We start from the raw sequence: 115343 nt of genomic DNA, 5'->3' as shown, positions 1-115343 counted from the left end.
CGTGATGCACTTAGATATTGATTATGTTGTGCAAGAAGGCGAAATTGTTATCGTTGACCAATTTACGGGTCGTTTAATGAAAGGCCGTCGTTATAGTGAAGGGCTGCATCAAGCCATTGAGGCGAAGGAAGGCGTCGAAATTCAAAATGAAAGTATGACGCTTGCAACAATTACGTTCCAAAACTACTTCCGTATGTATGAAAAACTATCTGGTATGACAGGTACGGCAAAAACGGAAGAAGAAGAATTCCGTAATATCTACAATATGACGGTCCTTGTTATCCCGACGAACCAAGCGATTGCTCGTGATGATCGCCCTGATTTAATTTTCAAAACGATGGAAGGAAAATTCAATGCTGTGGTGAATGACATTGTAGAACGCCATCAAAATGGGCAACCAGTTCTAGTCGGAACGGTAGCAATTGAAACGTCAGAGCTTATTTCCAGAATGTTAATTCGTAAAGGTGTAAAGCATAATATATTGAATGCCAAGAACCATGCTCGCGAAGCGGAAATTATCGCAGATGCAGGGCAAAAGGGTGCGGTGACCATTGCAACGAACATGGCCGGCCGTGGTACGGATATTAAACTTGGTGAAGGAGTAACCAATGTTGGCGGTCTTGCGGTTATTGGTACGGAACGTCATGAAAGTAGACGGATTGACAATCAGCTTCGCGGACGTTCTGGTCGTCAAGGAGATCCAGGGGTAACGCAATTTTATCTTTCCATGGAAGATGAGTTAATGCGTCGGTTCGGTGCTGATAATATGAAAGCAATGATGGATCGTCTCGGCATGGATGATTCACAGCCAATTGAAAGTAAAATGGTCTCTCGCGCTGTAGAATCTGCTCAAAAACGGGTTGAAGGAAATAACTACGATGCACGTAAGCAATTGCTTCAGTATGATGATGTATTACGTCAACAGCGTGAGGTTATCTATAAACAGCGCCAAGATGTTCTAGAATCCGAAAATCTTCGCGAAATTATTGAAGGTATGATGAAAGGTACCGTGCAACGTGCTGTCTCTGCACATACGAATAATGAATTAGAAGAAGATTGGAATATAAAAGGGTTGATCGATTACTTAGAAGCATCCGTTTTAGAGGAAAAGGATGTAGCGGAGGAAGAGCTTCGTCGCCTTGATCCAGAAGAAATGAACGAGCTTATTCTAGCTAAAGTAACCGAGCATTATAACGAGAAGGAACAACAGCTTCCAGATGAACAAATGCGTGAGTTCGAAAAGGTTGTTGTACTTCGTGTGGTGGATACGAAATGGATGGATCATATCGATGCAATGGAACGCTTGCGTGAAGGAATTCACCTCCGTGCATATGGACAAATCGACCCGCTTCGTGAATACCAAATGGAAGGTTTTGCGATGTTCGAAGCAATGATTACTTCTATTGAAGAAGAAATTTCTCGCTATATTATGAAGGCGCAAATAGAAAGCAATCTACAACGTGAAGAAGTGATTCAAGGAGAAGCGGTTCATCCGGTAGACGACGGCGGAGGCGAAGAAGTAAAGCGCAAACCAGTCGTGAAGGGCGAACAAGTGGGACGTAATGATCCATGTCCTTGTGGTAGCGGTAAAAAATATAAAAACTGTCACGGTGCCATGCAATAACAGTGTACTGTTGAAACAGAACTCTATAAAGTAGAAAAATATGTGACTTTCATGCACTCTCTCTGCTAAAGTGGAGGGAGTTTGCATTGTTTATAACGAAATAGGAGTGACGATAATGGAATTATTTGAAATTAGACAAGAGCTTGAAAAAACGGCTAAGCGTTTAGCTGACTTTAGGGGGTCTCTTTGACCTCGCTCATAAGCAATCTCGCGTAACTGAGCTCGAAGAAACAATGGCAGATCCAACATTTTGGGATGATCAAAACGGCGCACAAACGATTATTAATGAATTAAATGAAATTCGAGATATGGTAAATACGTATACGAAGCTAAGTGACACATATGATAATCTAGAGCTTACGTACGAGCTAGTTAAGGAAGAATACGACGAAGACTTTAAGAATGATCTAGAGACGGAAGTACAGGACCTCGTAGCCGAAATGAATACCTTTGAGCTACAACTACTATTATCAGGTCCATATGATAAGAGTAATGCGATTCTTGAATTGCATCCAGGTGCAGGTGGAACCGAATCACAGGACTGGGGTTCGATGCTACTTCGTATGTATACTCGTTGGGCTGAGAAAAAAGGATTTAAAGTAGAAACGCTTGATTACTTGCCTGGAGACGAAGCGGGTATTAAAAGTGTAACCTTGCTTATTAAGGGTCATAATGCATATGGCTATTTACGTGCAGAAAAGGGAATTCACAGACTCGTACGTATTTCTCCGTTCGATTCTGCAGGACGTCGTCATACTTCCTTCGTATCAATTGAAGTAATGCCTGAAATGGACGACAATCTTGATATTGAAATTCGGAATGAGGATATTAAGATGGATACGTACCGTGCGAGCGGTGCCGGCGGTCAGCATATTAATAAAACTGATTCTGCTGTCAGACTTACACATATACCAACTAATATCATAGTAAACTGCCAAGCGGAGCGTTCTCAACTTAAAAACCGTGAAAAAGCAATGCATATGTTAAAAGCAAAGCTTTACCAAAAACGTGTGGAAGAACAACAGCAGCAATTGGATGAAATTCGCGGCGAACAAAAAGAAATTGGCTGGGGAAGCCAAATTCGTTCGTACGTCTTCCATCCGTATTCTTTAGTGAAAGATCACCGTACGAGTACGGAAACAGGAAATATTCAAGCGGTAATGGATGGCGATCTCGATCCGTTTATTGATTCCTATCTTCGCTCTAGAATCTTATAAAAAAAAAGCCTGATTTCGGCTTTTAAAAAAATGTAGATTCTAGTGAGGTAGTTGTATGACAACTTATCTATATAGAATAAGAGGGAAAGAGAAGTGCTTACGTGCTTCTCTTTTTTATAGGAGATAGTCATATCATACTCAAATACATGCACAATCGTAAAAACTTGAAAATAGCGAAATATCAGCAACAAATTTCGGTAGCTTCTTAAGAAATCATCATTATCATGAAAATTAAAGACAAAATTACTAGTTCATACTTGGAGGAATTATGGAAACAAAACATAAAGCAAGAAAGGCATCAAATCCCCAATTGCAAAAAATAATGGAATATATCTATATCATTGTAGGTTCCACTTTGATTGCCTTGGCATTTAACATCTTTTTAATGCCAAACCGCATTGCATCTGGAGGAGTGAGTGGGATTAGTACCATCTTAAAGGCGACAATCGGATGGGAACCAGCCTACGTACAATGGGCATGTAACATCCCTCTGTTTATAGCAGGTGTTCTTCTTTTAGGAAAACAGTTCGGGGTGAAAACATTAATTGGAACGATTTTTCTTCCACTTGTTGTATTTGCATCGAAGGATATAGAACCTGCTACGCATAATCAGCTTCTTGGCGCACTGTTTGGCGGTATAAGTGTTGGATTAGGGCTTGGTATTGTTTTTCGAGGAAAGGCATCGACAGGAGGGACTGATTTAGCAGCCCAAATTATTCATAAATACACTGGACTTTCGCTTGGCATGTGCGTAGCACTTATTGATGGCACAATCGTCATTACTTCTGCTATTGTATTTAACTTAGAAAGCGGTATGTACGCACTCATTAGCCTATACGTTACAAGCAAGACAATCGATCTTGTACAAGTGGGAATGGGCCGTTCTAAAATGGCCATTATTATTACCAATGAAGAAGACCGCGTTTGCCAGGCGATTTTGCAACAGGTGGACCGCGGAGTTACGAGATTGCCGGGATTTGGTGGATATACAAATGATGAACGTCCCATCCTTATGTGTGTTGTCAATCAAATGGAGTTTACAAAGCTGAAAGAAGTTGTTAAACTGGCCGATCCATTCGCCTTTGTCATAGTAACCGACGCCTCGGAGGTACTAGGAGAAGGATTTCAACCGGCGTAGGAGGAAAAACTATCTATAACGGGTTATAATAAAAGTAAATGTAGGAGGATGTGTATGAAGAGAAAACTTCTTATTGCGGTGTCAGGAATGGCGCTTGCTACTATACTCAGTGCTTGCACGGCGAAGGAAGAAAGTCAGACTGCCAAAGGCCCCACTAGTACTGATAGTGCAGAAACGATTTACCAACAAAGCTGTGCAAGTTGTCATGGAACAAATTTAGAAGGAAAACTAGGACCAGCTCTGCAAAAAGCAGGCGGTGAATTTAGCCAAGCACAAATTGAAAAGATCATAGAAAAAGGACGAGGCTCCATGCCAGCGGGTATCATTCCGAAAGAAGATGCAACAAAAGTGGCAGAGTGGCTTTCGCAGAAAAAATGACTCAAAAGGGCTACCTTTTGAGTCTTCTTCCTCCAGAATATAACAAACCAGCTTTCCTACTATTATTCTCCCTTGTATTCCCATAGAATTCCTATTCCATATATTTTACAATGATAAGGACGTCTCGGTAGGAAGTGTTTACGATTTGCATAGACTTCTGTAACAGAACTGTAATCGAATTGTAGCGTCAAATGAAAAACAATGATGATACAATGTAGAACGAAACGAAACAGTTAGAATTAATGTAGATATTTGTTAGATCCGGTTGTATTTTAAGAAAGAATGTCGAATAAGACAAATTCATTAATTGGGTGATACATGATGATAACAATGAACAATGTGTATAAAACGTATCCAAACGGTGTAGAAGCTGTGAGTGGGATATCCGTTAAAATTAAGCAAGGTGAGTTTGTGTACGTCGTTGGTCCAAGTGGGGCTGGTAAATCGACGTTCACGAAAATGATGTATAGTGAAGTAAAGCCAACGTCAGGTTCGATTAATGTAAACGGCATCGCATTAGAAGGTCTACATAGCAATGATGTGCCGTATTTCCGTCGCCAAATCGGCGTTATCTTTCAAAACTTCCGTCTTTTACCTAAGATGACAGTGAGCGAAAATGTCGCATTTGCCTTAGAGGTAATTGAAGAAGAACGGGAAGTAATTGCAGAGCGCGTAGCAGAAGTATTAAAGCTTGTTGGGCTCGAAGACAAAGCTGATTCCCTTCCAAATCAACTGTCAGGAGGCGAACAACAACGTGTAGCAATTGCACGTGCGATTGTAAATAAGCCAAAGGTTGTCATTGCGGATGAACCGACAGGAAACTTAGATATAGATACAGCTTGGGAAATTATGGATATATTTAAAGAGGTAAATCATCAAGGTACAACAATCATTATGGCAACACATAATTCCGAAATTGTGGATACCATTCGCCACCGCGTTATCGCAATTGACAATGGAAAAATTTTACGAGATGAAATTCAGGGAGGGTACGGTTATGAAAGCTAAAACCTTTGCCCGTCACGTACGAGAAGGCGGAAAGAGTCTAACGCGTAATGGCTGGATGACATTTGCATCAGTCAGTGCAGTTACCATTACATTGCTGCTAGTAGGCGTATTTTTGGCAGTTATTATGAACTTAAATCACTTCGCTTCTAAGGTAGAAAAAGACGTAGAAATTCGTGTTCATATTGATCCGGCTGCTTCAAAAGATAATCAAGCTTCGTTAAAAGCAGACATTCAAAAAATATCACAAATAGATACCCTTACATTCTCTTCTAAAGAAGAAGAACTACAACGTGTCATTAAAAGCTTCGGCGATAGCGGGAAATCATTCCAACTGTTTGAACAAGATAATCCGCTTAAGGACGTTTTTATAATTAAAACGAAAAATCCGACAGATACAGGTCAAGTCGCAGCACAAATCGAAAAAATGCAATATGTTAGCAATGTACAGTACGGAAAAGGCGATGTTGAAAAACTATTTAACACGGTCAAAATTGGTCGTAACATCGGTATTGTGTTAATTGCCGGTTTATTATTTACAGCCATGTTCTTAATCTCAAATACAATTAAAATTACAATCTATGCAAGAAGTACAGAAATCGGAATTATGAAACTAGTAGGTGCAACAGATTGGTTTATCCGTTGGCCATTCCTATTAGAAGGTTTATTCTTAGGTGTGCTAGGTTCCTTGATTCCAATTGTACTTATCGTATCGGCATACGGATCGATTCAATCGATGTTACAGCAAAAATTGGTTGGTACAATTTTTGAATTGCTACCATCAAGCCCGTTTGTATTCCAATTAGCAGGGGTGTTAATCCTAATTGGTTCCCTAATTGGTATGTGGGGAAGTGTCATGTCTATTCGCAAGTTTTTACGCGTATAAGAAGAAATAGTTGCAAACATAATTCGTACAAGCATATCATATAGTAGAAGTAAGTAAGGCATCACACTGGTAGTGTGATGCTTTTTCAGTACATAATTACGATGTGTGAAAGGAGCATTCCGTATTGAAACGTAAAATAGCGATAATTTGGATTGTAGCGTCATTTCTAGTCGGTGCGGGTAGCATGTATGCAGGAATGCAATATACATTTAGTAAAACGTATGGCGGCATACTTGCAAGTAAATCGAATTCCCCAACACGAGAAGGAGATATACAAAAAATTCAGCAAGCTTACGATTTAATCGACTCTCGCTACGTCAGCAATGTTGATAAAACAAAGCTAGTTGAAGGAGCCATTCAAGGAATGATTTCAACGCTGAAGGATCCATATTCCACTTATATGGATAAAAACACAGCCAATCAATTTGTTCAGTCCTTAGATTCATCCCTAGACGGAATTGGGGCTGAGGTGAATAAAGTCGATAATAAGCTAATCATCGTATCACCTATTAAGGATTCACCAGCAGAAAAAGCAGGAATCAAGCCAAATGATGAAATTCTATCAGTAGATGGAGAAAGTGTAAAAGATAAAACACGTGAAGAAGCCGTATTAAAAATTCGCGGCAAAAAAGGCACAATTGTTACATTAGCGATTAAACGTGCGAATGTGGACACACCTATTACATTTAAAATTACGCGAGATACGATTCCACTTTTAACTGTATCAAGCTCGGTCAAAACAGAAAATAGTAAAAATATCGGATACATTCAAATTACATCTTTCTCTGAAAACACAGCGAAGGAATTTAAGGATAATCTAACAGATCTCGAAAAGAAAAACATAAATGGTCTTGTCATTGATGTACGCGGCAATCCAGGTGGATATTTAAATAGTGTAGAGGACATATTGAAGCTATTTGTTACAGATAAAAAGCCAATTGTACAAGTAGAAGATCGTAACGGACAACGTCAAAAAACGTTTTCGCAGCTGAAGGAACGTAAACCGTATCCAATCGCTGTACTCGTTGATAACGGCAGTGCATCGGCCTCTGAAATTTTAGCAGGAGGTTTAAAGGAAGCAGAAGGCTATCCACTTGTTGGGGTAAAAACATTCGGTAAAGGGACTGTGCAGCAAGCCGTTCCGCTTCCAGATGGCAGCAACATAAAGCTTACGATGTTTAAATGGTTAACACCAGACGGAAATTGGATTCATACTAAAGGAATTGATCCAACCGTCGAAATTAAACAGCCAGACTATTATTACGCAACACCTATTCAATTCCAAAATGCATTATCCTATAACATGAACAACGACCAAGTAAAAAGTGCACAAGCTTTACTAAAGGATCTTGGCTTCGAACCAGGCCGCACTGACGGTTATTTCAGCCAAGAAACAGAAACAGCCGTAAAGGCATTCCAACAAAGCAGCAACATGGATCAAACCGGCATCATCGATCAAAAAACAGCCGATGCGCTCCAAAATAAGATTGTAGACAAAATCCGCTCCGGCACAAACGACCTGCAAATGCAAGCAGCACTAAAGCTTGTAGCGAAATAAGGAAGGAAATATATCAATCTTTGACCACTGAAAACGTACCATGTTTCAGTGGTCTTTTTCATGAGTAGAGAGGGGATAGAGTCTGCAGATGTTGGAAATGAGAGAGGGTGGGAATAAAAGAGGGAGGATTGAGCCCATAGATGGTGGAAGCGAGAGATGACGGGAACAAAAGAGAGGGGATAGAACCCGTAGATGGTGGAAAAGAGAGATGGCGGGAACAAAAGAGGAAGGATTGAGCCCATCAGCAGGTGAAAAGCAGAGAGGCGGGAACAAAAAAGAGAGGATTGAGCCCGTAAGCAGGTGAAAAGTGGAGATGGCGGGAATAAAAGAGAGAGGATTGAGCCTGTAAGCAGGTGAAAAGCAGAGAGGCGGGAATAAAAGAGCAAGGATTGTGCTTCCCGCAGTGCGTCGACTATTCTTCACTGCTACGATTACTTTTTTTTTTCATAGAAACCGAAATAGAAAGCTTATATGATAATATTAAGAGGTACATCTTATACAGAAATATAAAGTAAGATTAGGGGGGATATAATGGAACCTTGGCTTTTTGAATTAGTACGAGCAATCGGACGATTTTTTCTACATCCTGTCCTATACATAAGCATAATCAGTATTATTTTTGCCGGATATTGGCGTGTTCGACAAGAACGAAAGGACTTTTCTATTAAAATTTATAACGCTATGTATGAGCTGCCTACCTCCTTATTTGCGGGAATCACAATCGGAATCCTGCTATCAGTAGTACTAACCGGCGTAGGTCTTGTACTACCGAAAATGGGTCTAGCTGCTATTGCATTGTGGACCATTTTATTTGCGATTACCTTTCAGTACCGCTACTTATCAGCTGCTTACAGTGTAGGGATTGCAATGCTACTATTCTTGTTTCCTAATGTTTTAACAAAAGTGGGCGAGGTTGTACCGTTTCTTACAGATGTGAAGGGAAACTATTTACCTAGTCTAGCTATTCTTCTGGCACTTTTACTTTTTACAGAAGGTCATTTCATTATGAAGTATTCTTCGTCCTCAACACCGCGCCTTTTAAAGGCAAAACGAGGTCTATTGATTGGTATGCATCGTAGCAAACGTCTATGGATCGTACCTCTATTCGTTCTCATTCCAGGTGATGGCATTCAATCGTTCCTTTCCTGGTGGCCGGTTATTTCGGTTGATACACACACATTTTCACTCTTTCTTATTCCCTTTACAATCGGATTTTCGATTAAGGTGAAAGGAATGCTGCCTAGCCAATCTATTATGTATACAGGAAGACAAGTCACATTGCTTAGTTTTCTTGTACTCGCACTTGCTATTGCAAGCATCTGGCTTCCTGGCCTCGCAGTAGCAGCAGCAGGAATTGCTATACTCGGCCGCATAAGCATCGCGATTCGTGAGAAAATTGAGGATGAAAAACCAATTCCATATTTTTCTCAGAAAACAAATGGATTGATTATTCTAGATATTTTACCAAACTCAGTAGGAATCGAAATGGGCTTGCGGGTAGGGGAAATCATTACGAAAGTAAACGGCATGAATCCTACCTCTCTCCGAGAATTCTACAGTGCGCTCCAACGTAACACGGCAGGAGCATTTTGTAAAATGGAAGTCATTGATACGAACGGAGAACTACGTCTCGTGCAGCATGCTATATATGCAGGAGATCACCATGAACTCGGTATTGTATTCGTGCAGCGTGAAACCGATTGGGGTATTGAGGTTGGATAGTGTGTATAACTTTGCATGAGAAGTAAAGGTTAAGACAGACTATAGCTTTGATAAAGCTCGGCTTAAACAAGTCGAGCTTGTTTTATTATGCTTAATATAAATATGATATTCATCTTTGGCTCCTTGTATATCGCGGTTTCATAATGCAGATGTACGTAATCTTTTTGATGAAAAATTGTAAAATGATTTTTTTTAAATAAAAACTATTTTTATTTGAACTTTTCTAGATAATATTAAGTCCCTTTATGAAGAAGTAATATGAAAGAAAAGGAAGGAATCATTAATCAAGGAAAGCTTAAATTAAAAATACATAGAGTAGGAGTAAATAAAAATGAATTATCAATTATTTCAAATGATAAACCAGTGGGCAGGGCACTTTAAATGGCTTGATTGGATTATGGTTTTTGTTGCAGATAATGCCCAAATTATTTCTGTAATGATTATCGTACTAATGTGGTTTAGCAGTATGAAAACAGAAATCCGAGAAAAAAATCAGCGTACTGCTATCTATACAGCAATGGCTGCAGCAATTGCTTTGTTCTGTAATCTAATCATTAATCAGGTTTATTGGCATCCACGTCCGTTTGTAGATCATCAGGTACACCAGTTGATTCCTCATTTAGCTACAGAGTCTTCCTTTGCCAGTGATCATACCATTTTAGCGTTTTCGGTTGCCTTCATGATGTTGATGCGCACGACAAGATGGAGAGGTATTGTTCTATTTTTTGCGGTTTTAACTGCAGTATCAAGAGTGTTTGTAGGTGTGCATTATCCTGCTGATGTAATCGGTGGGGCCGTTATAGCTTATATAGCAAGTATGTTGGTAATTCGATTAGCCAAGTTTAAGTGGATGGAGCTACTTGTTCAATTTGTATTTTGGGTTTACGCAAAATTAGCTTCTCGATTACCCTTCTTTTCCAAATACATTCATAAAAGAATATAAGTGTTTTAAGAAAAACACAAAAACAAGTTTGGTTTAATAAATTCCTTCATTACTGCAACGAAGCGATTTATTTTATAATGTAAGAATACAAAAGATCAACCAGAATTCTGGTTGATCTTTTGTTTATCCCGACTTTTTGATACAAATGGAATTCTCATCAAAAATGAAATGGATAGTTATTTTACAGCGGTCTCTTGCTGTACAGCTTGTTTGAGAACAGCCCCTAAGCGTTTCATGCCTTCCACAATTCTATCTTCTGGCATGTTCGAATAGTTCAAGCGGAAGGTGTTTTTCTTAGGATTATTTGGGAAGAATGATCCGCCTGGAACAAAGGCTACGTTATTATTGATGCATTCTACAAAAAGTTCATCTGTGTTAATGTGAGAAGGAAGTTCTACCCATATGAACAAACCACCTTCTGGCGAGCTATGTTTAACTTGGCTAGGGAAGAAATCATTGATACATTGCATCATGATTTCACGGCGAGCACGATATACAGCTTTTATTTTCTGAATATGCGCTTCTAGGTCAAAGAGTTCGATATATTTTGCCGTGATTCGTTGGGCGAAGCTGTCTGTATGCAAATCAGCAGATTGTTTGAATGAAACATATTTCTCAATGAAGGATGGGTTTGCACAAATCCATCCAAGACGAAGCCCAGGGGCAAGAATTTTAGAGAAGGTACTTAAATAAATGACACGACCTTCTGTATCAAACTGTTTAAGCGGCGGTAAGGCTTCTCCTGCAAATCGAACTGCACCATACGGATTGTCCTCGACGATGATAATGTTATACTTGTTTGCAAGTTCAATCATTTTTTTACGACGTTCTAGCTTCATCGTACGGCCTGTTGGATTTTGAAAGTCTGGAATAGTGTAAATGAATTTCGCATTTGGATGTGTTTGAAGCGCTGTTTCTAGTTCTTCCATAATCATACCATCTGCATCCATCGCTACTTCTACAAAGTTTGCATTGTACACTTTAAAGGCATTGATTGCTGCTAAATACGTAGGGCTCTCACAGATAACGGTATCGCCTTCATCTAGAAACAGCTTCCCTGTTAAATCAAGGCCTTGCTGCGAGCCACCTGTAATTATTATGTTATCAATCGTCGAATCGATGCCGATTGCTTCCTGTCTTTCCACAATTGCTTGTCGTAACGGGATATACCCCTCAGTCGTGCTATATTGTAAGGCTTGGGCCCCAGATTCAGTTAACACGGCTTCACAAGCAATCTTAATTTCTTCCACGGGGAAAAGTTCAGGTGCAGGAAGACCACCAGCAAACGAAATTACTTCTGGTTTTTCTGTTACCTTTAAAATTTCACGGATTTCGGAAGCTACCACATGTTTTGTACGTTCTGAAAATTTTTCTTCCATCAACATAATCAACCTTCCTTTATTCTGTAGTTTGTTTAAATAGATAGATAGTAGGATTGATCTGCCCTCTTTTTATATCACCAGGAATGCTTTTTATAAAACAGAAATTTCTGATAATTTTTTTCGCAGAGGTAGTTCCTGCTCTTTGTAAATCTGTCACAGACTCTTTACTGTATGACACTATCATTTTTCATATAATTACGATGAAAATATATATATTATATAATACCTTCGTCCAATAAGGCAATAAAAATTTAATATATTCTGATTATTGGAGAAGTTAACATTTTCTTAATGAATATTCACTTATATCAGATTATCTTAGTGTGATATCGTTTTATTGATATTTGATAAAGGAACGTGATGTTCCATACATAGTAAAAAAGAACGTAGGAGAGAAGATATGGACAAGAACGAAAAGGGGAAACTTTCGTTAATTCTGGAAGTGCTATTGGTTTCTACAAAGCTAGGGCTTACTTCGTTTGGAGGTCCTATTGCCCATCTAGGATATTTCAGAGAGGAATATGTAAAACGCCGCAAGTGGCTAGATGAGAAAACGTATGCAGACTTGGTTGCATTGTGTCAATTCTTACCTGGCCCTGCTAGCAGTCAAGTAGGAATGGGTATTGGATTTATTCGGGCAGGGTTCATAGGTGCTGTTTGTTCTTGGATCGGATTTACCCTTCCATCTGTCATTGCGCTTGTGTTATTTGCCTATTTTCTGAAAGGAACAACGGTTAGCGACGCAGGTTGGCTCCACGGTTTATTGGTTGTGGCAGTGGCGGTAGTAGCGCAAGCAGTATGGGGTATGGCAAAAAAATCAGCATCGGATCGCCCGCGTGCCACGATTGCCATAGTAGCTGCTATGTTAACCTTATTGATTCCAAGCGTGTTCAGTCAAGTTGGTATTATCCTAGTAGCTGGCCTACTCGGATGGTTTTTATTTCAAAGTACTGCGGATGAGAAGCCTGTATTGCTTTCTATATCGTTTAATAAAAAGGTAGCTAGCATTCTTTTAACTTTGTTTTTTGTATTGTTAGGCGTACTTCCTATTGTAAGACAGGTTATCCATTCAGACCTTTTCGCTTTATTTGATAGTTTTTACCGCTCAGGTGCTTTGGTATTCGGTGGAGGACATGTTGTGCTTCCTTTATTACAAGCAGAAGTGGTGCCAGGATGGTTGTCAGCAGATCAATTTCTAGCTGGATACGGAGCAACGCAGGCAGTTCCAGGACCGTTGTTTACATTTGCATCGTATATAGGTATGGCTAGCTTCGGCTGGAAAGGCGCGATTGTAGCAACCATTGCAATTTTTCTTCCGTCCTTTTTATTAGTTATCGGGGCTCTTCCCTTTTGGAATTGGTTACGGCAGCATCCCCGTTTTCAAGCAGCACTGTATGGCGTTAATGCTGCTGTTGTGGGGATTTTACTTGCTGCACTGTACAATCCAATCTGGACGAGTGCAATCAAAACTCCTGTTGATTTTTGCCTAGCATTAGCGGCCTTCGGTTTACTAACAGTCTGGAAGTGTCCGCCATGGATTGTCGTTGTATGTTCTGCAGCAGCATTTGCGCTTCTTTCCTTACTGTAAAAGAGATATGTACTCTTTTTGAACAGATAGAAACTGCACAATTTCTGCATAATGTTGGTATATAATGAAGTTGTAGAAAGGAGATGATTCTACAATGATGGGATATAGAGGATATGGATATAATCCTTGCCTTGAAGGTTTTGGAGGCTATGGAGGGAGTTGGGTCATGATGGGTATCATGTTTCTATTCTTAGTTATTTTGGTTGTCATATTTGTAGTAGGATTCAAGAATATGCAAAAAACGTGGAAACTTCCAAATAACGAAACAAACGCAATTGACATTTTAAAAGAAAGATTAGCAAAAGGTGAAATCACAGAAGAAGAGTATGATCGACTTCAACAAAAATTAAAATAACATTTATATAAACCCCAATATTCATGTGAATATTGGGGTTTTCATAAATTGGAAACGGATTAGCACATCATACCTTTCTCAGTTTCCCTTGCTTCCTCAATAAACATTTTGGTTGCATAGGATCGTTGGTTTGGATGAAATCACCTCAATACTATGAATAAAATTAATTTTACTCATAATATATCATTCGTTTACTATGTAATGTAGAAAGAGAAATTTAAGGATTATACAGTTAGCTGAGAGGATGATAGGTGTGTCTGTTAAATCGCTTAGTGTTTTGTTATTGCTTTCAAGTCTTTGGGGAGCTTCCTTTATATTTATGAGAATAGCTTCACCTGTGTTAGGACCTTTTTTTCTAATAGAATGCCGAGTAGGGATTGCAGCTTTATTTTTACTTCTTTATGCTTTGTTGTTTAAACAACAAATACATATTAAAACAAAATGGAAGCAATATTTAATTTTAGGTGCAATCAATGCGGCTATTCCTTTCGTCCTCATTGCAACAGCTGAATTATATCTTACTTCTTCGCTTGCTGCTATTATCAATGCTACAACTCCTTTGTTTACGGTAATCGTATCTATTTTATGGATGAAGGAGCAAACGAGTATGCGTACCTATTTAAGCATTGGAATGGGATGCTTAGGAGTCATTATTTTAGTAGGGTGGAGTCCACTTTCTTTAAGCGGAGCTATCCTAGGATCAATCATTGCATCGTGTCTGGCAGCCTTCTCTTATGGATTTGGCGGAGTGTACAGTAAGCTTGCCTTCAAGGAAGCAAGTACCTTAGAATTAGCAATTGGACAACAACTTGGAGCAAGTGTTGTATTACTACCCATCTCCTTGTTTTTCCTACCAAACCGCCTCCCAAGCTCTTCGGTTATTTTTTCCGTATTCGCGTTAGCCATTTTTTGTACCGCTATTGGCTATCTTCTTTTCTTTTATCTGATCAAAAACGTAGGTCCAACGAAAACATCGAGTGTTACCTTCTTAGTACCGGTCTTTGGAATCTTATGGGGCGTGACATTCTTACAGGAATCTACGAATATCAGTATGTTTGTCGGCTTGCTTGTCATTTTAGCTAGTATACTTTTAGAATCGAAGAAGAAGGGGAAGGTTGTCGTACGAAAGGCGTTGCAGAAGAATGTATGACATGGATTGCAACCTGCTTGGATAGAGAGTACGGGTATGTGTATTCTTTATGAACATACAGAGCTTGTGTAATATGTGCAATGAATGGGTATATAATAGAAATGTAGGAAGGAGATGATTTTGCTATGATGGGATACGGAGTTCATCCATTCTATGGGAATGGAGGCGGCTTGATGATGCTTGGTATGCTTCTATTCTTGGTTGTCTTACTTATCTTAGTTTTTCTAGGATTCAAAGCTATGCAAAAAACAGTAAACCCTCCTAACAATCAAACAAATGTAGTAGATATTCTAAAAGAAAGATTAGCAAAAGGTGAAATTACAGAAGAAGAGTACGATCGACTTTTTCTGAAATTAAAATAATAGATTATGGAAAACTCACAGGGTGGAGATGACTCTGTGAGTTTTTGTGTTGTAAAGGAGAATAAGGTAGCGGCTGAGCATGAGGGAATAAAGGCGGTCCCCCTCCAGTTAACGGCGGAATAAGAGGAAATAACGGCGACTTTCCTGCGTTTAACGGCGGAACAACGAATTGAGGAGGAAAAAGGGGCAGGACCGAGCAAAATAAAGGCGGCTCTCCTCCAGTTAACGGCGGAACAAGAAGAAATAACGGCGACTTTTCTGCATTTAATGGCGGAACAACGAATTGAGGAGGAAAAAGGGGCAGGACCGAGAAAAATAAAGGCGGTTTCCCTGCGTTTAACGGCGGAACAAGAAGAAGTAACGGCGATTTCCCTGCATTTAACGGCGGAACAACAAATTGAATAGGAAAAAAATAGACCGAATAAGGGAGAGGGTTCCACCTGAAACAAATTACAAATCTTCCTTTTATCTTCAGGTTGAAACCGTATATACTACACTCATACTAATACAAAAATAGAAGTCGTGGTGATTAGATGAATGCATCAATTAAGCCAAAGAAAAAACGCCTTTTTTCCATGAATCCAATCATTCTTGTCCTTGGATTTGTGAGTTTGTTTACGGATCTTTCTAGCAATATGATTGTACCGATTTTACCGTTGTATCTTACGGCTGTGCTGCATGTGAATGTAAGTTCGATTGGGATCATTGAGGGAATTGCCGAAAGTACGGCTAGTATTTTAAAATTATTTTCTGGGTGGTTAACGGATCGTTTAGGGAAACGAAAGCTGCTGTTGTTTCTTGGCTATGGTTTGTCCAATTTGACAAAGCCATTTTTTGCGCTGAGCGGTTCGTGGAGCCAAGTGTTATTCGTTCGTTTTTCCGATCGCTTTGGGAAGGGAATTCGGACGTCTCCGCGGGATGCCCTCCTTGCCGATTCGACTACGAAAGAAGAGCGAGGGAAGGCGTTTGGATTTCGTCGTGCGATGGATGCACTCGGGGCGGCACTTGGACCATTGGTGGCCTTTGCAATCCTTGCCATGTATGCAGGAAACTATCGCCTCGTGTTCTGGTTATCAGCGATTCCGGGTATTCTAGCAGTCGTTCTCATCCTCTTATTTATAAAAGAAAAGCCAATGAGCCGGGAAAAACGAGCAAGCCTTCCGAAATTCGGTTGGAAAAACCTAGATCGCCGCTTTATTTGGTTTACGGTTATCTATACGCTCTTTACGGTTGGAAATTTTTCCGATGCGTTTCTCGCTTTGCGGGCTCAAGATGTCGGGATGCTGCCAGCACTGATTCCACTTGCGTTTTTCGCATTTAACTTAAGCACCAGTATCTTTTCGATGCCAATTGGGATGTTATCAGACCGAATTGGTCGCAGGCCCGTTCTTATTTCTGGGTTCTTTCTATTTGCGATCATTTACTTTGGATTCGGCATAATAAAAAGTATCACGGGAATATGGATTTTGTTTTTACTATACGGTCTATATTACGCCTTTACGGAAGGAATTCAAAAAGCATATATTGCTGATTTAGTTCCTGCGGGCCAAAGAGGCACAGCGATGGGTACGTTCAATGCAATGACAGGACTCGCTGCCTTGCCTGCAAGTATTCTTGCCGGCTTTCTTTGGCAAGCGTTCGGACCAATGGTTGCCTTTAGTACAAGCAGTGTAATTGCAGTAGTAGCGGCACTGCTTATGATTCTGTTACGTATTTGAATTTTCAAGGAGATGTGCTTTGTTCAACGTTATAGTAAAGACGGAACCTTTCCCTACTTGACTGTTCACTGTAACGGTTCCTCCATGAAGTTCAACAATCTCTTTTACAATGGCGAGACCTAATCCATTGCCGCCAGTTGATCTAGTACGCGACTTATCAACTCGATAAAAACGTTCGAAAACATGAGGGAGGTCTTCTACAGGAATTCCTTCTCCCTCGTCTCGAATCTCGATTTGGACATTCGAAGAGTTTTCCACCGCAGTGAGGAAGAGGTTGCTATCTTCCTTTGAATGAGTATAGGCATTGTTTAATAGATTTATGATAACTTGTTCAAATCGTTGTTGATCGATAAGTATCGTTACATCTTTGGGACAAGTGCAAGAAATGTGAATGTGTTTGTCTTTATATACAGGTTGTACTTTTGTTACAATTCGCTCTATGAAATCATGAATGTTCGTTTCACGCTTTTCAATAATAAAATTGTGTTTTTCTAGTTGGGCGAGTTCAAATAAATCTTGTACTAAACTGACTACATGATCTGCTTCGTCTTTTATAATAGCCAGATAGGTTTTCCGTTCTTCCATAGAAAGAGTGTCGCGCATGGCGATATCAGCATATCCTCTTACATATGTTAACGGAGTACGAAGTTCGTGAGCAACGCTTGCTAGAAATTCGTTTCTTTCCTTTTTCATATAATCTAGGTCATTTGCTAACGTTTGAATGGAACGTGCCAGTTCTCCTACTTCATCATTGCTTTTCATAGGTAAGGAAACAGACAAATCCCCTTTGCTCATCCGCTCTGTGGCCATTTTCATCTTAATGAGTGGCTTGGTAAGAATACGTGATAAAAGGAACATGGTGATAACAGTCAACAAAAACGTGATTGCCCCAATTAGTAGAAAGAGGTTGTTCAAGCGAGAAATCATTTCTTTAATGGAATCTGTGCCTAAAAACATGTACACATACCCTTTTATCTCACCTTGAATGAGGATAGGGCTAACGGTACAAATATAATTAGCTGTTTTCCAATGATTTTCTATAACGGTGCCTGTTTGAGGTATTTGCCCCATTCTTTTATACATATGTTCTTGCATGGCAGAGTCTATGTTGTTTGATTTTGCTAATACCTGGCCATCTTTTGAGGCGATGACTACTTTCGTTTCAGCTTCAGACTCCATTAAGGCTACGTGTGCAATGGTTTGGGGATCAAAATATTTCTCTAAAACGTCTCGGTGGCTGTTCCCGCGTGCCAAAAGAGAAGTAACTTCTTCCTCTACTCGTGTATTTACTAGACTCACATACAATAAAATGAACAAGATTAATTCAATGAGAGTAACGCATGCTAAAAAATAAAAGCCTAATTTTATAGATATATGCTTCATAGGTTCACAATCCTTGTGTCTTAAAATTTTCCTTCCTTTGACCAACGATAGCCAACACCATATATTGTTTTCAAATGCTGGTCTACTGAAAATCCTGCTTTTCGTAATTTATCTCTTACATTTCGTATATGAGAATCCACCGTGCGTCCTTCCGTATCTGATTCATTTCCCCAGATTCGTTCTATTAGTTGTTCCCGTGTAAACACATATGCATTGTTATGTAAAAAGAGTCCAAGTAGGGAAAATTCAATCGGAGTTAGCGTTAATTCCTGACCATGAACGGTTGCAAGATGTTTTGATTCATCCCAAATCAAACCGTTACATTCTAGTTTGGGGATCGTATGTACTCTTCGCAGAATTGTTTCCATCCGAGCTAACAATTCATCTTCATGATAGGGCTTTGTCACATAATCATCGGCACCGTGCTTCAGACCTTTAATCACATCCAAGGTTTGACTGCGTGCTGTCACCATAATGATCGGTACGCTGCTATATTCACGAATCCGTCTGCATGTTTCCCAACCGTCCATCTCTGACATCATCACGTCCAACAACACTAATTGAAAAGATCTATTTTCCAGTAAGGAAAGGGCCTGTTGACCGGAAGTTGCTTTTATACAATTGTATCCTCTGGGCGTTAAATATAGCGACAATAAATCTAGCATACGAGGTTCATCGTCTATAAGTAATACATCAATCATATCCTACTCTCCTATTCTCGTTTTATCTTCCTTCTAGTGTACTGTAACATTATGCAGAAAGTTTGCACGTGTTTCCACAGTGTGTATATGGTTTCTCCATAATTTCTCGAAATTGTTTTTATATAATACATATAACATAGTAGAAGGAGTGAATGTTGTGAAAAAGGTATTGTTATCGATCGTTATTCTTGCTGCCATTTCTCTCGCTACGGCATGTTCTGCAGGGAAAGTAAATGATACGACAGCGAAAACAGAAACCACTACCCAGCCTTTGCAAGTAATCAACAGCTCGACCGTTACGCTTGTTGCTAAGGAAGAACAGCAAAAATTAAGCAATGGAGTGGTTGTTCCGGTTTGGACATTTAACGGTTCTGCTCCTGGTCCTGAAATCCGCGTAAAAAAAGGAGAAACGGTCAAAATCACATTAAAAAATGAGTTATCTGCTCCTGTTTCAATCCATTGGCATGGGTATCCTGTTCCAAACAATATGGACGGAATTCCAGGAGTGACACAAGATGCAGTCGCACCAGGAAAAAGCTTTACGTATGAGTTTGTTGCAGACAAGCCAGGGACGTACTGGTACCATTCCCATCAAGACTCTGTAAATCAATTGGACCGTGGGCTATACGGATCATTGATCGTGGAAGATCCTGCTCAAACGTACGATAAAGATTTTACGTTAATGCTAGATGAATGGACAACCAATAAACAAATAATAGATGACCAAATAAAAACGATGACAGGCTCTGCAAAAAATGATACGAACAATTCAGGTAGCATGAATAATAATAATATGGGCGGTATGAATCATAGCGGCATGAACATGGGGACTACTAATTCCAAAAGTTCAGGTGGTATGAACATGATGGGCGATAACATGTTAAGTATGTATGACTTGTTTACCATCAATGGGAAAAGTGGAGATTTAATAAAACCGCTGCAAGTGAAACAAGGAGATAAGGTTCGCGTGCGTTTGATTAATGCAGGTTACTTATCTCATTACATTCATATTCATGGCCATGAAATAAAGGTGATTGCAACGGATGGTCAGCCTGTTAATGATCCGAAAGTATTGAAAGATCAGTTACTTGCTATTGCTCCGGGAGAACGATATGATGTAGAATTTGTCGCGAATAACCCTGGAAAATGGTATATCGAGGATCACAGTGGTAGTAAACAAGCAGAAGGCATGAAGGCTTTGATTGAATATGAAGGCAGTAAGGATAGTACAGATAAAGTGAATACGAATGAGCAGCTTCCGGTACTTAACATTATGAATTACGGAACAAAGAAAGAAGGGAGTTTCACATTAAATCAAAAGTATGATGTTACCTACTCCATGGATTTGAACACAGTGATGAATGGAAACAACATGGCTTATACGATTAACGGCAAGTCTTTTCCAAACACAGATCCGATTCAAGTGAAGAAGGGAGATTTCGTTAAAGTGAAGTTAAAGAATAACTCCATGATGAATGATCATCCTATGCATTTACATGGTCATTACTTCCAACTATTGAGTAAGAATGGGAAACCAATAGAAGGATCACCGATTATGAAAGATACAATTAATTTAAAACCCGGTGAAGAATATGAAGTAGCATTTGTGGCCGATAATCCTGGTGAGTGGATGTTCCACTGTCACGATTTGCATCATGCAGCAGCAGGTATGGTAACTGAATTAAAATATACTGATTTTCAGTCATCGTTTAAACCAGATCCAACCATTGGTAATATGCCAGAGTAAGATAGGATTATAAAGGTATCTAAGTATAATAATAGATAAGTAATATGTACTTTATATAATAAACTTGTGGAAATTATAATCTAAGTTCTCTTTTTTGAGCTTAGATTCTTTTAATTATTAATGATGCATTACTTGGTTATGGTGCAAAGATTCATTTGGATAGAACTGCGGGAAGGTAATAAAAACAGCAAAGATTAAGATAGCACCAACTAAAAGTAAAAGTACGAAGCGTCGATGAATATAGGTTGAAAAGGCCTCAGATAAAAATTGAATCATGCAAGACGTTGTAATGGTAACCGTGAGAAGGATGCCAATCAACTGTAGCGTATGCACTTCTTGCAAATTAAGCATTTCTGCAATCATCGCTCCCATCATACCTGCCATTAATCCAGAAAACATTCCCTCTAAAGCAGAATAAATATGGAATCGTAACCCAATTAGCAGCCCGCCAACGCTGCTAATGAGTATGGAACATAGAGTAGAAGATAATAGATCTCCTTTGAAAAGCATTCCAAAGTAAAATCCGATACTTAATCCAATACTCATGCTAAAGGACATAATAAATACCATATACTCCATTAGGGTACCTTTAGATTTAGAAATATATGTGGTAGCTAAAACACAGATAAAGCAAAGAGCTAAGATTATTGGAATATAGATAGACATTGTAATACCTCCCTGTCCTTTCGTTTGTTTCATCTATATGCGTCAACAAGGACCTCTTATGACTTTATTAGGAAGGGAGTATACAACTACTGACATGAACCTAAAAATGAGTGCCATCATGTAGTAGTTTGGATATATGCTCTATAGTGCCAGTACTTACTAAATAAGTTTCACAAAATAGACAATGATACGTAATGAACATCAATTGCATTGTATACCCATTAGGGGTATAGTGTATACAAAGATATCTTCTGAAAAATGAGGTGACAAAATGAATCATTCTGAAGATAATACTACTAATTCAAAAATGGTTCCAAGAACAGAAGATGAAATCGAAAAGTTGACAAAGCGTCTCAAGCGCATCGAAGGACAGGTTCGCGGCGTACAGAAAATGGTAGAAGATAATCGCTATTGTGTCGATGTGTTAATACAAATTTCAGCCGTTCAAGCTGCGCTCAATCAAGTGGGATTTCAGCTGCTAGAACGACATACGAAACATTGCGTAACGAAGGCGATTCGCGAAGGGAACGGGGAAGAGTCAATTCAAGAACTGATGCAGGTGCTGAAACAGTTTTCAAAATAAAGGAGGGGAGTTTGATGAGTGAACAAAAGCTCGTTACACTTGGCGTTACAGGCATGACGTGTGCGGCCTGCTCCAACCGAATTGAGAAAAGCTTGAATAAGATGGACGGAGTAGAAGCGAACGTTAATTTAGCGATTGAAAAAGCAACAGTTACGTACGATCCTGAAAAACAAAGTATAGATGCGATTCAGAAAAAAATTGAATCACTCGGGTATGGCGTTGTCATCGAAAAAGTGACGATAGATATTGAAGGCATGACGTGTGCTGCCTGTGCGACCCGAATTGAAAAGGACTTGAATCGTTTAGAAGGGGTTACGAATGCTACCGTTAATTTAGCCATCAATCGTGCAGTGGTGGAATACAATACTGGATCTGTTACGACAGAAGATATGTTAGAGAAAATCAAAAAGCTAGGATATAAAGGAATAATTCAAAGTGAGCAAGGTAATCAAGCCGAACGGAGAGAACAATTACTTAAGCAAAAAGAGCGACAATTGACTCTTTCCATTCTTCTATCATTGCCTTTATTGTATACGATGATTATGCATATGCCGTTTGCTACGGGGCTTCCTATGCCGAATATTCTAATGAATCCATGGTTTCAATTACTCTTTGCAACGCCTGTGCAGTTTTACATTGGGTGGCCATTTTTCATAGGTGCGTACCGTGCTTTGCGAAACAAGAGTGCGAATATGGATGTATTGGTAGCACTTGGAACATCAGCGGCTTATTTTTATAGCTTATTTGAAGCAATCAAAACCATTACGAGTCCAGATTATATGCCAAACTTATATTTTGAAACGAGTGCTGTCTTGATTACACTTGTACTCGTTGGCAAATATTTTGAAGCAAGAGCAAAGGGCAGAACGACAGAAGCGATTTCGAAGTTATTGAGTCTGCAAGCGAAAGATGCTCTCGTTATCCGAAACGGCGTAGAAGTTAAGGTCCCACTTGATAAAATTGTCATTGGTGATACGATTCTCGTAAAACCTGGTGAAAAAATACCGGTGGATGGTATCGTTTTGTCTGGAATTTCTTCCGTTGATGAATCTATGATTACGGGCGAATCGATTCCTGTTGATAAAAGTGAGGGAGACGCTGTCATCGGTGCAACCATCAATGCCAACGGGGTACTTACCATCCGTGCTGAAAAGATTGGTAAGGATACAGCACTTGCAGGGATCGTGAAAATTGTGGAAGAAGCCCAAGGGTCAAAAGCGCCTATACAGCGTATGGCCGATGTGATCTCGGGTATATTTGTCCCAATTGTTGTCGGAATTGCAGTTGTTGCATTTCTCGTATGGTATTTCGGTGTGGCACCCGGTGATTTACCAAAAGCACTAGAAGTTAGTATTGCGGTACTTGTTATTGCTTGTCCGTGTGCGCTCGGACTTGCAACGCCAACTTCGATTATGGTAGGAACCGGTAAGGGAGCAGAACAAGGAATCCTCTTTAAAGGAGGTGAGTACTTAGAAGGAACGCATAAGATAAATGCAGTCTTACTTGATAAAACGGGAACGGTAACGAAGGGAAAACCAGAAGTTACCGATGTAACCGAGTTGCAAGAAGGCATGCTCGTCTATGCGATTTCCGCAGAAAGTGTTTCCGAGCACCCACTCGCACATGCGATTGTGGAGTATGGCAAGTCTCAAGGCATTCCGTTAAAGCCAATTGAACAGTTCACAGCTATTACGGGTAAAGGCATTGAGGCGATGATCGATGGCAAGGTGATTTTAGTTGGCACGAGAAAACTAATGCAGGAACGGTCTGTTGTGATGACAGATCATGAAGATAAAATGGCAGGCCTTGAGCAGCAAGGAAAAACGGCGATGCTTGTTGCCGTTGACGGACAGCTTTCCGGCATCCTTGCTGTGGCGGATACAGTAAAAGAAAGCTCGAAAGAAGCTATCAAAAACTTAAAGCAAATGGGCATAGAAGTATATATGGTAACCGGTGATAACAAACGGACAGCCGAAAGCATTGCAGCGCAGATTCATGTGGATCATGTCTATGCTGAAGTACTTCCAGAGGAAAAAGCAAACATTGTGGCAGAATTGCAAAAGCAAGGAAAGAAAGTTGCGATGGTTGGCGATGGTATTAACGATGCACCAGCCCTTGCAAAAGCAGATATTGGGATTGCTATCGGAACTGGTACGGATGTTGCCATCGAGGCAGCTGCAATCACATTAGTTGGCGGAGATTTGACTCATATTCCGAAGGCTATTGATTTAAGTCGTAAAACGATGAAAAATATTCGGCAAAACCTGTTCTGGGCGCTTTTTTACAATGCGATTGGAATTCCAGTTGCAGCAGCAGGACTGTTGGTACCATGGGTTGCAGGTGCTGCCATGGCATTTAGCTCCGTATCCGTTGTTGCCAATGCGCTTCGTTTGAAACGCGTTAAGATATAATGAGGAGGAAGATAAAATGATTACATTACAAGTAGAAGGTATGAGCTGTGGACATTGCAAAATGGCAGTGACAAATGCGTTGAAAGAATTAGACGGCGTGGCAAATGTAGAAGTTCATTTAGAAAAAGGAACCGTTGATGTAGAATACAATGAAGCAAAGGTTAGCCTTGATAAGATGAAGGAAGCAATCGAAGACCAAGGTTATGATGTGAAATAATGAGGGGAGGTCATCTTTCATGGATGACCTCCTTTATTATAGTACATTTCGATTGTTGTTAAGAAAGCGAAAAATTTCGAGTAATATAATATGAAGGCTTAGCCATAAGCCGCCAAATACATAGCCTGCAATGACGTCGCTTGGGTACTGGATACCAAAGTAAATGCGGCTCAGTCCAACGAGCAAAGCGACGATCCCGACTAGCGAAAATGCAGTTGTCTGGATGAGGCCATTTCCTGTATGCCGTACAAATAAATAGGCAACAAAGCCTAAGAAAATGACGGTGATTAACGTTTGCTCACTCGGAAAGGTGTTCATATTTGCTACTGGACCTATGCGGTGGAACAAACGACGTAGTCCTTCTTCCCAAAGCTCGCCCCCAACTATAACTTCTAGCAAAAAGAAAATTTCAAGCCGGCGATTTTCCCCCTTGAATATCACCCAGATAATGGATCCAGCACATAGTGTAAGCAAAATGGGCAAGGAAGCCAAATAGCCAAATTCTCGCATCCACGTTGTCCAGCTTTCATTAAATGATGCTTGTATGATAAAAGTAGTAACGGCATCAAAATCAGAAAACTCATTCGCTAAAAAGTCTTGAATTAATCCAAGTATGAGAACGAAGCATAGAAAAAACGCACCAAGCGAAAGAACGACCAGCGCTTTGACCCGGCCAAGCTTATGAAACATTTCTAGTCCCTTGCGAAGCGAGAAGACGATCATATCCCATATTCGGTCTCTATACTTACGAATGACATAGGCTATGATAAAAATAAGAACAGCTATAATACCGCCAATTAGCATATATTTTGTAATGGTCTTGTGATATAGCTCCCATTTCGGTCCTAACACTTTACCAAGAGAAATAAAGGTGCCCGTCCAAAGGAATGCCCCGGAATAGGCATACCACATAAACGTACGAAAAGACATGCGCGTAATCCCTGAGAAATAACCAGTAAAATGGCGAACTCCCGGAATAAAAAAAGCAATCGTAAGCAGCTTATTGCCGTAATGATCGAACCACTTGGCTGTCTTTTCGAGCCGCTCTGGTCCGAAATGAATTTTGTCCCCGTGTCGTTCAAAAAAGGGAGTCCCAAGCTTATAGCCAATCCAGTAGGATATCGTAATGCCAAGTGAAGACCCCGTACCGGCAATTAAAATACTTAGAAACCAGTTTAAATGTCCTTGGAAAACCAGTAACCCTGTATACGTCATGACAACTTCTCCAGGCAATGGCAAGGCAAGAAGCTCAAGCAAAAGCGCCAATCCTAACACATAATACCCGTAATCTCCCATTAAACTTTGTATATACTGAACCATTGCCGAATCCTCCGCATCTTCATTGCATTTCTATTCTTTATTGTACCTTTTCTACTAAGAAAGGACACGGGATTCAGTCAGAAAGTTCATTCTTTTAGAAAAAGAAAAACGGGAACGGATTTATTATTCTTGCTTAAGCTGGTTCATCAAATATTCAAAATCAATTTCGACTTGGTAGACCCGCTTGTTTAGTACTTCCATTTTAATATCGACATGTCTCATGATGTTATTCGTATATGCCCCCATGCTTGCGACGACTTGTTTTTGCCACTCGGTTTGTCCATTTTTTAGTTGAATGAAGTCATCCTTCAAAATGGCAAGATCATTTTTCACGAGTGCAAGTTCAACTTTAAGGCTGGAAACATCACGTTTCACAAATGTGAGTTCCTCTTTAAGCACGGCAACATCAGTTTTCATATGAGAAAATTCGTCTTTCAGACCAGCAACATCGGTTTTAACAAGGGCAAGCTCATCCTTGATACCAGCAACATCGGCTTTAACAAGAGCAAGCTCATCCTTGATGCCAGCAACATCGGCTTTAACAAGAGCAAGCTCATTTTTGATGCCAGCAACATCAGTTTTAACAAGAGCAAGCTCATCCTTGATACCAGCAATATCGGCTTTCATAAGAACAAACTCGTCTGTTAAAAGAGTAACATCCTTTTGTAACGCTTGCGTGTCTTTACGCGATTCTTTTACTTCCTCCAGTATTTGCATCAGTACTTGTTCCATGTGGTCCCTCCTGTGGTTTTGATCAATCAAAATGACTGTAAAATAGAAGTTTGATAAGATGATTTGAAGTGGGGTATGGTGGTAGATGTAAGCTCATCCTAGCATGTTAGTTTACATCGTGCTACATGATTAAAGTAGGAAATGCCAACAGAAAATATACGTTTTTTATATAGAAAAATTGTAAATGATTTATGAAGAAAGAAAAGTTAAGCGGATGAGCTATTTTTTTCGCTAGATGGCCATAAGCGAAGAAAATCGTCAAAATAGTCGCAAATGTTCGTTTCATCACTGGTAAACTTAGATTATAATGAGTAATAGCAATGATGAAACAACAATGTAGAAAATCTATGTCAGAGGGTGACAAACTATATGAGTAATTATCAAGGATTACGAGAATCAGAATTGAAGGAACTTTTTGCTACCTTACAAGAAAAATATGAAGGATATAAAAGCCAAAAATTAAAGTTAAACATGGCAAGAGGAAAGCCTTCTCCGGAGCAACTTGATCTTTCCTTAGATATGATGTCTGTATTGAAAACGAAAGAGGATTTATTCGCAAATGATGGAACTGATACACGCAATTACGGTGGTCTTGACGGACTTCCTGAAGCAAAGGAATTATTTTCGAAGGTACTTGAAGTTGGCACAAACGAAATTATCATTGGCGGAAATTCCAGTCTTACAATGATGCATGATACAATTGCAAGAGCGATGTTTTTCGGCGTTCTTGGCAGTGAAAAGCCTTGGGGCAAGCTTCCAGCTGTTAAATTCCTATGTCCAAGTCCAGGCTATGATCGTCACTTTGCAATCTGTGAGCTGTTCAACATTGAAATGATTATCGTTGACATGCTGGAAGATGGTCCTAATATGGATGCAGTGGAAAAGCTAGTAGCTGAGGATGATTCTATTAAAGGAATGTGGTGTGTACCAAAATACAGTAATCCAGATGGTATTACGTATTCTGACGAAGTGGTAGATCGTTTAGCTAGCATGAAAACAAAAGCAAACGATTTCCGTATTTTCTGGGACAACGCCTATGCTATCCATCATTTAACGGATGAACCAGATCAACTGAAAAACATTATGACAGCTTGTAAAGAAGCAGGTAATCCAGACCGCGTCTTCCTTTTCGGATCTACTTCTAAAGTTACCTTCCCAGGTGCTGGAGTTGCGATGATGGGGGCTAGTGAAGCTAACTTAACATTTATTAAAAAACAATATGCATTCCAATCTATTGGTCCAGATAAAATTAACCAACTTCGTCATGTCCGCTTCTTTAAGGACTATGAAGGCCTTACCAATCATATGAAGAAGCATGCAGCAATTATCAAACCAAAATTTGATATGGTACTCAACATTTTAGAAAAAGAGCTTGGAGATAAAGGAATTGCTTCTTGGCATAAGCCAAATGGTGGCTATTTCATTAGCTTAAACATAATGAACGGCTGTGCGAAGGAAGTCGTAAGTATGGCAAAAGAAGCTGGCGTAACCTTAACTGGAGCTGGCGCAACGTTCCCATATAGCAACGACCCAAGAGATCGCAACATCCGCATTGCACCAACTTTCCCATCTTTAGTTGAATTGGAAACAGCAATTGAAATTTTGTGCTTGTGCGTAGAAATCGCAAGTGTGAAGAAGATATTGGCTGAGAAATAATACAATCTGACAGAAGCCCTACTCGCTTAAGCGTGTAGGGCTTTTTTTACATATTTGCGCATTGAATTGATCGTGACGTTTATATATCGGCAAATGTTCTTTTTAGGGATTTTTAGAATCACTTTCGCATTCCTCATGTACTACAAACGTCAAATTTTTTAAAATTTACAAACATTTCACCATTTTTTTAATAGATTTATGGTATTTTTAATTAGGAATTAAAAAAATATTTTAACTATTAGGAATGAGTAAGTAACGATTTAGAAATGTACACAAGGGAGGATGCTTACGTATGAAGAAATTAATGGTGATTAGTTCGGCTGTGCTTACATTAGGAGTGTTTGCAAACCCGACAAACTTTGTTTCAGCAGCACCAACAGAAGGTCAAATACAAATCATGGATGAAACTGCATTGATTGGGAATGCGCAAGGTGATGGTGTTTGGTCGCATCCTTATGGGGAACAGGGGGCTAGCTATGAAGGTGATATTTCTCTTCATGCTGGAACTATCGTACATATAACGGCAAGCGTGCAGCATGGATCGGTTATATGGAATGCTATTGAAGTAGATGGAAACTTTATTGGATGGGTGGATAGCCGTGCGTTAGAAAACAACATTCCTACTGTTTCTAATGTAAACACAGATCAAGTGGTCGTAGAAACAGACGGAAATGCCATTTGGTCAAGCCCATATGGACTTCATGGAGCGAAGTATATCGGATCTACCAATGATTATGTTGGGAAAGATGTAAAAATCGTAAAACAAATGACATATCAAAATGTTCTATGGAGTAAGGTTTCTGTAGATGGCAAGGTGATTGGCTGGCTTGATACGCGTTCCTTAAGCTCATTATCAGACATAAGTGATGCGAACGAAAATGCTGTTATGGATGAAACAGAAGGAAATGCAATTTGGACGATGCCGTATGGTCTTCCGGGTGCACAGTACGTGGATGATACAAATAAATATGCGTTTCATGATCTTAAAGTAGTAGCAAAGACAAAAAATGGATCAACCCAGTGGTACAAAGTAATGGCAGATGGTAAGGAAATCGGTTGGATTGATGCGAAGGCTCTTGATACAGCAGGAAAGGCAGTTACACAAACGTTAGATTCTGTATTGGGAAGCCAGCCAAACGGGATTTGGTCCGTTCCTTACGGCATTAACGGAGCAAAATACTTAGGAAGCACACTTGATTATGCTTTGCAGCATGTGCAAGTAAAGAAATCTGTTAAGAAGGGGAACGTTACTTGGTATGAGATACAGCTAAATGGACAAACGCTCGGCTTTGTTGACGCAGCCAACGCCATTTCCAATTTACAAGTGACAGATGAAGATAGTACAGAAACGGTTTCATCTTCCACTACAGGTGATGCGATTTGGAGCCTACCGTATGGAGAAGCTAACGCAAATTATGTTGGACCAGTAGACCAAATAAGCAATCAGCCCGTTCAAGTGGTGCAAAGTGTACAAAAAGGATCTACGACTTGGAAGAAAATTAAAAGCGGAAATCGCATTCTTGGCTGGATTGATGCCCATGTGTTTAAAAAATTAGAAAACCTAAAGAATGAAGACCGTCAAGCTGTCGTTGGCTCTGTAAATGATGGAGATGGTATTTGGAGCCTACCGTATGGAGAAGTTGGCGCTACCTATATCGGTCCAGTGAACAATCACAGCTATGATCAACTCCATATCATTCAAAGCGCAACAAAAAATGGCGTAACATGGAATAAAGTTGAGCTTCCAGATGGAACAACAGGCTGGGTAGATGCACGTGTCTTTGATAGTGAGTACAACAGTTTAGACAATGTACAGGATGAACAAAAGCAAGGAATTGTAGCGCAATCAAACGGAGATGCAATCTGGAGCGCCCCATATGGTGAGCACAATGCGAAATATTTAGGCTCTGTTGATTCATTACGAAATCAAAATGTTAAAATCTTAAAACAAGCCAAGAAGAGCGGAATTACTTGGAATCAAATTAAATTGCCTAACGGTAAAGTCGGCTGGGTAGATGCTCACGTGTTTGGTTCTGTTACTTATACAGCTGACACAGTTAAACAAAAGGCATACGACTTAGGCTTCTTTGATCGCGGTGACGTACTTGTCTATAACAAAAATGGACAAGCTGGAAATGAATCGGATGATTTAGCTTACTTCTATCCAATTGGTAACGGAGAAACAGACATGCGCCTAACGGTTGTAAGTCCAGATCCAACATTCTCCCCAATTTTAAAGCAATTAGGAGCAGCGATCTTACCAACTGGAAGTCAGCAGTTCTATGATACATTGAAAAGTAACCCAACATCTCAAACGGTTCAAATCGATGGACGTACGATTAAAGTAGAAATTTCAGGATTTTCGAAAGTTGATATAAAATTTGGACCGATTGTCAAATAATAAATTCCAAAGTTTGTAAAAATAGGTTGCCTGTTTAACGGGCAACCTATTTTTTTATGGCGAAATAAACGTAAACCAGTATGTAAATAATTCGTCGTGTTTCGCAAAGTTCTTCTTATAGGAAGAACTTTTTTTTTGAAATAAAATGTAAGATTTTATATTTTCAGACTAAATCCGACAAATTTTTTATTTATCCTATGATACTTTTATTTTGTTACATAAAATCCTAAAAAATAACACTTATTTTATTATTTAGGAAACATGACAACTAATTCAAATTTACCAAAGAAAGAAGATGAAATACATATGAAGAAATGGGTAGCTATTATTGCAGCAATAGTAACAATTGGATTGTGTGCAGATCCAGCAGTAAGTATACATGCTGCTAACACACAAGAACAAGCAATCACAATCAGCATCAATGCCTTAATCGGAAACAAAAGTGGGGATGGCATTTGGACGCGCCCATACGGAGAAGCAAATGCAGCCTATAAAGGTGACGTTTCCCTATATGCTGGAACGATTGTTCATGCTACATCATCATTAACCTATGGATCTACGACATGGTATTTCATTCAAATCGATGGCAAAGATATCGGGTGGGTAGACCACCATGTCTTACAAGAAAATATTCCTTCCGTTTCCCAAATATCCGAGAAGCAGATCATGGCTAAAACAAACGGGAATGCCATTTGGTCAGCTCCGTATGGGATGGAGGGAGCAAAATATATTGGCTCTACCAATGAATATACAGGTAAAGACGTTCAACTTACGCAGCAATTAACCTATCACAATGTAGTGTGGGATCAAATTTCTATTAATGGAAAGGTCATTGGCTGGGTGGATCGCCGCGCATTAAGCAATCTATCAGAAATTAAGACTATCGATAACCAATCTGCTGTATTAGGGGAAACACATGGTAACGGGATATGGACCATGCCGTATGGTGTGCCGGGAGCAGAATTTATAGATGTAACGAGTAAATACGCATATAGTGATATTCTATTGCTTGAAAGCGCAAAGATTGGGTCGGTAACTTGGTATAAAGTAGTAGTAGATTGGAAGATTGGTTGGGTTGATGCTAGGGCACTCGATAATACAAACGCGATAACTCCGGCAAATATGGACATTGTGATAGGAGCCAATCCTGATAATGGGATATGGTCAACGCCCTACGGAATTGAAGGAGCGCAATATATAGATAGTACGAAGAAACTTGCACTGCAACAGGTGACTGTTACAAGCATTGTTCAAAGAGGAAATGTTAATTGGTATCAAATTCGAAACAAGGATTCATTAACCTTTATAGGCTGGATTGATGGTGACCATGCTGTGTCATATTTAAACGATTTAAGGGAAGAAAATCGCATAGGAACCGTTACCTATACCTCAAAGGGAGATGGGGTTTGGAGCCTGCCTTACGGGGAATACGGTGCTAGGTACTTAGGACCTACGAACAATTATGCGAATCAAGCTGTACAAATTGTCCAAAGTATAAAAGGTGGAGAAACCGTTTGGTATCATATTAGGAAAGACAATCAAGATATCGGCTGGGTTGATTCTCGTTTATTTTCTACATTAGATAACGTAAAAGATGAGAATCGTCAAGCTGTCTTAGGTTCGGTAGAAAGCTGGGAGGCGATTTACAAAGCTCCAGAAGGGGAACCAGGCGATGATATTTTGGGTTGGGTAAGTGAATATAATTACCAATCTGTTCAGGTTTTAAAAAGCGCTAACAAAGGAGATACAATCTGGAACCAAATCCAGCTTAAGAATGGACTGATTGGCTGGGTAAATTCTCGTGTATTATCGAAAGAATATAACGGTTTGGAAAATATAAAGGATGAAAACTACGATGCAGTTGTTCAATACTCGCCTAATGGAGATGGAATTTGGTCGGCTCCTTACGGGGAGTATGCAGCTGAATACTATGCCCCAACTAATTATTACAGCAATCAAACGGTACATGTCATTCAAAGTGCGAAAAAGGGAGCAACGACTTGGATCAAATTTAAATTTGCAAATGAAGTAATAGGTTGGGTCGATGAGCGAGTGTTACATGCGCAGTCAAGCGGATCGACAAATGGCAGCGTATATACAGCTCCAGAAATTCGGGACAAAGCGCTTAACTTAGGATTCTTTACTTCTCCCATTGGAGCGTTAGTTTATAACAAGTATGGAATACAAGGAAATATCCTATACGAGTATGCTAGTTTATTTCCAACTGGTGGAGGAGATATCGATATCAATTTGATGTTGTATAACACTGATCCGGACTTCGAAGTGAAAGTAAAGGATTTATTATCCGCTATTTTACCAACGCAAGGAGAAAACTTCTTTAACATGGTTGCGCAGGATAATTCATCTCGTACATTTACATTAGATGGACGTACCATCAAATTAACGAAATACCTATGGGGATTAGACATCTCTTTTGGTCCAATCAAAAATTAATGTATTACTGAACGTTGCATGCCTAACTATTCGAAACGAGGGTTCCCCACACCCTCGTTTTTGTAATTTCCCCAAAGACGATATCACCTCAAAAAGCCGTAACAGAAAAATAATACGAATATTTGTTCGTATTATTAGTATTTTTTCCTCTCCCCGTGGTAAAATATAACTACATATTTTGTAGTTTGGGGAGGTTGAACGGTTTGGAGCATGAGTTTGAAGTTGTGTCCCAGTACTCTCCACAAGGGGACCAGCCAAAGGCAATTGAAGCTTTGGTGAAAGGTGTGAAAGAAGGAAAGAGACATCAAGTATTGCTTGGTGCGACAGGAACGGGAAAGACCTTTACAGTTTCGAATGTGATTAAGCAGGTGAATAAGCCGACGCTTGTTATGGCTCATAATAAGACGCTAGCGGGTCAGCTGTATAGTGAGCTAAAGGGCTTTTTTCCGAACAATGCAGTTGAATATTTTGTAAGCTATTATGATTACTATCAACCAGAAGCGTATGTACCGCAGACAGATACATATATTGAAAAAGATTCCAAGGTGAATGATGAAATTGATAAGCTGCGTCACTCCGCTACGTCTGCGCTGTTTGAACGATCTGACGTTATCGTTGTTGCCAGCGTTTCGTGTATTTACGGTCTCGGTTCGCCGGAAGAATATAGCGAACTTGTCGTTTCGCTTCGTGTTGGTATGGAAAAAGGACGAGATCAATTGCTCCGTCAGCTTGTGGATGTGCAGTATGCCCGCAATGATATCGATTTCCAACGCGGGACGTTCCGTGTGCGCGGGGATGTCGTCGAAATTTTTCCAGCGTCCCGTGACGAGCATTGTATTCGAATTGAATTTTTCGGGGATGAAATTGACCGCATTCGTGAAGTGGATGCGTTAACAGGAGAAGTGCTAGCTGAGCGGGAACATGTTGCCATCTTTCCGGCATCTCACTTCGTAACGCGTGAAGATAAAATGCGGATTGCCATTCAAAATATAGAAAAAGAACTAGAAGAACGGTTAAAGGAATTGCGTGAGCAGGACCACCTATTAGAAGCACAGCGGCTCGAACAACGAACTCGCTATGATTTAGAAATGATGGCGGAGATGGGGTTTTGTTCGGGGATTGAAAACTACTCCCGTCATTTAACACTTCGCCCAGCCGGATCGACGCCGTATACGCTTCTTGATTATTTTCCAGACGATTTTTTACTTATTGTCGATGAGTCTCATGTTATGCTTCCGCAAGTACGGGCTATGTATAACGGAGACCAAGCGCGTAAACAAGTGCTAGTGGATCATGGCTTTCGTTTGCCGTCAGCACTTGATAATCGTCCGCTAACATTCGGGGAATTTGAGGATAAAGTGAAGCAAGCCATTTATGTATCAGCAACGCCAGGACCGTATGAGCTCGATCTTGCACCAAAGGTCGTGCAGCAAATTATTCGCCCAACTGGCCTACTTGATCCGACGATTGCTATTCGACCAATTGAGGGGCAAATCGATGATTTACTTGGTGAAATACAAGAACGAATTGCCAAACATGAACGTGTCCTTGTTACTACGCTGACGAAAAAGATGTCGGAGGACTTAACCGATTATTTAAAGGATATCGGCATTAAAGTAAATTATCTTCATTCGGAAGTGAAAACATTAGAGCGGATCGAAATCATTCGTGATCTTCGGTTAGGAAAGTATGATGTCCTAGTTGGCATTAACCTTCTTCGGGAAGGACTCGATATTCCAGAAGTGTCGCTCGTTGCCATTTTAGATGCGGATAAGGAAGGGTTTCTTCGTTCCGAACGTTCCCTTATTCAAACAATGGGGCGCGCAGCGCGTAATGTGAATGGTCATGTCGTCATGTATGCGGACAAAATAACGCATTCGATGGAAGTTGCTATCAGTGAAACGAAGCGACGACGTGAAATCCAAGAAGCATTCAATCAAGAGCACGGCATTACGCCACAAACGATACAGAAAGAAATTCGTGATGTCATCCGTGCAACGTCTGCTGCCGAAGAAGGAGCAGGCTATGATGCGAAGGCACCAAAGAAAAAAATGAACAAAACGGAGCGGGCAAATGTCATTGCTCGTCTGGAAATGGAAATGAAGGAAGCAGCACGGGCACTCGATTTCGAGCGTGCGGCCGAGCTTCGTGATCTCATGCTAGAGCTTAAAGCGGAAGGATAGGATAACGTTGGCTAACAATCAAATTGTGGTGAAGGGTGCAAGAGCACATAACTTAAAAAATATAGATGTTACGATTCCGAGAAATGAGCTTGTAGTCGTAACCGGTCTATCGGGTTCCGGAAAATCCTCTCTGGCATTTGATACGATTTATGCCGAAGGACAGCGTCGGTATGTGGAATCCTTATCGGCATACGCACGCCAATTTCTCGGACAGATGGATAAACCGGATGTGGATGCCATTGAAGGGCTATCACCTGCCATTTCCATTGACCAAAAGACAACGAGCCGGAATCCGCGTTCAACGGTTGGAACGGTTACCGAAATTTCCGATTACTTGCGCCTTTTGTATGCGAGAGTAGGCACACCAATTTGTCCAAACCACGGCATTGAAATTACATCGCAAACAATTGAACAAATGGTAGACCGCATTTTAGAATTTCCAGAGCGAACGAAGCTTCAAGTGCTAGCACCCATTGTTTCTGGTCGTAAAGGAACACAGGTAAAGGTGTTAGAAGACATTAAAAAGCAAGGATATGTTCGTGTTCGGGCGGACGGGGAACTTCGTGACCTGTCAGATGATATTGTACTGGATAAAAACAAAAAGCATACAATAGAAGTAATTATTGACCGCGTTGTTGTGAAAGAAGGCGTTGCTACGCGGCTTGCAGACTCTCTTCAATCTGCTTTGCAGCTAGGCGAAGGCCGTGTGCTCATTGATGTCATCGGCGAAACCGAGCTCTTATTTAGTGAACATCATGCATGTCCACATTGCGGATTTTCCATTGGTGAGCTTGAGCCGCGCATGTTTTCGTTTAATAGTCCATTTGGCGCTTGTCCTGCTTGTGATGGTCTCGGTTCGAAGCTTGAGGTTGATCTCGATTTAGTCATTCCGAACAAGGGCCTAACGCTACGAAACCACGCCATTGCACCATGGGAGCCAACAAGTTCCCAATATTATCCGCAAATGCTCGAAGCAGTGTGCAATCATTATGGTATTAATATGGACATACCCGTTAAAGATATTCCCAAATCACAACTGGATAAAATTTTATACGGAAGTGACGGGGAAAAAATTCACTTCCGGTATGTGAATGACTTCGGACAAATAAAGGAAAGTAATATTTTGTTCGAAGGGGTCGTGATGAATATTGAACGGCGCTTCCGTGAAACAAGTTCCGATTATATTCGGGAGCAAATGGAAAAATATATGGCGCAGCAGCCTTGTCCTACATGTAAAGGGGCAAGATTAAAGCCCGAGTCACTTGCTGTTTATATAGATGGATCCAATATAGCTGATATTTCAAAGCTATCGGTAAAAGAGGCGTATGAATTTTTTAGTACGGTTACCTTAACGGAAAAACAACAGCAAATTGCGCGTCTCATTCTTCGTGAAATCAAAGAACGACTTAGCTTTTTAATTAATGTGGGGCTCGATTATTTAACGCTTAATCGTTCTGCTGGAACCTTATCTGGCGGCGAGGCGCAGCGCATTCGGCTCGCCACACAGATTGGCTCACGCCTTACCGGGGTACTCTATATTTTAGATGAGCCGTCCATTGGTTTGCATCAACGTGACAACGACCGTCTCATTTCTACTTTGCAAAATATGCGTGATTTAGGCAATACGCTTATCGTTGTTGAGCATGATGAGGATACGATGCTAGCAGCCGATTACTTAATTGATATCGGTCCGGGAGCCGGGGTTCACGGCGGTGAAGTAATATCCGCCGGTACACCGGAGGAAGTAAGAAACGATCCGAACTCCTTAACCGGAGATTATTTATCGGGCCGAAAGTTTATTCCTGTTCCGCAGAAACGTCGAAAAGGAGACGGACGTAAAATTGAAATTGTCGGTGCAAAGGAAAATAATCTTCGGAATGTAAAGACTTCTTTTCCGCTTGGTACATTTACAGCTGTTACCGGTGTTTCTGGATCGGGAAAAAGTACACTTATTAATGAAATTTTATATAAAACACTTGCGCAGCAATTATATAATGCCAAAACGAAGCCAGGTGCTTACAAAGAAATAAAGGGGATTGAACTTCTTGATAAAGTGATTGATATTGATCAATCTCCAATCGGTAGAACTCCTCGTAGTAATCCAGCTACCTACACGGGTGTATTCGATGATGTTCGCGATGTGTTTGCCCAAACGAACGAAGCGAAAATGCGTGGTTATCAAAAGGGCCGCTTTAGCTTCAATGTGAAGGGTGGGCGCTGTGAGGCATGCCGAGGCGATGGCATTATTAAAATTGAAATGCATTTCCTTCCTGATGTGTATGTGCCTTGTGAAGTTTGCCATGGCAAACGATATAACCGTGAAACATTGGAAGTAAAATATAAGGATAATAGTATTTCAGACGTTCTTGAAATGACGATTGAGGATGGGCTGCAATTTTTCGAAAACATTCCGAAAATTAAGCGTAAGCTACAAACGCTCGTGGATGTAGGACTCGGTTATATGAAGCTTGGTCAGCCAGCGACAACACTATCTGGCGGTGAAGCACAGCGCGTGAAGCTTGCATCGGAATTACATCGTCGTTCTAACGGACGTACTCTTTACATCCTTGATGAGCCTACCACAGGATTACATGTCGATGATATCGCACGGTTACTCGTAGTGCTGCAACGTCTCGTAGAAAATGGAGATACCGTTTTAGTTATCGAACATAATCTCGATGTTATTAAAACCGCAGACTATATTATCGATCTAGGACCAGAAGGCGGCGACAAAGGTGGTATGATCGTTGCAACCGGAACACCTGAGCAGGTTATGAAGGTAACCAAATCGTACACCGCAAAATATTTAAAAGCGATAATCGAACGAGACACCGCCCGTATGCAGAAAAAGATTGAACAAGTCGAAATGATGTAAAGGAAACCCATGGGTTCTAAGATGACCACTGAAGAATACTATTTTTCAGTGGTCTTATTTTATAAATTAGGAATGGAAAACCAAGCTCGGATTATCATCCAGGCTGGCGTCAAAAGAGCCAGGATTAAGCCCATACAGAGAACAAGGTGGGCTTGGGTATAGCTCAATTAGCCCTTGGCGATTTACCAGTAAATAGCGTATGATGGAATAGGAAGAAATGGGTGAAAAGGATGTGCTGAAATGAAATGGATTTTATCAATTTTAATTAATAGTCTTGTCTTAATTGTGGTTTCTGGGCTGCTGAAAATACTAGCTCCGAACTCGTTTTACATAGAAAATATTTCGACGGCAATTGTAGCAAGCGTTATTTTAGCGATTTTGAATGTGTTTGTTAAGCCATTTTTGGTTTTAATTACATTGCCGATTACCGTGTTTACCTTTGGTTTCTTTTTAATTGTCATTAACGCGTTTACTCTGAAAATTGTGGAGTACCTTCTTGGCAATGCTTTTCATATACAAGGATTTGGTACGGCGATTGTAGCGGCAATTTTCATTGCGTTATTTAATATGCTTATAGATAATACTGTGTTAAATCCACTTTCCAAGCGTAAATGAGACATCTCAACAGTGTGAGATGTTTTTTCATTTGAAAAAATGTTACAATAACGCTACAGTAAAACTAACATATTTATTTTACATGGAGGTTCGGCATGCCAAAGGTTCGTACGAAGGATTTAATAGAGTATTTTCGTCTTGATCTTGTGAGTGGCGAGAAAGGGATTCATCGTTCGATTCAAACGAGTGACTTGTCTCGTCCAGGTATTGAAATGGCAGGTTTTTTTACATATTATCCTTCTGATCGTGTGCAATTATTAGGTAAAACGGAAATTACGTTTTTTAATACATTAACAGCAGAGCAAAAGAAGGAACGAATGGAAGCGTTATGTACCGATGAGACTCCTTGTATTATTGTTACAAGAGGACAAGAAGTTCCGCCTGAGCTACTTCTTGCTTCACAGGAGTCAAATGTTCCTTTGCTTTGTTCAACGCAAAAAACGACGCGCTTAGCTAGTCGATTAACAAATTATTTGGAAAGTAAATTAGCACCTACCACTGCCGTTCACGGGGTACTTGTGGATATATATGGTGTTGGTGTGATGATTATGGGATCAAGCGGTGTAGGGAAAAGCGAAACGGCGCTCGAACTTGTAAAGCGTGGGCATCGTCTTGTAGCAGATGATAGTGTAGAAATTAGACAAGAGGATGAAGATACATTAGTCGGAAGTTCACCGGAATTAATTGAACATCTACTTGAAATTCGTGGCCTTGGTATCATAAATGTTATGACCTTATTTGGTGCTGGTGCGGTTCGAAATCATAAACGTATTTCACTTGCTATTCATCTTGAACTGTGGGATCAAAATAAAAACTATGATCGTTTGGGCCTCGATGAAGAGAAGATGAAAATAATTGACACAGAAATTACAAAAATTACGCTTCCAGTACGCCCTGGTCGTAACTTAGCTGTTATTATTGAAGTGGCAGCCATGAATTTCCGTCTGAAGCGAATGGGAGTAAATGCAGCGCAGCAATTTTCAGAACGATTGATGAATGCCATTGAAACAGGAGATTAATAACAGAAAAGAATAGGAGTGGAGAATGTGCTTCTCGGAAATGTGCCACATTTTGACCGTGTATTTATTCAGTTAGGTCCGTTGCCAATTTATTGGTACGGTGTTATTATCGGGTCAGGTATGTTGCTTGGCTTATGGCTTGCCATTCGGGAGTCACAGCGAAGAGGCCTGCCAAAAGATATTTTTATTGATTTGGTACTTATTGCCATTCCTATTGCGATTATTTGTGCACGCTTGTATTATGTGGCATTTGAATGGGATTACTATGGTAGCAACCCTTCGCAAATTATTAATATTAGACAGGGCGGTCTAGCCATTCATGGGGGATTAATTGGTGGTGTTTTGACGGCTGTAATCTTTGCCCGTCGTCGAGGTGTATCTTTTTGGAAGCTTGCAGATATTGCCGCCCCAAGTATTTTACTAGGACAAGCAATCGGTCGTTGGGGTAACTTTATGAACCAAGAGGCACACGGCGGTCCGGTTACACGTGCCTTTTTAGAAGGCTTACATTTGCCTACCTTTATTATTAATCAAATGTATATTGATGGTGTGTACTATCAGCCTACTTTTTTATATGAATCACTGTGGAACCTCGCAGGCGTTATTATATTACTTCTTCTCAGAAAAGCGAATCTTCGCCGAGGGGAATTGTTCTTCACTTATTTGACTTGGTATTCCATTGGCCGTTTTTTTGTAGAGGGTCTTCGAACAGACAGTTTAATGTTAGGACCTTTACGTATTGCACAGGTAGTATCAATTGTGCTAGTGGTAGCTTCTATTCTTGTCGTATTCCTTCGTCGTAAGATGGGATATGCCGACAAGCGATATATAGAAGAGTAAAGTAAAGCAGCGCCTTCCTTGGGGCGCTGTATGTTTCTATAGTTATACGAAACTCCCTTGCACGGGAGTTTCCGTCTGTATATAGGAGGAGTAAGGAGGGAAGGAATGTGAGACGGACGACACGTTACCCTGTTTCAGGTGCGAATTCACTTTGGCATGTGTATAAAACGGTGCCCTTTTGGAAGGTTATGAGAAACTTTATTATCATTCAGCTTGCGCGTTATACACCGTTTTTAAGTATGAAAAACTGGTTGTATCGAACGTTTTTACATATGAAGATTGGAAAGCAAACATCCTTTGCCCTTATGGTGATGCTAGACATTATGTTTCCAGAAAAAATTAAAGTTGGCCGCAATACGGTGATTGGATACAATACAACTTTGCTTGCCCACGAATATTTAATTACTGAATACCGTCTTGGTGACATTGTCATTGGGGATGAAGTAATGGTCGGTGCCAATTGTACGATTTTGCCCGGTGTAGAAATCGGAAACGGCGCGATTGTTTCAGCAGGCACACTTGTTCATAAAGATGTGCCAGCCGGGGCCTTTGTTGGAGGAAATCCGATGCAACTTATCTATACAAAAGAAGAAATGCAAACACGAAACAATTAAACTCTCCCTTATTCATAACAATGGTTATGAATAAGTATATTGATGCATAAAATATATTGTTTTGTTTTTCTTACAATCGTTTATACTTAAGGTAGAATATGACAGAAATCAGTAGGTGGAGGACTTATGGGGACAAAACAACAGGTGGAAAAAGAGAAAGGACAAGTCATCGCGTTGCAGCAATCTGCCCAATTTTTGTATGAAAAAGGGATGAAGGCTTATCGACGACATAATTTACAAGAGGCAATTAAATATTTAAAACGTGCCGCACACACAGAAAAAAAACCGGTAATCCTTTGTCAGCTTGCATCTGCATTATCAGAAGCTGGACAATATCATGAATCGAATCAGTTTTTAAATAATGTCCTTCGTATGGATTCATCTATGACGGAATGCTACTATTTTTTAGCAAATAACTATGCGTTTCTTGGACTGTTTCAACAGGCGAAAAAATATGCAGAACGATATTTAGATGAGGAAGACGAGGGTGAGTTTTCCGATGAAATTCTCGATTTGCTTGATATTATAGCAGATGAGGAAGACGAGGGTGATGAATTCGAGGATGAAGACGAGCTTATTTTATTACAGGAGCGTGCCAATCGGTTTATTCGTAACGGTCAACTAGAGGAAGCCATTTCTACTCTTGAAACGATGCTAGATGAATATCCGGATTTTTGGTCGGCCTACAACAATTTAGCCATTGCACGTTTTCAGCTTGGAGAAATTGAAAAAGCAATGAAAATAGTGGATACAGTCCTAGAGAAAAATCCAGGAAATATTCACGCACTTTGCAATGCCTTGATCTTTTTATATAGTGTTGGCGAAGAAGAACAGGTACAAAAGCTAGCAGGTCAGCTTGAAAATGTATTTCCAATCTTAATTGAACAACGCTTTAAACTCGGAACTACACTGGCTACTATTGGGAAATTCGAATCTGCTTATAGATGGTTAAATCAATTAAAGAGACAAGGGTATGAAGGCGATTTTAGCTTCTATTATTGGCTTGCTTATTCAGCTTATATGTGTGACGACAAGAATGTCGCTGAAAAAACGTGGCAACGTGTCTTAGAGATATATCCGGACAAGAAAGGGAAGGAACCGTGGAATGCTGTCGATTTAGCAGATGGCAATCAGAGCGTCCTTCTTACGCAGCTAAAGCATTCTTTTTCTAGTGCAAAATGTTTAGAAGAAAAAATGCTTGCTCTCTATTTAATGAATGAATTACAAACGAATGAGAATGAACAAGTATTCTTTGAAACGATGCAATCTAAAGAGAAATCTGTTATTTCAGAATGGGCCCGTTATTTCTTTATTGTAAATAGTGAGAAAAGTGTACCACGTGATTTGCGAGTATTTGCAAAATGTGCACAAATTGCAGATGTCTTGTATGAATATACGAAAAAAGATGACACACTAATTGAAGATTGCCTTCAGTTTTGGTTCCGGACGTTCGCTGCCCTTTACCAAACAAACGTATCATTCTCCAATACGTTTGGATGGTCAGCGGCTATTGAGTACATGATTCGTAAAAATCAACAACAAAAGATGACACAAGCTGAACTGGGGCATATTTATAATGTAAGCATTTCAACGATTCGGAAGTATGTGCAACTTCTAAATCAACAATAGGTTGTTGCCACCCTTTCATTAGGCAAATTAGTAGAAAAAAATAACCCCTATCAGTATAATGAACCTATATTTGAAGAAGAACGCATGGCTAAAAAGGAGTGAAGATTATGTCTGAAGAGAAAATTTATGATGTTGTGATAATTGGAGCTGGACCTGCCGGAATGACAGCAGCGATTTATACATCACGTGCTAATATGAGCACATTAATGCTTGAACGCGGTATTCCAGGTGGTCAAATGGCAAACACAGAAGAAATTGAAAACTACCCTGGTTATGAAAGTATTCTGGGACCAGATTTATCAACAAAAATGTTTGATCATGCTAAGTATTTTGGTGCTGAATACGCGTATGGTGATGTAAAGGAAATCATCGACGGGAAAGAATACAAAACCATTCTTGCAGGTAAAAAAGAATTTAAAGCTCGTTCTATCATCATTGCAAGTGGTGCGGAATATAAAAAAATTGGTGTTCCAGGTGAAAAGGAATTAGGCGGACGAGGAGTTTCGTATTGTGCGGTTTGCGACGGTGCATTCTTTAAAGAAAAGGAACTCGTTGTAATTGGCGGCGGAGACTCTGCAGTAGAAGAAGGTGTGTACTTAACACGTTTTGCGAAGAAGGTTACGATTGTTCATCGTCGTGATAAACTTCGTGCGCAAAAGATCCTACAAGATCGTGCTTTTCAAAATGAAAAGATTTCGTTCGTTTGGAATCACACGGTAAAACAAATCAATGAAACAAACGGAAAAGTAGGTAGCTTAACATTAGTTGATGTCAATACAGGCGCAGAACAAGAATTTAAAGCAGACGGTGCCTTTATTTATGTAGGGATGCTACCACTTTCTAAACCATTTGAAGGGCTACAAATTACGAATGAAACAGGCTATATCGTAACAAACGAACGTATGGAAACGAAGGTTGCTGGTATTTTTGCAGCTGGAGACATTCGTGAAAAAACACTTCGTCAAGTTGTAACAGCTACAGGAGATGGCAGTATTGCCGCTCAAGCTGCGCAGCACTACGTAGAAGAGCTAGTAGAAGAATTAAAAGTCACGAAATAAGCGGTACCTATAACTGGACTATTAAAAAACATAAGTGTACGCACTTATGTTTTTTTTATGTACCAGCCTTGTTTCTTTGCTTATTTTTTACATTGCTGCAATAGTAGGTTCGTTGTGACAATCCACTTTTGATAGTATAATAAGAGGAAGAAAATTACGATATGACTTTTTCGTTGTAGCTGAGGTGAAGGGATTTTGCAAAGAATAACGAACTGTGTTTTAGCAAACGGAGATCAGGTTCTCTTATTACAAAAGCCGCGTCGTAAATGGTGGGTAGCACCAGGCGGAAAGATGGAAAGCGGAGAAAGCATCCGTGAGGCTGTAGTAAGGGAATACCGAGAGGAAACGGGAATCCACTTAGTGAATCCGTCCCTTAAGGGTGTATTTACATTTGTCATTCAGGAGAATAATCAAACGGTATCCGAATGGATGATGTTTTCCTTCCTTGCCACATCGTATACGGGAACAAACAAACATGAATGCGAAGAAGGAATATTAGAGTGGCATAAAGTAGATGAAATTGCCTCGTTGCCAATGGCAGCCGGAGATTATCACATTATTGATTATGCACTACATGGCAGCGAAATTATATATGGAACGTTTGTCTATACACCGGATTTCGAGTTGATTTCATATAGCCTAGATCCGAGCTAAAGGGGAGAAGACTGTGGAAGAGAAAAACAACATCAAAATGGTCATTATCACTGGAATGTCGGGCGCTGGGAAGACGGTGGCACTGCAAAGCTTTGAAGATTTAGGCTATTTTTGTGTAGATAACCTTCCGCCTGCATTATTGCCTAAGTTCGTTGAGCTTATGTCTGAATCAACAAATAAAATGGACAAAGTAGCACTTGGCATTGACTTACGTGGTCGTGAATTTTTTGATCATTTATGGGGAGCTTTAGATGACCTGACAGAGAGAACATGGGTTATTCCGCATATATTATTCTTAGATGCAAAAGATAGCACACTCGTTACGCGTTATAAAGAAACGAGACGTTCACACCCGTTAGCTCCGAATGATTTGCCGTTAAAAGGAATCGAGCTGGAACGGGACTTGTTGCTTGATATGAAGGCACGAGCTAATATCGTACTGGATACGACCAATTTAAAGCCAAAGGAATTACGTGAAAAAATAATTAATTTATTTTCTACCGCTGATCAAACAGGTTTTCGTGTAAATGTAACCTCCTTTGGTTTCAAATATGGTGTACCAATCGATGCAGATTTGGTCTTTGATGTTCGTTTTTTACCAAATCCCTTTTACATTCCACAGATGAAGCCACTTACAGGTTTAGATGAAGAAGTTTCAACGTATGTGATGAAATTTACGGAAACACATAAATTTTTAGAAAAATTAACAGATTTGATTTCATTTATGCTACCCCACTTTAAAAGAGAGGGGAAAAGTCAGCTAGTCATTGCCATTGGTTGTACAGGCGGACAACATAGGTCTGTTACGATAGCTGAGTATTTAGCAAAGTACTTTGAAAAGGATTACCGAACGCATGTGTCTCATCGTGATGTTGAAAAAAGAAAGGGACATTAAAGCATGATAAAAGAGAGAAAACCAAAGATGGTTATTTTTGGAGGGGGAACTGGATTATCCGTCCTTCTGCGTGGGCTGAAGAAATACCCTATCGACATTACAGCGATTGTAACGGTAGCGGATGATGGTGGAAGTTCAGGACGCTTGCGTGACGCATTAGAAATTCCACCTCCTGGTGATGTACGTAATGTACTGGTTGCACTCTCGGATGTTGAACCGCTCGTTGAGGCGTTGTTTCAACACCGTTTTACAACCGGTGAAGGACTTGCGGGACATGCGCTAGGAAATTTACTGCTCGCTGGAATGACATCAATTACAGGTGATTTTTTCCATGCTATTACAGAAATGAGCAAAGTGTTAAATGTAAGAGGTCGAGTCCTTCCGGCAGCAAACCAAAGCGTCGTATTAAATGCAGAATATGCAGATGGCAAGGTAGTTTCAGGGGAGTCGAAAATTCCGTACTCCGGTAAAAAAATTAAACGAGTGTTTTTAACACCTGAAAATGTTGAACCGCTTTCAGAAACATTAAATGAAATTCAGAAAGCTGATCTTCTTGTTTTTGGTCCGGGTAGCTTGTATACGAGCATTCTTCCTAACCTGCTTGTTAAGAAGATTGGAGAGGCTGTGCTTGCTGCAAAGGCCAAAAAAATATATGTATGTAATGTGATGACACAAGCAGGGGAAACGATGGGATATGCTGCCTCTGACCATGTTCAGGCCTTGCATGATCATTTAGGAAAGCCATTTATTAATACGATTATCTTAAACAATGGTGTTATTCCTGAACATTTGCTTCAGCGATACAAAAAGCAAATGTCAGAACCTGTTGAATGCGATGAAGATACATTGCGTAGCCTAGGCATTGAAGTGATTCAAGATAAGCTTGTGAAATACAATGATGATGTGATTCGTCACAATACATCGAAGCTAGCATCTATTTTGTATGCGCTGTTATAATGATTACTGTGTGGGGGTGAGAACATGTCATTTGCATCAGAGACGAAGAAAGAACTGACGAATATAACCATAAAGGACTGCTGCGTCAGAGCAGAACTGTCAGCTCTTATTCGTATGAACGGCTCACTTTCCTTTTCAAATCGACGTCTTATTCTTGATATTCAAACGGAAAACGCTGCAATTGCCAGACGGATTTATGTTCTTCTAAAAAGAAGCTATGAAGTGACAGTAGAATTGCTCGTTCGAAAGAAAATGCAATTGAAGAAAAACAATGTATACATTGTTAGACTTGTGGAAAAAGCCAAAGAAATTTTGGATGATTTGCAGATTATCGAAGGTGATTTTTCACTTGTTCATAATATTTCAAAAAATTTAATTCGTAAGAAGTGTTGCAAGCGCTCTTATCTACGAGGAGCATTTCTAGCAGGCGGATCTGTAAATAATCCAGAAACCTCTTCGTATCATTTAGAAATCTTCTCACTATACGGGGAACATAACGAAAGTATATGTGAACTCATGAACGAATTTGATTTAAATGGGAAAACGTTAGAAAGACGAAAAGGGTATATTACGTATTTAAAGGAAGCTGAAAAAATTACTGAATTTCTGAATATTGTTGGAGCACATCATGCATTGCTTCGATTTGAAGATATTCGTATTCTTCGTGATATGAGAAACTCTGTAAATCGTCTTGTCAATTGTGAAACGGCTAATTTAAACAAAACGATTGGTGCGGCACTCCGGCAAATCGAAAATATAAAATATATTGAACGGGTTGCAGGACTCGATTCTCTTCCTGATAAATTACGCGAAATTGCAGAACTTCGCATTGCTTATCAGGATGTAACGTTAAAGGAATTAGGGGAGATGATGTCTGGCGGTAATATTAGTAAGTCAGGCATTAATCATCGTTTACGAAAAATAGATGAAATAGCGGAGAAACTGCGAGCTGGTGAACCGGTCGCAAGAAAATAAGGGGGAAAATGAAAGTGGTAAACAAACAAGTAACAGTAGCATTAAAGACTGGATTGCAAGCACGTCCAGCAGCGTTGTTTGTTCAAGAAGCAAACCGATTTCATTCAGATGTTTATGTGGAGAAGGGTAGCAAGAAAATTAATGCTAAGAGCATAATGGGTATCATGAGCCTTGCCGTTGGATCGGGTAGCATTATTACAATTAGTGCCGATGGCTCCGACGAAGTTGAAGCGTTAGAAGCATTAGTTAAATTTGTAGAAAAAGAACATTAATCGAAACAAGAGAATATACTTAATTTAGTGGGCCACTGAAAACGCACAATGTTTCAGTGGCCTCATTCATGAATTCGGAAGGGAAGGATTTAGTAGGATTCGTGCTTGGAAGCGGGGGAAAGTAGAGTGGCGCTCTCCATAAACATACAAAAGCCCACACATTGGTGGGCTTTTGTAGTAACTATTTTTCGTACGCTGTACTTATTTTTTAGAAACGATTTTGTCGATCAAACCGTATTCCAATGCACGTTCAGCTGTCATAAAGTTATCACGGTCTGTGTCGCGTGAAATAACTTCTAGCGGTTGACCTGTACGTTCAGCTAAAATGCCATTTAATTTATCACGTAAGAACAAAATACGTTTTGCAGCAATTTCGATTTCAGTTGCTTGCCCTTGTGCACCACCGAGTGGTTGGTGAATCATGACTTCACTGTTAGGAAGAGCAAAGCGTTTGCCTTTTTCTCCTGCAGCAAGTAGGAATGCACCCATTGAAGCTGCCATGCCGATGCAAATTGTTGAAACAGGAGCTTTAATAAATTGCATCGTATCATAAATAGCCATACCAGCTGTGATAGAACCACCAGGGCTGTTGATGTATAAATGGATGTCCTTTTCAGAATCTTGTGCTTCTAAAAACAAAAGCTGCGCCACGATAGAGTTAGAAACGTTATCGTCAATAGCACTACCAAGCATGATAATACGGTCTTTTAAAAGACGAGAGTAGATGTCATACGCGCGTTCTCCGCGGTTTGTTTGTTCAATAACTGTAGGAATTAAGTTCATTGGTATTCCTCCCTTTTTAGAAAAATCTTTCATCCTTATGATACAATTATGGTCAAAAAAGGTCAAACGAAACTACTTAGGAATTTTACTTTATAAATATGTATGTATTCTTTATTCGCTATGTGGGGCGGTATCCCTTCTTTTCATTCCTCTTCATCTTATCCGAATGAACTAATTTTAAACATTGCATTTTTAGTAAATAGTCTATATACTATCTTTATGACCATTTGCGCTCGTAGCTCAGTTGGATAGAGCGGTGGTTTCCGGTACCACGTCTGTCGGGGGTTCGAATCCCTTCGAGCGCGTACGAAAGCTCAGCCTGTTTGTAGGTTGAGCTTTTTTTATATTTGCAAACGTTTAAACATGGAGCAAAGGAATTTTTAACTTATTTTATTCCATTTTTTAGATAATGTATTGTACAATTACATTACAGACATTTTATATTGCTAGCTCGATTTTTTCTTTGGGCATATTTGCCCGCTACTAGGATGGGGTAAGGGGGAGAAGAAATTGAATGTGGGTCTTTCGCTTGAACAATCACTTTCACTTGTGATGACACAGGAATTGCGGCAGTCGATTATGATGCTCCAATATAATGCCCAAGAACTGACTGAATTTTTGCAGGAGCAAATGCTAGAAAATCCGTTGATTGAACTAGGTGGCTTTCATAAAGGAACTGTAGACAATCAAATGGACATATATGGGGAAAAACCCGTTACACTTTGGCAGCATTTGCAAAGTCAGTTGCGTGAAATGGTTCTACCTAAGGATATGCAAAGATTGGTTATGTTGCTTATTGATTGTCTATCTGAAAGTGGTTATATAGAAGATACGGAAGACGAGCTTGCTGAAATATTACAAGCGTCTCTACCGGATGTAAAGCAATCTATAATGATTTTACAAACTATGGATCCGGCAGGAGTGGGAGCGCGTTCTCTCCAGGAATGTCTCAGTTTACAATTAAAGCGTTTACAAAACCGGAATGAGCTAGCGGAACAGCTTGTTTCCTCTCATTTTGAAGACTTGGCAAAAAGGGATTGGAGACGTCTATTACAAGTGTTACATATAAATACGTCCCAACTGCAAATAGCTTTAGACACGATTTTAGCGTTGCAGCCAAAGCCTGGTCTTGCATTTAGTCATGAGATATCCCCGTATATTGTGCCGGATGTAAAAGTTATAAAGCATAAAGATACATATGTAGTAGAATTGCAACGAAAATATATTCCGAAGGTTCGTATTCATCCGGATTATCGTGATCTTCTAGCGAACCATAGCGAACGAGACGTAACTACCTATTTATCTGAAAAACATCAACAGGTAAACTGGATTATGCGTAGTCTTGAGCAGCGAGATCGAACGCTGGTAGAGGTGATGCAAGCAATTATTCGTAGACAGAAGGATTTTTTTCGAAAAGGTCCTATGTATGTGAATCCTCTTTCGTTAAAAGAAATTGCGGATGAACTGAATATTCACGAATCAACGGTAAGTCGTGCAACCCGTCATAAATATGTAGATACATCCTATGGGCTTTATGAAATGAAATTTTTCTTTAGCCATGCTATCCAGTCGTCAGAAAAGGAAGGCGTGTCTGTTAAGCGAGTGAAGGAGCTTTTAAAACGATTAGTGGAAGAGGAGAATAAAAACAAACCATACTCTGATCAAAAGCTTGTCGTACTCCTTGAAGGAACGTACAGAATTTCCATTTCTAGAAGAACCGTGGCGAAATACCGTGAGCAATGCAATATTCCGTGCGCCGCAAAGCGTAAACGAATTGGAACGTGATTCATCGATGAAAGTAGTGCTATATGGAAAGAAGCAATGTGGTTTATGCCAGGATGCAAAATTGGTTTTGGAGCAACTAAGACATGCATACAAATTTGAGCTAGTGGAGATAGATATATATGAGGATGAAACGCTTCTTGAGAACTTTGGATTGATGATTCCAGTTGTCGAAATCGAAGGAGAAATGGTGCAATATGGGAGGATTCACAAAGATGTCATAAGTAAGCGCTTAACAAAATAGTTGCCGCTTGAATAAGAGAAATGCCCCTGTTATAATATTAACCGTAGCAGGGAAAAATTTTTTATAGTAAGTGGGACGTAATAAGTCACTACGGGACTTAAAGCGACCAACAAGTAAGTGGACGATAGATAGTGAGGAGAAAGCATATGCGTTCATGGATTGATTACGCAAAAAAATTATTGCCCGATCTGCTACCTGTTATGCAAACTAGAATGAGGATTTTGCAATACATTCGGCTCTCACAGCCAATTGGTCGCAGAAATTTATCAGCTAGCTTGAACATGACAGAACGAGTTTTACGAAGTGAAGTTCAAGTGTTAAAGACACAAAATTTGATTCATGTCACTCCCTCTGGGATGTCAGTTACAGAGGAAGGGGAATCTCTTGTACTCGCCCTTGATGATTTTATACGCGAAGCATCTGGACTAAATGTGTTAGAAGATAAGTTGAAAGAAGTGCTAGGTCTAGATGATGTGTTTGTAGTTGCTGGTGACAGTGACGAATCAAATTGGGTGAAACAAGAAATGGGTCGTGCAAGCGTTGCTTGTATAAGGAAGCGTCTAGAAGCACACAATATTGTTGCCGTTACAGGTGGAACGACGCTTGCGTCTGTTGCAGAAATGATGGATTTAGACCTCAAGAGTTTGGACACATTGTTTGTACCAGCACGCGGAGGCATAGGCGAAAGCGTGGAAAATGAAGCAAATACGATTTGCGCCAAAATGGCGAAGAACACAAACAGCAAGTATCGACTTTTGTACGTTCCAGACCATGTTGGTAGTGAAGTGTATGCTTCCATTATGACAGAACCATCTGTGAAATCGATTCTAGAACTGATTCATTCTTCAACTATTGTAGTTCATGGCATTGGTGATGCAATTACAATGGCGAAAAGACGTAAAACGCCGGAAGTAGACTGGGACAAAATTGTAGAAGGCAAAGCAGTTGGAGAAGCATTTGGATATTATTTCAATGAACAAGGCGAAGTGATTCACAAAGTGTTAACGGTCGGCATGCAGCTTGAGGATTTAGAAAATATTCCTCACGTCATAGCAGTAGCTGGCGGTTCTTCAAAAGCAAAGGCAATTCAGGCAGTTATTAGACAAGGACACACCTCATTACTTGTAACAGATGAAGGTGCAGCAAAAGAGTTAATAAGGGGAAACCCTTAATATAATAATGATCTTTCAAGGAGGAATATCAAATGGTTAAAGTTGGTATTAATGGATTTGGACGTATCGGTCGTGTTGTTTTTCGTGCGGCTCTAAATAATAAAGATGTAGAAGTGGTAGCAATCAACGACTTAACAAATGCAGCAACACTAGCACACCTTTTAAAACATGACTCTGTACACGGTGCTCTTAATGCAGAAGTATCTGTTAGCGGTGACAGCATTGTTGTTAACGGTAAAGAAATTAAAGTTATTGCTGAACGTGACCCAGCTCAATTACCTTGGAGTGATTACGGTGTAGAAGTAGTAGTAGAATCTACTGGTCGCTTTACGAAAAAAGCTGACGCTGAAAAACACTTAGGCGGTACAGTTAAGAAAGTGGTTATCTCTGCTCCAGCAAGTGACGAAGATATTACAATCGTTATGGGCGTTAACCAAGACAAATATGATGCAGCAGCACACAACGTTATTTCTAACGCTTCTTGTACAACAAACTGCTTAGCACCATTTGCTAAAGTATTAAACGAAAAATATGGTATCAAACGCGGTATGATGACTACAATTCACTCATACACAAATGACCAACAAATTCTTGACTTACCACATAAAGATCTTCGCCGTGCACGCGCAGCTGCAATGAGCATGATCCCTACAACAACTGGTGCTGCTAAAGCGGTAGCTCTTGTATTACCAGAACTTAAAGGTAAATTAAACGGTGGTGCAGTTCGCGTTCCAACTCCTAACGTATCACTTGTTGACTTAGTTGCTGAACTTGACAAATCTGTAACAGTTGAAGAAGTAAACGCAGCATTCAAAGAAGCAGCAGCAGGCGAATTAAAAGGATATCTTGGCTACAGCGAAGAACCACTTGTATCAATTGACTACAACGGTTGCACAAACTCTTCTACAATCGATGCTCTTAGCACAATGGTTATGGAAGGCAACATGGTTAAAGTACTTTCTTGGTACGATAACGAAACAGGTTACTCTAACCGCGTAGTTGACCTAGTAGCATACATCGCTTCTAAAGGTCTTTAATTCATACAAAACTAAATTTGACTTCTTGGGGAAGAGAGGGACTGTTCCCTCTCTTTTCTTACTTTCTCGAATGTTTTAATGATAATCATGCTTTTCTAAGTAAAACACCTTAGACTTATTCAACTTTATAGAAAATTGTGGTAAGCTGATGAATGGGTTTTGTATGTCCTACTAAAGATGGAGGAAATCCAATGAACAAAAAATCAATTCGTGATGTAGATGTTAAAGGAAAGCGTGTTTTTTGTCGTGTTGACTTCAACGTACCAATGAAAGATGGTCAAGTTACAGATGAAACACGTATTCGTGCTGCACTTCCTACGATTCAATTCTTAGTAGAAAAGGGTGCGAAAGTTATTTTAGCAAGCCATCTTGGTCGTCCAAAAGGTCAAGTAGTGGAAGAAATGCGCTTGACTCCAGTTGCAAAGCGTTTAAGTGAGCTTCTTGGAAAAGAAGTTATTAAAACGGATGCAGCATATGGCCCTGAAGTACAAGCTGTTGTAAATGGTTTGGCGGAAGGCGATGTGGTTCTTCTTGAAAACGTACGCTTCTATGCAGGTGAAGAAAAGAATGATCTTACGCTTGCAAAAGAATTTGCTGCGTTAGCTGATTTGTATGTAAATGACGCATTTGGTGCGGCTCACCGTGCACATGCTTCTACAGCTGGTATTGCAGAATTTTTACCAGCCGTATCAGGTCTTTTAATGGAAAAAGAACTAGAAGTATTAGGAAAAGCGTTGTTAAATCCAGAACGTCCTTTCACTGCTATCATTGGCGGAGCAAAAGTAAAAGACAAAATTGGTGTCATTCGCAACTTGCTTGAAAAAGTAGATAATTTAATTATCGGCGGCGGATTGGCTTATACCTTCGTTAAAGCACAAGGATATGAAATCGGAAAGTCTCTTTGTGAAGAAGATAAATTAGATCTTGCAAAAGAATTTATTCAATTGGCAAAAGAAAAAGGTGTTAACTTCTATATGCCGATTGATGCAGTGGTTGCAGATGAATTTGGCGAAAATCCAAATACAGCTGTAGTCGATATCGATGCTATCCCAAGCGATTGGCAAGGACTAGATATCGGACCAAAAACAGAAAAAATTTATGCAGATGTAATCAAGAACAGCAAATTAGTTATCTGGAATGGACCTATGGGTGTATTCGAATTTGATAAATTTGCAAATGGTACAAAAGCAGTCGCAGTAGCATTAGCGGAATCTCCAGATGTATACTCTGTAATCGGCGGTGGCGACTCTGCTGCAGCGGTTGAAAAATTCGGTTTAGCTGACAAAATGAGCCACATCTCTACGGGCGGCGGCGCATCTCTTGAGTTCATGGAAGGAAAAGAACTTCCAGGCGTTGTTTGTCTTAACGATAAGTAATCATAAGGATGGTGCACATCATGCGTAAACCTATAATCGCTGGTAACTGGAAAATGAACAAAACATTAGCAGAAGCAGTAAGCTTCGCTGAAGAAGTAAAAACAAAAATCCCTGCATCTACTTTAGTGGATTCTGTAGTATGCGCTCCGGCTCTTTTCTTAGAACGCCTAGTCGCTACTGCAGCAGGTACAGAATTAAAAATTGGTGCACAAAACATGCACTTTGAAGAAAACGGTGCGTTCACAGGCGAAATTAGCCCGGTTGCATTGCAAGATTTGAACGTAAACTATGTTATTCTTGGTCACTCTGAACGTCGTGAAATGTTTGCAGAAACAGACGAAACAGTAAACAAGAAAACGAAAGCAGCATTCGCACATGGCCTATATCCAATCGTATGCTGTGGTGAAACATTAGAAGAACGCGAAAGCGGCAAAACATTTGATCTTGTAGGAGATCAAATTAAAAAGGCTTTAGCAGGTTTAACGGAAGAACAAGCAAAAGCTACTGTTATTGCCTATGAACCAATCTGGGCAATTGGCACAGGAAAATCTTCATCTAAAGAAGATGCAAACGAAGTATGTGCACATATACGTCGTGTAGTAGCAGACGTATTTTCAACAGACGTTGCAGAAGCAATCCGCATTCAATACGGCGGCAGTGTGAAGCCAGAAAACATCAAAGAATATATGGCACAACAAGATATTGACGGCGCATTGGTTGGCGGTGCGAGCTTAGATCCAGCTTCGTTCTTACAACTATTGGAGGCTGTAAAATAATGACTAGAAAACCAACAGCATTAATTATTCTGGACGGTTTTGGTTTACGTGAAGAAACATATGGTAACGCGGTTGCACAAGCGAAAAAACCGAACTTTGACCGATTATGGGCAAAGTATCCTCATACTACGCTAACCGCTTGCGGAGAAGCAGTAGGTCTTCCAGAAGGACAAATGGGTAATTCGGAAGTGGGACATTTAAACATCGGTGCTGGACGTATTGTATACCAAAGCTTAACTCGTGTGAACGTTGCAATTCGCGAAGGAGAATTCGATAAGAATGAAACCTTCCAAAATGCAATCAAAAATGCGAAAGAAAAGGGTACAAGCCTTCACCTATTTGGACTTCTTTCTGACGGTGGCGTTCACAGTCATATGAACCATATGTTTGCGCTCCTACGTTTGGCAGCAAAAGAAGGTCTAAAGGATGTTTACATTCATGCCTTCTTAGATGGACGCGATGTTGGTCCACAAACAGCGAAGGGTTATATCGATGCAACGTATGAAGTAATCAAAGAAACAGGTGTAGGTCAGTTTGCTACTATTTCTGGACGTTACTACAGCATGGACCGCGATAAGAGATGGGACCGCGTGGAAAAATGCTACCGTGCCATGGTGTACGGAGACGGCCCAACTTACAAGGATCCATACGAATGTATCAATGATTCCTACGAAAACGGCATTTATGACGAATTCGTATTACCTTCTGTTATGACGAAGGAAGACGGATCGCCAGTCGGTACGATTTCAAATGATGATTCCATCATTTTCTACAACTTCCGTCCCGACCGTGCTATTCAAATTTCTCGTGTATTCACGAACGAAGATTTTCGTGAATTCGATCGTGGTGAAAAAGTACCACGCATTCCGGAATTCGTGTGCATGACGAAATTTAGCGAAACAGTTGGTGGGTATGTTGCATTTAAACCAACAAACTTGGATAATACATTAGGGGAAGTTGTTTCTCAAGCTGGCTTAAAACAGCTTCGTATTGCTGAAACAGAAAAGTATCCGCACGTTACCTTCTTCTTTAGCGGTGGACGTGAAGCCGAATTCCCAGGTGAAGATCGTATTCTAATCAATTCTCCGAAAGTCGCAACGTACGACTTAAAACCAGAAATGAGCATTTATGAAGTAACAGATGCATTGGTAAAGGACATTGAAGCAGAGAATCACGATGTTATCATTCTAAACTTCGCAAACTGTGATATGGTCGGTCATTCCGGGATGATGGAACCAACAATCAAAGCAGTTGAAGCAACGGATGAATGCCTAGGAAAAGTGGTCGATGCCATTCTTGCCAAAGGTGGTACAGCTCTTATTACCGCAGATCATGGTAATGCAGATCAAGAGTTAACTACGGAAGGCAAGCCAATGACTGCTCACACGACCAATCCGGTTCCTTTCATCGTAACAGATGAAGCTGTGGCGCTTCGAGAAGGCGGAATTCTAGGTGATATTTCACCAACTATCTTGACTGTATTAGACGTGGAACAACCGAAAGAAATGACAGGAAAAACAATCATCGTAAAATAATTTTGCTACTTAAAAAGGAGAGATTTTTTATGCCAACAATCGTTGATGTTTATGCTCGTGAAGTACTTGATTCTCGCGGAAATCCAACTGTAGAAGTAGAAGTTTATACTGAATCCGGTTCATTTGGCCGCGCATTAGTACCAAGTGGTGCATCTACTGGTGAATACGAAGCAGTAGAACTTCGTGACGGTGACAAAGCTCGCTACGGCGGTAAAGGTGTAATCAAAGCTGTAAATAACGTAAATGAATTAATCGCTCCTGAAATCGTAGGTCTTGACGTTACAGATCAAGCTCTTATCGACCAAGTAATGATCGATCTTGACGGAACTGAAAACAAAGGCAAACTAGGTGCAAATGCAATTCTTGGCGTATCTATGGCAGTAGCAATTGCAGCAGCTGACTATGTAGGTCTTCCATTGTACCGTTACTTTGGCGGATTCAACGCAAAACAACTTCCAACTCCAATGATGAACATCATCAACGGTGGATCTCACGCTGACAACAACGTAGACTTCCAAGAATTCATGATCCTACCAGTTGGAGCTCCATCATTTAAAGAAGCATTACGTATGGGCGCAGAAGTCTTCCATACACTTGCAAAAGTACTTAAAGGCAAAGGCTTAAACACAGCAGTTGGTGACGAAGGTGGTTTCGCTCCAAACCTTGGATCTAACCGCGAAGCACTTGAAGTAATCGTAGAAGCAATCGAAAAAGCTGGCTATGTACCTGGTAAAGACGTATTCCTAGGAATGGACGTAGCATCTTCTGAATTCTACAACAGAGAAACAGGCAAATACGATCTAGCTGGTGAAGGCCGTACAGGCTTAACTTCTGAAGAAATGGTAACATTCTTCGAAGGACTAGTACAAGAATTCCCAATCCTTTCTATCGAAGACGGCTTAGACGAAAACGACTGGGAAGGTCACAAATTACTAACAGAACGCCTAGGCAAAAAAGTACAACTTGTTGGTGACGACCTATTCGTTACAAACACAAAGAAACTTGCACAAGGTATCGAACAAGGCGTTGGTAACTCAATCCTAATCAAAGTAAACCAAATCGGTACACTTACAGAAACATTCGAAGCAATCGAAATGGCAAAACGCGCTGGCTACACAGCAGTAGTCTCTCACCGCTCTGGTGAAACAGAAGACGCAACAATCGCTGACATCGCAGTAGCAACAAACGCTGGCCAAATCAAAACAGGTTCACTTAGCCGTACAGACCGTATCGCTAAATACAACCAATTACTTCGCATCGAAGACGAACTTGGCGACATCGCAGTATACGCTGGTTTGAAATCTTTTTATAACTTGAAGAAATAATTTTATTTCGCTCGAACCCCCTATCTTGTGTGAAATCGGCACAAGATAGGGGTTTTTTGTATTTAATCTCAAAAAAATGGATTTAATCTTAAAAAATGCAAAATAATCCTGAAAAGTGCGAAATAATCCTCAAACGGGTGATTTAATCCCGAAACAAACAAGTTTAATGCCAAATCCTAAAATCTTTGCAAGCCTAGAGCTGATAGATTCGATTCTTCTTCGCACCCGTATAGGGCAGGTTCATGGAAAGGAGTAAACGACTCGCGGCTTTCATAGTAGGTATATGCAAAAACTCTCTCATTTGACCATTTGTGATATTGGGTCCAATAAGGAGTTTAAAATCGTTCAATGCAGCAAAATGCGCATCCTTCGATTTCGTTTGGCACGTCTGACAAAGCCATGCACCATGAATTTTGGTTAAGGGAATCGACTCACATGAGGGACAGAAAACACCGTTAATGAGTTCATCCGAGGAAATTTGGTAGCGTTCTAAAATCGAAACATCTGCTTCGGTATGATGTTTCTGTAAAAGACGAATTCCTTTTTTTAGTTCCTTTTCGGTAAGAATTGGGGCTTTTATTTTGTTTTCAAACTGATTGATTTTTGTTGGAAGTAGATTACGATGAATCACTTTATTAGGAAGATTGGTAGGCGAAGGTGCCGTTTGAATTATGGTTTGGGGATTGCTAATGACAACGAGTGAAAAGATAGGAACTTCTTTCAGCCTTTGCGCAGCAAACCAGTTACGAAGCTGTAATTCCTGGCGTTGCACTTGATGAATAGGATTGGGAAAGGCCGTTTCCTCTCCGTCCTTTGTTCGGATTAGCTGCTCGAATAGCGGATCAAAGTATAACGTCCCAGCGATATTTTTCACCTCGATAATGAGAGCAAATTTAGTGGACATCAATAATGTGTCGATTTGAAAAAAATGCGTTTGATCCTGAAGCCTTATGTCATGAAAAATCGAATACTTTGTTTCATCCAGAAAACTAAGTTGGTAATCAATCGAACATTCGCCGTTATAGCCAGATTGTCGTTTCTTAAAATCTTCAGATATGACTGGAAATTTCGGATGCTGGGGAGGGAGCCTTCGAAGCAAAGCCTTAAGTTTTAGGAGAAAAAGAGGAATTTCCCGCTTTTTGACGATCATTTCATCACTCCATGATTCAGTTTACTTAATTGATTCCCTATTTGGAGGTTATTTCCTGCTTGGGATTGCGTCAATTATCGAAATCCCTCGGTTTATTACCGAAACCTCCCACCTTATTACCAAAATCCCCACTCCACCGCTTTTTCGACAAATCACCAACCCTCCCACCCCTCTTGTGACAACCCCTTCTTTATGGTAAAGTTAAATTAACTAATTGCGTCTATATGGGAGGTTCATCGCGTGCATACGTTTTTATCAATTGTATTGATCATCGTATCCGTTGTGTTAATTGTGCTTGTACTTCTTCAATCGTCAAATAGTTCAGGGCTTTCAGGGGCGATTTCGGGCGGTGCAGAGCAATTATTCGGTAAACAAAAAGCGCGTGGCATGGAAGCTGTGCTGCAACGTATAACGGTTGTATTATCGGTTTTATTCTTTCTTTTAGCAGTAGCAGTTGCGTACTTTAAAATATAATATTGGCTACGTTTAAGAAGACGTTCGTTGAAGAAAGATTCATCTACTAGGTGAGTCTTTTTTTTGTTGGAGAGGGGGGCTTTCCGGGATGTCCTATCGTGTGAAACAGCGCGTACTATGATACACTATATATAGTCAGAATGTGTTATTTTTTGGATAGAGAAAGAGGAGAACGATGATGAAAATGAAGGCGCCAAAGCCGTTTACGTTTGAAGGCGGAGAACGGGCTGTTTTGATGTTGCATGGCTTTACTGGAAACTCTGCCGATGTACGCATGCTCGGACGATATTTAGAACAAAGAGGCTATACATGTCATGCTCCGATTTATAAGGGACACGGTGTACCGCCAGAGCAGCTTGTCTATACAGGACCTGAGGATTGGTGGAAAGATGTTATGCAGGCCTATCAATTCTTAAAGGAAAAGGGTCATGAAAAGATTGCGGTCGTCGGTTTGTCCTTAGGCGGTGTATTTTCTCTGAAGCTTGCTTACTCTGTTCCGGTACTCGGCGTCGTTCCGATGTGCGCACCGATGACAATAAAAAGTGAAGATGTCATGTATAAAGGTGTACTTGCGTATGCCAGAGAATATAAGCGCCATGAAGGAAAAACAGTGGAGCAAATTGAAGCGGAAATGCAGGTATTTGCAAAAACACCGATGAATACGCTACAAGCATTGCAACAGCTTATTCGTGATGTTCGAAATAATGTAGATATGATTTACGCACCTACATTCGTAGTTCAGGCACGTCATGATGAAATGATTAATCCAGAAAGTGCAACCATCATTTATAACGAAGTGGAATCCAATGTAAAACAAATCAAGTGGTATGAAGAATCTTCCCACGTAATTACAATGGACAAGCAGAAGGATGAGCTTCACGAAGACGTGCACCGCTTTTTAGAACAACTTGACTGGTAGTAGGTGCTTATTATACATATGATTCATTTTGGTAAAAATAGATAGTAATAACCTCGAAAGGGAGGAATTTTTTTGGAAGAAACGATTCAGCAGCTACTTGTATTTATGAAGGAAGATGCCTATAAGCCACTTACAGTGCAGGAGCTTGAGCATGCATTTGGGATAGAGAGTGCTGATAAATTTAAAGATTTTATTAAAGCGCTTGTTACGATGGAAGAAAGAGGCCTGGTGGTACGTACGCGTAGTAATCGTTACGGATTACCGGAAAAAATGAATTTGGTGCGCGGCAAGGTAATTGGTCATTCTCGTGGCTTTGCCTTTGTTCAGCAAGAAGAAAAAGGACTAGATGATATCTTTATTCCGCCAAATGAACTAAACGGAGCGATGCACGGTGATATCGTGTTAGTTCGGGTTAGCACAGAACATGGTGGTAGTCGCAAGGAAGGAACGGTTGTCCGTATTATTGAACGGGGAATTACGGAAGCGGTCGGAACGTATACAGAATCGAAGAATTTCGGTTTTGTCATTCCTGATGATAAACGGATTACGAGTGATATTTTTATCCCGAAAGCTGCATCCATGGGAGCGGTGGATGGACATAAAGTTGTTGTCCATATTACGAACTATCCACAAAATAAAAATAGTGCCGAAGGAGAAGTCATTCAAATACTTGGTCATAAAAATGATCCGGGTGTTGATATTTTATCGATTATTCATAAGCATGGTTTGCCACAAGCTTTTCCGGAAGAAGTAATGGAGCATGCGAACAGTGTTCCGGAAACCATTACAGATGAAGATCGGAAAAATCGCCGCGATCTACGCGATGAAATGATCGTTACGATTGACGGAGCAGATGCAAAGGACTTGGATGATGCTGTAACAGTTACAAAACTTGAAAACGGGAACTATAAGCTTGGTGTTCACATTGCGGATGTTAGCTATTATGTAACGGAAGGATCTCCGATTGATAAAGAAGCGGCGGAACGTGCCACGAGCGTGTATTTGGTGGACCGCGTTATTCCAATGATCCCTCATCGCCTATCTAACGGTATTTGCTCACTTAATCCGAAAGTAGACCGTCTCACTCTATCATGTGAAATGGAAATTACAACGAGCGGCGAAGTCGTGAAGCATGAGATTTTCCAAAGTGTGATTAAAACGACAGAACGAATGACTTACTTTGATGTAAATCGTATTTTAGAGGATCAAGATGCAGAGCTTATGGCTCGGTATGAACCGCTTGTACCGATGTTTAACGAAATGGCGCGACTTGCTGAGATTCTTCGTGAAAAACGGATGCGCCGCGGTGCCATTGACTTTGATTTTAAAGAAGCAAAGGTGCTTGTTGACGAAGATGGACATCCAACGGACGTAGTACTTCGCGAACGATCTACCGCCGAAAAGCTAATTGAAGAATTTATGCTTGCGGCGAACGAAACTGTTGCAGAGCATTTTTATTGGCTGAACGTACCGTTTATGTACCGGGTGCATGAAGACCCGAAGGAAGATAAACTTGAACGCTTCTTCCAATTCATCACAAACTTTGGCTATGCGGTAAAAGGAAAAGCGAACGACATTCATCCGCGTGCGCTTCAACAGGTGCTTGATATGGTAAAAGGACAGCCTGAGGAAATGGTTATTTCGACGGTTATGCTCCGTAGCATGAAGCAAGCACGTTATGATGAAAATAGTCTTGGACACTTTGGTTTATCAACTGAGTACTACACGCATTTCACTTCGCCAATTCGGCGTTATCCCGATACAATCGTACATCGTCTCATTCGTACGTATTTAATTAACGGAAAGATAGACAAGGAAACGCAGCAAATTTGGCGAGAAAAACTGCCTGACTTAGCTGAGCACTCTTCGAATATGGAGCGCCGCGCAGTTGAAGCAGAGCGAGAAACCGATGATTTAAAGAAAGCTGAATTTATGCTGGATAAAATCGGGGAAGTATATGACGGAATTATTAATTCGGTTACGAACTTCGGCCTTTTTGTTGAGTTACCAAATACGGTAGAAGGACTTGTTCACGTAAGTTACCTAACTGATGATTACTATCGCTATGATGAACAGCATTTTGCCATGATTGGGGAACGGACAGGTAATATTTTCCGAATCGGCGACGAGATTACGATTCGCGTTGTAAACGTGAATAAAGACGAACGCTCAGTCGATTTTGAAGTGGTTGGAATGAAGGGGAGCCGCAGACGCGATAGCAGACCACGACCTATGGTCATTGAATCCGGAGGCGGCAGACATCGAAAGAAAAGCGAAACCGGATCAAAATCAGGTTCAGGATCAAGTCATAAAGGGGCTAATCATCGTAAAGATGGAAAGAAAAAGAAAGGCTTTTATGAAGGTGTTCCGGGTGTGAAACGAAAAAAGAAGAAAAAATGATAGACATATAACAAGAGGCTAACTCCATATGGGTTAGCCTCTTGTTGTTTTTGGGAGAAGAGGAGGCTCGCCGAAAACGAAACAGATACGATCGGAAAACCATAGAATGCGATTGAAACCGAACTAGATGCGATCGGAACAAGAGGAAATACGATCGAAAGCCCCGCCCGTGAACCGGACGAAGCCGAAAACAAAGCAGATGAATTTTCTTAAGCATGCTGCAATCCGTTTAAATATGTTTTCATCAGTCGCTTTAGGCTCTCATCATGATCCAGCGACATACCAAACCCGCCTACACGTTCAAGTGATGCAAAGCCGTGCAGGAGGCTCCGAATTCCACGAATCATATGGTATGCGTCCTCATCGGTTAGGTTGTATTCCTCAAGGACGCGCAGCAACAACTTAATAATCGTTTCTGCCGCAGACTGCAAGTCAGGATCTACTGATGCAGAAAGGGTTGCTTCATATAAACCCGGATTTGACCTTGCGAACGAAACGTACGCCAAGCCGATGGAAAGGATCGCCTTGTCTCCTGCCTTTCCAACTGAAGCATCAACCATACTGTCGTAGAGCTGTTTCATCCCGTATAAAGCTAATTCCTTTCGTAGGCCGTTCATCCCCTCGATGTGGTTGTATAAGGAAGGGGTTTTAATGCCAAGCTCGTGGGCAAGGGAGGCAAGTGTTACGTTCGCCAGCCCATTTACGTTTGCGAGCTTAACCGCTGTTTGTAATATTGTTTGTAAATTAATTGCCTTTCTTGCCATTCTTACTTGCCTCCAAACTTTTCTCTGCTACCGAAATAGCAGTTTTCATCTGTGCTATAGGATCCACTACCATTTTTCCGTGTCCAACTGTGAGTAGCTTCGGATTCACTTGCACGAGTTTCCGAGCACTTTCAATTGCAACGGCAAAGTTCCACGTTGCAAATGCTGGGAATGGAAAAGAAAGAATCATCTTCCCGGATACCGCAATGCCGCCGCGTGTTTGCATGGCGTCCCCTGCAATTAAAAAGTGATTTCGTTCATCGAGAAATGCCATAAGTCCAGGCGTGTGACCCGGTGCTGCGATTGCGGTTAATGAGCCAATCGTATCTCCATCCTGAAGGAGAATATCTGGGCGGGTTTGTAGTGTTTTCGGTACCCCGCCTTTAATCGGTGTTTGCGGCTCATTTTCATCAAGAGATAAATCATACTCCATTAGTCTCGCATCGCGTTTTGATATATATACCTTAGCTTCAGGAAGTGCTTGTTTTAATACATCAAGTGAGCCGACATGATCGCCGTGCGCATGGGTTAATACAATTCGTGTAATCGGTTTACCAATTGCAGAAGCAGCTTGTAAGATAGCCTTATGGCTATATGGCAGGGCAGCATCAATTAATGTTAATTCATTTTCTTCTTCGACTAAATAACAATTCACAGGAAATGCATTCGGTAAAAAACTAAGTTGGTATAATGGTCCGTTCTGTGTAAGACGCATGTAAAATTCCTCCTTGTTTTTTATCTAATATATTTAGTATTTTAACTAATAATATTAGTTAAGTAAAGTTCTTTTTTATAGAGAGTTGTTACATTGTGAAGAACCGTTGTTTTTGTTACAATAGGGTGAATAAAGGAGGGGTACCCTCATGCCAAAAGGATACGGAAAAACGATCTCACAAAACAAAAAAGCCTTTCATGAATATTTCATTGAAGAGACATATGAAGCCGGACTTGTCCTGCAAGGAACCGAAATTAAATCCATTCGCGCTGGTCGCGTCAATTTAAAAGATTCATACGCTCGTGTACAAGACGGAGAAGTGTGGGTGTATAGTATGCATATTAGCCCGTACGAGCAAGGAAACCGATTTAACCATGATCCACTTCGTCCGCGAAAGTTACTTTTACATAAAAAAGAAATAGCGAAGCTCATCGGCTACACGAAAGAAGTCGGATATACATTAGTACCGCTAAAAATCTTTTTGAAGAATGGGTATGCGAAGGTAAGTCTTGGACTTGGAAAAGGAAAGAAAACATACGATAAGCGTGAAGATTTAAAGAAGAAAGAAGCGAAGCGCGATGTAGAACGAGCATTTCGCGATCGCCAAAAGATGTAATTACAGTATTTTACAATTGCATCTACATCTTTCATCGGCTATAATAAGAAATGTACCAAACAGCTGAACTTTGAAAAATAGCTCTTAATGCTACACTTTCTCGTAAAGCTCCCTTTTATATGGGGACGTTACGGATTCGACAGGGGTAGTTCGAGCTTAGGTTGCGAGTCGAGGGGATCGGCCTCGTTAAAACGTCAACGCCTATAACTGGCAAAAATAATTTAGCTTTAGCTGCCTAATTAGTGCGGCTGCTCCTCCCTCCATTGTCTGTGTGGTAGGGTAAGGGGCTCACTCTTAGCAGACTACGCCGGCGTCCACCGTCTGAGGACAAAGGAAGAGAACAATCAGACTAGCGAGCCCTGCCGCCTGTCGATAGGCAAAAGAGCTCGCGAAGCGCCAATATGTCGACTACACTCGTAGAAGCTTAAGTGACGATATTTCTGGACGTGGGTTCGACTCCCACCGTCTCCACCAATACATACTTTGGTGGTTAAACACGATACTATACGGACTTGCCGCATGCGGTGAGTCCGTTTTTGCCTTGTCCTTCGGGGAACCTTGGAGGGCTCATTAGATGTGTCAAATAATCGAAGTACATCTACTTATTTCATGAAGAAATCATTTCACTTTCTCTATTAAAGCTTCCAGTATTTCTACCCTCATCTAAGCATGCAAGGAAACCCACCCTCATTTTATAAATTCTTTAATTACGGAATCTAAATGATTACACACTATATATCGTAATAAAAAATGTTTTGTTTACTGTATATTGATTATAACTTGTTTGTGTGATAGATTTAGGAGGCTAAAGAAATTATGAACGTGTAGGTTTAGTAAAGAAAAAGTATAGAATTAAGAACCAAAGGAGAGGTAACGATGCCTGTTATGTCCGAAGAAAAAATGACGATTAATATTGATAGTTTAAACAAAGATATTTCTTTATTTCCTCAAGTGTATCCCATCACCCCTGATATGAACATTACCCATAAAGGGGTTTCGAGACTTGTTATGATTGACCGCTATTCATTTAAAGATACTGCAAAAGTAACGCTAACAGTTGGAGACTTTGTCGTGTTAACGATAAAAGAAGATCCAACATTTCCAGCAAGAGGGCTAGGATATATCGTAGCTATTGATTGGGAGAGAAAGAAGGCAAGCGTTCTAATTGAAGAAGAATATCGCGGCGTACTTACGAAGCCAGAAGAAGTGGAAACGGGAATCATTACTCGCTCCATTGATGTAATGGAGAAACCTCTTGAAATTTACTATGAGCAAATTGCCAAACGAAATGCAGCAGGTTTGTCCTCTGTTGAAACGCTCGAAGAAAATCGTGATAAATGGTTTGGTTCTTTTTATGAAGAGTTAGCAGATTTAAATTTTATTCCGGCTGGACGAGTATTATATGGCGCAGGAGCTGATACGGACGTTACTTATTTTAACTGCTATGTGATGCCGTTTGTACAGGATTCAAGAGAAGGAATTTCGGAGCATCGTAAACAGGTAATGGAAATTATGAGCCGCGGCGGCGGGGTTGGTACAAATGGTTCTACGCTTCGTCCGAGAAATACATTAGCAAAGGGTGTAAACGGGAAATCATCGGGCTCAGTTTCTTGGTTAGATGATATTGCAAAACTGACGCATCTTGTTGAACAAGGTGGAAGTAGACGCGGCGCGCAAATGATTATGCTAACAGACTGGCATCCGGATATCATTGAATTTATTATTTCAAAAATGCAAAATCCTCGCATTCTTCGTTATTTAATTGAAAACACAGAAGATGAAACAATCAAAAAATATGCAAGTGAGAAGCTGAAATTTAAGCCTCTTACATCACAAGAAATAGAAATGTATGAAGGAATTTTAGCTCATCGTCACGCATTCAATGAAAATACAATTCGGGAAGCAGAAGAAAAATTGCGTACAGGCGGCAATTATAGCGTTCATCACCCTGAATTTTTAACAGGCGCAAACATTTCTGTATGCCTAACAAAAGAATTTATGAATGCCGTTGAAAACGATGAAACCTATGACCTTCGTTTCCCGGATACTGAAAATTACAGCCCGGAAGAAATGAAAGTTTACAACGAGCAATGGCATGCAATCGGCGATGTCCGCAAATGGGAGAAGCTTGGCCATAGCGTACGTGTCTACCGTCAAATTCGTGCGAAAGAGCTGTGGAATTTAATTAATATTTGTGCGACGTATTCAGCCGAGCCTGGTATTTTCTTTATTGATAATGCCAACGATATGACGAACGCTAAGGCGTACGGTCAGCAGGTTGTTGCAACGAACCCATGCGGAGAACAGCCGCTCGCACCATTTTCTGTATGTAATTTAGCTGCTGTGAATCTAGCATCCATGGCTGATAAAAAGAATAAAACGGTTGATTTTGATAAATTAAAGAAAACGGTGGAAATCGGTGTACGTATGCAGGACAACGTGATTGATGCCACTCCTTATTTCTTAGAAGAAAATAAAAAACAAGCATTAGGCGAACGCCGCGTAGGTCTAGGGGTTATGGGACTTCACGATCTGTTAATCTATTGTGAAACAGAATACGGCTCAGAGGAAGGAAACTTGCTCGTTGATAAAGTGTTTGAAACAATTGCAACAACGGCATACCGCGCCTCTGTTGAATTAGCTAAAGAAAAAGGAAGCTTCCCATTTTTAATTGGTGCTACAGAGGAAGAAACAATGACACTGCGCAAACGATTTGTGAATACGGGATTTATGAAGCATATGCCAGACGATATTCGCGAAAGCATCATCCAATACGGCATTCGCAATTCTCATTTATTAACCGTTGCACCAACAGGTAGCACGGGAACAATGGTTGGCGTTTCCACGGGGCTTGAGCCTTACTTCTCATTCACTTACTTCCGTAGTGGACGCTTAGGTAAATTTATCGAAGTAAAGGCGGATATTGTACAAGAATATTTGGATGAGCATCCAGAAGCAGATCCGAATGAACTTCCAAAATGGTTTGTTTCTGCAATGGAATTAGCACCGGAAGCTCATGCAGATGTACAATGTATTATTCAGCGCTGGGTAGATAGCTCCATCAGTAAAACGGTAAATGCTCCGAAAGGGTACACAGTAAGTCAGGTAGAAAAGGTATATGAGCGTTTGTACAAGGGCGGTGCAAAGGGTGGTACGGTATATGTAGATGGAAGCCGTGACAGCCAAGTGTTGACCTTGAAGGCAGAAGAAAATACGATGGATCATCATCATGAAACAAACACAAGCACCGAAAAGAAAAAGGTAGTGCTTGTGGATACAATCAACGAACTGCGTTCGACTAACGTCACAATCGGTTCAGAAGTAGGAGATACATGTCCAGTGTGTCTCAAAGGGGAAGTTAAAGAAATCGGCGGCTGTAATACATGTAATAACTGCGGCGTACAGCTGAAGTGTGGATTATAAAATATTACAAAAAGGCCACTTTGTTGGTTTACAATAAAGTTTAATAAAAAACAACCTATTTGGTATTTATTACTAAATAGGTTGTTTTTTGTCTTTTCAGAAAAATGGAAAGGTGAGTGAGCCGAAGAATTGGATAGTTGGTTCACTAATAGTTTTATTTAATCAGTGTGTGCGACAGCCGAGACTTCAATCAGTTGCTCTGGGAACGCCAAGTAGGTCACGCCGATGAGGCTGCCCGCAGGCCTGTGTTTTTCTAGGTATTCCTTGAACAGACCGATGACTGACTCGGAGTGCTCTTGCGGATTTGTTAGATAGATTTCCACATAAGCGAGGTTGGACTTCGTGACACCAAATCCTTCTAGTACGCAATCGAGGTTTTCAAGCGTTTGTCGTGTCTGAGATTCGATATCGCCCTCGCCGACGAAAATACCTTCCTTATCGTGGGAAAATTGCCCTGAAATGTAGATAGTACCGTTGACGCTGTAGCCTTGAGTAATACCGTGATCCCAAAGGTCGTGATTATAGGTTTTAACATTAGTCATCTTTTTCTCTCCTTTAATTCAAAGTAAAGTAAGTATAAAATGAAAAAAAGGAAAAAAATAGAACGCACTTTTTTGATAGTTACTACCAGAAAGGATAGTGTCAATATGAGTATGGCTGATTATAAAGAAAATGGTAATATCCAAGAGACACCTTTTGGTTATACATTGTCAGTGATTGGCGGTAAATGGAAAATGCTTATTCTTTACCTCCTGGCAGAAAATCAACCCGTTCGCTTTAATGATATGAAAAGAAAAATAGGAGCTATTACCTTTAAAACATTGAGTTCACAACTTAAAGAATTGGAAGCAGATGGGATGGTTAGACGGAAAGAGTATCCTCAAATCCCCCCTAAAGTTGAGTACAGTCTTACACATAAAGCAGAAACTCTATTACCTGTTTTGGAACAGTTATGTGAGTGGGGAGAAAAAAATCGCAATAATTAACTTCCTTCTGTATAGCTTATTCAAGTAATGGGGGCTTGAGTTTAACAAAGGAGGTAAAATAATTCTTAAGGAAAAATTAAGAAACCCTTCTCATAATGAGTCTTGTTTAAGTGAGAATAAGGGGGAGTTATGATGGAAAAACAGAAATTGATAGTAATTTTACTTTCAGTTAGTATGGTGTTAAGTGCACTTTCAGCAATTGGGGTAGGATACTTAGTTGTGAAACAAAATCAAAAGCCAGCTTTTGCACAGCATACAGGAGCAAGAGGAGGACAAATGAATCCGAATGGAAACTCACAAAATCAATCCTCCGCAACACAACAATAATTCGTACTCATTTTCTTTAAAACAGGATTGCTGAATAGCTCGTGCTTGGGACTTTTGCACATATAGAGTAATAAGATTAAACGATCGCGCCTTGCGATCGCTTTTTTTTATCCCGCTATTTTAGGGCAGTTTTCCTTTTTAGTAAGAACAGGAAAGACCCACTGGCAAATAATATATGGTATATTGTTCTCATCAGAGGGTAAAGGAGGAACCTGGCTTGCGAATGCGTCAATTTTTAAATATAATTGGCATTTTTATTATATATGTTTTGCTCTCATTTTATATAGGATGGAATGGGTGGGAGTGGTTATATACGACATTTTCCTTTCCGTACTGGGGGGCCTTTGCTATTGTAATGACAGTCTTGTCATGTTCCTATTTGCTTGGCAGAGTAATTCCTTTCTTTCGTATTGTCGGTTCCTATTGGATTGCTGTTATACAGTATGCCGTATTGGTATTGCCAATTGCGGATGGAATTGCTTTTCTTTTGCGCGCTCTATCATTCTCTAAGGATCAGTCCATTTTTTGGTCAGGCGTAGCAACCATTGTTGCTTTTGCTGTCATTTTTGCTTATGGAACATGGAATGCCTATAGTCCGGTTGTGCGTAAGTATGAGGTCCATATACCAAAGAAAACAAACCGAGCATCCTTGCGAATTGCAATGGCATCGGATATGCACTTTGGTCAATTGTCCGGCATGAACCATTTGAAACGATTGGTAAAGCATGTAAATGAAATGAAACCAGATATCATCCTGTTACCCGGTGATATTATTGATGATCATCCTGCCTATTTTATAAAAAAGAATATGGGACAAGTGATGAAACAAATGCAGGCACCTCTTGGAATATATGGTGTATTAGGAAATCATGAATATTACGGCGGAGCGATTCCTGCGTTTTTACTAGAAATGAAGAAAATAGGCGTACACATCCTGCTAGATGAAGTGGTACGAATAGAGGATAGTTTTTTACTTGTAGGTAGAAAAGATAAGACGGATCGAAAGCGCAAAAGCTTTGAAGAAATGATAAAGCCTCTCGATCATACTCTCCCCATAATTGTGATGGATCATCAGCCGGCTGAATTGAAGCAAGCTCAAGCAGCATTTGTAGATGTATTGGTATCGGGACATACACATAGAGGGCAAATGGCCCCGAATCATCTTATTACAAAGAGAGTTTTTGATTTAGATTGGGGCTTCGCTAAAAGAGGAAACTTCCATGCCATCGTTTCATCCGGTTTTGGATTTTGGGGTCCACCTTTGCGGATTGGAAGCCAATCTGAGATTCTTCAAATTGAAGTAACATTTGATTGATTCCACTGATGAGAAAAAAGTAAGCAGCAATCATCGTAGAAACCGTGTTATAGGAAAGGGTATTTAATATGCGCAAAATTCACTATATGAATAGTATGATCTTGGCTGCTTTTCTTGTCATGTTTAGCAGATCATTGCCACCATTGTCTTCGATTAACTTACAGCTAATGAAATGGATAAATGGTGATACCAAGACAAAAGTACAAATCGTTACAACTAGCCCTGTGGTGAATAAGCAGGTAGTGCTAAAGGGTGAGTTAACTGTCCAGCAAAGTGCTTTTATAGACACGGTTCCGTTTATCAAGCAATTGCCTGAGCTAGAGCGGGGCTGTGAGGTTACGAGTCTAGCGATGCTCATACAGTCTGCAGGCGTTTCAGCCGATAAAATGACGCTAGCGAAAGAAATTGCGCACGTTCCATTTTTACAAGGAAATTATCAAGGAAATCCAAATGATGGGTTTGTCGGAGATATATATACGCATGCGAAGCCTGGATTTGGTGTGTATCATGGTCCACTTTTTCAACTCGCGCAAAAATACTTACCGCAGCAGGCCTTAGATTTAACAGGTAAAGATATGAAAACTATTTATAGCATGCTCAACCAAGGCGTTCCCGTTTTAGTCATTACCAATACATCGTTTGCACCGCTAAATGACGATCAATTTGAAACATGGGATACGAACTCTGGTCCGGTCACAATTACATATAATGAGCACAGTGTTATTATCGTTGGTTATGATGAAAAGAACGTATACATAAATGATCCGCTCGCGGGTACCCCAAAAACGGCTGTACCTCGTCAAAACTTTGAACAGGCATGGATTCAAATGGGGAGCCAGGCTATTAGCTATGAGCCGATTTGAAAAAAACAATGGATTAGCAATTGTTTTTTTAAGTAAAAGTTAAGGAAACTATTTAACAATAAAGACGTTCCAGTATGTCGCAATGGTGAGGAAGTGACTGAACCTATGCGTTCTCGTCGTTTACTATATAGTATCGGGTTCTTGACAGTTTTACTTTTCGCAACAGGTGTTTATATCGTGTATAACCATACATTTTCTTTTGTCAATCAGAAAACCCCGTCTACTCAGATGGAAAGCCAGTCGGCAAATGTGACATCAACAGAAGATACACAAGTGGTAAAGCAAGAGACTCAACCTGCTCAACCTGTTCAACCTGTTCAACCTGTTCAACCTGCTCAAACTACGATTTCAAATCATATGCTAAGTAACGTTCCCTTTATTCAGCAATTACCAGAGCTAGAGCGAGGCTGTGAGGTGACAAGCCTTGCGATGTTACTTCAATCAGCTGGTATATCAGTGGACAAAATAACACTTGCACAAGAGATTCCGAAGGTTCCTTTTATCGATGACGAGGAGCGCGGCAATCCTAATGATGGCTTCGTTGGAGATATCTATACGCTAGATAACTCGGGTTACGGTGTGTACCATGGGCCTGTATATGAATTGACACAACAATATTTGCATGAACGAGCTGTTGACTTGACCGGAAAAGATGTAAAGGAATTATATTCCTATATAGATAAAGGGGCGCCTGTTTGGGTTATTACGAATACTACCTTTGCCCCGTTAAATGATGACGAATTTACTACATGGGAAACAAGTAATGGTGATGTGACAATTACGTACAGTGAACATAGCGTCGTGATAGTAGGCTATGATGATCAATATGTATATATCAACGATCCGCTTGCAGATGGACCGAAAACGGCTGTACCCCGTCAAAACTTTGAACAGGCATGGGAACAGATGGGACGTCAAGCCATTAGTTATACAAAGTAAAAGGGTACTGATCATTCAGTGCCCTCTATTCATGAATGCCCGTTGCCCGGCCCCCAGTCCCCAAATCGTTATACTCCCTTTTTTGTAGGCATGACTATTCACAAATATGGACATAATTTGAACTGAAAAGACGCACACTTCAATGACATTTGCGCCAACTTTATTCTTTTACAAATTTTATGTAAAGGTATTTCCTTTACACATGGCAAATAGTTTTGTAAAATAGTTCAGGTGTTGTTTTTCACACAAATAATTTTCTGTAAATTCTAAACATTATAGCGTTTTGCTGTTCTGTTTCATAAGGAGTTCTCATCATGAATTTGTTTCGTAAAAAATCAATCACAACATTGCTTTCTGGTAGTAAAGAATCACGTTTAAAGCAATCACTTGGGGCATTTGATTTAACAATGCTCGGTATTGGTGCTGTCATTGGTACGGGTATTTTCGTTTTAACAGGAGTAGTGGCGGCGGAGCATGCAGGCCCTGCCATTATCCTTTCCTTTATTTTGTCCGGACTTGCCTGTGTCTTTGCGGCACTGTGCTATGCAGAATTTTCTTCGGTAGTACCTGTATCCGGTAGTGCGTATACATACAGCTATACGGTGTTTGGTGAGCTGATTGCCTGGATTCTTGGCTGGGATCTTATATTAGAATACGGACTTGCCTGTTCGGTTGTGGCAAGTGGTTGGTCTGGCTATTTTCAAGGTCTCCTTGCTGGTTTTGGCATTCATATTCCGACTGCCATTAGCAATGCCTACAATCCTGCAAAGGGAACGTATGTAGATCTTGTTGCAATTCTGATTGTTTTTCTACTAGCGACAATTCTTGCGCTTGGTACGAAAGAATCGGCACGCATAAATAATATTATGGTTATTATTAAGATTTCTGTTGTTCTTTTGTTTCTTGTCGTAGGGGTGAAGTTTGTAAAGCCAGAAAACTGGACGCCATTTATGCCGTTTGGATTTTCAGGTGTCGTAAACGGGGCAGCGACAGCCTTTCTTGCATACATTGGATTCGATGCGGTATCCTCTGCTGCAGAGGAAGTGCGGAATCCGCAGCGCAATATGCCAATCGGTATTATTGCTTCCTTACTCATCTGTACCGTATTATACGTCGGTGTATCGGCCGTACTGACAGGGATGGTACCGTATACGCAGCTTGATGTGAAAAATCCGGTTGCATTTGCTCTTCAATATGTGCACCAAGACTGGGCGGCGGGTTTGATTTCGCTCGGTGCGATTATCGGGATCACAACTGTATTGTTTGTGATGATGTATGGTCAAACACGTCTGTTTTTTGCCATTAGCCGAGATGGATTACTTCCGAAGGGATTATCAATGGTTCATCCGAAAACGAAAACACCAACGAAGAGCATTTGGGTTACGGCGATTATGGCGTCTATTTTTTCAGGGCTCATTCCAATTGGACAGCTTGCTGATCTAACGAATATTGGGACGTTGTTTGCCTTTATTGTCGTATCCATTGGCGTCATCGTACTGCGTAAAACGAACCCAAATTTAGAACGTGGATTTCGAGTACCGTTCGTACCTCTTATTCCATTACTTGCTGTTCTCTCTTGCGGCTATTTAATGGTTCATCTATCAGGTATTACGTGGATGGGTTTTGCCATTTGGTTTGTTATTGGAATGTTCCTATACTTTGCGTATGGCTATAAGCATAGTAAATTAGCAAAATAGAATAGAACTTGACGGAAAAATAAGGAAGTACTACCCTTTGTATAAAACATAAGGGGGACGTACTTTGAATCCAATGTCACGAGAGGTTCCAACAGAATTTTCTACAAAGCGGCTCTACATTCGTATGCCGAGACCCGGAGATGGCACAGCTGTATACGAGGCGATTAAGGAATCCATTGTAGATTTAAAACCATGGCTCGGGTTTGCTCATGATGAACAATCCGAACAAAAAGCAGAGGAACATATACGCGAGGCAGTTATTCGGTATAGGGAGTGTGAGGATTTACGTTTGCTCGTTTTTTTAAAGGATACGGGTGAGCTCGTTGCTTCCTCTGGTCTTCACCGTATTGATTGGAATGTACCGAAGTTTGAAATCGGGTATTGGATTCGTTCATCAAAGAGTGGGCAAGGTTTTATGACGGAGGCGGTAGAAGGAATTACGCAAATGGCCATGCAGGAGCTCGGCGCAAGACGCGTGGAAATTCGCTGCGATTCAAATAATCAGAAAAGCCGGCGCATTCCGGAGCGGCTCGGGTTTACGCTTGAAGGTATATTACGGAATGATGCTGTTACCGCAGACGGAACGAGTCTTCGTGATACATGTATATATGCGAAAATACAATGACAAAGGGAGCAGGCTGGTTTGAGCCTGCTCCCTTTGTCATTTATTTCGATTTTAATTGCTTTTTAATGTATTGTACAACCTTGCGAAGCTCAGTTGCACTTGGACGACCAAATGGGCTTGTTTGTCGTTGTTGATATAATAGTTTGCCGTTTTCATCGACGAGGAAGTAGGCTGGTTCGCCATGAATGCCGTGGTCTTCATACGGTGCATCCTCACCGTGATAAAATACATCGTATGCCTTGAGTGCCTGCAAGCCTTCGTCTGAAAGTAGAGGGAATGTTAGCTTTAAATCATCTGTCATTTTTGCTAGGTTTTCTTGTGTATCCGTTGAAATCGCAATAATTTCTACGTTTCTACTGTCGAAGAAACCTTTGTTTTCTTGCATTTCTGTTAAATCATGCACACAGACCGGACACCAAGAGCCGCGAAAGAAAATAATAAGATGCCAGCTGCTATCAGCCTTTTGCTGTTCTTCAAATGAATATACTTCACCATTTGCTGCTGGGAGTGTAAAGTTTGGTACGATATGGCCTAGTTGAAATATGGACATCATGCTTCCTCCTTGCATTTTATTTATAGATGTATCATCCAACTAGTAGCTTACCATATTTTTCTTTTTGATAGGTGCGTTACGCCTTGCTTGTTATTTTATTTCCGTTTTTTCTCGAGGTTTGCCATCTGCTATATTAATGCCAGCTGCATTTTGATAGAGCGTACTAATAACTGATAAATCTTTTTCACGGAATTCTTCATTATTAAATAGGCTATAGAGCTCATGCGCAAGATTGCCCATAAAAAGCGGAACGCCTTCTTCTTTTCCTAAATCGCGAGCTAGTCCGAGATCCTTGAACATAAGCTTTAAAGCAAATTGCGGATCATATTGATTTTGCATGACGGTTTTTGGTAGCCAGTTTTCTAGGGCATAATTGCCGCCAGTTGATTGTAGAATAATGCTGCGAAGTGTTTCTGCATCTACACCTGCTTTTACTCCTACTGTTAACGCTTCGGACGTGATGGCAGTAATAGCCGCAAACATCATATTGTTACATAGTTTCGCTACCTGGCCCGTTCCAAGTGCACCTGTATAATAGACAAATTTTCCAAGTGTATGTAACACATCTTCACATTCGGAAAAAAGATCCATTTCACCGCCAGCCATAATCGTTAACGTACCATCGGTTGCACGTGCAGGTCCGCCGCTTACCGGTGCATCTAGTACACGAATGTCATATGTACGAAGTTCATCCGCTAATGTCCGAATGCCGCTATGGGATACCGTACTCATATTTAATAGAATGGTAGGACTCTTTACCATACTTGCAATACCAAATTCGCCAAGTAGCATTTCTCGTATTTCAGGAAGATTCGGAAGCATGGAAATCATCATGTCTGCGTTTTCTACGAGTTCTTCTTTCGACGAGGCAATGGCAGCACCTACTGCTTCTAAGCGCTGCGCTGGTTCCATGCGACGATGAGGCATAATTGTAACCGAATAGCCTGCCTTAAGCAGTATATTTGCCATCGGTTCGCCCATATTTCCAAGCCCTAAAAATGCAATTCGTTTTAATTCCTTCAATGAAATCCACTCCTAGTATGATTTTTTCTACTGTACCGACTTTTTGATGGCTATTGCAAGAAAATAGCCTAGATTACTTTACAAAGCCTAATGAAATAGGCGGAATGACCATTTTAAAATAAGTATTAATCTATATTATACCTATACTTTTGTTAATATTTATCTATTTATGGGATATAATCTCACAATAAATTTTTATAGTCTATTTTAAAATTATATTTTATAAAATTTTAAGTTTTTTACTTGGATTTTGTAAGGGAAATCGATACGCTGAGCGTAAACAGGGGATGGAGGATTGCTATGCTGCAACGAGAAAGATTACAACGGATTATGGGGATGCTAAAGAGTAAGCCTATGTGAAAAAAAGAGATGATTCAAGCAGGTAACAGATCATTCGAAATTTCAGAAGGTATTTTTACATACAGTAGAAAGTTTACAAAGTATTCATGTCGTCATTACGGACGAAGCACCGCCAGTAGAATTACAGGAACAACTAGAAACATATGATGTAAAACTGATTATAGCAGATGGAACGGAGGAGGAAATGAAATGAATGCAATTAAAGTCGGTCTAATCGGATATGGATTTTCAGGGGCAACCTTTCATGCACCGTTTTTACGTGTGTTAGATGAATTTGAGCTAGTAGCTATCATGTCGAGTGATGCTATGCGGGTTCACCGTGATATGGGAAATGTCAGGGTTGTTTCTACAATCGATGAAATTTTGCAAGATGATTCAATTGAGTTGGTTGTCATTACGACGCCGAATAGCCTGCATTATGAAATGGCAAAAGAAAGTATTCTACATGAAAAGCATGTCATTGTAGAAAAGCCAATGGTTATTGAACCAAGTGAGGCAGTTGAATTAATTTCACTTGCAAAGAAGAAAGGTGTAATGCTCAGCGTGTATCAAAATAGACGTTGGGATAATGATTTTCTGACGATAAAAAAATTAATACAAAAGGGTATAGTAGGAGAAATTACGACGTACGAAGCACATTTTGATCGTTTTCGTCCTCATGTGCGTGATCGCTGGAGGGAAAAAATAGGTAAGGGAGCAGGTATGTTATATGATTTAGGCTCACATTTAATTGACCAAGCCTTGCATCTGTTCGGGATGCCACAGTTTGTGATGGCCGATGTGTTCGCCCAGCGAAAAGGCGGGGAGGTCGATGATTATTTTCATATTATAATGGGTTACGAAAACTTACGTGTTGTACTTCATTCCGGATCCATTGTAATGGGACAAGGACCAAAATTTCTCATACATGGTAGTAAAGGAAGTTATATAAAGTATGGGCTCGATATACAGGAAAGTAAGTTAAGAGCTGGAGAAAACCCGTTGGGTAAAGATTTTGGTAAAGATGAACCGGATATGTATGGGCGACTGATAACAGAAGAGGACGGGACGATGACGGAGCAACGAATCGCAACGGTGCAAGGCAATTATGCAGCCTATTACCAGGGCATTTATGAGCATATACGCTTTGGAAAATCGAATCCAGTTACGGCAGATGACGGCTTACAGACGATTACAATTATCCATGCAGCTATGCAAAGTAGTCGGGAGCGCCGTACGGTTACGGTTTCTAGGTTATCCTAAGAAGGGATCATCAACTCGTTAGGGATGCGATTACTAAAATCCTGCAAGAGAAAGAATGATCCGTACATACTAGCAACAATGTGACGTTAAATTAGCGGATTTTGCAATGAATTTGTCATGAACTATTCATACAGATTTCATGCAAAGTTCACTGTATTCTGATACAGTGAAAATAGTATCAGAAAATAAGAGAAAAGGTGATACCTGTTATGCAACACATCATTCAAGATCAAATTGCAGAATGGACAAATTTCTTATTTGTATATAAATTTGCGTTAGATGAAATGGATACGAAATTAACGATTTTAAATGAAGAATTTCAATTTGTACATCAGCACAATCCAATCGAACATATTAAATCAAGAATTAAAAGCCCTGAAAGCATTGTAAGTAAGCTAGAACGGAAAGGACTTGCTATTACAGTGGAGAATGCGAAAGGGCATATTCATGATATCGCTGGTTTTCGTGTCACATGCTCCTTTGTTTCCGATATTTATAAAATTTATGATATTGTTCAGGGTCAAGATGATATTAAAGTGTTACGTGTAAAGGATTATATTAAGCATCCAAAGCCAAATGGTTATCAGAGTCTGCATCTTATTGTGGAAGTGCCAGTGTTTCTTTCCACACGAACTGAGCATGTGAAGGTGGAAATTCAAATTCGAACCGTAGCGATGGATTTCTGGGCAAGCCTGGAGCATAAGATTTATTACAAATTTGATCAAACAGTTCCGAAACATTTGACTGACCAATTAAAAGAGACCGCAGAAATGATTCAATATTTGGATGCGAAAATGAAACGGCTTAAAGAGGAAATGGATGAAATAAAAGATAAAGATCGGAAAGATCGGAAAGATTCGTCTAAGAAGAAGGTCAATGAAGGTTCTCTTCTTAGTCTTATGTAAAAAAACGAGCATCGGATTATTCCGATGCTCGTTTTTTAGACAGTGGATGCCTTGTAGGAAGTAGGAAGGCTTAATTTTCCTTCGATAAATTGTGTGCAGTAGTTTACAATCTTATCTTTATCGAAATCCATGGAGGCAACGTGATATGAATTTGTTAAAGGTATGAATTTTTTTTGTGAAGAGCCGATGGCATCATAGACTTGATATGCAGAATGGGCTGGTACGACATGATCTTCTTCTGAATGCAATAGCAAGACGGGACAATGAACCGAGGAGAGTCTTGCTTTCGCAAATGGAATGAGACGAAGGAGCTGCAAAATGGATGAAACGGGAACGGTATCATAGACGATTTCATACACAGAGGAATCTTTCATATCGGGAGCTGATTCGTCAATATATTTAGGCGAATTCGTAGCATCATAGACTTCATAGCACGGAACTGAGAATGCAGCATTAATACTGATAACGCCAGCACATGTATGGGATTGGGCAAGCGTGAGGGCAAGAGTGGCGCCCATGGATTGTCCGACGATATAAATAGACTTACAATGTTTTGCAAGGAATTCATATCCTTCTTCAAGGCTTCGAATCCAGTCCTCATAGTAACATCGCTCCAAATCTTCGTAATGCGTACCGTGTCCTGCTAATCTAACACCTAACACCGTAAATCCTCTTTCCGCAAGCCTTTCGCCAACGTATCGCATACTTTGCGGTGTACCATTAAATCCGTGTGAAACTAAAATACCAATTTCATTGCCTTTAAAGAAAAACGGTTCTGCTCCTGGTAGTATAGAATAGGATTTCTTCAATGTACATGTCTCCTTTTTAGTAAAATAAAAAACCCTTCCTGCATTTGGTTGCAAAAAGAGTGGTACCATTTTATCAACCAAAGCATCTGCTTTGCTGGTAGAAGCACCTTTCCTAGGGGAGGTTGCTGTGAAGTCATCAAGCCAGATCTCTCGTTCACTCTTGATAATATATACAGTTGTATTTTTAATTCCAATCGGTTTAGTTTGTTTTTATTATCCTATCATCTCGTGTCAGTAAAGTCAACATAGGATAAAGGTATATAAAGTAATTTTATCCCGTATTAAGAAGGCTTTTGAACCCCGCGGTGAGAAGTTTCACTTTATGCTCGTGGTATTTTGATTATAAACGCATGGTTGTAATTAAAATTGTAGTCATATGATTCGTCTCATAAAATCATAATAGGTAAAATGAGGTATACTACTAAGTGTAAACCGTATTTATAATAGAGAAATTATGAAAGAGAACGGAATAAAAAGGAGTTCATAGTATGTCCGATCAATTAGATTTAAAAAAGTTTGAGAAGAAAATTTTAATTCGAAATATTGAGTATCGAGATATCGATAGTATTATTGCCATGCAGGCTTCCTGCTTTCCTGGAATGGAGCCATGGACAAGGGCACAATTGGAGAGTCACTTGGAACATTTCCAAGAAGGCCAATTCTGTGCAGAGTTTGAGGGAGAGATTATTGGTTCTTGCTCTAGCCTGCTCATTAACTTTGATGAATATGATGATCGTCACACATGGGATGATATTACAGATAACGGATATATAACGAATCATAATCCGGATGGCTATAACATGTATGGAATTGAGGTTATGGTACATCCTGCCTATCGTCGCATGAAAATCGGGTATCGATTGTATGAAGCACGTAAGGATTTAGCTCGTCGCCTCAATTTAAAAAGCATAATTATTGGGGGACGGATCCCCAATTATCATAAATATTCGGATACATTATCTCCAAGAGAATATGTTGATGAGGTTATTCTGCACAAAATATACGATCCTGTTTTATCGTTTCAAGCATTAAACGGCTTCACGTTAATGCGGATTAACCCAGGATACTTGCCCGATGATAAGGCATCGAAGCGATACGCCACATTAATGGAATGGAATAACGTAGATTATCAGCCGAATACGAAGCGCTATTATAAAACATCGTTTCCCGTGCGGATTTGTGCGGTCCAATATATGATGAAGCAAATTCATTCCTTTGATGAATTTGCAACGCAAGTGGAATACTACACAGGTGTTGCATCTGATGCAGATTCTGATTTTGCCGTATTTCCAGAAATCTTTACGACGCAGTTGATGTCATTTATGCATGAAAAAGCCCCTAGCTTAGCGGTGCAACGAATTACAGAGTATACCGAGAGTTATATCAGTTTGTTTACAGATTTAGCTGTAAAGTATAATGTTAATATTATTGGTGGCTCTCATTTTGTCGAAGAGGATGGGAAAATATACAATATTGCCTATCTGTTCCGCCGAAATGGAACGATTGAAAAGCAATATAAGTTACATGTAACACCTAATGAGACAAAATGGTGGGGCATTAGTGAAGGTGATGAGGTAAAAGTATTCGATACGGATTGTGGGAAAATTGCGATCCAAATTTGTTATGATATCGAATTTCCGGAGCTTGCACGTATCGCAGTTGATCAGGGGGCACGAATTATTTTCACACCATTTTGCACAGAAGACCGCCAAGGGTATTTACGTGTTCGGTATTGCTCCCAAGCACGAGCCGTCGAAAATCAAGTATATACGGTTATTGCAGGGACAGTAGGTAACCTGCCGCAGGCTGAAAATATGGATATTCAATATGCACAGTCCGCCATTTTCTCCCCATCAGATTTTGAATTTGCACGCGACGGTATCGTAGGAGAATGCAATCCAAACATTGAAATGGTAGTAATAGGAGATGTAGATTTAGAAATTTTGCGGAGACAACGACAATCTGGTACAGTTCGTCAGATAAAGGACCGCAGACGTGATATTTATTCCCTTCAGTATAAGAAGTAAGATGAGGAATAAAACAAAGAGACGATTATCTAGCATCTTGTTCTGTTAAGATGTTCTAGATAATCGTCTCTGTTTATACTATGATAGTAGTAATTACCTTACAAATCTCCCTTATACTCGTTTAAAACGTCCCACTACTTCTACCGTTTCTGTAATATTAATAAATGCAGTAGGATCTACTTGGCGGACAAGGCGTTTTACCTCACCTAATTCGTACCGAGTTATAACTGTATAGATTACTTTTTTAACATGATCTGTATAGGCTCCAACAGCGTCTACCATCGTAATGCCGCGTATGCATTGATTAAGTAATGCTTGTTTCACATCTATGCCCTGCTCCGTTACAATCATAACAGTAAGCTTAATATGCTTGGTATGAATGGTATCGGTAACTTTCCCTACTACAAATCTACTAATTAACGTATATAGTGTAATATCCCATCCAAAAATAAATCCAGCAACCACTAGAAGGAAGCAGTTGAATATAAAAATAAGCTCACCTATGGATACATCTTTGTTTTTTGCCAAAATCAATCCAATCACATCGAAGCCGCCTGTAGAAGAAGCGTAGCGGAAAACGATACCAGTGGATGCTCCGCATAAAATACCACCAAAAATGGATGAGAGTAAAATATCATGGGAAAGCTGTTGTACAGGAATAACTGCCATGGCAATAGTTGATATCACAATAAAATAAATGGTTAAATACGTAATTTTTTTTCCTAAGTATTTGTAACTTAAAAAGAATAAAGGTACGTTTAAAATTAATATTAATGTTCCAATATTGTAATGCGCTACGTATCCGATAATCATTCCGATTCCCGCAAAGCCACCACTAATCATTTTGTGAGGAATAAAAAACATATTCATCGATATCGCATATAAAATAGATGCAATAAAAATGACAGCTAGTTGAATAATAAGCTCTGCGTGTCTTGTTTTCAGGATAGGTGCGGATAACAAAGCAGTCTCGGGAACGAAGTCGGCATCGCCTAATTGTGCCATAAAAATTGTCATCTCCAAGTTCTTTTTTTACTACATCACGAGAATAAATCTTTTTTCCAATTAATACAACTATTTTTGATTTAGACGTAATTTTAAAAATTTTCTTGCATTTTCTAACGGGATATATGTGATGAACTGCATATGTATAGCAGATTTTTTGTTTACATGTTGGGAATTACTAAAATGTTAGAAGAAGGGGAGAGGTAGGATGAAATTCTCGCTGCGCAAAGAATATGTGAGAGTTGAAAACTGGTATGTCATCGATGAAGAGTTTCCATGGCCAATTGAGCAGGTAAAAGAAGATATTATGTCCATGCAACCATACCATAAGGCTCCTATTATTTTTTGTGATACGTGTGATGCAAATGACATTCTTTTGGCGCTTGGTGAAGAAGAGGAAGAGTTTCTATTTCCTATGAATGGGTACTATCATCCAAACAAGGATCTAATTTTTATCTTTACATGGGACACGTATGAACAGTTGCTTGCAACGCTACTTCATGAAATCCATCATCATATGCAGTTTCAAAACAAGCGCGGCAAGATGCAATATCAGGCAGAACGTCATCTGCCCTATGAAGCAAGATCTTTCGAGAAGGATGCAAGGGAGTTTGCAAGAGAGAAAATGCTGTTATATAAACAAAAAATGAATCGTCTATGATATAGCAACTAAAAGAATAAGATAGGAAATGGAAAAAAGAAGATAGCATTATCTATCTTCTTTTTTCAATCTGAAGTATGGATACATATAATTGCTACTGCTATGCCAAGAATAAGGATGATGCTTTTGAGTTTGCAAAGGATTGTAGAATGTCTGTAACGATTTGCTGTGAGCTCTCTTGTCGGTGAAGATGATACAAAGCTTCACGCATTTCGGTAAGTTTATTAGAATGGTTTAATAAATACAATGTTTCTTTCACGATGCTTTCTTTATCTCGGACGGTAACAGAAGCGCCAATCTTACAGAAATAAAGAGAGTTTTCGTTTTCTTGTCCAGGTACTGGTTTATATAAGATGGTAGGAAGTTGTTTTGCTATTGTTTCAGATAGCGTAATTCCACCTGGTTTCGTTATCATAACATCTGCTAGTTCATACAATTCATGCACATCATCCACGTAACCAAATAGCTTTAACTGATCCTCGTAGCTACTTTTTAATTTACTTAATTGATTGAATAGCTTTTGATTACGACCGCATACGATAATAATTTCCATGTCACTACGATCCAACAAATTGGACGCAATCCATTTTAAATCCTTTACGACCCCTTGGGCGCCTGCCATAATAAGGAGTTTTTTCTTATCGGGATGCAGTTGATATTTATTTAATAGGTAAGCAGAATCCTTTTCTGCTTCGAATGCTTTACGAATAGGAATGCCGCTTACGTAAATTCTCTCTGCAGGTATGCCACTTTGTATAATTTTTTGTTTAACATCCTCTGTAGCAACGTAATAACGATCAATTTCCGGGTGAACCCATGTACTGTGTAAACAGTAGTCCGTTACGACAGTATAAATTCGGAATTTTTTTTGCGATTTTTTTCGCCATTCCGGTACAGTCCCTACAGGAAAGGTTGTAATAATGATATCGGGCTGTTTAGATTGAATGATGGTCTCCAATTGCTTTTCGCCGAGCTTATTATACAGCTTTCCTGCTTTTGTGCTGTACATTTTATCCATACCATAGAAAAACATTTTATAGAGAGAAGAACCGATAGAGAAAGATTGCTTGTATAAAAACTTAGCAGCTTCATTCCAATATGGATAAGCTTCAGCGTATAAGTCAAAAATTTCAACGGTGCCAATTCCTAATTCCTCAAACGTATGCTTTAGCGCATGAGATACTTGGTTATGACCGTTCCCAAAGCTAGCTGTAACGAGTAGTACTTTTGGCTGTGCTCTCATTTCGTCCTCCTTGAAGGATGTGAATTATAGTTTTCAAACTTATTGTACAGGAAAAAACTAAAGGAATTGTAACATAAACCTTAAGAATTTCTGAAGATTTCCATAAACTTGCTATGGAATACGAGTTATTTCTTAATGATATATAGTATGAAAAGACCTTCACTCCTCTACCCTAGTTGATCCCTTATAAGGAAGGTTTACCGTAAAAGAGGAGAGAAGACTTGTATATTCGTATATTTCTTTCTATTCGGGGGTGAGTTTAAGCGCTTGGATGGAAATCACAAATATGGATAACTAGGTACTTTCCATTCTATGAAAGGTATTAGGAGTATATGTGAAGTTATGTGTAAGAATGCCTTCTTACTCTCCGTCAGGAATTTTCGAAATAAAACCTCTTATAAAGTATAGTACATGAAGTTAAAAAAAGTGAAAAGATAAATTTTACCGGAAGTATATGGTAGAACGTTATATTTCTAGTGATTACATGGGTTGAATTATGCTGCTTGATCGTTCTATGGTTATGTGCTTTTGTTTTTCCTTCCACTAAACGGACATACTAACGTAAAAGAAGGTGATGACATGGCCTTTGCAGCCAATCCCTTTCTATCCGAGAGCGATAGAAAACAATTTCGAAGAGAACGGACGTTGTTTCTCGCTGCTATTTCTTCGGGGACCATCTTAAATCCATTAAATTCTTCCATTATATCTATGGCACTTCATGATATTCAAATTACATTTGCTATTTCCTTTGCTACGGCTTCTTGGGTTATCTCTGTTTATTATATAGCAAGTGCAATCGGGCAGCCTGTTATGGGGAGATTATCCGATTTAGTTGGAAAACGAACCATATTTCTAGCTGGATTAGCTGTCGCAATGCTTGCTGTATGCGGTGCACCGTTTATCTCTTCTTTTTCTTCGTTATTATTGTTACGAATCCTGCAAGCAATCGGTACAAGTGCTATCTTTCCATCCGGTATGGGAATGATTCGCGAGCATATATTTTATAAACAAGCTTATGCTGTATCTGTCATCTCAGTGTTTAATTCGGTAACGGTTGCTATTGGCCCCACCATCGGAGGATTTGCTATTTCTTACGGTGGGTGGCTTGCTATATTCATGACAAATGTCCCCTTTCTGCTCGTTAGCTTTCTTCTGGCTTGGTTCGTTCTTCCGAAAGAAGAACATGATAAAGTAATGAAGAGAAAGGAAACAGATTTCGATTTTCCTGGCATTCTCTTATTTACTGCCACACTCGTTTTTCTTCTATTATTTCTATTATCATTAAAATCAAATGTAAATTATGTCTACGGCTTACTGGGTGTTGCAGCCCTGTTCTTTTTTATTAGACGTGAAGCAACGATGCCGAATCCGTTTATAGATGTTCGGCTCTTTCAGACCAACAAAGCACTACGTTCAATCAATCTTATGTTTGTATTGTTAAACATATATAATTATGCATTGTTATTTGGACTTCCTACGTTCTTTGTGCAGCGAATGGGAGCAGACATAAAGGTGATTGGGTTACTTATGTTTTTTATCGCAGGTTTTTCGATCGTAATCTCTCCAATTACGGGAAAATGGATTGACACGTCAGGCACCGCCGTTCCGTTACTAGTCGGATCCCTTTTATTGCTAGTTGGTGCATTCCTTGTAACTTTATGTTTCAGTTTTGTTACATTATTTTGGTGTATTCCGATTCTATCTATAATTGGGTTGGGGTATGGGTTACTGAATGTAAGCTTGCAGGCTGCTATGTTGCAGGCTGCTCCTACCGAAAAGATTGGAATTGCTTCTGGATTATTTCAAACTTCTCGCTATATAGGCGCGATTTTTTCATCCCTGTTATTAGCTATGATTACATCTGAGAGCGGTAATGAAATACCGGTTCATCTGTTCGGAGGAACCCTTGTCTCAATCGCTGTTATATCAACAATGATGAGCTTTCGAATTCATAAGGAGTAATGAAGAATAGGTAGTAAAAAAAATCGAAAAAAAGTATATTTTTTTATTGCTGAAACGAATTTCTTGTGTTACATTTATGTTACAAAAGTTACAGCAGATGATGTTGCGTAACAAAAAAACGAAGAAACGTGTTAAACATTACAAAAATACAATTATGAGGAGAGAGAACGATGAATAACAAACAAGTAGTATTAACAAAAACAGATTTAATTGGATATGGTGGCGGAGCAGCAGCTATTTCAGCGATTATCATGGTGTTTACAGTATTTTTCGGTTAATCCATACTAACGTCTTACAACTGGGAGAGTAGCCATTGAATAACGTGCATACTCATATATATAGGCAAAGAGGCTGACGAAATGAAACAATCGTGTTCATTTGGGAAGGCCTCTTTTTAGTTTACATACTCCTATACACTTGCGTTACAATAAGAAAAGAGTCCAAAAAATGAGGAGGAATTCGAATGGCTATTGTTGATATTAGTATTATTCCGATTGGCACTGGTTCAACGAGCGTAAGTGGATATGTTGCACAGGTACATAAAGTGTTAGAACAAAATGCAAGCCGTGTTAAATATAAGCTCACTCCGATGAATACAGTAATAGAAGGAGAATTGCCCGTATTAATGGAAGTAATTCAACAAATGCATGAAGTGCCGTTTCAAAATGGAGCTGCTCGCGTCTCCACGACTATTCGAATCGATGATCGCCGGGATCATGTAAGCACAATGGAGCAAAAACTCCAATCTGTGCAGGAAAAACTAGTGTAAGAATGTGAGGGGCTGCTAGGAAGGATTTCTGTCTAGCGGCTATTCATGTTTTCCTTTGATTCAAAATAAAATAAAGCAAGGAATGATAAAAATGGATAAAATGTTTCAGGAACAAATAGATGGGTTGCTTGAAAAATATACGGAGCTTTTGCTAGGTGAGACGAGCGAGGAATGGAAAGAAAAGGTGCAAACATGGGCCTTATATTCACATATTGCAAAGTCGATGCCAGCTTTAGCAAAGCATTGGAACGGCGAATATCCAGAAGCGAAAAAAAAGATGGTACAAATTGTTCAGGATATTAAAGAAATGAATGAAAAACAACGAAGCAAGTAAAGGATGGAGCATAAGGCCGATTTTACGTGATGAGGTGAATGAAATGAGTCAGCATATTCGCAACCTTTTTTTATTTTTATCAAGAAATAAAACATTGATTAAAATGGCTAAGCGTTTCGGCTTGCGATTCGGGGCATCCCGCTTTGTAGCTGGTGAGAGTATTCAATCTGCCACCGCTGCTATTCGAAGCTTAAATAAAAAGAATCTTACTGTTACCATTGATTTTCTCGGTGAGTTTATAAAGGATGAACACGAGGCAAGGGAAATGGCCGATCAATCGATAGTAGCCATTAATGCTATAGGTAAACAACAATTACATGCGCATATCTCATTGAAATTAACTTCACTAGGTCTTGATCTTTCTGAAAATTTAGTCCTATTTCATATGCGCCGAATTTTAAAGGCTGCACAGGAGCAGGGTGTTTTTGTCACAATTGATATGGAGGACTATTCGCGCTGTGAGAAGACATTGGATATTTTTAAGCTATTAAAGGATGAGTATGATAATGTAGGAACTGTTTTGCAAGCCTATTTATTTCGAACGGAAAAAGATATGGAAGAATTGAACAAATACCATCCGAATTTACGGATTGTAAAAGGTGCTTATAAAGAATCTGGGCATGTGTCCTTTCTAGATAAGAATGATGTAGATGATAACTATAAGCGATTGGTTCGCATCCATCTGTTAAATGGTAATTTTACAGCGGTTGCGACCCATGATGATTCAATCATTGAGTATGTGAAACATTTAATCGAAGAATATCATATTCCACGCTCGAATTTTGAATTTCAAATGCTATATGGTATTCGGCCAGAACGACAAGTAGAACTTGTTAAGGAAGGCTACAATATGCGTGTATACGTACCATACGGAAAGGATTGGTATGGCTATTTCATGCGTCGCCTTGCAGAGCGACCAGCCAACGTCGCATTTGTTTTGAAAAGCTTGTTTAAAAAATAAGCAGAAGCCGCCTTTTTAGGAACGGTCTTCTGCTTCACCGTAGTGTAAAGTGTGCCATTAATTCAGCATCTTTGTAGAGATGTTCTTTATCCGATTTTAAGACAACAGTAATGATTTTTCTTCCGTTTTTTTCTTCAATGGCAACAAGCGTATAACCAGAAGCATCTGTGCGTCCGCTTTTGCTAGCAATTGCATAAGGGTCATGGAAGAGCTCTTTTCGCCCGTCATTTGTAATCTCTTTTTGTTGTAGGGAAGTATGAACGGTTGTTGTTACCTGGCTCATCGCATGTAACACTTCGGGGTGAGTAATAGCGTTTTTTGTAATAAGTGCGAAATCGTAAGCGGTGATATGCTGACCTAATGTGTCTGCCCCGCTTGCGTTTTGAAAGCTAGTATTCGTTGCACCGAGTTGTTTTGCTCGTTCATTCATTAAAAGGACAAATTGCTCTTTAGAACCTGCAATATGCTCAGCTACGGATTCAGCTACTTGATCTACACTAATGGTTAACATAAGCTTTATTGCTTCATCTCGTGTTAATCTTTCACCTGCATGTAGCGTAATTTTGGAAGTCCCAGACTCAGTATCAATAGCATGCTGCGTAATGGTAATCTGTTCATTTGGCTTTACCTGCTCAAGTAATAGCAATGTAGTCATCATTTTGGCTAAACTGGCAGGAGAGGAGATGTCCCTCTCGTTTTTTCCAAAGAGAATCTCTCCGGAAGTAGCATCTATTGTAACACCGAAAGTTCCCGTTATTTCGGGGTGAGATGGAAAAGCATTCGTTTTGGTGTTCATTATGAAGCAACCATATAGTAAGGATAAAACGGATAATATTCCAGTTATATAGAGCATATTATACTTCATTTTCTTTTCACATCCGTTTACTAATATAAGAGTGTTCAGGAAGAAAAGGCGGCTAGGCACCCTACTTACCATTATGCCACGAGCTCCGCCTTTTGTTCTTAATTTACTTATTGTTCTCCCATATTTTGTTTTCCATACTGTTGATTATTACCTTGCTTACCCTTTTCTTTTGGAAGATTGGAAGGACCGGCACTTCCTGTTGCACTTGCTGCACTAATTGCACCTTTTGATGGATTTTTTTTCATTTTTGCCATAATACCCACCTCCTATTTATATAGTTTCCAAAATAAGTGAAAAAATGTAATTTTTATTAGCAAATATATTGCGGAAATTCACACTATGTTTTATATTTAATAGTAGATAACTCATTCCAACAGGGACCTTTTTTTTACAGAAAAAATGAATGAGTATTCATTCAAGTGTTAAGGGGGAAAAGGGATGTTTCAAATTCGAAAGGCTGCTGTTCTTGGTTCAGGTGTAATGGGGTCTGGGATTGCGGCGCACTTGGCAAACATAGGAATTCCAACACTATTATTAGACATTGTTCCGAAAACGCTTACAGATAAAGAAAATGCCAAGGGACTAACGTTAGAAAGCAAGGAAGTGCGTAATCGATTTAGCCGCAGCGCTATAGAAAAGCTTGGGAAACAAAAACCTGCACCTCTTACTGCTAAAGAAAATGTCGCTCTGATTGAATATGGAAATTTAGAAGATGATATAGAGCGACTAGGAGAGGTTGATTGGATTATTGAAGTTGTGGTAGAGAAGCTTGAAGTGAAGCAGCAATTGTTTGAAAAAGTAGATCGTGTTCGGAAGAAAGGTACGATTGTAAGTTCTAATACTTCTGGTATTTCCATTGAAGCGATGGCTGAAGGTCGATCAGAGGATTTTCAAACACACTTTTTAGGCACACACTTTTTTAATCCACCGCGATATTTAAAGCTACTTGAAATGATCCCAACCGAGAAAACGGATCCAAGCGTTCTGACGTTTATGAAAACGTTCGGAGAAGATACGCTCGGAAAAGGTGTTGTTATTGCAAAGGATACGCCGAATTTCATTGCGAACCGAATTGGCACATATGGCTTGCTTATTACACTACAAGAAATGTTAGCTAAGGGATATAGTGCTGGTGAAGTAGATTCTGTGACCGGACCTTTAATTGGACGTCCAAAAAGTGCAACATTCCGAACGCTCGATGTGGTGGGGCTAGATACATTCGTACATGTTTCCAACAACGTATACGAAAATGTGCAAGAAGAAGAACGTGAAGTATTTAAAATTCCTGATTTTATGCTAAAGATGCTGGAAAATAATTGGCTAGGAAGTAAAACGGGGCAAGGCTTCTTCTTAAAGCAAGGTAAAGAAATTCTTGAACTGGACCCAATAACCTTCGAATATGGTCCGCGAAAAAAGCTTGCGACCGCTTCTACCGAAATGAGCAAGCAAGAAAAGGGACTAGTAAATAAGCTGAAGACACTCGTGTATGCCGAGGACCGTGCGGGTACATTGCTGCAAGCCATTATACTTCCGACGTTACTTTATTCTGCAAAATTATATAAAGACATAGCAGATCATATTGTTTCCATTGACCAAGCGATGAAATGGGGATTTGGATGGGAACTAGGTCCATTTGAAACGTGGGATGCAATAGGGGTACGCCGCAGTGTAGAAAAGATAAAAGAGAATGGTTCTACTGTGCCGGCTTGGGTTGAGGAGATGCTAGCAAAGGGATTCGAAACGTTTTATAAACAAGATAATGGTAACACCTATTACTATGATGACGGTCTATATAAAGCTGTAGAACAAAATAAAAAGAACATTAATTTGCAGCTTGTGAAAGAACAAAAGGGTGTTCGTAAGAAAAATAGCGGAGCAAGTTTAATTGATATCGGTGATGGCGTACTCTGCTTGGAATTTCACTCGCCAAGTAATGCAATTGGAACGGATATTACGCAAATGATCTCCTATGCCATTGATGAGGTTGAGCGTAATTATAAAGGACTGGTCATCGGCAACCACGGGAAAAACTTCTGCGTGGGAGCGAACCTTGCCATGATGTTAATGGAAGCCCAAGATGAAAACTATGATGAAATTAACTATGTCGTCAAGCAATTCCAAGATACTCTTATGAAAATAAAATATAGCTCCAAGCCAGTCGTTGTTGCTCCGCATGGCATGACGCTAGGCGGCGGTGCTGAAATCTGTTTACCAGCTGCTAGCATCCAGGCTGCTAGTGAAACGTATATGGGTCTAGTAGAAGCCTCGGTAGGATTAATCCCTGGCGGAGGCGGAAACAAGGAACTTTATATAAAGCATCTAAACAAAATGAAGAGCGGCGTAGAGATTGATTTGCTGAAGGTTGCCAGCAAAGTATTTGAAACAATTGCTATGGCAAAAGTATCTACATCGGCGCAAGAAGCAGTTATCTCAAACTTTTTAGGGGATAAAGATGGAATCAGCGTAAATGATGATCATCTTTTATATGATGCAAAGCAAAAAGCCCTTGCTTTGTATGAAGCCGGCTATAAGCCGCCCGTACGAAAAAAAATTCCGGTAGCTGGAGAAACTGGTTATGCAACGTTATTGATTGGGGCAGAGACAATGCACCAATCTGGCTATATATCAGAATATGATATGAAAATTGCGAAGAGGCTTGCCTATGTTATTGCCGGTGGGAAAGTACCATACGGAACAGAGGTTGATGAACAATATCTGCTTGATATAGAGCGAGAAGCATTTTTAAGTTTGATACAAGATATGAAGTCACAAGCAAGAATGCAGCACATGCTTACAAAAGGTAAGCCACTTCGTAATTAAGGGGATGGGAAAATGAGAGAAGCTGTGATTGTAGCGGGTGCAAGAACGCCGGTAGGGAGAGCAAAGAAGGGCTCGCTTGCTACGGTTCGTCCGGATGATTTAGGAGCGTTAGTGATTAAAGAAACATTGAAGCGAGCAAACCAATATGAAGGATCTATTGACGATATTATTATCGGCTGTGCGATGCCAGAAGCAGAGCAAGGGATGAACATGGCTCGGAATATAGGGGCATTAGCCGGGATTTCTCATACAGTTCCAGCTGTTACGATCAACCGCTATTGTTCATCAGGCCTCCAAAGTATTGCCTATGGTGCAGAACGTATTATGGTAGGAAACGCGGATACAATTCTTGCAGGGGGAGCAGAATCGATGAGTCTCGTACCCATGATGGGCCACGTGGTCAGGCTTAATAGTAAATTAGCAGAGCAAGCGCCTGAATATTATATGAGCATGGGTCATACAGCTGAACAAGTGGCGAATAAATATGGGGTGAGCCGTGAAGAGCAAGATGCATTTGCGGCCCGCAGTCATCAGCGAGCAGCTACAGCATTAAAAAATGGAAAATTTGACGAGGAAACGGTTCCGGTTGAAGTGACGATTCGAGGAGTCGATGATCGTAATAAGTCATACGAAAAAACATTCACATTTGCAAAAGACGAAGGGGTTCGGGTAGAGACAACGCAAGCCGTTCTCGGTCAGCTTCGCCCAGCCTTTCACGTGCGCGGTTCTGTTACAGCTGGAAATTCCTCGCAGATGAGCGACGGAGCCGCAGCGGTTTTATTGATGGACCGTGAAAAGGCTGTATCTGAGGGACTTCAGCCACTGGCTAAATTCCGTTCGTTTGCCGTTGCAGGGGTACCTCCTGAAGTGATGGGTGTTGGACCAGTAGCTGCTATTCCGAAGGCACTACGTCTTGCCGGACTTGAGCTTTCTGATATTGGTCTCATTGAATTAAATGAAGCATTTGCGTCACAGTCCATTCAGGTTATTCGGGAACTTGGTTTAGATGAAGAGAAAGTCAATGTAAATGGCGGGGCCATTGCACTTGGTCATCCTCTTGGATGTACTGGTACAAAGCTTACTCTTTCTCTTATTCATGAAATGAAGCGTCGTGGTGAGCAATTTGGCGTTGTTACAATGTGTATTGGTGGAGGAATGGGCGCAGCTGGTGTATTTGAGTTGTTGTAATAAAGTGAAACTTCCATCAGTGGGGGTCTTACTGCCCGTTAATGCGGGATAAAAAATAAGGGGGATTAGTTATGGAAGAAACGGTTGGTAGTGCAGTAAAGGGCGGAAGTTTTTTACTTGATGAAATTACACATCAGCAGGTATTTACCCCAGAAGACTACACACAGGAGCATGAGTTAATTGCAAAAACGACAGAGGATTTTATCATAAATGAAGTGTTACCTGAGCTTGAATATTTAGAGCAACATGAATTTGAACGGTCCGTACGATTGTTAAAGGCTGCAGGAGAGCTCGGGCTGTTAGGTGTAGATGTGCCAGAGGAATACGGTGGGATTGGTCTAGACAAAATTAGCTCGGCCCTCATTACGGAAAAATTTGCACGTGCGGGAGGGTTCGCCATTTCTCACGGTGCACATGTTGGGATTGGTTCGCTCCCAATTGTTCTATTCGGAAATGAGGAGCAAAAGAAAAAATATTTGCCTCTTCTTGCGACTGGTGAAAAACTGGCGGCCTATGCTCTAACTGAGCCAGGATCAGGATCGGATGCACTTGGTGCAAAAACGACAGCTCGTTTGCATCCAAATGGAACACATTACATTCTAAATGGGGAAAAGCAGTGGATTACCAACTCAGCCTTTGCGGATGTATTTGTCGTCTATGCAAAAATCGATGGAGAGCATTTTACCGCCTTTATCGTAGAACGGGAATATCCAGGTATCTCTACTGGACCGGAAGAAAAGAAAATGGGTATTAAATCATCTTCTACGCGTACATTAATTTTTCAAGATGCACTTATACCAGTAGAAAATGTCCTTGGTGAAATTGGAAAAGGTCATATCATTGCTTTTAATATATTGAATATTGGACGCTATAAGCTTGGTGTTGGAGCCGTTGGATCATCGAAGCGTGCACTGGAAATCTCAGCGAAATATGCAAACCAACGCCAACAGTTTAAACAGCCAATTGCCAAATTTCCACTTATTCAAGAAAAACTAGCAAATATGGCGGTAAAGACTTATGCAGCAGAAAGCTCAATCTATCGTACAGTTGGCTTGTTTGAGGCACGGATGGGTACGCTGACAGAGGAAGAAGTGAAAAATGGAAAAGCGATTGCAGCAAGCATTGCAGAATATGCAATTGAATGTTCCTTAAATAAAGTATTTGGCTCAGAAGTGCTAGATTATGTCGTAGATGAAGGCGTGCAAATTCACGGTGGCTACGGCTTTATGGCAGAATACGAGATTGAAAGAATGTACCGTGATTCTCGTATTAATCGCATTTTTGAAGGAACAAATGAAATTAACCGCTTGCTCGTGCCAGGAACATTTCTTCGAAAGGCTATAAAGGGAGAGTTGCCACTTTTGCAAAAAGCACAACAGCTTCAAGAGGAAATGATGATGCTAACGCCGGAAGAAGTCGGTACATCACCTTTGGAGCAAGAAAAATACCTTGTTAAAAATGCGAAGAAAATAGGGATTATGATTGCAGGACTTGCCATTCAAAAATATGGAAAGCTCCTAGATAAGCAACAAGAAATACTTGTTAACATTGCTGATATTGTAAGCAACGTATATGCAATGGAATCGGTAGTTCTACGTACAGAAAAGGCAATTGCTACAAAGGGAATAGATAAGAATGGACAAAAGCTTTTGTACACAGAAGTATTTTGCCAAGAAGCGTTTCAACAAATCGAAGCGCATGCGAAGGAAACGCTTGTAGCCGTAGAAAGCGGAGATTCTCTTCGTATGCTGCTATCGGCACTTCGTAAATTTACCCGTTATACTCCTGTTGATGTAATTGCAAAAAAGCGAGAAATTGCTGTGAAGATCATTGCAGAAGAAGCATACACCTTGTAATTTCAATTCAATTTGTGTGAAAAGGCTAAACAGAGACTGTGCTCGTAAGTAGCACAGTCTCTTTCAATTCTTATATTTTAAGAAATCACTGTATAGGAAAAATGGATATACGTATGATAGAATGAATGATAAGAAAAGGTGGGTGAAATGATGACGGTAACATTCTATACATATCCTAAGTGTGGAACGTGTCAGAAAGCAAAAAAATGGCTAGATACGAACGCTGTTTCCTATGATGCCATTCATCTGATAGAGAATCCACCAAAAAAAGAGTTGCTACAGCAGTTTTATGAAAAAAGCGGCTTGGAGCTTAAAAAATTTTTTAATACGAGTGGCATGAAATATCGTGAGCTTGGCTTAAAGGATCGATTAAAGGAAATGAGCGAGGATGAGATGCTGGATTTACTAGCATCAGATGGTATGCTCATTAAACGTCCCATTTTGACAGATGGTAATCACGTAACAGTTGGCTTCAATGAAGAACAATTTGAAAAAACGTGGAAATAATTGTTGGTACGTACCAAACTTGGTATTACTATAATTTTATTTAGGTGGAGGGGAATGTAGGATGAGTATCCCAAAAGAGTATCGTTATTCTGAAGAACATGAGTGGGTTAAAGTTGAAGGAAATAAAGTGATTGTAGGGATTACAGATTTTGCACAACATGAACTAGGTGACATTGTATTCGTAGAACTACCTGAAGTAGGAACAGAATTGAAAGCAAATGAAGCGTTTGGTAGTGTTGAGTCAGTAAAAACTGTTTCTGAATTGTATGCACCTATTAGCGGTAAAGTTTTAGAAATTAACGAAGAATTAAGTGATAGCCCAGAGCTTGTTAACGAATCTCCTTATGAGAAGGCATGGATGGTAGTATTAGAGCTTAGCGACGCAAGTGAACTGGAAAGTTTACTTTCTGCTGAGAAATACGAAGCATTAATTAGCGAGGAATAGGCGAGAACTTTCTATTAGGCAGCGTATTGCCTGCAAAAAAGAGGCAGTACGGCTGCTTCTTTTTTGCATCTTTGGATAAGCCAAAAGGAATCACCGTGAAAAGAAAGAATATACTATATACAATTGTACTACAGTCCAAATTAGTCAGGTGATGCTACGTGAAAGAAGTAGAAAAAGTGATTATTGTGGAAGGTAAGTCAGATAAACAAAAAATCGCATCTATTATTAAAGAACCGGTAGAAATCGTCTGTACAAATGGAACGATTAGTTTAACAAAGCTTGATGAATTAATAGATGAATTTCATGATAAAGAAGTTTATATTCTTGTCGATTCAGATGACTCAGGAGATAAATTACGAAAACAATTTATGCGAGAATTTCCACAGGCAGAGCATTTATATGTGGATCGGTCGTATCGGGAAGTTGCCACCGCGCCTATGTCCCATCTTGCAACAGTATTAGTAGGAGCAAATATCGACATTTATACGGAATATTTATAGTAGGGATGATATGGATGGAAGACTGGACAGCTAATGAAGTAACAGAACGAATTGAACAAGATAAGCTAACAATCCTATATGTGTATACGCCTTTATGCGGGACGTGTCAGCTTGCCAATAAAATGCTAACCGTTGTAGAAGCGGCATTGCCAGCACTACGTATAGGAAAAATAAATTTAAACTATTCACCAGATCTTGCGATTAAGTATGAAATTGAAAGTGTTCCATCTATGTTAATTTTTCAAGATGGCCAGTTGCAAAAAAGAGTGTATGCATTTCAATCGGTAGAATATTTATATTATGAGTTGAAGACGCTGATAGACTAGGCGACATACATTGTCGCCTCGACATATTTCTCAGGAAATAGAAAGAAATTTACAGGAACCGCTATAACCAAAGATTGCGGGAGTGACTATAATGAAACTCTATTCATCGTTACAATTATTCGTAAAATATGCAAATGAACAACAATTTCTTGAACCTCTCCTTCCTTCTCAGCAATGCAGCGTAATGCTTCAGTATGAGCAGGAGCGATATATTCTTCAAATTTCTAAGAAGGGTCTTTCTATATCTGAGGAAGAACCGTCTACCCCTACATTACGTATTCAAACAGAACAAGATCTTCATTCCTTAATTATGGGAGAACTTCCCTTGCAGCGATTAATTCGGAGACAGGGCATTGTTTATACGGGTACCCTTTCTATCTTGCTTTTAGTAGAGTCTATATTTTTCATTTGCAGGCAGCAGGATCGTAAAATTTAAATAAGTAGTAATCCGATTGATGCACTTATTTTTATTGACATTCCGTTATAAGATTGATAGAATACAAAAAGTATAATCATAAAACTTTATAACAATACGAAATCAGACGTAACAATCTGGTTTTCTCTTATTTAGAGAGGTGGAGGGACTGTGCCCTGTGAAACCCGGCAACCGTCAGCTTAATGTTGAAATGGTGCCAATTCCTGCAAAGCATGTATGCTTTGAGAGATGAGAGAGAGGATATAAGAACGTACAACCCTTTCTGCTCATTTACGTAGATAGGGTTTTTTTATTTTGCTAAGACAGCTTAGGGGAGGAAAATACGGATGATTCAATTAGAGCAAGTACAAAAGTTGTATCGTACAAAAACCGGTACCATCACTGCCGTGCAGGATGTCAACCTTGAAATTGAACAAGGTGAAATCTTCGGTGTGATTGGTTATAGCGGAGCGGGAAAAAGTTCGTTGATTCGTATGTTAAATCAACTTGAACAACCTACTGCCGGAAAAATTACGATTGCAGGACGGATTATATCAGCAATTAAAGGTAAAGAATTGAGAATTGCACGCAGAGAAATTGGAATGATCTTTCAACATTTTAATTTGCTTTGGTCAAGAACGGTTTATGAAAATATTGCATTTCCTTTGGAAATAGCTGGAGTTGACAAAGAAGAACGAAAAAAACGCGTGAATGAATTAATTCAGCTTGTTGGCTTAGATGGACGTGAGGATGCTTATCCCGCTCAGCTAAGTGGTGGTCAAAAACAACGGGTGGGGATAGCGCGTGCTTTAGCTAATAACCCGAAAGTATTACTTTGTGATGAAGCAACCTCGGCGCTGGATCCGGAAACGACGGATCAAATTTTAAATCTACTTCTTGACATTAATAAGCGGTTAGGACTGACCATTGTATTAATTACGCATGAGATGCATGTTATTCAAAAAATTTGCAACCGCGTTGCAGTAATGGATGCAGGCTCTATTGTGGAAATTGGCGATGTACTAGATGTTTTCCGCAATCCGAAGCAAGAGATTACGAAACGATTTGTTTCTCAAATTACGGATGCTGAAGGTGCAGAAGAAACAATCGATGATTTAGTAGAAAAGTATCCGGCTGGTGTTGTCGTTCGCTTACAATTTGTACGAGATGCGATTCAAAAGCCATTTATTACAGAACTTATTCGTAACACTATTGTCGATGTGAGTATTTTACAAGGAAAGATTTCTCCAACATCGAACGGCTCGTACGGAAATGTAGTCGTTCATCTCAACGGGTCACCAGAAGATATTGAAAAGGCACTTGCCTTTATTACACAGCAAGAGGTTGAAATGGAGGTGATTGCTCATGCTTAGTCTTTTTCCAAATGTAGATTGGGGCGACATGTGGCAAGCAATCGAAGAAACCCTATACATGACATCTATTTCAATAGTGGCAACATTTGTATTTGGACTTTTACTTGGATTGCTACTATTTATGACAGCAAAGGACAACCTATGGGAAAACAAAGGGATTCACACAATCGTAGGGGCATTCGTAAATATCTTTCGTTCCATACCCTTTATCATTCTCATTATTCTACTCATACCTTTTACGAAAATTATTGTAGGTACCATGCTAGGTGCAGAAGCTGCATTACCCGCATTAATTATTGGGGCTGCACCGTTTTACGGGCGTATGGTAGAAATTGCTCTTCGTGAAATTGACAAAGGGGTCATAGAAGCATCGAAGGCGATGGGGGCAAAAACAAGTACAATTATTTTCAAAGTACTTATTCCTGAATCCTTACCAGCATTGGTATCAGGTATTACTGTTACAACAATTGCTCTTGTTGGATATACCGCAATGGCTGGTGTCGTTGGGGCAGGAGGACTGGGTACGTTAGCATTTTTAGACGGCTTCCAACGTTCCCATAATGATGTAACTTTTGTAGCAACTATATGTATACTCATTCTTGTATTCATCATTCAATTCATTGGGGATCAGATTACAACTCGCATTGATAAACGGTAATTAGCAATGGTGATTTCATCCGCTATTGCTTCTATATAAAAAAATAAAGGGGATTATCAAGTATGAAAAAAACAGTATTTGCAGTATTCATAGCAGTGCTAGTATTAGCATTGTCAGCTTGTAGTGGGAAAAGTGAAACAACTTTAGTAATCGGTGCTGCTAATGTTCCACATGCAGAAATTTTAGAACAAGCGAAGCCTATACTTGAGAAAAAAGGAATTAAGCTTGAAATTAAAAAATTCCAAGACTACGTATTGCCGAACCAAGCGTTAGCGGATAAAAGTATTGAAGCAAACTATTTCCAACACATTCCTTATTTAGAAAAAGAAATGAAGGATAAGGGTTATAACTTTGCGGTAGCTGGTAAAATTCATATTGAGCCAATCGGATTTTACTCTCAAAAATATAAAGATTTAAAAGATCTTCCCAATAATGCAAAAATTATTATGAGTAACTCTGTTACAGATCATGGTCGTGGATTAGCTTTATTACAAAAAGCTGGGTTGATTAAACTAAAAGACGGCGTAGATCCTGTTAAAGCTACTGTAAAAGATATTGCTGAAAATCCTAAGAATATTACATTTAAAACGGATATTGAACCTGGATTATTGCCTCAAATTTATAAAAATAACGAAGGCGATGCAATTATGATTAATTCCAATTATGCACTTGATGCAGGCTTAAACCCTGTCAAAGATGCAATGGCACTTGAAGGACAGGATTCACCTTATGCGAACGTAATTGCAGTTCGAAAAGGTGACGAAAACAAGCCTGAAATTAAAGAATTAGTGAATGTATTGCATTCTAAAGAAATTCAAGACTTTATTAAAACAAAGTATAAAGGTGCAGTTGTTCCTGTTAGCGAATAATTTGTAGGTAGCGAGTACGCAATAGAATATGTCTAATTACGAGGTTGGAACAACGATTACGTTGGTCCGCCTCGTTTTTATATGTAAATTATTCAAATGTAAAGCAAAATAAAAAAGGGAATATGACGTTTTTTCAACATTTTTACCATTTGATAAATCTTTTCAATTGATATAATATTGTATTGAGAATACAATGAGAATTAGAAATGTTTTAAACTAATTATTATTTTAGATAGATATAAATGGAGGTAATATGATGGCTAGTTCTACTTTAACGATTAAAGACTTGCATGTATCCATCGATGGCAAGGAGATTTTAAAAGGAGTTAACTTGGAAATTAAGGGCGGAGAAATCCATGCAATCATGGGTCCGAACGGAACAGGTAAATCTACTTTATCTTCTGCAATTATGGGTCATCCTAAATATGAGGTAACATCAGGAAGCATTACGCTAGATGGTAAAAATGTATTGGAAATGGCAGTAGATGAACGCGCTCGTGCAGGTCTATTTTTAGCAATGCAATATCCAAGTGAAATTAGCGGGGTAACAAATGCTGACTTCTTGCGTTCTGCTGTTAATGCGCGCCGCGAAGAAGGCGATGAAATTTCACTTATGAAATTCATTCGTATGCTAGACAAGAAAATGGATTTTCTTGAAATGGATTCTGCGATGGCACAACGATATTTAAACGAAGGCTTCTCAGGCGGAGAGAAAAAACGTAACGAAATTCTGCAAATGATGATGATCCAACCGAAATTTGCAATCCTTGATGAAATTGACTCCGGTCTTGATATTGATGCACTAAAAGTTGTTTCTAAAGGTGTTAACGAAATGCGCGGAGAAGAATTAGGCTGCTTAATTATTACGCACTATCAACGTTTATTAAACTATATTACACCTGACTTCGTACACATTATGATGAACGGACGTGTCGTGAAATCAGGTGGATCTGAACTTGCTCAGCGTTTGGAAGCAGAAGGGTATGATTGGATTAAACAAGAACTAGGAATTGAAGAAGAAGAAGAGCAACAAGCGTAAGCGAGGAGGATAAACATGACAATCGGCACAACAATCGATCCAGAATATATTCGTCATATGGCAAGCACAGAACCAGCTTGGTTGACAGAATTCCGTTTGCAAGCTCTTGCACAGGCTGAAAACCTGCCAATGCCAAAGCCTGACAAAACAAAAATTGACAAATGGAACTTTGTCAATATGAACAAGATTGCAAAGCAAGAACCAGTAAGTTCACTCGAAGAACTTCCTGAAAACATAAAGAAACTCGTAACAGAAGAAACGAAAAATGTACTTGTACAACGAAGCAATACAAAAGCATATGTTGAACTATCCGATGAAGCGAAGGAAAAGGGCGTCATCTTTACAGATATCCTTACAGCAGCAAGTGAGCATGGGGAACTGTTGCAAAAATATTTGATGAAGGATGCAGTGAAAGTTGATGCAAATCGTCTAACTGCTCTTCATGCAGCACTTATAAACGGGGGAGCATTCATCTACGTTCCGAAAAATGTTGTCCTAGAAACTCCACTACAAGCTATATACTTGATTGATGGAGAAGGAGCAAACGTTTACAACCATGTCCTCGTTGTTGGAGATACGAATAGTTCGTTCACGTATGTAGAAAACTATGTAGCAAATGAAACGGTAGCGGGCGTTGCTAGTATCGTAGCAGAAGTGATTTTAAACGAAGGTGCTCAGGTTAAATTTGGTGCTGTAGATTTGCTTGCAAAGGGAATTACAACTTATGTAAATCGTAGCGGGGTTGCCGGACGTGATGCAAGACTAGAATGGGCGCTTGGCTTAATGAATGATGGCAATACGATTTCTGAAAACGTAACGTCATTACGCGGAGATGGATCGTTTGCTGATTCAAAAATGGTTACAATTGGCCGCGGGGAACAAATTCAAAACTTTACGACGAAGATTGTCCATTACGGTAAGAATTCCGAAGGGTACATCTTAAAGCACGGCGTGCAAAAGGATAGCGCATCTGCTATTTTTAATGGAATTGGGAAAATTGAACACGGTGCATCGAAAGCAAACGCTGAGCAAGCGTCTCGTATTCTTATGTTTGATGAGAAAGCACGCGGCGATGCCAATCCGATGCTTTTAATTGATGAAGATGATGTTATGGCAGGACATGCAGCGTCTGTTGGCCGCGTAGATCCTACTCAATTATACTATCTCATGAGCCGAGGTATTCATAAGAAAGAGGCAGAACGCCTGATTATTCATGGCTTCCTTGCTCCAGTCGTAAATGAATTTCCTATCGAAGGCGTGAAGGAGCAGCTCACTGAGGTTATAGAAGGGAAAGTTCGCTAATGGATGTTCAAGCAATACGTAAGCAGTTTCCGATTTTAGATCAACAAGTGAATGGACACAAGCTTGTTTATTTAGATAATGCAGCAACGTCGCAAAAGCCAATCCAAGTCATTGAAGCACTTAGCACATACTATAAAGAGTACAATTCTAACGTGCACCGCGGCGTCCATACGCTTGGAACAAAAGCCACGGATGCTTACGAAGGAGCGCGTGAGAAGGTTAAAAACTTTATCAATGCTAGCTCTATTGAAGAGGTCGTGTTCACACGCGGAACGACGACTTCCTTGAATATGATCGCAAGTAGCTATGGGATGGATAATGTTGGGGAAGGCGATGAAATCGTCATTTCCTATATGGAGCACCATGCAAATATTATTCCTTGGCAACAAGTAGCGAAGAAAAAAGGCGCTACGTTAAAATATATTCCGCTTCAAGAAGATGGAACAATCTCACTTGAAGATGCAGAAAAAACGATTACACCTAATACGAAAATTGTATCAATTGCGCATGTTTCTAATGTACTTGCTACGATTAACCCGATTAAAGAACTTGCTGCAATCGCTCATAAAAACGGTGCAGTGATGGTTGTTGACGGTGCACAAAGTACGCCGCATATGAAAATAGATGTGCAGGATTTGGATTGCGACTTCTACTCCTTCTCCAGCCATAAAATGTGTGGTCCTACTGGTGTAGGTGTTATGTATGGAAAGAAAGCCATTTTAGAAAATATGGAACCAGCTGAATTTGGCGGTGACATGATTGATTTCGTTGGTTTGTATGAGTCAACGTGGAAAGAGCTTCCTTGGAAGTTCGAAGCAGGTACTCCGATTATTGGCGGGGCAATTGGACTTGGCGCGGCCATCGATTTCTTACAACAAATCGGGATGGATAATATTGAAAAGCATGAGCATGAAATGGCGCAATATGCTTTAAATCGTTTGAAAGAAGTAGATGGACTTACGGTCTATGGACCGACTCATCGTTCTGGTCTCGTTACATTTAATATCGAAGACGTACATCCACACGATGTAGCAACGGTACTTGACATGGAAGGCGTTGCAATTCGTGCCGGTCACCACTGTGCACAGCCGTTAATGAAATGGCTTCATGTTTCAGCAACTGCTCGTGCAAGCTTCTATTTATACAATACGAAGGAAGAGATCGACACATTTGTTGAATCACTAGTTAAAACAAAGGAGTATTTCACAAATGTCTTTTAATAACCTTGACACATTATACCGACAAGTTATCATGGACCATTATAAAAAACCACGCAACCGTGGGGTATTAGAAGATGATGCACTTGTTGTTAATATGAATAATCCGACTTGCGGTGATCGCATTCAGTTGACAATGAAAGTAGAAAATGACGTTATAACGGATGCGAAGTTTGAGGGCGAAGGCTGCTCAATTTCGATGTCATCTGCATCGATGATGACAGAAGCTATTAAAGGTAAGAAAGTAGAAGATGCTTTGCATTTGGCAACCGTATTTTCTGATATGATGTTGGGTAAAGAATATGATGAAAAGATAGATTTAGATGATATTGAAGCGTTGCAAGGTGTTTCGAAATTTCCAGCACGAATTAAGTGTGCAACGCTCGCTTGGAAGGCAATGGAAAAAGGATTGCACGATAAGCATTAAAATTCGTAAGGAGGGATAAGACATGGCTAAACAAATGCCTGATATTGGCGATTATAAATATGGTTTTAGAGATAAGGACGTATCGATTTTCCGTTCTAAACGAGGTCTTACGAAAGAAATCGTAGAGGAAATTTCTCGAATGAAAGAGGAACCTAAGTGGATGTTAGACTTTCGCTTAAAGGCTTTAGATACATTCTATAAGCTTCCCATGCCTCAATGGGGTGGCGATTTATCAGAACTAAATTTTGATGAAATTACGTATTATGTAAAGCCGTCTGAGAAATCCGAAAAGTCTTGGGATGAAGTACCAGATGAAATCAAATCAACTTTTGATAAGCTAGGTATTCCGGAAGCAGAACAAAAATATTTGGCCGGTGTTTCTGCACAGTACGAATCAGAAGTTGTTTATCATAACATGAAAGAAGATTTAGAAGCACTTGGTATCGTATTTAAAGATACAGACAGTGCATTGAAAGAAAATGAAGATATTTTCCGTGAGCATTTTGGAAAAACGATTCCGCCTACTGATAATAAATTTGCTGCTTTAAACTCTGCAGTTTGGTCTGGTGGTTCTTTCATCTACGTTCCAAAGGGAATAAAGGTTGATACACCTCTTCAAGCATACTTCCGTATTAACTCTGAAAATATGGGTCAATTTGAACGCACACTTATTATTGTTGATGAAGGTGCACATGTTCACTATGTAGAAGGTTGTACAGCACCTGTTTACACAACAAATTCTCTACACAGTGCTGTTGTTGAAATTAACATTAAGAAGAATGCATACTGCCGTTATACAACGATTCAAAACTGGGCAAATAACGTATTTAACCTTGTTACAAAGCGTGCAACATGCGATGAAAATGCAACGATGGAATGGATTGACGGAAACATCGGTTCGAAATTAACGATGAAATATCCAGCCGTTATTTTAAAAGGCGAAGGCGCACGTGGTTTAACATTGTCAATTGCGATCGCTGGTAAAGGACAGCACCAAGATGCAGGAGCAAAAATGATTCACCTTGCACCAAACACATCATCTACGATCGTTTCAAAATCAATTTCAAAGCACGGCGGAAAAGTAACATACCGCGGTATTGTTCACTTTGGCCGCAAAGCAACGAATTCTCGTTCAAACGTTGAATGTGATACGTTAATTATGGATAATCAATCTACTTCTGATACTGTGCCATACAACGAAATTTTAAACGACAATATTTCGCTTGAGCATGAAGCAAAAGTGTCGAAAGTATCAGAAGAGCAATTATTCTATTTAATGAGTCGTGGTATTTCTGAACAAGAAGCAACAGAAATGATCGTAATGGGCTTCATCGAACCATTCACACGCGAACTTCCAATGGAATACGCAGTTGAAATGAACCGTCTTATCAAGTTCGAGATGGAAGGTTCTATCGGTTAATGGCCTTACCCATTTCTTGTTGATAGGAAAAGATAAAATAGAAGGGTCTGCTTTTATAAGCAGACCCTTCTTTGTATAATGGTGAAGAAGGACTATTTGCAAGTGTATATAATAATTAGGGATGATTGCTCATAAAGTAATAGAAGCTATTGTAGCGTACAAGCTATATGTTTTGGTAAGAGATAAAGAGGAATAATAAACTCTTGAATGAGGGGAGTGGTTTTTTTGAAACGAGACCAAGAGGTTATGATACATCTGTATCATACGAATGATTTACATAGCCACTTTGAAAATTGGAAACCAATCTCTCAATTTATACGTCAGGAAAAAGAGCGACTTATAAATATGGGGGAAGAAGTGTTTACGCTCGATATAGGGGACCATGTGGATCGCTCTCATGTTATTTCGGAAGCGACTGCAGGGAAAGCAAATGTACAGCTGTTAAATGAAGCAAAATATGATTTTGCTACGATAGGAAATAATGAAGGGATTACACTAAAGAAAGATGATTTGGACCATTTGTATGAGGACGCACATTTTTCAGTACTCGTAGCAAATTTATTTTACATGGATGGCACGCGCCCTAAATGGGCAAAGCCCTATGAATTGCGTACTCTTCAAAATGGAATAACGATAGCATTTGTTGGTGTAACAGTGGCGTATCCCGTTTTTTATTCGCTCTTAGGCTGGAATATAACGGATCCTCATCTTGCATTAGAACAGGCTCTTGCTGAGGTACGAGAGAAGGCAGATATTGTTGTGCTACTTTCTCATTTGGGACGGAATGAAGATGAGTATATCGCAGAGCATTATGACGTGGACATAATTTTAGGAGCCCATACCCATCATTTCTTTGAAAGAGGATTAGAGCTACATGGTACACTACTTTGCTGCGTGGGAAAATGGGGTCAATACGTTGGACATGTGCAAATTGGTATCGATGGCAATACGAAGAAAATTACACGTATGAACGCTCGTACTTTGGCAACCAATCAGCTTCTAGGTTGGAAGGATTACGGAAATTCGCTTGCCCAGCTTCAAACAAAAAGTGAACAAATCATGGATGAACAAGTTGTGGAGTTAAAGGAAGATTTAGCTGTAGATTGGTTTGCAGGTACTCCTTTTTCAAAGCTGCTTGCAGCTTCCTTGAAAGAATGGTGCACAGCGGATATTGGTATGGTCAATGCCGGTATTTTATTAGAATCCCTGCCTAAAGGAATTGTAACTAGGGGAGATATTCACCGCGTTTGTCCGCATCCGATTAATCCATGTAAGCTTGTGGTAAACGGAAAGACATTACGAGAGGTTATCATTAAAGCACGCCGCGAGCAGACGGAGCATTTAGAAGTAAAGGGACTCGGTTTTCGAGGCAAGGTGATGGGAAAAATGATTTATGAAGGTGTCGAAATCATACCCGATACGATCCCTGGTAACAAAATACTGCTACAGGAAGTTCTTATTAACGGAGAACCGCTAGAATCGGATCGTTTTTATAGCATTGGCACAGTTGATATGTTTTCGTTCGGATATTTATTTCCAGAGTTTTTAACGGCAAAAGAAAAGCACTACTATATGCCAGAGTTATTACGTGATGTATTAAAGGAAAAGCTTATTGAAATGAGTCATTCTGTAAAATCGTAACAAACTACTCTTCTACTTCATAAAGATAAAGGGAAATGTTGCTAATTCTTAGGATGAGAAGAGGAGTGTGAGCATGTCATGATGAGTCTAGAGCCAATTTGTATTAACGGACATACTTTTCTTGCAGTTACAGTGAAGTTACCAAAGACAAATCTATTAGCGGTTACGACCGATAAAGGATATATAATGTGTGGTGCTCTTGATGTAGCTTTATTAAATAATAAATTAAAGGATCGTGGAATTCTTGCAGCTAGAGCGGTAGGAGTTCGGACGATTGAGGAGCTGCTAGATGCACCGCTTGAGTCGGTTACCTTTGAGGCAGAAAGCCGTGGCATTTGCACGGGAATGATTGGAAAAGATGCACTTATGAAAATGATTTAGATAATGTCCCCTCTTCTTGCATACATATGAAGTGAGAAGGGGGGATTTTTTTGCGTGTATTTCGTACGTCACGATTTCGGCGAGGGCCGCTCCCGTTTCGATATGTATTACTCATTTCATTTATTATTTTTTTACTTTTAACGCTGCAAGGTCTTTGGATTATTAGTCGAAGTATTACGCCAACACTTATGCTGTACGCTCAGTCGCAGACAAAGCGATTAGCGACAGTTGTTATTACAAAAGCGGTACAGGATAAAGTTCAATCTGGCTTTTCTGTTGATAAGTTAATGACAGTAGAACGTGATAATCAAGGTAGAGTGACAACAATTGATTTTAATCCAGAGATTGTGAACGGAATCTCTTCCTCCACAACGGCATCGATTGAACAATATTTGCGGTTAGCAGAAACAGGAGATATGGAGAAGCTTGGACTGAATGATCAGACCATGCTTACCTTGAAGCAAAAAGAGGGAAATGGAGCAGTATTTGCAATTCCGCTAGGGCAAATTACGAATAATGCATTAATTGGGAATTTAGGACCGAAGATTCCGGTGTCTTTCACAACGATTGGGGATGTACATACGAATATAAAACGGGATGTAAAGCCATATGGAATTAACAATGTCATGGTAGATATTGCTCTAGAAGTGAATGTGACCATGCAAGTAATTATTCCATTTCAATCCAAAGAAACTGTGATTACAACCGATGTACCTATTGCAATGCGTGTGATTCAAGGGGAAGTTCCGTATTATTACAGCGGAAGTAAAGAGGGGGGATCTCCGGCACTGCCAATGCCGAATTCGAAGCAGCCCTAACAAAAAGGCAACGGAATCTCATGTAAAGATTCGGTTGCCTTTGTTTACCCTACAAAATCAAACAGCGTTTCATATAACAGAACAATATTTAATAAGACAATGATGGCAGCACATAGAATTGCAATGTATGTTGTTACTTTTTTGTTTACCAATATCCCCATTAACTCTTTTTGTCTAGCAAAGTAGATGAGTGCGATAATTGGCATCGGCAAGACGATACTTAGAATAACTTGACTTAATACAAGGGTTTTCGTTGCGTCTAATCCTATTGTGACTACGATAAAGGCGGGTAGCATCGTAGCCACACGTCGAATCCATAGAGGAATAGTAAACCCAACAAATCCTTGCATGATGAGCTGACCAGCCATCGTGCCAACTGCTGAACTGGATAAGCCAGATGCTAATAATGAACCTAAAAACACAGCGGCAGACGCAGAACCAAGCAAAGGGGTTAACGTTTGATACGCAGTTTCAATGCTTCCAACAGCTGTATGGCCAGAATTATAAAATACGGCAGCTGACATGGCCATCATGGATATATTTACGAGACCTGCTAATCCCATTGCAATATAGATTTCAATCGTGCTAAATTTTTGGATACGAAGCTTTTGAACGTCTGTTTTCGCAATGACTCGTTTCTGTGTTAATCCCGAATGAAGGTATAAGGCGTGCGGCATAACCGTAGCACCAATTACCCCAACTGCAATCATAATGCTATCTTTGCCACCAATCCAAGGGACGACGCTATGATAGGCTACTTGTGAAACAGATGGATGAGATAGAACAATTTCGGTTAAGTAGCATAAACTAATGGATAGAGCAAAAATGGCAATGATTTTTTCTAATGGGCGAAATCCGAAACGATCTAATGCAACAATCGCGTACGTAATCAATCCTGTTATAATAACAGCTGCTATCATAGGCATATGAAACAATAGGTTTAATGCTAAGGCAGCTCCTAGAAATTCAGCTAAATCTGTTGCCATGGCTGCAAACTCTGAAAAAATCCACATAACATAGGAAAGCCAAGTTGGGAAATACTCTTTACAAAGCTCTGGTAAGCTTCTTCCTGTCGCAATTCCGAGCTTTGCTGACATGTTTTGAAACAGAATTCCCATTAGATTTGCAATGACAATAACCCAAAGTAATTTATATCCAAACTGTGATCCACCTGCTATATTCGTGGCGTAATTTCCTGGATCTATATACGCAATAGCAGCAATGAATGCGGGACCGATGAAAGGAAGAAGGGCAGCGAGACCCTTGCGCTTTCCGGACATGGAATCGTTCGCAGCGGTAACAGCTTTTTGATTATCGCGTGAAAGCTTATTTGCAATTTCACTCACCATACTTCATCTCCTCTTTGCCTGCATGGGACGCATTTTTCTTTATAAGGCGTTTTCTGACTCTCTTTTAATGAACGTATTGCAGTAATGACATAATATATGATTTTTTGCTATCTTTATCATATGCCATACTGCTAACTTCATACAAGTACTTTGTATGTATTTGTGCCAAAAAATTTTATAAGGCTACATTTTTTTCCCTAGTGCAAATTAATCGTATATAAAAAACAGCACATAATTAGTGCTGTCAGTATGATTTGGTTAACGCTTCTTCTTTTGTCTTTCTTGCCGTTCCCAGTTAGATAAATGTGCATAAGGGTCAAATGCCCATTCGGAGATGCCGTTATCTTTATAGAGTCCATAATGGAGATGCGGCGGGAATTTACCTGAAGTACCTGGTGGTCCGTAACCCGTGCTCCCTACATAGCCAATTACTGTTCCAGGCTCGACGATTTGTCCAACACGTAGCTCCTTAGAAAAGCCTCCTAAGTGTGCAAAATAGTGATAATTATTCTGCATATCACGAATGCCAACGCGCCATCCTCCAAGGCGATTCCAACCTTTAAGTTCAATGGTTCCAAAGCATGTGGATCGAACGGGTACACCATAAGGAGCAAAAATATCTGTTCCTTCATGCATGCGGCGTCCACCAAAGCTTCGCTTATCTCCAAAGGTACTACGGTAGCTATGATTGCTACGAATAGGAAGAGGGAATACATTCCCTTCGATGTCTAATCGGTTGTAATGCTTATATATATTTGCATATTGGGTAATCATTTCAACTGTTTTTCCGCGTTTGTAATGTTCCCAAAGCATAATCTTAATGTGATCTCTATCGCTTCCAAAGTGATTCAAAATTGTAGCCATCGTGTACAGCGTATCTTTATCATTCGTTTGATCGGCGTAGCCATCGCCGTCACCATCACGACCCATACCACCAAATAATCCAATCGTAAATGGATTTCGGTCATGCTCATTTGGATTCCCAAGGCCTGACCACATCTCTGGCTTAAAATAAATACTAATGACACCTGTTTCCTTTTTCGGAATATCTTTTCGTACGGCCCTTACATTACGTTCGTATTGATCTACGGCTGCAAAGTATTGCCATGGTACAAGTGATACGGCTTCCATTTCCTTATATAAAGCCATTCTTTCAGTAAAAATAGTCTGTTTATCACTTTCACCTTTTGCTACTTCAAGGGGAACAAGTACATATATACAAATAATAAGAACCAATTTCTTTAGCACATTATCAAGTCCTTTCCGCAGGCGTCTCTACTTATATTGTGGGATATATGCTTGTTTTCATCATAGTAAATAGATGGAAATTATAATGCGCTATCTTCCTTTCTACATAATTAGTATGATATAGTTAGTAACACTTATACGTTTAGAAAGTTTAGGTGATAAAATGACACAGTCAAATGAACATATACGTAAGCCAGAGTGGTTAAAAATTAAGTTAAATACAAATGACAATTATAAAAATTTAAAGCGTATGATGCGCTCGGAACAGTTACATACAGTATGTGAAGAAGCGAAATGTCCTAATATACATGAATGCTGGGCAGTGCGCCGCACAGCTACGTTTATGATACTAGGGGATATCTGTACACGCGCATGTCGTTTTTGTGCAGTGAAAACAGGTTTACCAACTGAACTAGATTTACAAGAGCCAGAGCGTGTTGCTGATTCCGTGCTGCAAATGAATCTAAAGCATGTCGTCATTACAGCTGTAGCACGCGATGATTTAAAGGATGGAGGGGCGCGTATCTTTGCAGAAACGGTCCGGGCTATACGACGTAAAAACCCATTTACTTCCATCGAAGTACTTCCATCTGATATGGGTGGTGTTCGTGAAAACCTACAAATTCTTATGGATGCAAAGCCGGATATTTTAAACCATAATATTGAAACGGTACGCAGGTTATCAGATCAAGTACGTGCACGGGCAAAATATGATCGTTCTCTTGAATTTTTGCGCCGCGCCAAGGAAATGCAGCCGACTATTCCTACTAAATCAAGTATTATGATAGGACTTGGTGAAACAAAGGAAGAAATTTTGGAAGCTATGGACGATTTGCGTGATAATCACGTTGATATCGTGACACTTGGTCAATATTTACAACCAACGAAAAAGCATTTGCTGGTGGAAAAGTATTGGTCACCTGCTGAATTTGCACAGTTAAAGGAAATAGCGCTTAGCAAAGGATTCAGTCATTGTGAGGCAGGTCCACTTGTACGATCCTCCTATCATGCGGATGAACAAGTGGAGGCTGCGCAGGAAAAAAGTCGAGTAGCAAAGTCATGACGAAAACTTGTTAGAAGTAGGATTGGTTATCTCATGCTATTTTAATTTAGAAATTGTTGGTTGCTTCCGTTTATGATAGGATTAGGATAAAGTTGTTTAGAAGGGAATAATGTAAGATGGAAAAGCATGAGGTGAAGAAAAGCACGACTGTTAATAACATACTTTATGAAGTAGTTGAGGAAATGCATGGCGCCTTTAATGAAGAAGCGTTTAAGAACCGTTATGCAGATATTTTAAATAAATATGATTATATCGTAGGAGACTGGGGTTATAACCAGCTTCGTCTTCGTGGATTTTTTGAGGATGGCAATCAGCGCGCAACTTATGATACCCGCATTAGTACATTATCGGAGTATTTATATGAGTACTGTAACTTTGGGTGTTCATACTTTGTTTTGAAGAAAGTAAAGAAATAATAAATAAAGAAGAGACCATTTGGTCTCTTCTTTATTTATTTTATACAACTGCCTCATAAAGGAATTCACGAAGTTCGTTTGCTATTTCTTCATCTACTTTAAAAGCTGCTTCGATATACCCAGGTTCTTCTAGGTCATCAGGTCCAATAATTGCAAAATTATTGCGTTGGGTATCAAGGACAAGTACTTTATTGTAGTAGTGATCTGAGTAGACTAGAGCTAAATCATGTCGTACATTTTCCCCCATAAAACTAACAAAACGTGTTTTTGTTACAACTGTATCATCATACAGAAAAAAATGTTCTCCCATACTCCCTCTCCTTTATATGTTTAGATTTAAATACGGCTTATGATCTAAATGGTGATGGGCACGTATGAATCGTACCGTTCTTGTTTTTGCACGCATTACGATGGAATACGTTTCCGCCAAATCTCCGCCAAGGAACCGAACCCCTTCAAGAAGTTCCCCGTCAGATACTCCAGTTGCTGCAAAAATAGCATCTTCACCAGCCACTAAATCTTCCATTTTTAGCAATTGTCGTGGGTTAGCTAAACCCATTTTTCGGCAGCGAGCATCTTCTTCATCTGACATGGGAACGAGTCGTGCTTGCATTTCTCCACCTAGACATTTCAACGCTGCAGCTGAAATAACCCCTTCAGGAGCGCCGCCGATGCCAACGAATAAATCAATGCCCGTAGAAGGAATAGCGGTAGCAATAGAAGCCCCTACGTCTCCATCGCTAAATAGTTTAACACGAGCGCCCTTATTACGTATACGTTCAATTATTTCGTCATGACGTTCCCGTTCTTGCACGATAACAGTTAAATCACGAATTCGTTTGTTATTTGCCTTAGCAACGGTTTCTATTGTTTTTTCAATTGGATCATCCAAGCTTATTTTTCCAGCTGCATTTGGTCCAACTGCAATTTTTTCCATGTACATATCAGGTGCATGCAATAGGTTTCCCTTATCTGCAATGGCAATAACTGTCATCGCATTTGCACGACCTTTTGCAACAATATTCGTTCCTTCAAGCGGGTCGACTGCAATATCTACATCCGGCCCATTTGTTGTTCCAAGCTTTTCTCCAATATACAACATCGGTGCTTCATCGAGCTCTCCTTCACCGATGACGACTGTTCCGTTCATATTTACAGAATCCAACATAGTGCGCATTGCAGAAGTAGCGGCACCATCTGCCTCCATTTTTTTTCCCCGTCCCATCCACTGGGCGGAAGCTAAAGCAGCAGCTTCTGTTACACGAACAATTTCTAATGCAAGTTCACGATCCAAGGTGACATTCCTCCAATTTCAGAAAAAAATCCAACATTACTACTATAACAGAGATGTTATAAAAGATAAAATTGAAAGAAGTCGATTTTTTTCTGGTAAAGAAGTAGAATAAAGATGAATGGTGTATGAAAAGGCTTTAATTTCCTAGTAAGGAGTGATTTGATGTACTTCGTAGATCGAAAAAGAATTGAGCTCATGCTTCAATGCTTAGAAGAAGTAACCGCTACTTTTACCAATGCTAAGCTATACACAACTCCGATAGAAAAGCTGGCGTTAGAACGCATAGCACTTCTTATGGTAGATTCTATTCTAGATGTTGGAAATAGCATGATTGATGGCTTTATTATGCGAGACCCTGGTAGCTATGATGATATTATTGATATTTTGATGGATGAAAAAGTTGTATTAGATGAGCAAGGCAAACAGTTGAAAAAAGTAATTAAACTTCGGAAAATGCTGATGCAGGAGTATATGAATATAGACCATGATCAAATTGTATCCGTTGTAAATGAAAACCTACAATCTATACAAGCCTATCCTGCTCGTATTCGTACCTACCTAGAGCAAGAACTAGGTCCAGTATCTGCTTTTAGTAATTCATAAGCGGGTATAATGAAAAGGTGACAAAACAAGAACGCTTCAGTCGAAGCGTTTTTTTTCTACCTTCAAATCGATTATCATAGGATAGTAGCCTATTAAAAAAGGAGAACGAGGATGAACACATATAAAGGGTATTTAATCGATTTAGATGGTACGATGTATCGCGGAGAAGAGAAAATTGAAGAAGCCAGTGACTTTATAAAAGCATTAGTGAAGAAGGACATTCCTTATTTATTTGTAACTAATAATTCTTCGCGTAAGCCAGAGCAAGTGGCAAAAAAATTAATGAGTTTAGATATTCCAGCTACACCTAAGCATGTCTTTAC

109 protein-coding genes, 1 tRNA gene, 1 other RNA gene and 2 riboswitches (2 of these 113 cut by a window edge) are annotated in these 115343 nt (G+C 39.9%); of the genes, 89 read left to right on the top strand and 22 right to left on the bottom strand.

Going from position 1 to position 115343, the window contains the following annotated elements; translation table 11 throughout:
* The 9 genes from secA to ACAN53_RS12645 all read left to right on the top strand — a co-directional run.
* Positions 1-1624, top strand: the 3' portion of a protein-coding gene (gene secA / locus ACAN53_RS12685; RefSeq protein WP_379970484.1) for a preprotein translocase subunit SecA. Its footprint begins 893 nt before the window's first position; only the last 1624 of its 2517 coding nucleotides appear in the window; its start codon lies off the left edge, out of view; the stop codon is at positions 1622-1624.
* A gap of 115 nt (positions 1625-1739) precedes the next feature.
* Positions 1740-2841, top strand: a protein-coding gene (prfB, locus tag ACAN53_RS12680) for a peptide chain release factor 2 (protein WP_379970483.1) whose coding sequence is annotated in 2 segments (ribosomal slippage) — positions 1740-1811 and positions 1813-2841 — 1101 coding nt in all. Because the reading frame shifts where the segments join, the coding sequence is not laid out codon by codon here.
* Positions 2842-3163: 322 nt separating this feature from the next.
* Positions 3164-3979, top strand: coding sequence for a YitT family protein (locus ACAN53_RS12675; RefSeq protein ID WP_379970857.1), 816 nt, complete (start codon positions 3164-3166; stop codon positions 3977-3979).
* A 54-nt stretch (positions 3980-4033) separates the two neighbouring features.
* Positions 4034-4357 carry a cytochrome c551 gene (gene cccB / locus ACAN53_RS12670; protein WP_379970482.1) on the top strand — a complete coding sequence of 108 codons (324 nt, stop codon included), beginning with the start codon at positions 4034-4036 and terminating at the stop codon, positions 4355-4357.
* A gap of 321 nt (positions 4358-4678) precedes the next feature.
* Entirely contained in the window at positions 4679-5365 is a 687-nt protein-coding gene (ftsE, locus tag ACAN53_RS12665) for a cell division ATP-binding protein FtsE (RefSeq protein WP_379970481.1), read from the top strand.
* Positions 5355-6248: a permease-like cell division protein FtsX gene (ftsX, locus tag ACAN53_RS12660; protein WP_379970480.1), complete on the top strand. Its 894-nt coding sequence runs from the start codon at positions 5355-5357 to the stop codon at positions 6246-6248. The genes ftsE and ftsX overlap by 11 nt, the downstream gene beginning before the upstream one ends.
* 124 nt (positions 6249-6372) lie before the next feature.
* The gene (locus ACAN53_RS12655; RefSeq protein WP_379970479.1) at positions 6373-7806 is read left to right on the top strand and encodes a S41 family peptidase; all 1434 of its coding nucleotides are present in this window, start codon (positions 6373-6375) and stop codon (positions 7804-7806) included.
* A 531-nt stretch (positions 7807-8337) separates the two neighbouring features.
* The gene (locus ACAN53_RS12650) at positions 8338-9528 is read left to right on the top strand and encodes a PDZ domain-containing protein (protein WP_379970478.1); all 1191 of its coding nucleotides are present in this window, start codon (positions 8338-8340) and stop codon (positions 9526-9528) included.
* A 331-nt stretch (positions 9529-9859) separates the two neighbouring features.
* Positions 9860-10471 carry an undecaprenyl-diphosphatase gene (locus ACAN53_RS12645; protein ID WP_379970477.1) on the top strand — a complete coding sequence of 204 codons (612 nt, stop codon included), beginning with the start codon at positions 9860-9862 and terminating at the stop codon, positions 10469-10471.
* 176 nt (positions 10472-10647) lie between these two features.
* On the opposite strand, the gene ACAN53_RS12640 is transcribed toward ACAN53_RS12645, so the two are convergent.
* A complete protein-coding gene (locus ACAN53_RS12640) occupies positions 10648-11850 on the bottom strand; it encodes an aminotransferase-like domain-containing protein (protein ID WP_379970856.1) in 1203 nt (400 codons plus the stop codon).
* Positions 11851-12253: 403 nt separating this feature from the next.
* On the opposite strand from ACAN53_RS12640, the gene ACAN53_RS12635 reads away from it, so the two are divergent.
* The 6 genes from ACAN53_RS12635 (at position 12254) to ACAN53_RS12610 (ending at position 17026) form a co-directional block, all read left to right on the top strand.
* Entirely contained in the window at positions 12254-13441 is a 1188-nt protein-coding gene (locus ACAN53_RS12635) for a chromate transporter (protein ID WP_379970476.1), read from the top strand.
* A 94-nt stretch (positions 13442-13535) separates the two neighbouring features.
* On the top strand, positions 13536-13796 hold the full coding sequence (locus tag ACAN53_RS12630; protein ID WP_379970475.1) for an SHOCT domain-containing protein: 261 nt from the start codon (positions 13536-13538) through the stop codon (positions 13794-13796).
* Between the two features lie 253 nt (positions 13797-14049).
* Positions 14050-14946: a DMT family transporter gene (locus tag ACAN53_RS12625; protein ID WP_379970474.1), complete on the top strand. Its 897-nt coding sequence runs from the start codon at positions 14050-14052 to the stop codon at positions 14944-14946.
* Between the two features lie 125 nt (positions 14947-15071).
* On the top strand, positions 15072-15308 hold the full coding sequence (locus ACAN53_RS12620) for an SHOCT domain-containing protein (protein WP_379970473.1): 237 nt from the start codon (positions 15072-15074) through the stop codon (positions 15306-15308).
* A 267-nt stretch (positions 15309-15575) separates the two neighbouring features.
* Positions 15576-15713 (top strand): hypothetical protein, encoded by a 138-nt coding sequence (locus ACAN53_RS12615; RefSeq protein WP_379970472.1) that lies wholly within the window; start codon positions 15576-15578, stop codon positions 15711-15713.
* Positions 15714-15841: 128 nt separating this feature from the next.
* Positions 15842-17026, top strand: a complete 1185-nt coding sequence (locus ACAN53_RS12610) for an MFS transporter (protein WP_379970471.1) — start codon at positions 15842-15844, stop codon at positions 17024-17026.
* Here ACAN53_RS12610 and ACAN53_RS12605 read toward each other — a convergent pair.
* Both ACAN53_RS12605 and ACAN53_RS12600 read right to left on the bottom strand, forming a co-directional pair.
* On the bottom strand, positions 17015-18409 hold the full coding sequence (locus tag ACAN53_RS12605) for a sensor histidine kinase (RefSeq protein WP_379970470.1): 1395 nt from the start codon (positions 18407-18409) through the stop codon (positions 17015-17017). The genes ACAN53_RS12610 and ACAN53_RS12605 overlap by 12 nt on opposite strands.
* 20 nt (positions 18410-18429) lie before the next feature.
* A complete protein-coding gene (locus ACAN53_RS12600; RefSeq protein WP_379970469.1) occupies positions 18430-19110 on the bottom strand; it encodes a response regulator transcription factor in 681 nt (226 codons plus the stop codon).
* 157 nt (positions 19111-19267) lie between these two features.
* On the opposite strand from ACAN53_RS12600, the gene ACAN53_RS12595 reads away from it, so the two are divergent.
* Positions 19268-20857: a multicopper oxidase family protein gene (locus ACAN53_RS12595; protein WP_379970468.1), complete on the top strand. Its 1590-nt coding sequence runs from the start codon at positions 19268-19270 to the stop codon at positions 20855-20857.
* A 117-nt stretch (positions 20858-20974) separates the two neighbouring features.
* On the opposite strand, the gene ACAN53_RS12590 is transcribed toward ACAN53_RS12595, so the two are convergent.
* Positions 20975-21523, bottom strand: a complete 549-nt coding sequence (locus ACAN53_RS12590) for a hypothetical protein (protein ID WP_379970467.1) — start codon at positions 21521-21523, stop codon at positions 20975-20977.
* A 271-nt stretch (positions 21524-21794) separates the two neighbouring features.
* On the opposite strand from ACAN53_RS12590, the gene ACAN53_RS12585 reads away from it, so the two are divergent.
* Genes ACAN53_RS12585 through copZ form a run of 3 tightly spaced genes read left to right on the top strand, consistent with a single transcriptional unit; the run spans position 21795 to position 24734 of the window.
* On the top strand, positions 21795-22106 hold the full coding sequence (locus tag ACAN53_RS12585; RefSeq protein WP_379970466.1) for a metal-sensing transcriptional repressor: 312 nt from the start codon (positions 21795-21797) through the stop codon (positions 22104-22106).
* Between the two features lie 14 nt (positions 22107-22120).
* Complete coding sequence (locus tag ACAN53_RS12580) at positions 22121-24517, top strand: heavy metal translocating P-type ATPase (protein WP_379970465.1); 2397 nt, start codon at positions 22121-22123, stop codon at positions 24515-24517.
* A gap of 16 nt (positions 24518-24533) precedes the next feature.
* Positions 24534-24734, top strand: coding sequence for a copper chaperone CopZ (gene copZ, locus ACAN53_RS12575; protein WP_379970464.1), 201 nt, complete (start codon positions 24534-24536; stop codon positions 24732-24734).
* 36 nt (positions 24735-24770) lie between these two features.
* On the opposite strand, the gene ACAN53_RS12570 is transcribed toward copZ, so the two are convergent.
* Together ACAN53_RS12570 and ACAN53_RS12565 are read right to left on the bottom strand one after the other, a co-directional pair.
* Positions 24771-26054: a VTT domain-containing protein gene (locus ACAN53_RS12570; protein ID WP_379970463.1), complete on the bottom strand. Its 1284-nt coding sequence runs from the start codon at positions 26052-26054 to the stop codon at positions 24771-24773.
* 123 nt (positions 26055-26177) lie between these two features.
* Entirely contained in the window at positions 26178-26786 is a 609-nt protein-coding gene (locus tag ACAN53_RS12565; protein ID WP_379970462.1) for a hypothetical protein, read from the bottom strand.
* Positions 26787-27155: 369 nt separating this feature from the next.
* Between ACAN53_RS12565 and ACAN53_RS12560 the strand changes: the two genes are divergently transcribed.
* From ACAN53_RS12560 to ACAN53_RS12485, 16 genes are all read left to right on the top strand, one after another.
* Complete coding sequence (locus ACAN53_RS12560) at positions 27156-28442, top strand: aspartate aminotransferase type Ic (protein ID WP_379970461.1); 1287 nt, start codon at positions 27156-27158, stop codon at positions 28440-28442.
* A 292-nt stretch (positions 28443-28734) separates the two neighbouring features.
* Positions 28735-30843 (top strand): GW domain-containing glycosaminoglycan-binding protein, encoded by a 2109-nt coding sequence (locus ACAN53_RS12555; protein WP_379970460.1) that lies wholly within the window; start codon positions 28735-28737, stop codon positions 30841-30843.
* Between the two features lie 261 nt (positions 30844-31104).
* A complete protein-coding gene (locus tag ACAN53_RS12550) occupies positions 31105-33297 on the top strand; it encodes a GW domain-containing glycosaminoglycan-binding protein (RefSeq protein ID WP_379970459.1) in 2193 nt (730 codons plus the stop codon).
* Between the two features lie 203 nt (positions 33298-33500).
* The gene (gene uvrB, locus ACAN53_RS12545; protein ID WP_379970458.1) at positions 33501-35480 is read left to right on the top strand and encodes an excinuclease ABC subunit UvrB; all 1980 of its coding nucleotides are present in this window, start codon (positions 33501-33503) and stop codon (positions 35478-35480) included.
* A gap of 7 nt (positions 35481-35487) precedes the next feature.
* Positions 35488-38355, top strand: a complete 2868-nt coding sequence (gene uvrA / locus ACAN53_RS12540) for an excinuclease ABC subunit UvrA (RefSeq protein ID WP_379970457.1) — start codon at positions 35488-35490, stop codon at positions 38353-38355.
* 240 nt (positions 38356-38595) lie between these two features.
* Positions 38596-38970 (top strand): phage holin family protein, encoded by a 375-nt coding sequence (locus ACAN53_RS12535; protein ID WP_379970456.1) that lies wholly within the window; start codon positions 38596-38598, stop codon positions 38968-38970.
* A 95-nt stretch (positions 38971-39065) separates the two neighbouring features.
* Entirely contained in the window at positions 39066-39989 is a 924-nt protein-coding gene (hprK, locus tag ACAN53_RS12530; RefSeq protein WP_379970455.1) for an HPr(Ser) kinase/phosphatase, read from the top strand.
* Positions 39990-40016: 27 nt separating this feature from the next.
* Entirely contained in the window at positions 40017-40829 is an 813-nt protein-coding gene (lgt, locus tag ACAN53_RS12525; RefSeq protein ID WP_379970454.1) for a prolipoprotein diacylglyceryl transferase, read from the top strand.
* Between the two features lie 107 nt (positions 40830-40936).
* On the top strand, positions 40937-41443 hold the full coding sequence (locus ACAN53_RS12520) for an acyltransferase (RefSeq protein WP_379970453.1): 507 nt from the start codon (positions 40937-40939) through the stop codon (positions 41441-41443).
* Between the two features lie 126 nt (positions 41444-41569).
* The gene (locus ACAN53_RS12515) at positions 41570-43072 is read left to right on the top strand and encodes a tetratricopeptide repeat protein (RefSeq protein ID WP_379970452.1); all 1503 of its coding nucleotides are present in this window, start codon (positions 41570-41572) and stop codon (positions 43070-43072) included.
* A gap of 107 nt (positions 43073-43179) precedes the next feature.
* Positions 43180-44130 carry a thioredoxin-disulfide reductase gene (gene trxB / locus ACAN53_RS12510; RefSeq protein WP_379970451.1) on the top strand — a complete coding sequence of 317 codons (951 nt, stop codon included), beginning with the start codon at positions 43180-43182 and terminating at the stop codon, positions 44128-44130.
* Between the two features lie 195 nt (positions 44131-44325).
* Positions 44326-44784 (top strand): NUDIX hydrolase, encoded by a 459-nt coding sequence (locus tag ACAN53_RS12505; RefSeq protein WP_379970450.1) that lies wholly within the window; start codon positions 44326-44328, stop codon positions 44782-44784.
* A gap of 13 nt (positions 44785-44797) precedes the next feature.
* The gene (gene rapZ, locus ACAN53_RS12500; RefSeq protein ID WP_379970449.1) at positions 44798-45679 is read left to right on the top strand and encodes an RNase adapter RapZ; all 882 of its coding nucleotides are present in this window, start codon (positions 44798-44800) and stop codon (positions 45677-45679) included.
* A gap of 3 nt (positions 45680-45682) precedes the next feature.
* Positions 45683-46636: a gluconeogenesis factor YvcK family protein gene (locus ACAN53_RS12495; RefSeq protein WP_379970448.1), complete on the top strand. Its 954-nt coding sequence runs from the start codon at positions 45683-45685 to the stop codon at positions 46634-46636.
* Positions 46637-46660: 24 nt separating this feature from the next.
* Positions 46661-47611 carry a DNA-binding protein WhiA gene (gene whiA, locus ACAN53_RS12490; protein ID WP_379970447.1) on the top strand — a complete coding sequence of 317 codons (951 nt, stop codon included), beginning with the start codon at positions 46661-46663 and terminating at the stop codon, positions 47609-47611.
* 14 nt (positions 47612-47625) lie between these two features.
* The gene (locus ACAN53_RS12485; protein ID WP_379970446.1) at positions 47626-47883 is read left to right on the top strand and encodes an HPr family phosphocarrier protein; all 258 of its coding nucleotides are present in this window, start codon (positions 47626-47628) and stop codon (positions 47881-47883) included.
* A 201-nt stretch (positions 47884-48084) separates the two neighbouring features.
* Here the strand turns inward: ACAN53_RS12485 and clpP are convergent, their stop codons facing one another.
* Complete coding sequence (clpP, locus tag ACAN53_RS12480) at positions 48085-48666, bottom strand: ATP-dependent Clp endopeptidase proteolytic subunit ClpP (protein ID WP_379970445.1); 582 nt, start codon at positions 48664-48666, stop codon at positions 48085-48087.
* Positions 48667-48895: 229 nt separating this feature from the next.
* Here clpP and ACAN53_RS12475 point away from each other — a divergent pair.
* From ACAN53_RS12475 to eno, 9 genes are all read left to right on the top strand, one after another.
* Positions 48896-48971, top strand: a tRNA-Arg gene (locus ACAN53_RS12475).
* A gap of 205 nt (positions 48972-49176) precedes the next feature.
* Positions 49177-50451 carry an RNA polymerase factor sigma-54 gene (rpoN, locus tag ACAN53_RS12470; RefSeq protein WP_379970444.1) on the top strand — a complete coding sequence of 425 codons (1275 nt, stop codon included), beginning with the start codon at positions 49177-49179 and terminating at the stop codon, positions 50449-50451.
* Positions 50399-50692: a glutaredoxin family protein gene (locus tag ACAN53_RS12465; protein WP_379970443.1), complete on the top strand. Its 294-nt coding sequence runs from the start codon at positions 50399-50401 to the stop codon at positions 50690-50692. Before rpoN ends, ACAN53_RS12465 begins: the two co-directional genes overlap by 53 nt.
* 146 nt (positions 50693-50838) lie before the next feature.
* A complete protein-coding gene (locus ACAN53_RS12460) occupies positions 50839-51864 on the top strand; it encodes a sugar-binding transcriptional regulator (RefSeq protein WP_379970442.1) in 1026 nt (341 codons plus the stop codon).
* 32 nt (positions 51865-51896) lie between these two features.
* Positions 51897-52901, top strand: coding sequence for a type I glyceraldehyde-3-phosphate dehydrogenase (gap, locus tag ACAN53_RS12455; RefSeq protein ID WP_379970441.1), 1005 nt, complete (start codon positions 51897-51899; stop codon positions 52899-52901).
* A 191-nt stretch (positions 52902-53092) separates the two neighbouring features.
* A complete protein-coding gene (locus ACAN53_RS12450; RefSeq protein WP_379970440.1) occupies positions 53093-54277 on the top strand; it encodes a phosphoglycerate kinase in 1185 nt (394 codons plus the stop codon).
* Between the two features lie 20 nt (positions 54278-54297).
* Positions 54298-55053, top strand: a complete 756-nt coding sequence (gene tpiA / locus ACAN53_RS12445; protein WP_379970439.1) for a triose-phosphate isomerase — start codon at positions 54298-54300, stop codon at positions 55051-55053.
* Complete coding sequence (gpmI, locus tag ACAN53_RS12440; protein WP_379970438.1) at positions 55053-56588, top strand: 2,3-bisphosphoglycerate-independent phosphoglycerate mutase; 1536 nt, start codon at positions 55053-55055, stop codon at positions 56586-56588. The genes tpiA and gpmI overlap by 1 nt, the downstream gene beginning before the upstream one ends.
* Positions 56589-56617: 29 nt before the next feature.
* Positions 56618-57913: a phosphopyruvate hydratase gene (gene eno, locus ACAN53_RS12435; RefSeq protein WP_379970437.1), complete on the top strand. Its 1296-nt coding sequence runs from the start codon at positions 56618-56620 to the stop codon at positions 57911-57913.
* A 193-nt stretch (positions 57914-58106) separates the two neighbouring features.
* Here the strand turns inward: eno and ACAN53_RS12430 are convergent, their stop codons facing one another.
* Entirely contained in the window at positions 58107-59063 is a 957-nt protein-coding gene (locus ACAN53_RS12430; protein WP_379970436.1) for a nuclease-related domain-containing protein, read from the bottom strand.
* 240 nt (positions 59064-59303) lie between these two features.
* Between ACAN53_RS12430 and secG the strand changes: the two genes are divergently transcribed.
* From secG to rnr, 3 genes are all read left to right on the top strand, one after another.
* Positions 59304-59537, top strand: coding sequence for a preprotein translocase subunit SecG (gene secG / locus ACAN53_RS12425; RefSeq protein ID WP_379970435.1), 234 nt, complete (start codon positions 59304-59306; stop codon positions 59535-59537).
* Between the two features lie 175 nt (positions 59538-59712).
* Complete coding sequence (locus ACAN53_RS12420) at positions 59713-60456, top strand: alpha/beta hydrolase (protein WP_379970434.1); 744 nt, start codon at positions 59713-59715, stop codon at positions 60454-60456.
* 105 nt (positions 60457-60561) lie between these two features.
* Entirely contained in the window at positions 60562-62856 is a 2295-nt protein-coding gene (gene rnr, locus ACAN53_RS12415) for a ribonuclease R (protein WP_379970855.1), read from the top strand.
* Between the two features lie 209 nt (positions 62857-63065).
* On the opposite strand, the gene ACAN53_RS12410 is transcribed toward rnr, so the two are convergent.
* Together ACAN53_RS12410 and ACAN53_RS12405 are read right to left on the bottom strand one after the other, a co-directional pair.
* Positions 63066-63620, bottom strand: a complete 555-nt coding sequence (locus tag ACAN53_RS12410) for a TetR/AcrR family transcriptional regulator (protein ID WP_379970433.1) — start codon at positions 63618-63620, stop codon at positions 63066-63068.
* Entirely contained in the window at positions 63601-64335 is a 735-nt protein-coding gene (locus tag ACAN53_RS12405) for an MBL fold metallo-hydrolase (protein WP_379970432.1), read from the bottom strand. The genes ACAN53_RS12410 and ACAN53_RS12405 overlap by 20 nt, the downstream gene beginning before the upstream one ends.
* 148 nt (positions 64336-64483) lie before the next feature.
* Here ACAN53_RS12405 and smpB point away from each other — a divergent pair, with 148 nt between their 5' ends.
* The 3 genes from smpB to ACAN53_RS12390 all read left to right on the top strand — a co-directional run bounded on the left by smpB (position 64484) and on the right by ACAN53_RS12390 (position 68374).
* A complete protein-coding gene (smpB, locus tag ACAN53_RS12400) occupies positions 64484-64951 on the top strand; it encodes an SsrA-binding protein SmpB (RefSeq protein WP_379970431.1) in 468 nt (155 codons plus the stop codon).
* A gap of 121 nt (positions 64952-65072) precedes the next feature.
* Positions 65073-65425: a transfer-messenger RNA gene (ssrA, locus tag ACAN53_RS12395) on the top strand.
* 402 nt (positions 65426-65827) lie between these two features.
* Positions 65828-68374, top strand: a complete 2547-nt coding sequence (locus ACAN53_RS12390; protein WP_379970430.1) for a vitamin B12-dependent ribonucleotide reductase — start codon at positions 65828-65830, stop codon at positions 68372-68374.
* A gap of 158 nt (positions 68375-68532) precedes the next feature.
* Here the strand turns inward: ACAN53_RS12390 and ACAN53_RS12385 are convergent, their stop codons facing one another.
* A complete protein-coding gene (locus ACAN53_RS12385; protein ID WP_379970429.1) occupies positions 68533-68916 on the bottom strand; it encodes a RidA family protein in 384 nt (127 codons plus the stop codon).
* Between the two features lie 105 nt (positions 68917-69021).
* On the opposite strand from ACAN53_RS12385, the gene ACAN53_RS12380 reads away from it, so the two are divergent.
* The 7 genes from ACAN53_RS12380 to ACAN53_RS12350 all read left to right on the top strand — a co-directional run bounded on the left by ACAN53_RS12380 (position 69022) and on the right by ACAN53_RS12350 (position 75126).
* On the top strand, positions 69022-69360 hold the full coding sequence (locus tag ACAN53_RS12380) for a winged helix-turn-helix transcriptional regulator (protein ID WP_379970428.1): 339 nt from the start codon (positions 69022-69024) through the stop codon (positions 69358-69360).
* Positions 69361-69492: 132 nt separating this feature from the next.
* The gene (locus ACAN53_RS12375) at positions 69493-69687 is read left to right on the top strand and encodes a hypothetical protein (protein ID WP_379970427.1); all 195 of its coding nucleotides are present in this window, start codon (positions 69493-69495) and stop codon (positions 69685-69687) included.
* Between the two features lie 217 nt (positions 69688-69904).
* The gene (locus ACAN53_RS12370) at positions 69905-71002 is read left to right on the top strand and encodes a metallophosphoesterase (protein WP_379970426.1); all 1098 of its coding nucleotides are present in this window, start codon (positions 69905-69907) and stop codon (positions 71000-71002) included.
* Between the two features lie 167 nt (positions 71003-71169).
* Positions 71170-71865 (top strand): C39 family peptidase, encoded by a 696-nt coding sequence (locus tag ACAN53_RS12365; protein WP_379970854.1) that lies wholly within the window; start codon positions 71170-71172, stop codon positions 71863-71865.
* Positions 71866-71958: 93 nt separating this feature from the next.
* Entirely contained in the window at positions 71959-72804 is an 846-nt protein-coding gene (locus ACAN53_RS12360; protein WP_379970425.1) for a C39 family peptidase, read from the top strand.
* 314 nt (positions 72805-73118) lie between these two features.
* Positions 73119-74501 carry an amino acid permease gene (locus ACAN53_RS12355; protein ID WP_379970424.1) on the top strand — a complete coding sequence of 461 codons (1383 nt, stop codon included), beginning with the start codon at positions 73119-73121 and terminating at the stop codon, positions 74499-74501.
* A gap of 64 nt (positions 74502-74565) precedes the next feature.
* Entirely contained in the window at positions 74566-75126 is a 561-nt protein-coding gene (locus tag ACAN53_RS12350; RefSeq protein WP_379970423.1) for a GNAT family N-acetyltransferase, read from the top strand.
* Positions 75127-75166: 40 nt separating this feature from the next.
* Here ACAN53_RS12350 and ACAN53_RS12345 read toward each other — a convergent pair whose 3' ends face one another.
* The gene (locus tag ACAN53_RS12345; RefSeq protein ID WP_379970422.1) at positions 75167-75676 is read right to left on the bottom strand and encodes a peroxiredoxin family protein; all 510 of its coding nucleotides are present in this window, start codon (positions 75674-75676) and stop codon (positions 75167-75169) included.
* A 93-nt stretch (positions 75677-75769) separates the two neighbouring features.
* Positions 75770-76702, bottom strand: coding sequence for an NAD(P)-dependent oxidoreductase (locus ACAN53_RS12340; RefSeq protein ID WP_379970421.1), 933 nt, complete (start codon positions 76700-76702; stop codon positions 75770-75772).
* Between the two features lie 549 nt (positions 76703-77251).
* On the opposite strand from ACAN53_RS12340, the gene ACAN53_RS12335 reads away from it, so the two are divergent.
* Both ACAN53_RS12335 and ACAN53_RS12330 read left to right on the top strand, forming a co-directional pair.
* Entirely contained in the window at positions 77252-78304 is a 1053-nt protein-coding gene (locus ACAN53_RS12335) for an oxidoreductase (RefSeq protein ID WP_379970420.1), read from the top strand.
* 209 nt (positions 78305-78513) lie between these two features.
* A complete protein-coding gene (locus tag ACAN53_RS12330; protein ID WP_379970419.1) occupies positions 78514-79209 on the top strand; it encodes a GTP pyrophosphokinase in 696 nt (231 codons plus the stop codon).
* A 35-nt stretch (positions 79210-79244) separates the two neighbouring features.
* On the opposite strand, the gene ACAN53_RS12325 is transcribed toward ACAN53_RS12330, so the two are convergent.
* Entirely contained in the window at positions 79245-80018 is a 774-nt protein-coding gene (locus ACAN53_RS12325) for an alpha/beta hydrolase (RefSeq protein WP_379970418.1), read from the bottom strand.
* A gap of 67 nt (positions 80019-80085) precedes the next feature.
* Positions 80086-80188: riboswitch (SAM riboswitch) on the bottom strand.
* A gap of 318 nt (positions 80189-80506) precedes the next feature.
* On the opposite strand from ACAN53_RS12325, the gene ACAN53_RS12320 reads away from it, so the two are divergent.
* Positions 80507-82045, top strand: a complete 1539-nt coding sequence (locus tag ACAN53_RS12320) for a GNAT family N-acetyltransferase (protein ID WP_379970417.1) — start codon at positions 80507-80509, stop codon at positions 82043-82045.
* Positions 82046-82156: 111 nt separating this feature from the next.
* Here ACAN53_RS12320 and ACAN53_RS12315 read toward each other — a convergent pair whose 3' ends face one another.
* A complete protein-coding gene (locus ACAN53_RS12315) occupies positions 82157-83050 on the bottom strand; it encodes a YitT family protein (RefSeq protein WP_379970416.1) in 894 nt (297 codons plus the stop codon).
* 208 nt (positions 83051-83258) lie between these two features.
* Between ACAN53_RS12315 and ACAN53_RS12310 the strand changes: the two genes are divergently transcribed.
* Entirely contained in the window at positions 83259-83711 is a 453-nt protein-coding gene (locus tag ACAN53_RS12310; protein WP_379970415.1) for a DUF3920 family protein, read from the top strand.
* Positions 83712-83811: 100 nt separating this feature from the next.
* Here the strand turns inward: ACAN53_RS12310 and ACAN53_RS12305 are convergent, their stop codons facing one another.
* Positions 83812-84954, bottom strand: a complete 1143-nt coding sequence (locus ACAN53_RS12305; protein WP_379970414.1) for an MGDG synthase family glycosyltransferase — start codon at positions 84952-84954, stop codon at positions 83812-83814.
* Between the two features lie 579 nt (positions 84955-85533).
* Between ACAN53_RS12305 and ACAN53_RS12300 the strand changes: the two genes are divergently transcribed.
* From ACAN53_RS12300 to ACAN53_RS12280, 5 genes are all read left to right on the top strand, one after another.
* Positions 85534-86916 (top strand): MFS transporter, encoded by a 1383-nt coding sequence (locus ACAN53_RS12300; protein WP_379970413.1) that lies wholly within the window; start codon positions 85534-85536, stop codon positions 86914-86916.
* A 170-nt stretch (positions 86917-87086) separates the two neighbouring features.
* Positions 87087-87194, top strand: a complete 108-nt coding sequence (locus ACAN53_RS12295; RefSeq protein WP_379970412.1) for a DUF3948 family protein — start codon at positions 87087-87089, stop codon at positions 87192-87194.
* 185 nt (positions 87195-87379) lie between these two features.
* The gene (locus tag ACAN53_RS12290; RefSeq protein WP_379970411.1) at positions 87380-87685 is read left to right on the top strand and encodes an MTH1187 family thiamine-binding protein; all 306 of its coding nucleotides are present in this window, start codon (positions 87380-87382) and stop codon (positions 87683-87685) included.
* 91 nt (positions 87686-87776) lie between these two features.
* Positions 87777-88019, top strand: a complete 243-nt coding sequence (locus ACAN53_RS12285) for a YusU family protein (RefSeq protein WP_379970410.1) — start codon at positions 87777-87779, stop codon at positions 88017-88019.
* Positions 88020-88062: 43 nt separating this feature from the next.
* Positions 88063-88980, top strand: coding sequence for a proline dehydrogenase family protein (locus tag ACAN53_RS12280; protein WP_379970853.1), 918 nt, complete (start codon positions 88063-88065; stop codon positions 88978-88980).
* Positions 88981-89014: 34 nt separating this feature from the next.
* On the opposite strand, the gene ACAN53_RS12275 is transcribed toward ACAN53_RS12280, so the two are convergent.
* Positions 89015-89845, bottom strand: coding sequence for a D-alanyl-D-alanine carboxypeptidase family protein (locus ACAN53_RS12275; protein ID WP_379970409.1), 831 nt, complete (start codon positions 89843-89845; stop codon positions 89015-89017).
* A 107-nt stretch (positions 89846-89952) separates the two neighbouring features.
* On the bottom strand, positions 89953-90099 hold the full coding sequence (locus tag ACAN53_RS12270) for a YuzL family protein (protein ID WP_379970408.1): 147 nt from the start codon (positions 90097-90099) through the stop codon (positions 89953-89955).
* A 184-nt stretch (positions 90100-90283) separates the two neighbouring features.
* Between ACAN53_RS12270 and ACAN53_RS12265 the strand changes: the two genes are divergently transcribed.
* The 19 genes from ACAN53_RS12265 to yunB all read left to right on the top strand — a co-directional run bounded on the left by ACAN53_RS12265 (position 90284) and on the right by yunB (position 109047).
* Entirely contained in the window at positions 90284-92665 is a 2382-nt protein-coding gene (locus ACAN53_RS12265; RefSeq protein ID WP_379970407.1) for a 3-hydroxyacyl-CoA dehydrogenase/enoyl-CoA hydratase family protein, read from the top strand.
* A gap of 12 nt (positions 92666-92677) precedes the next feature.
* Entirely contained in the window at positions 92678-93853 is a 1176-nt protein-coding gene (locus tag ACAN53_RS12260) for an acetyl-CoA C-acetyltransferase (protein WP_379970406.1), read from the top strand.
* Positions 93854-93924: 71 nt separating this feature from the next.
* On the top strand, positions 93925-95709 hold the full coding sequence (locus tag ACAN53_RS12255) for an acyl-CoA dehydrogenase family protein (RefSeq protein ID WP_379970405.1): 1785 nt from the start codon (positions 93925-93927) through the stop codon (positions 95707-95709).
* A 150-nt stretch (positions 95710-95859) separates the two neighbouring features.
* The gene (locus tag ACAN53_RS12250) at positions 95860-96216 is read left to right on the top strand and encodes an arsenate reductase family protein (protein WP_379970852.1); all 357 of its coding nucleotides are present in this window, start codon (positions 95860-95862) and stop codon (positions 96214-96216) included.
* 61 nt (positions 96217-96277) lie between these two features.
* Complete coding sequence (gcvH, locus tag ACAN53_RS12245) at positions 96278-96661, top strand: glycine cleavage system protein GcvH (RefSeq protein ID WP_379970404.1); 384 nt, start codon at positions 96278-96280, stop codon at positions 96659-96661.
* Between the two features lie 158 nt (positions 96662-96819).
* Positions 96820-97161: a toprim domain-containing protein gene (locus ACAN53_RS12240; RefSeq protein ID WP_379970403.1), complete on the top strand. Its 342-nt coding sequence runs from the start codon at positions 96820-96822 to the stop codon at positions 97159-97161.
* 14 nt (positions 97162-97175) lie between these two features.
* Positions 97176-97487, top strand: a complete 312-nt coding sequence (locus ACAN53_RS12235) for a thioredoxin family protein (protein ID WP_379970402.1) — start codon at positions 97176-97178, stop codon at positions 97485-97487.
* A gap of 91 nt (positions 97488-97578) precedes the next feature.
* Positions 97579-97923 (top strand): hypothetical protein, encoded by a 345-nt coding sequence (locus tag ACAN53_RS12230; protein WP_379970401.1) that lies wholly within the window; start codon positions 97579-97581, stop codon positions 97921-97923.
* Positions 97924-98047: 124 nt separating this feature from the next.
* Positions 98048-98158, top strand: a riboswitch (SAM riboswitch).
* 91 nt (positions 98159-98249) lie between these two features.
* Positions 98250-99275, top strand: coding sequence for a methionine ABC transporter ATP-binding protein (locus ACAN53_RS12225; RefSeq protein ID WP_379970400.1), 1026 nt, complete (start codon positions 98250-98252; stop codon positions 99273-99275).
* Complete coding sequence (locus ACAN53_RS12220; protein WP_379970399.1) at positions 99268-99933, top strand: methionine ABC transporter permease; 666 nt, start codon at positions 99268-99270, stop codon at positions 99931-99933. Before ACAN53_RS12225 ends, ACAN53_RS12220 begins: the two co-directional genes overlap by 8 nt.
* 62 nt (positions 99934-99995) lie before the next feature.
* Positions 99996-100802: a methionine ABC transporter substrate-binding lipoprotein MetQ gene (gene metQ, locus ACAN53_RS12215; RefSeq protein ID WP_379970398.1), complete on the top strand. Its 807-nt coding sequence runs from the start codon at positions 99996-99998 to the stop codon at positions 100800-100802.
* A gap of 256 nt (positions 100803-101058) precedes the next feature.
* Positions 101059-101841 (top strand): Fe-S cluster assembly ATPase SufC, encoded by a 783-nt coding sequence (gene sufC / locus ACAN53_RS12210; RefSeq protein WP_379970396.1) that lies wholly within the window; start codon positions 101059-101061, stop codon positions 101839-101841.
* Between the two features lie 15 nt (positions 101842-101856).
* Positions 101857-103143: a Fe-S cluster assembly protein SufD gene (gene sufD / locus ACAN53_RS12205; protein ID WP_379970395.1), complete on the top strand. Its 1287-nt coding sequence runs from the start codon at positions 101857-101859 to the stop codon at positions 103141-103143.
* On the top strand, positions 103143-104363 hold the full coding sequence (locus ACAN53_RS12200; RefSeq protein WP_379970394.1) for a cysteine desulfurase: 1221 nt from the start codon (positions 103143-103145) through the stop codon (positions 104361-104363). Before sufD ends, ACAN53_RS12200 begins: the two co-directional genes overlap by 1 nt.
* Positions 104353-104787, top strand: a complete 435-nt coding sequence (gene sufU, locus ACAN53_RS12195) for a Fe-S cluster assembly sulfur transfer protein SufU (protein ID WP_379970393.1) — start codon at positions 104353-104355, stop codon at positions 104785-104787. The genes ACAN53_RS12200 and sufU overlap by 11 nt, the downstream gene beginning before the upstream one ends.
* Positions 104788-104809: 22 nt before the next feature.
* Positions 104810-106207, top strand: a complete 1398-nt coding sequence (sufB, locus tag ACAN53_RS12190) for a Fe-S cluster assembly protein SufB (protein ID WP_379970392.1) — start codon at positions 104810-104812, stop codon at positions 106205-106207.
* 225 nt (positions 106208-106432) lie between these two features.
* Positions 106433-107848 (top strand): bifunctional metallophosphatase/5'-nucleotidase, encoded by a 1416-nt coding sequence (locus ACAN53_RS12185; protein WP_379970391.1) that lies wholly within the window; start codon positions 106433-106435, stop codon positions 107846-107848.
* A 78-nt stretch (positions 107849-107926) separates the two neighbouring features.
* Positions 107927-108229 carry a YunC family protein gene (locus tag ACAN53_RS12180; RefSeq protein WP_379970390.1) on the top strand — a complete coding sequence of 101 codons (303 nt, stop codon included), beginning with the start codon at positions 107927-107929 and terminating at the stop codon, positions 108227-108229.
* A 50-nt stretch (positions 108230-108279) separates the two neighbouring features.
* On the top strand, positions 108280-109047 hold the full coding sequence (gene yunB, locus ACAN53_RS12175) for a sporulation protein YunB (RefSeq protein ID WP_379970389.1): 768 nt from the start codon (positions 108280-108282) through the stop codon (positions 109045-109047).
* A 44-nt stretch (positions 109048-109091) separates the two neighbouring features.
* Here the strand turns inward: yunB and ACAN53_RS12170 are convergent, their stop codons facing one another.
* Positions 109092-110396: an Nramp family divalent metal transporter gene (locus tag ACAN53_RS12170; protein WP_379970388.1), complete on the bottom strand. Its 1305-nt coding sequence runs from the start codon at positions 110394-110396 to the stop codon at positions 109092-109094.
* Between the two features lie 258 nt (positions 110397-110654).
* Positions 110655-111644, bottom strand: a complete 990-nt coding sequence (locus tag ACAN53_RS12165; RefSeq protein WP_379970387.1) for a M23 family metallopeptidase — start codon at positions 111642-111644, stop codon at positions 110655-110657.
* A 163-nt stretch (positions 111645-111807) separates the two neighbouring features.
* Here ACAN53_RS12165 and lipA point away from each other — a divergent pair, with 163 nt between their 5' ends.
* Together lipA and ACAN53_RS12155 are read left to right on the top strand one after the other, a co-directional pair.
* Positions 111808-112707, top strand: a complete 900-nt coding sequence (lipA, locus tag ACAN53_RS12160; protein ID WP_379970386.1) for a lipoyl synthase — start codon at positions 111808-111810, stop codon at positions 112705-112707.
* Between the two features lie 116 nt (positions 112708-112823).
* On the top strand, positions 112824-113123 hold the full coding sequence (locus ACAN53_RS12155) for a YutD family protein (protein ID WP_379970385.1): 300 nt from the start codon (positions 112824-112826) through the stop codon (positions 113121-113123).
* Between the two features lie 40 nt (positions 113124-113163).
* Here ACAN53_RS12155 and ACAN53_RS12150 read toward each other — a convergent pair whose 3' ends face one another.
* Positions 113164-113433 carry a DUF3055 domain-containing protein gene (locus ACAN53_RS12150; RefSeq protein WP_379970384.1) on the bottom strand — a complete coding sequence of 90 codons (270 nt, stop codon included), beginning with the start codon at positions 113431-113433 and terminating at the stop codon, positions 113164-113166.
* Between the two features lie 12 nt (positions 113434-113445).
* A complete protein-coding gene (gene glpX, locus ACAN53_RS12145; RefSeq protein WP_379970383.1) occupies positions 113446-114417 on the bottom strand; it encodes a class II fructose-bisphosphatase in 972 nt (323 codons plus the stop codon).
* 162 nt (positions 114418-114579) lie between these two features.
* Between glpX and ACAN53_RS12140 the strand changes: the two genes are divergently transcribed.
* Together ACAN53_RS12140 and ACAN53_RS12135 are read left to right on the top strand one after the other, a co-directional pair.
* The gene (locus ACAN53_RS12140; RefSeq protein WP_379970382.1) at positions 114580-115020 is read left to right on the top strand and encodes a DUF86 domain-containing protein; all 441 of its coding nucleotides are present in this window, start codon (positions 114580-114582) and stop codon (positions 115018-115020) included.
* 111 nt (positions 115021-115131) lie between these two features.
* Positions 115132-115343, top strand: the 5' end (the start) of a protein-coding gene (locus ACAN53_RS12135; RefSeq protein ID WP_379970380.1) for a TIGR01457 family HAD-type hydrolase. 559 nt of this gene lie beyond the right edge of the window; 212 of the gene's 771 nt are visible here — the first part of the coding sequence; the start codon lies at positions 115132-115134; the stop codon falls past the right edge of the window.

The sequence above is a fragment of the Ectobacillus soli genome (genome assembly GCF_042610425.1).
Classification (GTDB): domain Bacteria; phylum Bacillota; class Bacilli; order Bacillales; family Bacillaceae_G; genus Ectobacillus.
This window is presented reverse-complemented; position numbering and strand designations above follow the sequence as displayed.

Coding starts and splice junctions, on each gene's coding strand:
- ACAN53_RS12675 (WP_379970857.1), top strand. CDS start 3,164: ATGGAATATATCTATATCATTGTAGGTTCCACTTTGATTGCCTTGGCA.
- cccB (WP_379970482.1), top strand. CDS start 4,034: ATGAAGAGAAAACTTCTTATTGCGGTGTCAGGAATGGCGCTTGCTACT.
- ftsE (WP_379970481.1), top strand. CDS start 4,679: ATGATAACAATGAACAATGTGTATAAAACGTATCCAAACGGTGTAGAA.
- ftsX (WP_379970480.1), top strand. CDS start 5,355: ATGAAAGCTAAAACCTTTGCCCGTCACGTACGAGAAGGCGGAAAGAGT.
- ACAN53_RS12650 (WP_379970478.1), top strand. CDS start 8,338: ATGGAACCTTGGCTTTTTGAATTAGTACGAGCAATCGGACGATTTTTT.
- ACAN53_RS12645 (WP_379970477.1), top strand. CDS start 9,860: ATGAATTATCAATTATTTCAAATGATAAACCAGTGGGCAGGGCACTTT.
- ACAN53_RS12640 (WP_379970856.1), bottom strand. CDS start 11,850: ATGGAAGAAAAATTTTCAGAACGTACAAAACATGTGGTAGCTTCCGAA.
- ACAN53_RS12635 (WP_379970476.1), top strand. CDS start 12,254: ATGGACAAGAACGAAAAGGGGAAACTTTCGTTAATTCTGGAAGTGCTA.
- ACAN53_RS12630 (WP_379970475.1), top strand. CDS start 13,536: ATGATGGGATATAGAGGATATGGATATAATCCTTGCCTTGAAGGTTTT.
- ACAN53_RS12620 (WP_379970473.1), top strand. CDS start 15,072: ATGATGGGATACGGAGTTCATCCATTCTATGGGAATGGAGGCGGCTTG.
- ACAN53_RS12615 (WP_379970472.1), top strand. CDS start 15,576: ATGGCGGAACAACGAATTGAGGAGGAAAAAGGGGCAGGACCGAGAAAA.
- ACAN53_RS12610 (WP_379970471.1), top strand. CDS start 15,842: ATGAATGCATCAATTAAGCCAAAGAAAAAACGCCTTTTTTCCATGAAT.
- ACAN53_RS12605 (WP_379970470.1), bottom strand. CDS start 18,409: ATGAAGCATATATCTATAAAATTAGGCTTTTATTTTTTAGCATGCGTT.
- ACAN53_RS12600 (WP_379970469.1), bottom strand. CDS start 19,110: ATGATTGATGTATTACTTATAGACGATGAACCTCGTATGCTAGATTTA.
- ACAN53_RS12590 (WP_379970467.1), bottom strand. CDS start 21,523: ATGTCTATCTATATTCCAATAATCTTAGCTCTTTGCTTTATCTGTGTT.
- ACAN53_RS12585 (WP_379970466.1), top strand. CDS start 21,795: ATGAATCATTCTGAAGATAATACTACTAATTCAAAAATGGTTCCAAGA.
- ACAN53_RS12580 (WP_379970465.1), top strand. CDS start 22,121: ATGAGTGAACAAAAGCTCGTTACACTTGGCGTTACAGGCATGACGTGT.
- copZ (WP_379970464.1), top strand. CDS start 24,534: ATGATTACATTACAAGTAGAAGGTATGAGCTGTGGACATTGCAAAATG.
- ACAN53_RS12570 (WP_379970463.1), bottom strand. CDS start 26,054: ATGGTTCAGTATATACAAAGTTTAATGGGAGATTACGGGTATTATGTG.
- ACAN53_RS12565 (WP_379970462.1), bottom strand. CDS start 26,786: ATGGAACAAGTACTGATGCAAATACTGGAGGAAGTAAAAGAATCGCGT.
- ACAN53_RS12560 (WP_379970461.1), top strand. CDS start 27,156: ATGAGTAATTATCAAGGATTACGAGAATCAGAATTGAAGGAACTTTTT.
- ACAN53_RS12555 (WP_379970460.1), top strand. CDS start 28,735: ATGAAGAAATTAATGGTGATTAGTTCGGCTGTGCTTACATTAGGAGTG.
- ACAN53_RS12550 (WP_379970459.1), top strand. CDS start 31,105: ATGACAACTAATTCAAATTTACCAAAGAAAGAAGATGAAATACATATG.
- ACAN53_RS12535 (WP_379970456.1), top strand. CDS start 38,596: ATGAAATGGATTTTATCAATTTTAATTAATAGTCTTGTCTTAATTGTG.
- hprK (WP_379970455.1), top strand. CDS start 39,066: ATGCCAAAGGTTCGTACGAAGGATTTAATAGAGTATTTTCGTCTTGAT.
- ACAN53_RS12515 (WP_379970452.1), top strand. CDS start 41,570: ATGGGGACAAAACAACAGGTGGAAAAAGAGAAAGGACAAGTCATCGCG.
- trxB (WP_379970451.1), top strand. CDS start 43,180: ATGTCTGAAGAGAAAATTTATGATGTTGTGATAATTGGAGCTGGACCT.
- ACAN53_RS12495 (WP_379970448.1), top strand. CDS start 45,683: ATGATAAAAGAGAGAAAACCAAAGATGGTTATTTTTGGAGGGGGAACT.
- whiA (WP_379970447.1), top strand. CDS start 46,661: ATGTCATTTGCATCAGAGACGAAGAAAGAACTGACGAATATAACCATA.
- clpP (WP_379970445.1), bottom strand. CDS start 48,666: ATGAACTTAATTCCTACAGTTATTGAACAAACAAACCGCGGAGAACGC.
- ACAN53_RS12460 (WP_379970442.1), top strand. CDS start 50,839: ATGCGTTCATGGATTGATTACGCAAAAAAATTATTGCCCGATCTGCTA.
- gap (WP_379970441.1), top strand. CDS start 51,897: ATGGTTAAAGTTGGTATTAATGGATTTGGACGTATCGGTCGTGTTGTT.
- ACAN53_RS12450 (WP_379970440.1), top strand. CDS start 53,093: ATGAACAAAAAATCAATTCGTGATGTAGATGTTAAAGGAAAGCGTGTT.
- tpiA (WP_379970439.1), top strand. CDS start 54,298: ATGCGTAAACCTATAATCGCTGGTAACTGGAAAATGAACAAAACATTA.
- gpmI (WP_379970438.1), top strand. CDS start 55,053: ATGACTAGAAAACCAACAGCATTAATTATTCTGGACGGTTTTGGTTTA.
- eno (WP_379970437.1), top strand. CDS start 56,618: ATGCCAACAATCGTTGATGTTTATGCTCGTGAAGTACTTGATTCTCGC.
- ACAN53_RS12430 (WP_379970436.1), bottom strand. CDS start 59,063: ATGATCGTCAAAAAGCGGGAAATTCCTCTTTTTCTCCTAAAACTTAAG.
- ACAN53_RS12420 (WP_379970434.1), top strand. CDS start 59,713: ATGATGAAAATGAAGGCGCCAAAGCCGTTTACGTTTGAAGGCGGAGAA.
- rnr (WP_379970855.1), top strand. CDS start 60,562: ATGAAGGAAGATGCCTATAAGCCACTTACAGTGCAGGAGCTTGAGCAT.
- ACAN53_RS12410 (WP_379970433.1), bottom strand. CDS start 63,620: ATGGCAAGAAAGGCAATTAATTTACAAACAATATTACAAACAGCGGTT.
- ACAN53_RS12405 (WP_379970432.1), bottom strand. CDS start 64,335: ATGCGTCTTACACAGAACGGACCATTATACCAACTTAGTTTTTTACCG.
- smpB (WP_379970431.1), top strand. CDS start 64,484: ATGCCAAAAGGATACGGAAAAACGATCTCACAAAACAAAAAAGCCTTT.
- ACAN53_RS12390 (WP_379970430.1), top strand. CDS start 65,828: ATGCCTGTTATGTCCGAAGAAAAAATGACGATTAATATTGATAGTTTA.
- ACAN53_RS12385 (WP_379970429.1), bottom strand. CDS start 68,916: ATGACTAATGTTAAAACCTATAATCACGACCTTTGGGATCACGGTATT.
- ACAN53_RS12380 (WP_379970428.1), top strand. CDS start 69,022: ATGAGTATGGCTGATTATAAAGAAAATGGTAATATCCAAGAGACACCT.
- ACAN53_RS12375 (WP_379970427.1), top strand. CDS start 69,493: ATGGAAAAACAGAAATTGATAGTAATTTTACTTTCAGTTAGTATGGTG.
- ACAN53_RS12365 (WP_379970854.1), top strand. CDS start 71,170: ATGAAATGGATAAATGGTGATACCAAGACAAAAGTACAAATCGTTACA.
- ACAN53_RS12355 (WP_379970424.1), top strand. CDS start 73,119: ATGAATTTGTTTCGTAAAAAATCAATCACAACATTGCTTTCTGGTAGT.
- ACAN53_RS12345 (WP_379970422.1), bottom strand. CDS start 75,676: ATGTCCATATTTCAACTAGGCCATATCGTACCAAACTTTACACTCCCA.
- ACAN53_RS12335 (WP_379970420.1), top strand. CDS start 77,252: ATGAATGCAATTAAAGTCGGTCTAATCGGATATGGATTTTCAGGGGCA.
- ACAN53_RS12330 (WP_379970419.1), top strand. CDS start 78,514: ATGCAACACATCATTCAAGATCAAATTGCAGAATGGACAAATTTCTTA.
- ACAN53_RS12320 (WP_379970417.1), top strand. CDS start 80,507: ATGTCCGATCAATTAGATTTAAAAAAGTTTGAGAAGAAAATTTTAATT.
- ACAN53_RS12315 (WP_379970416.1), bottom strand. CDS start 83,050: ATGGCACAATTAGGCGATGCCGACTTCGTTCCCGAGACTGCTTTGTTA.
- ACAN53_RS12310 (WP_379970415.1), top strand. CDS start 83,259: ATGAAATTCTCGCTGCGCAAAGAATATGTGAGAGTTGAAAACTGGTAT.
- ACAN53_RS12305 (WP_379970414.1), bottom strand. CDS start 84,954: ATGAGAGCACAGCCAAAAGTACTACTCGTTACAGCTAGCTTTGGGAAC.
- ACAN53_RS12300 (WP_379970413.1), top strand. CDS start 85,534: ATGGCCTTTGCAGCCAATCCCTTTCTATCCGAGAGCGATAGAAAACAA.
- ACAN53_RS12295 (WP_379970412.1), top strand. CDS start 87,087: ATGAATAACAAACAAGTAGTATTAACAAAAACAGATTTAATTGGATAT.
- ACAN53_RS12290 (WP_379970411.1), top strand. CDS start 87,380: ATGGCTATTGTTGATATTAGTATTATTCCGATTGGCACTGGTTCAACG.
- ACAN53_RS12285 (WP_379970410.1), top strand. CDS start 87,777: ATGGATAAAATGTTTCAGGAACAAATAGATGGGTTGCTTGAAAAATAT.
- ACAN53_RS12280 (WP_379970853.1), top strand. CDS start 88,063: ATGAGTCAGCATATTCGCAACCTTTTTTTATTTTTATCAAGAAATAAA.
- ACAN53_RS12275 (WP_379970409.1), bottom strand. CDS start 89,845: ATGAAGTATAATATGCTCTATATAACTGGAATATTATCCGTTTTATCC.
- ACAN53_RS12270 (WP_379970408.1), bottom strand. CDS start 90,099: ATGGCAAAAATGAAAAAAAATCCATCAAAAGGTGCAATTAGTGCAGCA.
- ACAN53_RS12265 (WP_379970407.1), top strand. CDS start 90,284: ATGTTTCAAATTCGAAAGGCTGCTGTTCTTGGTTCAGGTGTAATGGGG.
- ACAN53_RS12260 (WP_379970406.1), top strand. CDS start 92,678: ATGAGAGAAGCTGTGATTGTAGCGGGTGCAAGAACGCCGGTAGGGAGA.
- ACAN53_RS12255 (WP_379970405.1), top strand. CDS start 93,925: ATGGAAGAAACGGTTGGTAGTGCAGTAAAGGGCGGAAGTTTTTTACTT.
- ACAN53_RS12250 (WP_379970852.1), top strand. CDS start 95,860: ATGACGGTAACATTCTATACATATCCTAAGTGTGGAACGTGTCAGAAA.
- gcvH (WP_379970404.1), top strand. CDS start 96,278: ATGAGTATCCCAAAAGAGTATCGTTATTCTGAAGAACATGAGTGGGTT.
- ACAN53_RS12235 (WP_379970402.1), top strand. CDS start 97,176: ATGGAAGACTGGACAGCTAATGAAGTAACAGAACGAATTGAACAAGAT.
- ACAN53_RS12230 (WP_379970401.1), top strand. CDS start 97,579: ATGAAACTCTATTCATCGTTACAATTATTCGTAAAATATGCAAATGAA.
- ACAN53_RS12225 (WP_379970400.1), top strand. CDS start 98,250: ATGATTCAATTAGAGCAAGTACAAAAGTTGTATCGTACAAAAACCGGT.
- ACAN53_RS12220 (WP_379970399.1), top strand. CDS start 99,268: ATGCTTAGTCTTTTTCCAAATGTAGATTGGGGCGACATGTGGCAAGCA.
- metQ (WP_379970398.1), top strand. CDS start 99,996: ATGAAAAAAACAGTATTTGCAGTATTCATAGCAGTGCTAGTATTAGCA.
- sufC (WP_379970396.1), top strand. CDS start 101,059: ATGGCTAGTTCTACTTTAACGATTAAAGACTTGCATGTATCCATCGAT.
- sufD (WP_379970395.1), top strand. CDS start 101,857: ATGACAATCGGCACAACAATCGATCCAGAATATATTCGTCATATGGCA.
- ACAN53_RS12200 (WP_379970394.1), top strand. CDS start 103,143: ATGGATGTTCAAGCAATACGTAAGCAGTTTCCGATTTTAGATCAACAA.
- sufU (WP_379970393.1), top strand. CDS start 104,353: ATGTCTTTTAATAACCTTGACACATTATACCGACAAGTTATCATGGAC.
- sufB (WP_379970392.1), top strand. CDS start 104,810: ATGGCTAAACAAATGCCTGATATTGGCGATTATAAATATGGTTTTAGA.
- ACAN53_RS12180 (WP_379970390.1), top strand. CDS start 107,927: ATGATGAGTCTAGAGCCAATTTGTATTAACGGACATACTTTTCTTGCA.
- ACAN53_RS12170 (WP_379970388.1), bottom strand. CDS start 110,396: ATGGTGAGTGAAATTGCAAATAAGCTTTCACGCGATAATCAAAAAGCT.
- lipA (WP_379970386.1), top strand. CDS start 111,808: ATGACACAGTCAAATGAACATATACGTAAGCCAGAGTGGTTAAAAATT.
- ACAN53_RS12155 (WP_379970385.1), top strand. CDS start 112,824: ATGGAAAAGCATGAGGTGAAGAAAAGCACGACTGTTAATAACATACTT.
- ACAN53_RS12150 (WP_379970384.1), bottom strand. CDS start 113,433: ATGGGAGAACATTTTTTTCTGTATGATGATACAGTTGTAACAAAAACA.
- ACAN53_RS12140 (WP_379970382.1), top strand. CDS start 114,580: ATGTACTTCGTAGATCGAAAAAGAATTGAGCTCATGCTTCAATGCTTA.